Genomic DNA, 115343 nt, shown 5'->3' with positions numbered 1-115343 from the left:
CAAACAGAATACCGCAGAGCTATTCTTCAGGGTTCCTCTGTCATGACAGGAGCTTTTGGAAGATTGTTTTGCCAGTCTCAGATAGAATTGATAGAAACTAAAAATCAGCCTAGAAATAAGGCTTTTGAAAATAGAAACTGGGGCGATTTAGGATTTATCCATGTATGCTTTGATGTGAACGGAATGAGTGCAATCAAAGAGAACCTTGCAAAAGAAGGCATGGCTCTGACAGTCGACAGTGGCAATGAGTTTGACATGGGCAAAGCCGCTGGTAGATTCTCATACTTAGAAGATCCGGATGGCACATTGATTGAAATGGTAGAGACTTTCAAAGTTCCGATCATGGAGAAATTAGGCTGGTATTTGAACCTTGGCAAAAGGAAAAGCACTAAGAACCTACCAAACTTTGTGGTAAAGCTCCTTTCTCTCAATCGCGTAAAAGCATAATCTCAATTTAATTTCCAGAAATCAAGCGGGCTAGGTCAACCAAACGGTTGGCGTAGCCCGCTTCGTTATCATACCAGCCCACGACTTTGATCATATTTCCTTTAGCTGAGGTGAGCGCTGAATCGATGATGCAGGAATGTGAATTCCCTATGATATCAATAGATACGATAGGAGCGTCCTCAACTTCAAGAAATCCCTTCAAATAACCCTTACTCGCATCTCTGAATGCTGCGTTTATCTGATCTTCTGTGACATCTTGCTTCAGTTGCACGATCATATCAGTCAACGAACCATCAGGTACAGGAACTCTCATCGCAGACGCTTCTATTTTTCCTGCCAATTCTGGCAAAATCTCATCCAGAGCTTTTCCTGCATTTGTCGTGGTCGGAATAATGGAGTATGCAGCCGCTCTAGCTCTTCTCAGATCGCGATGAGGTGCATCATGAAGATTTTGATCGTTGGTATAAGAATGAACCGTAGATGCAAAGCCTTTGACCACTCCGAAATTATCATCCAGCACTTTCACCATTGGCGCCAGGCAGTTTGTGGTACATGAAGCATTGGAGACTATTTTTTCATCGCCATTGAGGATGGAATCATTTACTCCTAAAACCACCATCTTGATAGTCGGATCTAGGGATGGAGCAGAAATGATTACTTTTTTTGCTCCTGCGGTAAGATGTTTTTCTGCGCCACTCCGATTAGTGAATCTTCCAGTACATTCGATGACCAAGTCAATATCTAAATCTCCCCAAGGAAGTTTTTCAGGATCAGATTGTCCTAACAATTGAATTTCATGTCGATTTACTTTCAGAATTGAGTCTAAGAGCTCAATTTTACTATCAGATTTGCCATGAATGGAATCGTATTTCAGTAGATGAGCTAAAGAAACTGGATCAGCCAAATCATTAATAGCCACTAGAGTTAATCCTTTCTTTTCCAGAATAAGTTTTGCAGTATATCTGCCTATTCGGCCAAAGCCATTTATGGCTATTCTGATATTATTGGTTGGTTTCATTGGTAGTTTTCTAATTGGGAATCAAAAATAGGAAAATCAACCACAAACCTTCTGAAGAAAATTTTATTCCTTTGGACTCAGCTTTTTAGCTCAAATCAGAAGAAATGTTCGAAGCCAAATTGTTTTTAAAAACTTAACCCTCTATATTTGCACAACCATTCAGAAAAGCACGTTTTCTGTGGGTATTAATGGTCGGTTCGTCTAGGGGTTAGGACACGTCCCTTTCACGGATGAAACACGGGTTCGATTCCCGTACCGACTACATTGTCGCCTGAATTTCAGGAAGTTGTGAAAATTTTTATTAGTATGGTCGGTTCGTCTAGGGGTTAGGACACGTCCCTTTCACGGATGAAACACGGGTTCGATTCCCGTACCGACTACTAAGACGTTAAAGCTCAATTCCCGCTTTGTCTTAATATATTTTTGTTTTATGGTTGTTAGTGGTTAAAGTGAACAAAATCCCGATCCTTGGTCGGGATTTTTGTTTTACCCGCCTTTTTGATTAATGGCTCAGAAGCCATTTTTAATTTTGTTAATTTCAAGATTGGAATAATAAAATTAACCTATGCTTCAACCCAAAATTAAACGACACTACGCCAAAATCATTTTGGCTGCTGCAATCCCTCTTTTAATTTCTTGTAATAAGAGTGAGAAAATAGATCTCCGCGAACGAACTTTAACCAAGGAGGAAATTGCTCCCTTGGTAGAGGCAGCCGAAGGGGGAGTAAATCCAACTCTAATTCCTGGACTTAAACTTTCCTTATGGGCAGTTGACTCGTTGGTTTATGACCCGATTTCCATTCAGGTGACTGATGACGGAAGTCTTTATTACACGAGAACTAATCGCCAGAAAAACTCTGAATTTGATATTAGAGGCCACCAAGAATGGGAAATACCCTCTATCAGTTTGCAGACAATAGAAGAAAAAAGAGCTTTTCTTCAAAAGACGCTTTCTCCTGAAATGTCTGATAAAAACACCTGGCTTGCAGATGTGAACGGCGACGGATCACATGACTGGAGGGATATGACAGTGGAGAGAGAGGAAATTTATAGACTTGAAGATAGGGATGGAGATGGTCTTGCAGACTACTCACAGATGATGGTTCAGGATTTCAATGATGTGACTACGGATGTTGCTGGTGCTTTATTGAAACTGGGCGATAATTTATTTGTTGGTGTTGGGCCAGACGTTTGGAGACTATCTGATAAAAACGGTGATGGAATAATGGATGAGAAAGAGTCAATTTCTCATGGCTATGGTGTACATATCGGTTTTGGTGGGCATGGAATGTCTGGTCTTGAACTTGGCCCAGATGGCAGAATCTATTGGGGAATTGGAGATATAGGTTTTAATGGAGTTGGTCCGGATGGCACTGAGTGGAAATATCCAAATAGAGGCGTAGTAGCTCGTTCAAATCCTGATGGAAGTGATTTTGAGATCTTTGCGATGGGTGTAAGAAATACCCACGAGTTCACTTTTGACGCTTATAATAATCTGATTTCGGTTGATAATGATGGAGACCATGCAGGAGAAAGCGAGAGATTAGTGTATCTAGTTAACGGTTCTGATACTGGCTGGAGAACCAACTGGCAATTTGGTAAATACCGTGATCCAGATAACAATACCTATAAGGTATGGATGGACGAAAAATTATTTATTCCACGACATGAAGGTCAGGCTGCTTATATCACGCCACCTATTCAAAACTACATAAATGGTCCAACAGGGATGGTTTATAACCCTGGAACGGCTTTGGCAGAAAAGTGGAAAAACACCTTTTTCGTAGCTTCTTTTGTAGGTAACCAAACAAGATCAGGAATTCATGCCTTCAAGCTAGAACCAGACGGAGCATCTTTCAAGATGTCACAAACAGAGAATATCATGTCAGGTATTTTGGCAACAGGATTGGACTTTGGGCCTGATGGCTCGCTTTATTTTGCTGACTGGATAGAAGGTTGGAATACCAAAAATTACGGTAGAGTTTGGAAGATAGAGGATGAAGGTGGAGCTGACTGGGAAGCAAGAAAGATAACAGCTCAGGTGATGAAAACTGATTTCAAAACACTCACTGATGAGGCTCTCGGAGGCTATTTAGGTGACGAGGATATGCGGATCAGGAGAAAAGCGCAGTTCGAATTGGCGAAAAGGGGAGAAGATGGAGCAGAGGTTTTTCAGGCAGCTATTAGACAAAAAGCTAATCAATTCGCAAGAATTCATGCGATAGTCGGTATAAGCCAGTTGGCAAGAATGGAGAAAATGGATTATGCTGATGCATTAATTCCTCTGCTGAAAGACCAAGATTCTGAGATCAGAGCACAGGCTGCCAAGTGGCTTGGAGATATTAAATATGCAAAAGCTGGGTCTGCTTTGATGCCATTATTGACAGATAGCGAAATTAGAGTGAGATTCTTTGCTTCTGAAGCTTTGGGCAGAATCGCCTACGAGCCCTCCATTAATGGTTTGATTGGAGTATTAGAAGCTAACAATGACCAAGATGCATTCTTACGTCATGCAGCAAGTTTAGCTTTAGCACGAATAAACAAGAAAGAGCCAATTATTTCGCTGGCATCTCACCCTTCCAATGCAGTTCGTCTTGGAGCTGTGTTGGCACTGCGTAGAATGGCTGATCCGGGAATCACAGCTTTCCTGGCTGATAATGATGAATACATCGTGACGGAAGCAGCCAGAGCAATAAATGATGATTTCTCTATTGAAGGAGCATTGCCGGCTTTGGGTGATCTTCTGGTAACTACAAACTTCGAAAATGAGCCGTTGATCAGAAGAGCGATCAGTGCAAATCTTAGAGTGGGAACGCAGAAGTCATTGGACAATCTGAAAACTTACATTGCTAAGCCAGGAGTAAATTCCGTTTTGAAAGCAGAAGCAATTGCAACTTTAGGCACCTGGGCAAAGCCATCTGTGCTTGATCGTGTAGATGGAAGAAACCGGGGAGCAGTAGAAAGAGATCTTGCGCCTATTCAGGCATCTGTTGAATCTACATTGATAGGCGCGTTGAGCGATAAAAATGAAGCGATCAGAGAAGCAGGAGTAAAAGCAATCGGCAAATTGAAGATAGCTGATGCTGAATCTAAGCTTGTTGCTTTGTTGAGAAATGATAAATCTGAAAATGTACGTGTAGCTGCAATTTTGGCACTCTCCACTGCGAACCCTGGCTCTATTTCAGAACCTATAGAAATAGCGATGAAGGACAATTCCAGAGCAGTACGAGTAGTAGGCTTAGATCTGTTGACCAAAACTGATATTTCTCAAGATTTGATGGTGAGTCTGCTTCAGGATGTAATCCAAAACAGAACTACTGCAGAAAAACAAGCCGCCTTGTTAAATCTGGGCAATCTTGAAAATTCAGCTGAACTTCCTCTTTGGGATACACTTTTAGAAGATTTGTCAAAAAACAAATTGCCAAATGAAGTGATGATAGAATTGGAGGAAGCTATAGATGCTACGAAATCAGCTGAATTGAAAGCTAAATACGACAAGATTCAAGAGACACGAACAAATGGAGATTTAGTCGCACTTTATAGTGGCGCACTTGAAGGCGGAAGTGTAAGAGCTGGAAGGAATATTTTCTTCCAGAATCAAACTGCACAATGTATTCGTTGCCATGGGTATGATGATATGGGAGGTGTAGCTGGCCCTCACTTGAACGGCATTGCTAATAGAGTTACACAAACAGAGCTTCTTGAGGCATTGATCGACCCAAGTAAGCGATTGGCTCCCGGATATGGTTTTGTCCAACTGGAATTGAAAGACGGAACCTCTGTGAATGGCACATTGATGGAAGAAAAAGAAGATGGATTGGTAATAAAAGCAGGTGCTAAGCCAGATACTTTGATTATGAATAACAGTATTGCCGAGCGTAAAAATTCACCTTCCAGCATGCCAGATATGAAGGCACTGCTTACTAAAAGAGAAATTAGAGATTTGGTGACCTTCCTGAGTACTATGACCAAAGAATGGGAATGAGTAAACTGAATATTAGTTTAGTAAATATCGGGATCATCACATTTGTGGTGATCTTTTTTAATTTGATAGAGGTTGGAAAGTTAAAGCGGCATAACTCAGATATCCCTCAAAATGAGCTATTAGTTGAATTCTGTAGACACTGACATAGATGGATTTTTTCCGCTAACAGAAAATAATGTGACTAATGCTGGCATGGTACCTTAATGAAAATGTAGAATGCCGATAATCAAATCATATTGGTGTGCCTGACTCAAGGGGAGGCTGCCGCCGAAACAAGTGAAAGTAAAATAAGGAGGATGTTGCCAAAAGACTCGTTACCCTATGATCGAATTCCAGCAATTATTTATTCTGGAATTTTTGATAGGAAATACTTCTTCAAGGTAAAGCCAAAGAGCCATCCCGAAATATCAGGATGGCTCTTAGGGATTTAGGTTTACAATGATGGTTAATTCAAAAACTCGTCAAATGTCAAGCTGACAAAATACATGGTTCCGACAGTCGGGTTACCCCAAGCTTGAGTGTATCCTTTGCTGAATAGGTTAGATCCACCCACTTTCAAGATTGACTTGATGCTCTTTATTTTATAGCTCACCTGAGCGTCAAATGTGCCATAGGCAGGAATTGCAGACAATTGGCGGGTTGACACTGCTGGACTCACAAAAGAAGATTGCCAAACGAATTCCCCTTGCCACCTGTATGCTACTGCAAATCCAAGGTTGTCAATAATCTCTCTATTAGCGAAGTTCAATACATAACGATACTCAGGAGTATTAAAGCTAGGCTGGAAACCTGTCTCAGCTAACTCATCCAAGTTGGAGAGTGAATTAAAAGAAACATTACCTCCTAAAGTATATCCTTTAGGAAGTTGGTAATCCAGACTCGCTGCCCAGCCGTAAGATTTGATGATTTCCGTTCTGTTCACTGGCATTGAATAAATATTTCTCCCACCTGAGCCTACACCGATCAAGTTTAGGCCTGTAAGAGCATTTGGACCCTGAAGACCGGCGGCAGACGCATCCTGAACTAGCACCTGACTACCATTGAAATTTTCGAATCTGTTGAAATAAGCATACGCATCAACCAATAGTTTATTACCCCAAATTCCTTTGTAACCTACTTCAAAAGACTTAACTCTCTCTGGCTTAAATTCTTTGATTTCGTATGGTTGTAATTGATCAATATTAGCGCCTGCTGCATTCGCAGGAACTACTTGAGCTGCAATACCAGGAACTAAAGTAGGAACAAGCGCAGCAATTGCTGCAGGAGCGGCACTTGGAGGAATTATACCAGCTTGCACTTGCGCAGTAACGACCTGAGTGGCCTGTGTAATAGCCATTTGAGTGGCTTGCTGTATACTTTGCTGATAAACTGGCGAGCCTGGCTGTATGTCCGCTGTAACTGCTGCTCCAAAGCTACTTACATTAGCTAAAGTATAGCCAGGATTAGCATTCAAATTGTATCGGTCTGCAAGAAATGGCAAACCACCAATCAAACGAGCCTGAGGCGTGTTTAGATTTATATATTGATCTTGGTTAGTTGGAATACGGAAACCTGTCTGGTAAGAAGCTCTGAAATTGTGATTTCCCTGAGTGAATACTCCTGAAACTCTTGGAGACCATTGTCCTTCAAAGTTCTCGTTTTTATCATAACGTGCAGAAGCTGTTAACTTGAATTTATCATTTAACAACTTTTTCGAACCCTGAATATACCCACCGTATTCGTTAATATTGAATTCATCACCATTTTCATCCAGCGCGAAAAGTGTTGCATTTGAATTCAAGTCATATATTCTATAATTAGCTCCCACAATAAATTCAGCGAATTTGATTTGCTCAGCAAAATTATACGATCCTTCAAAGTGGTACAAATTTGTTTTATCCACAAATTGAGCACCTACACCATTTTGGTCACCTGGAATAGGTCTAGAGGTTACATCATTCAACGCGTTATTAAATTCTGAAGTGCCAGGTACAAATCTTCCCAAGTCTGCAACTCCTCTTGCAGCGATATGTGCGCCGCTAGGGTCTAAACCTCCTTGTAACGCCTGTGCGTAAGCTCCAACATATTGTGGAAACCACAGACTACTTGGTTTCCAAGCTTCATTGATTCCTTGAGCGGCAGTTCCAACTGCAAAAGCATCTCCAGATCGCTCTTGAGTGGTGTAAGCTCTTACATACCAATTGGAACCTCTTAGCTCAGCTTTGTATTGTCCCATCATAAAATCTTTCAAGGAATATCTATCTGCCCCAGTATAAACTGTCGTACCAAATCCAATATTTCCCTGCAAAATTGCTTCTATTCGATCATTGATCCTGTAGTGTAATGCTGCGTTGAATTTTAACGATTTAGTACCATAATCAGCCAAATCACGTTCCAGATAGCCAGTTCTGGAAACCGCAGTGCTTGGAATTAAAGGTAGAACTGCAGCCGGAAGTGCACCAGCTCTTATCATAGACTGCGCTACAGATATCATATTTACGTTAGTCTCGTCACCATAAATATTTACTCCATTGTAGGCTGGGTTATTTGATGTATTGCCAGATGCAATCGTTGAGCCATTCAAAAGTGATTGATCCCGGAAGTCATTTGCTTGCCAGTCATCAGCAGTGAGGTATTCAAAATTTACCTTGTAAGCAAACTTGTTGTTTATAGCTTTGGCATATCTAGCACTGAAGTTATAAAAACCAGTAGCCGCTTTTGATCTACCGCTTTCATCCATAATTCCTGTTTTAACACTGGCAGAAAGTCCTTGATAAAGAAAGGGGCTTTTTGAATTCATCAGCAATATTCCATTGATGGCATTTGGACCATACAGCGCTGAAGAAGCACCTGGAAGTAGTTCTACACTTTCTAGGTCTAGCTCTGAGATACCTACAATATTTCCTACTGAGAAATTCAATCCTGGAGCCTGATTATCCATACCATCTATTAGCTGAACAGTTCTTACGTTGCCGTTGGCGTTGAACCCACGTGTGTTAAAGGATTTGAATAGGAGTGACTGTGTACTCATTTCCACTCCCTTCATGTTGTTTATCGCATCGTAGAAACTTGCCTGCGGAGCATCTCTAATTGCGATGATGTCCATTTTCTCCACTGAAACAGGAGACTGAAGTACACTTTCTTCAACTCTTGAGGCAGAGACTACTACTTCTTGGCCAAGTATGGTGGATTCAGCCAATTGGATGTCAAGATTGCTTCGTCCACCGGTGATTTCTATTTCCTGTGATGTATATCCTATCATAGAAAATACCAAGATAAATGGAGGCTCTTGATTAACATTTAGTGAATAATTCCCAGAAAGATCAGAAATAGTTCCAATCACTTTTCCTTGCACCAAGATATTGACACCAACTAAGGTCTCCTTGGTATCTGAATCGGTCACTGTTCCAGAAATTGTAGTCTGGGCCAATACCTTGGCTGCTGTGAGGGAAACCAGGAGTGTAAGGAAAAACACTGATGCCCTGATTTTAAGTGTAAAATTGCTCATAGGCTATTTTATTAAGTATTTAGGTTTATTGAATTTCAAGTGAAAAATACGTTATGTAATTATGGAAAATTACCCTAAAAAAAGAATAATTGATGTTTTATGAATAAAATTTAATATCAAAGTTCAGCCTTGAATTATAGCATCATCTGGAAACTGAGGTATTCTATCCAAATTCTAAAAATATATGAGGACTTTATTGAGAATCCCGAACTCAGTGAACTGTTTTATTATCAATTCGAAAAACTAATTATTTTTGCGTCAGCGGGACTAAAAGCAAAAAAGCCCAACTTTTGCTGGGCTTTTCAGGATGTTTGGGACAATTTACTCTGTTTTATTTTCTTCATTTACATGTTTTACCAAGCGATCACAAAGCACTTTGATCTCCTCAGACATGTATTCGTCAGCCGTACTGTTTAGAATCGTCTGAGCCATTCCTCCGAGGATATCAATGTAAAAACGCTTCATTTCTACCACTGACATTTCTTCTGTCCACAGATCAATTCGAAGTGTACTATGATTCTGATTGTCCCAGACGTTTAGGCTGATACTTTTGGTGTCTTCCAAACCTTCACCTTCTTTGTCTGATGCATCCCACTTGATTGATTTTGGAAAGCCGTTTTCATCTAAATCGACTTGGAACTTGATCTCTGAGTTTTTCATGCGTTATAGTTTGATTCCTAAAGAATCATGTGTTGAATTTGCAAAATTAATCAGGTTAACTTCCTGAGTGCTGCCTGAGTTCATTTTTACCTATTTTATTCGAAAATCATTTCTGGAACTTCGCCTTCTACGATAAGTTTTCCAGCAGTTTTGTCTTTTATTTCTTCTACTGAAACACCTGGAGCTCTTTCGAGCAGCACAAAACCTCCTTTTGGAGAGATTTCAAGAACAGCAAGATCAGTTACTATTTTCTTCACACATCTGACTCCGGTGATTGGAAGGGAGCAATCGGGGAGAAGCTTGGATTCTCCTGACCGTGAACAATGCTGCATGGCCACAATTATATTGTCCGCAGAGGCAACCAGATCCATAGCTCCGCCCATTCCCTTGACCATTTTCCCTGGGATTTTCCAATTTGAGATATCGCCGTTTTCAGAAACTTCCATCGCTCCGAGAATAGTCAAATGTACATGACCACCACGAATCATCGCGAAGGATTCGGCGGAATTGAATAGAGCCGACCCTTTTGCCATAGTCACCGTTTGCTTTCCGGCATTGATAAGGTCTGGATCGATCTGATCTTCAGTAGGGAAGGGGCCAATTCCTAGTAATCCATTCTCAGATTGAAGCACAACTTCTAAGTCATCTGGAATGTAATTGGCGACTAGCGTGGGAATTCCGATCCCTAAATTTATGTATTGCCCATTCTTCACCTCTTTGGAGATTCGCTGAGCTATTTGATCTTTTGTAAGCATTTTGGGTTGTTTTTTGAGTTCAAAGAAAATTTGAGTTACAGAGTCTAGCTTGGCTAGATGCTATTTTGAGACTGTTCTCTGCTCAATTCTCTTCTCGTAATTTTCTCCTTGAAAAATACGCTGGACATAGATTCCCGGGGTATGAATTTGATTAGGATCGAGTTTTCCAGCTTCCACCAATTCTTCCACTTCAGCAATACAAATCTTACCAGCAGCAGCCATCATCGGATTGAAGTTTCTGGCAGTTCCCTTGAAAATTAAATTACCAGCTGTATCACCTTTCCACGCTTTGACAATGGAGAAATCAGCTTTCAACCAACTTTCCAGCAGATACATTTTACCATCAAATTCGCGGGATTCCTTTCCCTCAGCCACTTCTGTACCCACTCCGGCAGGAGTAAAGAATGCAGGGATTCCGGCTCCACCAGCTCGAACACGCTCAGCCAGTGTTCCTTGTGGGATCAAATCCACTTCAAGTTCTCCGCTGAGTAGTTGTCTTTCAAACTCTGCATTCTCACCCACATAGCTGGAAATCATCTTTTTCACCATTCGCTTTTTCAGCAAAAGGCCGATGCCGAAATCATCCACACCGGCATTGTTTGAGACGATAGTCAGACCAGAGATAGCTCTTTCTAAAAGAGCTGAAATGCAGTTTTCGGGAATGCCGGTCAAGCCAAATCCGCCCATCATCAGCATGCAATTGCTGGGAATATCGGCTACTGCTTCATGGGCATTTTTTACAGTTTTGTTGATCATATATTTTTGGGTTTATAGCAAGTTCTTAGCATTCTTCTGATCTAAAAATAGTTGTTCTTTCAAGGCTTCCAATCCATCAAATTTTTTCTCTTCACGAAGAAATGCTTTGATGTAAATAGTAATCTGTTTGTCGTACAAATCACCCTGAAAATCAAATAAGTTGGCTTCTACAGTTTTTTTAGTCCCATTGACGGTAGGTCTATTTCCAATATTCAACATGGCTTTGTACAGTGCTCCATTCACCAAAGCTTCTACTGCATAGACACCATCTTTAGGAATTAGTTTGTAATCATTGGGTATATGGATATTCGCGGTAGGGAAGCCGATAGATCTTCCGATTTGTTGTCCTTTGATCACCAAACCATTCAATTCATAAGGTCTGCCTAGGTAATTGATGGCGGTGGAAATATCGCTGGTTTCTAAGGCATGTCGGATTTTAGTGCTGGAAACTCCGATATCTTCCACATCCTGTCTCGATATTTCTTCCAAATCAAATCCATATTCCTCATGATGAGCTTGTAGGTATTCGAAACTTCCTTCTCGGTTTTTTCCAAAACGATGGTCGTAGCCTATGACAAGTTTTTTGGCTTGAATAGTACCCACCAAAACGGATTCGATAAATTCTTTGGAAGTAAGCTGGGAGAATTCCTTAGTGAAAGGAATAGTGATTAAATGATCAATTCCTGCCTCGCGCAGTAGCTTGGCTTTCTCCTCAAAAGTACTCAACAGCCTTAGGTTGTGCTCATCTGGATAGAGTACTAATCTAGGATGAGGCCAAAAAGTAATTAAAACAGTTTCTCCATTGATGGAGCGAGCGATTTCCCGGATACGATGAATGATTTTTTGATGTCCAAGATGCACCCCATCAAACGTCCCGCTCGTTACTACCGCGTTGGAAAGCTTGGGAAAATCACTAAGGCCTTCATAGATCTTCATTTGTTCTTGCTTTGATTTCTTCTACCAAAGGTAAAAGCTCATGTGCTTCTGAAAGTTTGAAATTACCAATTCTAGTTCTGCAAAGCGAACTCATGTAAGCTCCTACATTCAGTTTTTCACCCAAATCTCTGGCTAGACTTCTGATATAGGTTCCTTTGGAGCAAACAATTCTAAATTCTATTATGGGATTTTCAAATTTGGTGATTTCAAATTCACTTACCGTCACAGGGCGAGGATCCATTTTCACCACCTTGCCTTGTCTCGCAGACTCATATACTCGCTTTCCATCTACTTTGATGGCGGAGTGCATGGGTGGGATTTGCAAAATATCTCCTGTAAGCTCTGAGACTACTTTTTTTACTTGAGCTAAAGTAACATGCGAAGGATCTGCCACAGGGATAATAGGTTGTTCCAAATCAAAGGAATCTGTGGTCGCCCCGATCACGAAGGTACCTGTGTATTCCTTTTCTTGGCCCATGAATGAGTCAATTTGCTTGGTCATTTTCCCAGCGCAAACGATAAGAAGGCCGGTTGCCAAAGGATCAAGTGTACCAGCATGACCAACTTTCTTGATTCGAAGCGCATTTCGCACCTTTCTCACTACATCAAAAGATGTCCAATCGAGAGGTTTGTTGATTAGAAAAACTTCTCCGTAAGGCTCTTGCTGCATTGTTTTGGGGATAAAAAGGCTAGGACACTAATGTGAACTAGGTAGATGAAAGAATCAGGCGTTTGGTTCAGACTTGGCGAAAATCGCATAAAACTCAAATATAAAACCCGCTAAAGTCACGATAGGGCCTATAGTCAAACCTAAGATGCCATTGCCGTGCGGTTCACTGTCCAATCCTATAATGATAAACCCAAGGATGATCAGACCGATGCCGATAAACATCAGCTTGTAATTTTTCCGGGAAAAAGGGAAAGAAGATTTGCTCATTTTATTAATAGAGTTCGTCCAAAGACATATTTAAATACTTATTCACAGCTCGCAAGGTACTCAGGACGGAAAGAATACCGCCCACCGAAATCAAAATTCCGAAAAGTACGATCAATAATTGCTGATTTTGAAGCATCGCGAATCCGTCGATGGTTGCCTGGGTATATTTCACTAGGGCAAATAGAATCACAGAAGCGAATGCTCCTGCCAACATACCAAACAAAAATGCTCGGGATAGAAATGGCTTTCTGATAAATCCTCTGGTAGCTCCGACTAATTGCATAGAGCGAATTAGAAAACGCTGGGAGAATAGTGCCAATCGAATCGTATTATTGATCAACATGACCACAGTAATGATCAAAATCAGGATGAAACCTCCTAGTACTAAACTTACTTTTAGAAGGTTCTTGTTAATGGAATCCACCAAATCCGTCATGTAGGATACTTCAAATACGCCTGGAATAGCCTGAATTTCTTTTACGATTAACTCTAGTTGTTCTGAGGTTTGGAATTCTTCCGCAATTGATAACACAAAACTGTCTCTTAGTGGATTATCTTCCAGAAATTGGGTGAAGTCTTCCCCAGTGCTCTCGATAAATGTAGCCGCAGCTTCTTCGTCTGAGACAAATTTAAGATTCAGTGTATCACCTTTCTGAAGTATAAAAGATCGTGCAGCAAGATTGTCGTGTATAGCATCAAGATCTTTTTGCTCCATATTCTTTTCCAAAAATACCTGTACTTCGATATTCTCCCGGATCATGCTCGTCAGCGTTTTTGCCTGTATCAAGATCACTCCGAAAAGACCTACAATAAAAAGTGATAAAGTGGTACTGAAGAGAACACTTCCGAATTTGAAGTGCCCAAGTGTCTTTTTCTTTCGTGGATATTTGGCCATAGATTATGATTTCTGCTCAAAAGTAACCTTCCCCAAGGATATTGCCAATCTATTCCTGATAAAGGATTTCAATGACATTTTCTTCACTTGTTTTATCAATCTGCAAGATTTATTCTCTGCTTTCAAAATAGTAAACTAGTGAAGTGATTAACGTCCAGCGTATCAGCTAATTTTCCTTTTGAGAAAAAAAGGATATTATATGAAACGAAAATTCGATAAAGCAAATCCTCGGATCTAATCACAAGTTGGTATGATTATAGGCTCAAATTGGGTATATTAAAATGTAACCCTATCTTAAATTTTGCTAAACCAATTTTTCATGAAAACTTCTCAATTCGCTTTAATGAGCATATTTGTGCTGTTTGTTGGATTAGAATCTGCAGAAGCTCAGTCCAAGGCAAAGATTATAGGAGTGTGGTTCAATACTGATAAAACAGCCCAAATTGAGATCATGGAAAATGATGATCAGTTAATTGGTAAACTTATTTGGATTAAGCATGTGGATGGAGATACAGAGACTTTCACGGATGTGGTGAATTCTGATGCTAGTTTGAGAGATCGTCCGTTGATGGGTCTTACAATCTTGGAAGGCCTACAGTATAAAGATGGGATTTGGTCTGATGGTAAAATCTATGATCCTAAATCTGGTATAAGTTACAACTGTGAGTTGCAGCTCAAAAAGAAGGATATACTAGAGATCAAGGGATTTCTCGGAGAATCCTGGGTCAGCCGAACAGTAGAATGGAATAGAGTAAAAAAATAAGGCAAAGAGCTCTGCCTTATTTTTTTGGAATTAATTTTTTAACCACCGAGTCAATAGTAATTCGACAAGCTAACCAGCCTCCTGCCCTAAAGATTCTATTCTCCAAACATGAGCACAAACCAATTCAATCTACTCTAACTAGGTTTGATTAATCACTTTTGTTTTTGCTGTAAATAAAATGACTGGAGGATATAGGACAATTGCTCAAATTCAATCAGAAAAGCATCGTGGCCAGCTGTAGAACTGATTTCCTTATAGGTTCCTTTTTTCACATGTTGGCTTATAAATTGAGATTCCGCAGGAAGGAAAAGCAAATCAGAATCAACACCAATGGCCAATACATTTGCTTCAATTTTTTCTAAGGCTTCATCCAATCCACCCCGATTTCTTCCCAAATCATGCGAATCCATCGTTTTGCTCAGCGTCCAATAGGAGAGTGCGTTAAATCGCCTCGCAAGCTTTTGTCCCTGATATCTGAGATAAGATGCAGCGCGAAAATCATCCAGTTTATTTTCTGAATCCACTTGTTTTGTGGCCAAATCAAGCGGATGTCTATAAGTAAGCATGGCAATAGCTCGTGCAGTTTCCAGCCCTTTTTGCCCGGCTTTTTCATGACATTCACCCCAGGTGCAATCTGACTCTATCGCCATCCGCTGGGTTTCGTTGAAGCCGATCACCCACGGCCTTGTTTTGGCAGTGGCAGCCAGAATAATTGCATTCTTAAGCTTATTACCTAAGATATACGCCCATTCCAACCCAACTTGACCTCCCAGAGATCCACCGATAAGGCTGTGAATTGTTTCTATTTCCAAATGAATCCTCAAGCGTTCCAATCCGAGAGCGAGGTCACGCGTGGTCATCTGAGGGAAATCGTAATGGTATGGCTTATTGGTTTTAGGATTATTACTGAATGGCTGAGTAGAGCCATAGCATGATCCCAATAGATTTGCACAGATGATAAAATGATTTGATGGGTCAAAGAATTTATCTTCTCCTATCAAACCATTCCACCATTCCTGCGCATTTGAATCTCCTGTAAGCGCATGTATGACCCAGATCACATTTGACTTATCTGAATTGAGCTGACCATACGTGGTATAGCCAAGATCAAATTCTGGGAGAACTTCTCCTGATTCCAGAGGTAGCGGTAAACTAGAATGAAATATTTCCTGAGTCATGGTAATCGAAGCGTACTGACTTTTAAGATTCATTTGTTGAACTAGATTTTATCGAAAGCTTGTTGCAGATCCGCCTTAATATCCTCAATGTGTTCGATACCACATGAGATTCTCAATAGCGTAGGAGTGACTCCAGCGGCTTTTTGCTCCTCATCGGATAGTTGCTGATGAGTAGTCGCTGCTGGCTGGATAATCAGTGTTTTAGCATCACCTACATTGGCCAAGTGAGATATTAGCTCAAGGTTATTGATCAAGGCAGAAGCTTGCTCTTTGTCGCCTTTGAGCTCGAAACTCAATACGCCACCAAACCCATTTTTCAAGTATTTCTTCGCCAGATCATGGTATGCAGAGGACTCTAACCCAGGGTAATTCACTTTCTGCACTGAAGGATGCGCTTCCAGCCATTGTGCCAAAGCCAGGGTGTTTTCAACTGTTTTCTTTACTCGAAGAGAGAGCGTTTCTATTCCCTGAAGTAAAAGGAAAGAGTTGAACGGGCTGATGGCAGGGCCAAAGTCACGAAGACCTTCTACACGTGCACGAATTGCAAAAGCTATGTTAGGAAGCCCCAATGGATTATTTTCTCCAAAAACCTCCCAGAAATTCATCCCATGATATCCTTCAGAAGGCTCAGAGAATTGCTTGAATTTACCATTTCCCCAGTTGAAGTTACCTCCGTCCACAATAATACCTCCGATGGAAGTACCGTGTCCACCGATCCATTTGGTAGCAGATGAGGTGACAATATTAGCTCCATGAGCGATAGGCTGGCACAGATACCCACCAGCACCGAACGTGTTATCAACGATCAATGGAATGTCATGCTTTTTGGCTACAGCTGCGATCCCTTCGAAGTCAGGAATGTTGAATTCAGGGTTTCCAATCGTCTCTAGGTAAATTGCTTTTGTTTTCTCGTCAATTAACGCTTCAAAATCTGCAGAATCTTTTCCTTTAGCAAATCTTGCTTCGATCCCTAGCTTTTTAAATGAAACTTTAAATTGATTGAAAGTACCTCCATAGAGAAAAGGACTCGAAACGAAATTGTCCCCGGCTTCCATAATATTCGTGATAGCCAAGAATTGCGCTGCCTGACCTGAACTGGTAGCTACTGCCGCCACTCCACCTTCCAATGCAGCAAGTCTTTTCTCAAGGACATCCGTTGTCGGATTCATGATCCGAGTGTAGATATTGCCGAATTCCTTTAGGCCAAAAAGATTTGCACCATGCTCTGCGGAATTGAATACATAAGATGTTGTTTGATAGATAGGGACTGCACGTGAGTTTGTAGTTGGATCGGGCTCTTGGCCAGCATGAACTTGAAGTGTGTCGAAGTGAAGATTTTTTGACATGATTTTTTGGATTTATGGTTTGAAAAATGATAGACATTAAAAGCCTATCCCGAATTGTATTCGAGATAGGCAAAAGTGGAATCAACACGGAAACAAAGCATGTGGCTTTACCGAGAATAGCGTTGAAGAAGAAATGTTTGTAATGAATCCTGGGTGCATATACTTATGAACTTATAGTTCCAAATAAGAATATCTCATTTGGCAGGAATTGGCACCTTGGACTTTCCAGGTTGCCAGAGGGTCAAGGAGCCTGTCTCTCGCCTCTTCTATATAAATCCGAGCACTAAAAGTGAAAGGATGATGCAAATAAAGAAACCGCGAGTGAAAAATCAAAATGATTTTATGCTCGAGCTTCAAAAAACTATAATTACTTATTACTTATCCAATTGATCCGGATCGAATCTGAAAATAGGATTGATCTTTTCAAAATCAGGATCAATATTTACAAGTTCCTTAATCAAACCATCTTTTAAGCCATAAGCCCAACCATGGATTTTGGGTGCAGACCTATCTCTCCAAGCTTTCTGGATGATTGATGTTTTGATTAGATCTTGGCATTGCTCTATCACATTGAACTCTACCAGTGCATTTACTTTGTCATCATGGCTCTCAACGGCATCAATCTCTTTTTGGTAGATTTTATATACTTCTTTAATATTCAGAAGCCATTTGTTAATTAAGCCAAAGCTTTTATTTCCAATCGCAGCTTCTATACCACCGCAACCATAATGTCCACATACTATGATATGTTCTACCTTCAACACTGATACGGCATATTCTAAGACGCTTAGCATGTTGAGGTCAGTATGCACTACCATATTTGCTATGTTCCGATGCACAAATATTTCCCCTGGGTCAGTTCCTGTAATCTGATTTGCAGGAACTCTACTGTCTGAGCATCCGATCCAAAGAAACTTGGGACTCTGCTGTTGTGCTAATCTTTCAAAAAAGTGCGGATCGGACTCTTTTTGGTCAGTTGACCAAGCCTTGTTCTGTATTAATAGTTTTTCGTAGGGGCTCATATATTTTCGTGAATTTTATACTTAAATCCTTGAATCGTAATACTAATATTCCTGTCTGGGCAAGAAGCTATAAAGTCGTTTATGACTTCCCGAATGTCATGATCAATAAATTGTGCTTTTTGCGCATTGATGATCACTTTGCTATTGGAAGGAATCTTTTCTAAATTCTTCATCAAAAGTGCTTTGTTCAGGAAAGACACATCTTTTTGTAGTTGCAGAAGGTAATTTCCATTCAGTTCTGTCAAGGTTACTGAGCGAACGAAATTCGTTTTCACGACAAAGAATATCCCGAATACCATTCCAATACCTATCCCAACCAATAGATCTGTGAACAATATAGCAACTACCGTGACGATGAAAGGGATGAACTGATCCCAGCCATTTTTGTAAATACTCACAAAGATAGACGGCTTGGCTAACTTATAACCCACTATGAATAAAACTGCAGCTAAGCAGCTAAGTGGTATCAAATTCAGGATATTCGGAATAGTCAATACTAATATCATCAACAAAATTCCATGAAAAATTGCAGACATTTTTGTTTTTGCACCAGAAGCTACATTTGCCGAACTTCTTACAATTACAGCGGTTACAGGAAGACCACCAATTAATCCTGAAATCGAGTTACCAATCCCTTGTGCTACTAGTTCTTTACTGGGTGGTGTTATTCTTTTTTGAGGATCAAGTTTATCAGCTGCATCTATGCTTAGCAATGTTTCTAGACTACCAATAATCGCAATAGTGATTGCTACTATCCAGAAAGCACTTTCTCCGATCATAGAGAAATCTGGAAAAGTCAATAAATCACCTATTTGGCCCAAATCATCCAAGACTGGAATGCTCACTAAGTGATCACCAGTAAGCTGCCATCCAGGCTTCCATATTCCGTATAAGGAATTAATTGCTATACCAGATAGAACAGCCCATAAAGCTCCGGGAACGACTCCGAATATTTTATGATTTTGTATTTTTGGTTTCTCAAAAAGAATCAAAATTCCCATTGCAACTAGTACAATTGGAATTGCGCCTACACTTAGATATTTAAAAGCGTACCATATTTCAGAAAATGTATTGTGATCATCGGTCTGTAAAAATGCCTCATCACCCATCAAATCCACATCGTATCCCAATGCATGAGGAATTTGCTTAAGAATCAATATCAAACCGATTGCAGTAAGCATTCCTTTGATAACAGCGTGAGGGAAGTAATAGCCGATTATACCAGCTTTTGCAATACCCAACGCCAGCTGCATTAAGCCTGCGATCACCAGCGTAGCCAAGAAAAGAGGAAAAGTCCCCATGCTACTGATAGAATCAAGAACTATCACTGTCAGTCCGGCTGCAGGACCACTTACACTGACGTTTGATCCTGAAAATGCTCCTACAACTATTCCGCCAACAATTCCAGCTATAAGTCCTGACATTGGTGGGGCTCCACTAGCAATAGCAATACCCAAACAAAGAGGAAGGGCAACCAGAAAAACCACCAAACTGGCCTTTAAGTCATATTTTAAGTTATTTCCGAGAAGGGTATTCATTAGTTTGATTGCAAGTTACTTGATAAGATTGGTAGACTTTGTGGTCTAAATTAACTATTCAGTGAAGGTTGAAATTACTCATAAGAAAATTTAATTCTTATTTAAAAGCCTCAAAATGGTCTGATCGATGAACTCAAAATTAAAATTATGAACCGAATTTTTCATTTTTTCCTGGATCAAATCAAGGTTCAAATTTCCGATACTTCCTTCGTGTGTGTGATTAAGCTTACTTTGATCAGGACTGAATCGATCTGACTCTATATCCATCCCAACTTGTTTGTAAGCATCCCTAAAAGGAACTCCTTTCAGAACCAAGTCATTGACTACTTCCACAGAAAAAAGGTGCTTATAAAAAGGATCTGTCAGGATGTTTTCTTTGACTTTGATTGAGTTTAACATGAAGGTTGTCATACGAAGGCAGCTTTTCAGGGTTTCAATCCCTGGGAAAATTTCCTCTTTAAGTAACTGTAAATCCCGGTGATAACCTGTTGTAGTATTGGTCAATAGCAGCGCAACTGAATGGGGAATTGCTTGAATTTGATTGGTTTTGGCTCTGATTAGTTCAAAAACATCCGGATTCTTCTTATGTGGCATAATGCTACTTCCTGTAGTCAAATCATCTGGGAAACTGATAAATGCAAAATGCTGATTCATGAAAATACACACGTCCGAAGCTAACCTATTCAGCGTTCCTGCCATGCCAGCCATAGCAAATCCTAGCGTCCTTTCTGTTTTTCCACGGCTGTTTTGGGCATTGATCACATTGTGATGGAGGTCACCAAAACCAAGTAGCTCAGTAGTCATCGTACGGTTCAATGGAAAACTTGAACCATATCCCGCAGCAGAACCTAGCGGGTTTTTATTGGCCAGGTCATAGGCAGCTTTCAATAAACCTAGATCTTCTGACAGTCCTTCGGCAAAGGAGCTGAACCAAAGACCAAAAGAAGAAGGCATAGCCAGTTGAGTGTGAGTATAACCCGGCATCAGATCGTTTTTGTGCTTTTCTGAAAGCGTAATAAGCATTTCAAAAAGCTCAGTGGATTCTGCTACGATATCTTTGATAGCATTTCTATAGTAAAGCTTCAAATCCACCAGAACTTGATCATTCCGACTTCTGCCACTATGAAGCTTTTTGCCTACATCTCCGAATCGCTCGGTAAGTAAAAACTCCACTTGAGAATGCACATCTTCTACACCGGGAGCGATTGCAAACTCACCTTTTTCTATTTCTGAGTAAATATCTTTTAATCCACGCTGAAGAATTTCATTTTCTTCAGCACTCAGAAGACCAATAGTGGAAAGCATATGTGCATGAGCCATTGAGCCCATCACATCGTATGGAGCCAAAAGTATGTCATACTCAGGATCGCGACCAATGGTAAACGATTCTACTTCCTTTTTGCTTCCTGTTTCTTTTTGCCAAAGTTTCATTTCAAATTAGTTGTAGTTAGCATCTCAGCGTAGGTTTCAAGGATCTTGATATAGCCTTCTATCCCTTGCTGAATTTCGTTCAAGTAAATATATTCATCTGCAGAATGTGACCTTGCAGAGTCGCCTGGGCCTATTTTTACAGATGGGTAGGGGATCAGCGCCTGATCCGACAGGGTAGGACTTCCGTAGGTTTTGAGTCCAAGTTGCTCGCCGACTTTCAGAATCAAATGGCCTTCAGGCACATGGGATGATTGGAGTCTCATCGAACGTGGTGTCAGTTCAGCGTCCAGGGAGCTTTTCAATTCTTCCAATGCTTCTTCTAATGAATAGGCATCAGTAACTCTGACATCCAATACAAACTCACAAAGATCAGGGACTACATTGTGCTGCTGTCCTGAGTGGATTACGGTTGCAGATACTTTTGTTTTGCCCAGGAATTGAGATACTTTTTGGAACTCAAAATCTCTGATTTTCTGTAAATCATCCAAAGCAAGGTAAATAGAATTGATTCCTTCCTCTCTGGCAGCATGACCGGCTTTACCAATGACTTTGGCATTGATTACCATCAGACCTTTTTCCGCAATAGCCATATCCATCAAGGTGGGTTCGCCGACGATTGCCAGTTCGCAAGGAGGAAGTTGATCTATGACTGCAGCAATTCCATTCTTACCGGAAATCTCTTCTTCAGCTGAAGCGATCATGATCAAATTAAAGGGAAGCTCTTGGTCATAAAAATGTGCAAAAGCCGCCATCATACTCACCAATGGCCCTCCGGCATCATTGCTTCCGAGACCAAATAGCTTTCCATCCTCAATGATTGCTTGAAATGGATCTTTGGTATATCCATCATTTGGCTTTACCGTGTCGTGATGGGAATTCAGCCAGATGGTAGGCTTATTTTTGTCAAAAGGAGCTGCGAAAGCCCAAATGTTATTTCCCGATTTGTGGACTTCTATTTCCCTTGCAGTGAAAAATTCTTCTAAAACCTCAGCAGTAGAACTTTCTTCCCTGGAATAGGACGGAATTTCTATTAACTGAGTAAGAAGCTGAACACCATCATCATATAAACTCATTGTATTATTCAAATTTTTTATTTAGTAGAGGTCATAGCGACTTCTCTCGATGGTAGTTCCTGAGAGTTTACCCTTTGCTGCCAAATAAAGATTTTCCGCTTTTCCGATCCAGACGTGGTTTACGCCTTTTTCCAAAGCTTCGAAGGCATTATCCAATTTTGGGATCATGCCAGAATGAATGACATTTTCCCTACGAAGCTCCGCATATATATCTTCATTGATGAGAGGTATGATGGAGTTTTCATTTTTTTCATCAATCAAAACCCCACTCTTATTGAAGCAGAAATAAAGATTGACTTGATGTTCTTTGGCAAGGCTGGTGGCTAGGGCTGAGGCAATACTATCTGCATTTGTGTTTAATAGTTGACCTTTGGCATCGTGCGTGATTGCATTCACCACTGGAAGCAAATCACCTGAAAGTAAATGATCAATCAGCTTAGTATTAACTTCCTGTATATCACCGACAAATCCGTAATCTATTCCTTTAACCGGACGCTTGATAGAGCGGATAATATTTCCATCAGCACCACACATTCCTATCGCGTTGACTTTTAAAGCTTGGAGTTTGGCTACGATATTCTTATTGATCAAACCTGCGTAGACCATCGTTACCACGTCAAGTGTCTCTTGATCTGTAATTCTCCTTCCGTCCACCATTTCTGGCATTACTCCAAGAGATTCTCCAAATCGAGACGCCATGATACCGCCGCCATGAACAAGTATTTTATGTCCGGGGAATTTGGCAAAAAGGGATAAAAACTCATCTAATTTTTCAGGAAAATCGATGACATTGCCGCCGATTTTGATAATGCTGATTTTCATGTAATTATATTTTTGCGGTCACATGGCCTGTCCCGAACTTGATTAGGGAGAATCTCGCATGTTTGATAATCATTCCTATGTGTTACGTACTTCGTCGTGCTCGATTTCATAAATCAAGTTTACTTTTATAACTGTCCGAGCAGGTGACTAATGACTGCTTGAGTAGCGAAAATTCTATTTTTTGCTTGCGCATGGACTAACGAGCGCTTTCCGTCCAATACTTCGTCAGACAATTCTAAATTTCTACGCACAGGTAAGCAATGCATGACTTTCGCTTTTTGAGCATGCTCAAAATGGTTTTCCGTAAGCATCCATGAGGCATCAGTGGTAATTATCTTTCCATAATCATTGAAAGATGACCAGTTTTTAACGTACACAAAATCAGCGTCTTCCAGTGCTTTACTTTGATTATTTTCTATAGTTGCACCTTCGGTGAACGCTTCATCTAATTCATAGCCTTCAGGATGAGTGATAGTTAGATCATGATCCAAGCCGAGTGTCCATTCCGCAAAAGAATTAGCCACTGCATGTGGAATTGCCTTAATATGTGGACCCCAAGTCAAGACAATTTTTGGTTTCTTTTTTCCAGACCAGTTTTCACGGATGGTAATCTGATCTGCTAAACTTTGTAGGGGGTGACGAGTGGCTGATTCCAAACTTAAAACTGGAACTCCAGCGTATTTTATAAACTGAGATAAAACAAAGTCACTCGTGTCTTCCTCTTTATTTGTCAAAGAAGGAAATGCACGAATCGCAAGAATATCAAAATAAGAACCAAGAACTGCCGCGGCATCTTTGATGTGTTCCACTGTTCCTCGGTTCATGACTGCACCATCTTGCATTTCCAGTGCCCAGCCTTCCTTGTCCATATTCAGCACAATTGGCTCCATCCCTAAGTTCAACGCAGCTAGCTGAGTAGAAACCCTAGTCCTCAGTGACGGATTTAAGAAAATACAACCTATGCGCTTTCCAGCACCTTTTGCTTTGTCGAGAGCTGGATTTTCTTTGTAAATAAGCGCCTGTTCGATCAGTTCATTGCCTAAATCGAGGGATTCAAATTTTGTAAAGTGCTGAAGTGGCTGGATAATATTGGCCATTAGTTTAACTGAAATGGGATTGACTTAAGATTTCTTTTAATGCGGATATAAACGAATTTAATTGATTCCACTCGATATTTAAAGGTGGGAGGAGTCTTATCGTATTCTTTCCTGCTGCGCTTCCGGTGAACATGTGGTATTTTTCCACCAATTCTGAGCGCACAGGTCCTGCTTCCCGATCGAGATCAATACCAATCATCAAGCCTCTCCCTCTAATGGCAGTGATTCCTGACATTTGCTTTAATTCTTCCAGGATTTTATTGCCAAGTTTTGTGGCCTTGTCCATAAGTTTTTCTTTTTCAATAACTTCCACTACCGCCAAACCCGCTGCGCATGCGAGATGATTGCCTCCAAAAGTAGTTCCAAGCAATCCATATGTGGCTTTGAATTCAGGGGAAATCAAGATTCCACCAATTGGAAATCCGTTGCCCATGCCTTTTGCCATGCTGATAATATCAGGGGAAAGTCCTTCTGTATGCTGGTGAGCAAAGAATTTTCCAGTACGGCCAAAACCTGACTGAACTTCATCCAATATTAACTTTGCCCCATGTTTCTCGGCAAGGGATGCTAATCCCAGTAGAAATTCAGAACTCGGAACCTGAATTCCATTTACTCCCTGAATACCTTCGATGATGATTCCAGCGATTTCATTGGACTTTAAGGTTTCTTCTACGGTATTTAAATCCTCCCAAGGGAGAATGTGAAAATCCTCACGAGCATTACAAGGAGCGACGATTTTTGGGTTATCTGTCAAGGCTACTGCACCGGAAGTTCTCCCGTGAAAGCTACCTGAAAAAGCAATTAAACCAGATTTTCCAGTTGCAAAGGAAGCAAGCTTGATTGCATTTTCATTGGCTTCTGCACCCGAATTACAAAGGAAAAGCTCGTAGTCAGGATAGCCAGAAAGCTTACCCAGTTTTTCAGCATATTCTTTTTGAATGGGAATTTCAACTGAATTTGAGTAAAAAGCGATTTGATCCAACTGATTTTTTATCCGCTTTACGTAGTGCGGATGGGTGTGGCCAATGGAAATCACGGCGTGACCGCCATATAAATCTATATACTCTTTGCCCTGATCATCCCAAAGTTTAGCACCATCAGCCTTTGTGATGGTCACTGGGATCAGAGGATATACATCAAATAATTTCATATCGAATTACGAATGACGAAATACGATTTACGTGGTTATTCTGAACTTCGTAAATCAATTTCAAAGTGTTAAATATCGAATGATGAACGTCGAATATTTAATTTCGAAGTACCATCCAAATAATCTTGAATCTTGCATCTAAAGTCTAATATCTAATTAGAACCCTATACTTTTTAGATTCAAGCCCATCCTCTCTTCAAGTCCAAATGCCAAATTGTAATTCTGAACAGCCTGTCCGGAAGCTCCTTTCAGCAGGTTGTCAATAGCAGAATAAATCACCAATTGCCCGGCTTCTTTTTGCACATGAACGATGCACTTATTTGTATTTACCGCTTGTTTCATGTCAATATCTATATCGGAAACATGCGTAAAAGCAGCGTCTCTGTAGAATTCCTTGTAGGCGGCTATTGCTTCCTCTTCAGTTCCTTCGAAAGGAAAATAAGCCGTGATCCAGATTCCTCTAGGGAAGTTGCCACGGTAAGGGACAAATAGAATCTCAGAGGAAAAACTGGAATTCACTTGCTTAAAAGTCTGACTAATCTCCTTCAGATGTTGATGTGTAAATAGCTTATAAACAGACGTGTTGGAAGATCTATAGCTAAAGTGGGAAGTTTCCCCAAGTTTCTTTCCAGCCCCGGTACTTCCTGTGATACCAGAGATTTGGATCGTGTCTTTTACCCAGCTTTTTGCGATAGCTGGTAGCAATGCCAATTGAATACCTGTAGCAAAGCAACCTGGATTTGCGATCTTTTTTGCAGTCTTGATTTTCTCAGCATTCACCTCAGGAAGTCCGTAGGTAAAGCCATTGGATTCATCACGGAAGTCAGTGGACAAGTCAATAATAACTGTATCAGGAGAAAATACATTTTGCTCCAGAAAACCCTTTGTCTGACCGTGTGGTAAGCCCATGAAAACAGCATCTATTCCTTCTGTTTGCACTTGGTCTGTGAAAATCAAGTCACAGTCGCCAATCAAATCCGGATGGACTTCGCTTACTTTTTTGCCTTTCTGGCTATTGCTATGCACGTAGATTAGCTCGCAAGCAGGATGATGAACCAATAGTCGAAGTAATTCGCCTCCAGTATATCCCGCCGCGCCTATAATCGCTGTTTTGATTTTAGTCATCGCCAGAGTTTACCTTATGGAATATTGAAGTCTGATTACCCAAAATTCGGGTAAAACCTTTCACATCATCAGCTGTATAGCCTTTGTTCATTTCGCCATAGCTACCAAACTTGCTGGACATCAGATCATGTTCAGAAGTGATTCCTAATAAAGTGAATCGATATGGCTGAAGCAATACTCGTACATCACCAGTCACATAAGTTTGTGTGCTGGCCATGAATTCTTCCAAGTTTCTCATCACCGGATCCAAGTAATGGCCTTCGTGCAAGTGATTCCCGTAGAATTCCGCCAGTTGATTTTTCCAGAATAGCTGCCATTTAGTAAGTGTATGCTTTTCCAGCAGTTGATGACCTTTGATTATGATCAATGGTGCTGCAGCTTCAAATCCAACGCGACCTTTGATCCCAATAATCGTATCACCTACGTGAATATCACGACCGATGCCATATGGAGCGGCCATAGCCTGAAGCGCTTGGATAGCTTCCACTGAATCATCATATTTTTTTCCATCTACTCCTTTAAGTTCTCCTTGAACAAAAGAGAGTATAACCTCCAAAGGTTCGATCGCAGTAGCTTTTGTAGGCCAAGCGCTATCTGGAAGGTAATCTGAAGAAGTCAATGTCTCTTTTCCTCCTACTGAAGTTCCCCAGACACCTTTATTAATAGAATAAGCAGCTTTATCGAAGTTCATCGAAACGCCATGCTTTTTCAAATAATCTATTTCTTCGGCGCGACTCAGTTTTAGGTCACGGATAGGAGTGATGATTTCGATGTCTGGAACGATGGTCTGGAAAATCATATCAAAGCGTACCTGGTCATTTCCAGCACCGGTAGAACCGTGAGCAACTGCTTTTGCTCCAATTGACTTGGCATATTCAGCAAGAGATTTGGCCTGAAGAATACGCTCTGCAGACACAGAAAGGGGATAAGTCTGGTTTTTCAATACATTCCCAAAAACGAGATACTTGATCACCTCATTATAATAGGTATCCATCACATGAAGAATCTTAAAAGAAGCCACCCCTAAACCTTTTGCCCTTTCTTCCACGTCTGTCAATTCTTCCTCGGAAAATCCACCTGTGTTTACCAAAACTGCATGCACTTCATAACCAAGTTCTTTGGAAAGATGCAAGGCACAAAATGTGGTATCTAAGCCTCCACTGTAGGCTAAAACTATTTTTTTCATGTGTTCGTAATTTTCTTTCTATGGTCACATGGAATCTCGCAGGGTTGATAATCAACCTTCAGAGTGTCCGCTTGGACATGCTCGATTTCATGTGTTTATAATTTTCTTTCTATGGTCACATGGAATCTCGCAGGGTTGATAATCAACCTTCAGAGTGTCCGCTTGGACATGCTCGATTTCATGTGTTTATAATTTTCTTTCTATGGTCACATGGAATCTCGCAAAGTAAACAATCAACCCATGGTGAGTCGTTCTTCGTTATGCTCGATTTCATCGTAATAGGATTTTTGCTTCCATATAGGAAGAATTGATTTATAAAAAGATGCTTGAAATAGTGTCTTTAGACTTGTTCAATTTAAGCATCACGTATTTCTTTAATCTTACCCAGCGATCAAATAATTTGAGATCTTTTTTGAAATCATCGCGAAGCGCCAACTCTTGGGTATGATTTCTTTTGGAGTTAGGATCGTAAAGCATCGCTGTACAAAGACAGTTTTGCCTGTTTTTACTCATTAAGATCTCGTAATTGACACAGCTTTGGCAGCCTTTCCAGAACTCATTGTCATCGGTCAAATCGGAATAGGATACAGGGATATAACCTAATTCTGAGTTTATTTTCATTACTGCTGCACCCGTAGTCAATCCGAAAATAGTAGACTCAGGATATTTGAGACGGCTGAGTTTGAATACTTCATTCTTGATCTTGCGTGCAAGACCATATTTTCTGTATTCAGGGGAAACTATCAATCCAGAGTTTGCCACATATTTACCATGTCCCCAAGCCTCGATGTAGCAGAATCCTGCCCATTTTCCGTCTGAGGTCAATGCGATCACAGCCTTTCCTTCCTCCATTTTTATTTCCACGTAGGCTGGGCTACGCTTGGCGATACCTGTGCCACGAGCTTTGGCGGAATTTTCCATCTCATCAGTGATCTGAATTGAATATTCCTTGTGGGAAGCATTTGCTACAATAATCTGGAAAGAAATATTATCCATTAGGGATTGCATGTGTTAATTCCGATGGAATCGGAAGATTTGTAAATAAATCAAAGGGTAAAGTAGCGGGCACGTACTCCGCGTAGGAATACAACTATTCATCGAAGGGTTAAACCCTATAGAAAAATCTACACGTCCTTATACGAGTGAAAAAAGCAATAGCATCAGCTTTCACTTCTACAGAAGTAGCGCGAGTGTAAGTTGGCACTATGTGATTTACTTGTATCATGCTTGATAGGGAGGCAAAATTCATTCCTTAGAAAAGAAAATGCAAGAGTTTCGAGGAAAAATATGGGTGTTAGTCGAATTTTTATAGAAATCGAAAAAAGAGCTAGTCTATCTCGTTCTAATTGATCTTTACCGAATAATATTTTGTAAAAAATTATCTATATGATAATTGAATTGGGAAGAATGCACTCAGGCATTTCCTGACATTTCCTTTAAAGCCTGTACGAACTGATCCATTTCTGCCTCAGAAGTGTAAACATTTGGAGTAATGCGGCACCCATTCACGCCACCAGCACCATTGATGCCTACGGTGAAAATCTGATACTTTTCCATTAAAGTTTTTGCCATATCAGCAGGACTCATCGCATCCAAGCCTACATTGGCTATGGCGCATGAGCGATGAGGTTCTTTTGGAGTATTGACATTGATTCCCGGAAGCTCACGAACCTGATCAGACCAGTAACGCTGTATGTACCTCAATCGCTCATCTTTTCTTTGGCTTCCCATTTTATTGAGGAAGTTGATGGCATCTATCACTGACAAATCCGTGGAAACTGCATGTGTCCCGGTGTGATTTAGATTCAGAAGCGTTTTTTGATCAAGCTCATAAGGTGCCAAAAGTGGTCGGATTTGTTGACTTTTTCCTTTTTTCACATAAAGCATTCCGCAGCCAAGAGGCACACTCAGCCACTTGTGAAGGCTTGATCCATAATAATCACAATCCAAATCGGAAATATTAAAATCAAAATGACCTACAGCATGTGCCCCATCCAGCATGATTTCCACGCCATGACTATGTGCCATATCCGCTATTTTTCTCACAGGCAAGATGTGCCCGGTAATATTCACAATATGAGGTACCATCATTAGCTTGGTTTTTGGCGTAATTGCTTTCTCATAAACGGATACTATTTCGGCATCATTCTCCGGATGCATAGGGATATCTATTCTACGAACTTTGATCCCGAACCTTCTTTCTGCCAATTCAAACATATTCAAAAGGCTACCATAGTCTTGATTAGACACAATCGCCTCATCGCCATCTTTCCATGGATAGCCAGAGATGATCAAGTCTATCGATTCGGTAGTGTTTCGGGTAAGGATAACCTGTTCAGGAGAAGCCCCAATCAATTCAGCCAACATAGCAACGCTTTTGGCTTTGTTTTCCCATTGCACTGTGCGCATGTAATTTGATGCCTGATAATTGACTTCTCTCAGATGCTTGATATAGTTTTCAAGCGTTTCTTCTGGCAAAAAACAGTAATACCCATTTTCCAGATTGATGTAATCGGGTTTCAATTTGTAAGCCGCACGGATCTGGTCCCAGAAATCAACTGCTTCATAATCAATATCGGAAATGGACTTTATCTCGCTGGCTTTTGCTGAAAATAGAGAACTTGAACTAAAGCCCAAGAAGGCTAGGGATTTAAGGAATTTGCGCTTTTTCATTTTTATTAGGTTTTAGTTGGAGGGAGTGGTCAAAGTATGTAGCTGATGATCCAAACGAGCAAAAGCAAAATGGCTACCCATGTAATCCAAGGAGAGCGCTGAGGGAATTCGAATTTACATATTGGGCAAACTTTGGCTTTGGAATCTATTTCCATAGCACAGGAGGGGCATTCTTTTGTTTTCACGTTGGCTGAACTCTTTTTGCTGGATTTTTATTTTATGTGTTAATAATTTGAATTTTATTGGTCACATGGAATCTCGCATATCTGATACTAATCCATTTGATTGTCGTTTGCATTATACTCGATTTGATCATAAGTTACTTAAAGAATTTAGCTATGAAAATAGAAATATGGTCAGATATAGCATGTCCTTTCTGCTATATCGGAAAAAGAAAAATAGAAAAGGCGATTGCAAAATTTCCTCAAAAGGATAAAATAGAGATCGAGTGGAAGAGTTTTCTCCTCAATCCTGATCAGGTCACACAGCCGAATAAGAGTTCTCAAGAATACCTGGCTGAGGTAAAAGGCTGGAGTTTGGAACAAACCAAAGAGATCACTGCCAATGTAGCGAATATGGCTGCTCAGGAAGGGTTGGAATATCACTTGGATAAAACTGTGGTGGCAAATACCAAGAAAGCTCATCGGGTTTTGCATCTGGCAAAAACAGTAGGAAAAGGAGATGAAATGAAGGAAAGTTTGCTAAAGGCTTACTTCACAGATGCGCTCAATATTGATGATGATGCTGTTTTGCTAAGTTTGGGAAATGAAATAGGACTCTCCGAAACATCAATTCAGGAAGTTTTGAGCACCGATAAATTCGAAAATGAAGTAGATCAGGATATCTATGAATCAAGGACGATAGGAGTAAAGGGGGTTCCTTTCTTCGTCTTGGACAGAAAGTTTGGAATCTCTGGAGCTCAGCCTGATGAGGTTTTTGATCAGACGTTGGAAAAAGCCTGGAAGGAATTTGCAAAAGCTAATCCAAGCCTGGAAATAGCAGAAGGTGATGGAGAAGCTTGTGAAGTTGACGGGGAGAATTGCTAAAATTTACGTGGATAGCTTAACAAAAAACGGCGGTATTTCTACCGCCGTTTTTTGTTAAGCTTTGAAATTGTTTCACCAAACACCTCTGGTTTTCATTTGCAAAGTGTACACAGCATCCATAGCTGTGATAAACAATGTTTTTCTGTCCAGAGATCCAAACACAACGTTTGCTGTCCACTTGGCTGGAACTGGGATGTGAGCAATTTGCTCTCCTTTACGGTCAAACACTGCTACACCATCACCTGTGAGGTACAGATTTCCGCGGTCATCGATGGTCATTCCATCAGATCCCATTTCACAGAAAAGCGTCTTATTGATCAAATAGCCATCTTCTCGCATTTCATATTTATAGGTTTTCTTTGCGCCGATATCAGATACAAATAAGAACTTCCCGTCAGGAGTACCGACAATTCCGTTAGGCTGCACAAGGTCATCGGCAACAATAAACAGCTCTGTCTTGTCAGCTGATAAAAAGTAAACATTTTGGCCTTCTTGCTCAGATTCCTTCTGGCGATCCTCCCAATAAGGTCTAGGATAAAGTGGGTCAGTAAAATAAATTCCTCCTTTTGGGCGTATCCAAAGATCGTTTGGACCATTTAGTTTTTTGCCTTTAAAAGCAGTGATCCAAACATCGTGATTTCCATCTGTGTCAATAGCCCAAAGTTCGTTTTTATTATCAGCAGCAGCTATCAAAGTGCCATCCAGCATAAAATATAAACCGTTGGATCTTCCAGCATCTTCTTTGAAAACGCTTACTTCATTAGATAAAGCATTCCATTTATGGATACGATTATTTGGCTGATCAGTGAAGAATACATCTCCAAAGCGATTCACTGCCGGGCCTTCAGTAAACTCAAAGCCATCTTGCACTTTTACTAATTCAGCATTTTTAGCAACGATGCCTTTTTTGTCTTCTATTTCTTGAGAAAATGCCTGTGCTCCAATCAGAAGCGCGGCCATAAAAAGGGTTGATTTAACAGGGTTCATAGTTTATTGTTATTTTCTATTCATTGTGACCACTAGCACATTTAGATCTTCGCTATAGGCCATTCGGGTAATGTTTTCATGGGTGCTGGACTCGATCTCACCAAGTGATTTCCATTCCGGGCTATTGTATTTTCTGATAAAAATTTCATTTCCTGAAGCCATCAAAAGATGTCTTTTATCAAGCCAAATGAAATCTTGAGAGCCTAAAACTCCGGCAAAATATACTTCTCTATTTCCATTTTCTATATCATAACTCTTAATAATCCCGGCCTTGCCTTCTGAAGATTGCGAAAGGTAAGTGATTTCAGATGTCTTAGGTCGCTTCTTTATAGATCGATCAATAGCCGAATCAATCTCTATGAGATCATTTCTTCCCCTCGCATAAATCAATTTATTTGGCTCACCCAGAACAAACATCGCTGCTTTATTATCATACCAATCGTAATATCCCACAGGCTCTATGTCATCATAAAGCAATTCTGACGGTTCAAAACTAGTAGGGTAGAGCCATATCCGCTGCTTCTTATCTGCCTCCATCACTACTGCAGCGATGTACATGCCGCAATCGGTAATGCTGGGAGAAAACTCGCTGCGGTCAGAAGTCTTTGAGAGATTGGTGAATTTATCAGACTCAAAATTATAGACTATGATATCGTGATTGCCATTTTCATCCGCTGCAGAGAATACGAGTTGATATTCGTTGATAAAATTGGGTTGGTTATCATATTCTGGCCTGTCAGTTAGCGTATGGGCTGATTCAGTCATCAATTTCAAATTACCTCCTTTACCGTTGGTATTGATTACCCAGAGGTCAGATCCACCTTGGGCAAAAGCTGAAATGGAGCCAAACAGTAAAGAAATAAATGTGAAGCAAAAACTCTTTTTCATCTGATTATCAAAATTTTTCAACCAAAATACAAAATCAAGGTTAGAATGATGTGAGCAAATTAAAACTATACCAGAATATCGAATTTGATCGGTTACGACACATTCAAGATCCACTTGCAGATCAGTTGGTTAGCCAGTTGATAAAAAATCCCGAATTAATCACGCTAATAAATTCTTGGATTGAAATACCTGCCAAAATTGAAAATTCATTTCCTCAAGAGTTTCAGGATTATTTCAATTTCTACCTGACACAGAATGATATTCCTGGGGAGGTTTTGGTAAAAGGGCAAAAAATCTTTAATGAAAAGGGTGACCTCTACCTCGCCATGCTTGGATTTTATTCGCTTCCTTATGCGTATGCATTTGGAGATGGTGCAGAAGTGCTAGTTCGATCCAAGCGAATCCTTAGCGATATAGGTCGCAGATTAGGAGAAACGGGGAGTTTTATTTTGGATATTTTCGAACCGGGGGCATTTCTCACTAAAAACAAAGCCTTTCTCACTTGTGCAAAAGTTCGCTTGATTCATGGGTTCAGCCGCTATTTCATTTCTCACTATGCATCTGATTGGGATGATGATTATGGTAAACCCATCAATCAGGAAGATCTGATCGGAACCAATCTGTCTTTCAGTCTGATCGTAATTCGAGGATGGAAGAAAATGGGTTTTACAGTAAAATCAGCAGAAGTAGACCTGATAATGGGATACTGGAAATGGGTTGGGCGAATGATGGGAATTCAAGAACATTACTGGCCAGACAACGCCAAGGAGGCATTTCAGCTTGAAAAACTCATCCGAAAACGACATTTGAAATCCTCAGATGCAGGCCATCAATTGATCCAAGCCTTGATCAGCTATTACAAAACAACGATTCCAGATGCGTTAATTTCGTCTCAGGTGGAGCCAATCTTAAATTTCTTTCTTGGAAATGAAGCCTCAAAAGCTTTGAATATCCAATCTTCTAATCCTGTCAGTGGCGAACTGCTCGGGTTGGTATTCAAATTTTCTGGTTGGAAAACCTATGGATCCAATAAAGGATATTCCCAAATTGCCCGACAATTTGAATCCAATCAAAAAGCTCTCTATGGCGAAAGATTAGAAATCAAACTTCCTGAATTAAACCGTTCATAAACGAACACTTGAATGTTCGTTTGCATCCAGCTAATCTTCTTTCAACTGTCTAATTAGCCTAATTAGGGCGTTTTTACTGCATGGCACCTTTTTCGTACACAACAGAACATGAAGGTAATAACCCAATGGATATCTAACTTGCCGCTGGAGCTGATCTTTTGGATCGGAAGCTTGGTAGCAGTTGCTCTTTTGGATCCTCAGTCTGGAAGTCACTTAAGTCTCTGTCCACTGAGTCAACTGGGATTTGATTGGTGTCCGGGCTGTGGATTGGGTAGGTCTATGAGTCTCCTTGCAAGGGGGGAATTTCAAGCTTCCTGGGACATGCATCCGCTGGCTTTGCTGGCGTATGTGGTTATTATCTCTCGAATCTGGCAACTAATTAAAAACTTAAAAACTACACACAATTATGGCTAATGTATTAAGACATCTTCCTGAATTGGAAGGCATGGAACTGGGTTATATCCAGGGTTTGATGAAAAATATGGATGAGGATCAGGCATCTCTTTTCGCGCAGGTTTACCGTGCAAGGAGAAAGGACGCTCAGATGATTTTGATCTTGACCTTGCTTGGTTTCTTCGGCTTTGCAGGACTACATAGATTTATCCTCGGTCAAATAGGCTTGGGTATTCTATACATTTTGACTCTTGGTCTTTGCTTTATAGGTACCATTGTCGATTTGGTCAATTATAAAAGCCTAGCTTACGAATACAATATCAGAGTGGCGCATGAGACTATGAATATGCTGAATGCGAATTATCCTGGCGATGTGATGAACACAAAAATCTAATTATAAACTTAACTAGTGAAAGAGCCGGAGGAAACTTCGGCTTTTTTGGTTTCTTTTTCAACCACAAATGCCGCGAAGAAAGCGCAAAGGGCACAGGTAAAAAATATGATGAGCATGGTGTGCCTTGATGATTGCATTTTACCACTGATCGTTGATCATTGAGTTTTACAACTATTTGAGAGTTGAATTTTAAAATTGAACATTGAAGATTCTCCCACTATTCTATTTTCACCTCAGGTTCTTTCTGCAAATAGCCCAAGGACTGAAGGAAGTCATCAGATGCTTGAACTGTCTTTTTGTAATAGTCAAAATTCGTGTAATTGAAGAAGCCGTGGGGTTGGTCTTCGTAAAGCACCAAATCACATCTGCTTCCTACTTTTTCCATAACCATCTGATAATACTGGGCTGTCACCACGGGGACGAGATTGTCCTTTGTACCTAGCAAAAACAGGGTAGGAGGTGCTCCAGCTTCAATATTGTGCAAAGGTGAAAAGTCTTTATACTGATCTCCGATCCTTTCGAAACCATAACCGCCTGGCCCATTGTCTATAACTGGATTGAAAAGTATCAAGGCATTGGGCACAGGGCTGATATCCAGATCATCAGTACCTTCATTATATCCCTCTATTAAAGCCGTGGCAGCAGCCAAATGTGCCCCTGCTGAACCTCCAGATGCAATGATTTTATCAGGGTCTATATGCAATTCATCAGCATAAGCTCTTAGATATCTCACGGCAGACTTAGCATCTTTCAGAGACTCAAAAGGCGAGGTCTTATGTTCATTTCTGGTTCGATAATCAACCAAAAAGCAAACCATTCCTCTTTTGGCAAAGTAATCAGCCTGATGCTCGAATTGTGCTCTACTACCTGAAACCCATCCTCCGCCAAAAAAGAAAACCAATGCCGGGTATTCTTTTGAAGGGCTCATTTGCTCTGGGCACCGTACTTCTATAAAAAGCTGGGTGGTGTCCACCGTTTTGTAAAGAAGCAATTCTTGGGCAGAAGAAACAGTTCTCGAGAATAGGAGGAGGATAAAACAGATCGAAAAATGGGTGACAATTCTGCGCATAGATTATTGCGTTAAATGATGAATTCTAAGATAATACAAGAGCTCGGTTTATGGGAGTACTTCTTGTAAATGCAAACACATACTATTTTGTCAATCCTTTAAATTTCACTTTTGCGACATATCACGATAGCACTAATACACTCAACACTAAGTATTCACCTACTTGACTAGTGAGTTTTCTACACCCTTCAAAATTGAACATTGAGACTTACGTAATTTTGAAATTATAATACTGATCATGCCTTTGAAATTCGCGTTTAAAAAAATTTATCTCTTTACACAGCATTTCATACTGGGCTGATACTGGTCATGCCATTGGCATGAGGCAAACTATGATTATAGATCATTGAGTTTGAACATTGATAATTTATTTACTCCTTCCTTGTTAATTGAATTTGCTCATTGAGACTTGAATTTCTCAAGCTCACCAGTCTTCTTCCTCGTTTTTAATATCCAAACTTGAACTCTCTACATTCTCAAAAAAGGCTTCTCCCTCTTCTGAAAGCAACAAATGAATCCCATTCAATTTTTTATGAACTGCCTGAAGCGTTTCAAAATCAGGTTGCTGCACATGAAATGGGATCGAAAATAGATTCTCCTGCTTTTTGGAAAATGGTGGGGGAGTTTCACTGGCAAAAAAGTAGGGGAATAGGGTCATGGCGCAACTGATTCCCCAAGTGGTAATTGGATAATCAACTTCATATCGTTGCAGTCGCTCATTGATTTCCACGAAAAACTGCTCCGATTCTCCCAGTCTCAACCGTGAGCCAGCTCTGGATTTTCCTTTGGTCTTTAGGTATTTGATCTGACTTTTTCCCTGCTTTTGCCGCACCATATAAGCCCGGAAAACTTTATGGTCCAGCATTTCTCCATTGTGGAAATATCCTGTGACAGCGATTCCAGCCCGAATCATTACAAGGGCTAAATGGAAATCATCTTTGACAGAAAGCAACCCAGAATCATTTGGAGCCATATTCCAAGGAAGGGAAACTCTAGCAACCCAAGATTCAGCATCTGAGATTACCCACTGCTGCTTAGCCTTGTCGAAAACTCCTTCCAAACCTTTCTTTTGGCTGATGTCTAGTATCGACTGATACTTTGCAAGACTAATTAACTTTGGATTGCCAGAAATCATAGTGGGGGAGGCTTTTCAATTATATTTGCACAAATAAACCGAAAAATCATGGAGGAAGAAATCCAAGGCTTGATCAAGCGAATGTGTGATCCAAATGAAAAGGAAGCTTATTATTTTGCAGATAAACTGGGTAAAAGCCTGGATGTAAGTGGGAGAGATAAGGTGATCGAACTGGTGAAGGGTGATAACTGGGAAGCTGCCTACCTTGCTTGCAGAGCACTTTCGCGATCTTCCTTTAATGAGGAGTCTCTTGACGCGATTTTTGAAGCGATCAACGACAAGATGAATAGACCTCAGCAAGGTGCATTTGTGCAGATCCTGGAAGAGTTCGATCTGAGTCAGCGCTTTGTGGATATTTTTAGAGTCTTTCTTTTTGGCAATTTCAAAGCCCAAGCATTAGCCAAGATGTATCTGGATGAGGTGGAATTTGACATGACCCCACGTACACTCAGAAAAGCTGAAAAGCACTGGAATCATTACCTGCACAATCCGGAAGATGAGGGAAGTTTGCAACTGAAAAAACTGGAAGTAGAACCAATCCTAGAGGAGATCCGCGAATTATTATCTGAGGATTAACAACAATCGCCTGATTCTTGTATTTTTATTAATACAATAAAATGAAGATCATCATGCGAAAAATGGATGTTGTAGGGTTGCACTCGAAGTTTTTTAGAGAGCATGGATTTGTGTTAAATCATTCTCAAATGTCTTTTGAGAAGGTTTTTCCACACGGTAAGCAGGTGGTTTTCTTTCATTTAGTAGAGGGTCTAAAGAATAGTTCTTTACAATATAACTTGGGTATTCGGATCAATGCAGTGGAAGATTTAATCCACAAGTACCTTCCAACCTTCAGTAATTACGCTGACCAATCTATTACGCTAGCCCAAACTCCGGACAAATTGGGGAGTACTTACCCACAGAAGATCAAAGTTTTCGCAAACAATGAATTGCAAAAGGTGGTTAGTGAAGTTGAAGAATTCTTTTTACATACGGGTTTCAAATGGTTGGATGAGATGATTGATCCTGTTACCCTTGAGCAAGAATTTCTTCAGCGCAAAGAGAACCCTTTTGAAGATTTCAATCTGGAGGAATCTGCCTTCCGATCTACAGCACTTAGCAAGTTGTATAATCCAAAAGACTATCCTATACTTCGTCAGTCATTTTTAGAGAAAATTAATTCTCTTGAAATGACTCCATTTACCATTGCATCCTTCCTCCAATTCTTATTTCATTTAGATAAATGGAAGCTAGTAGCTACTTAAGATCGTCTTTTTACACCTCGAATGGCCTCCGCTGAGATAGGGTCTTCAGGCCATTCATGTTTGGGATAGCGTCTTTTCAGTTCTTTTTTCACTTCGAAATAACCGTTCTTCCAAAAGCTTTTCAGATCCTGCGTGAGTTGCACTGGTTTATAACCCGGAGAAAGCAGCTCAATCAGCACATTTACTTTTCCATTATTCACGCTCGGCGTTTCCAATAAGCCAAACAATTCCTGAAGTCTTACAGCAAGTAGCGGAATGTCTTCGGTTCTGTATTCTAATTTGATTTTACTTCCTGAAGGCACTTCTATCGTGGCTGGCGCAAGTCGCTCCAAATCCTTTTGAAGCCCAAAATCCAAATTGCTGAATAATATCTGAGCAAGATCTAGTTTTTTGAAATCCTCGTTTTTGCTGATGTTCTGTAAATAAGGCGCGATCCAAGTTTCTGGCTTTTCGCAAAGTGAAGCTACCGACCAAAAAGGCCAATTTTGATCTGGATACCAGTTTTTAAGATTTTGAACACGTAAAATCAACTGCTCCACTTCGGTATTAAAATTCAGCAAATACTCTCCTTCTTCACGGATAGCTTCCATAATAGCCTCTGTCACGTCTCCAGCTGCATATTTGGCCAGCGGCCTTGTTCCCAGGATAATCGATCCAATTCTAATTTCTGAATGGGCCTGAAGCCCACCTTTCTTTCTATCCCATTTCAATACTTCCTTAGTCTTTAGCATTGGTGCCAAATCCTTCGGATTGATAGGTGCAGCCATCCAGATTTTGCCCATTCCTTCCCGGGCATCTACGTGTGCCACGGCAAGCCAAGACTCATGTGCCAGATCATCCTTGTGTCCAATCTGGGCGATTTTACCATTGGCCAACTGGAACTGAGCATTGTTTCCCGGACGAGCCGCTGCGATGCGCTCTGGGTATGCGTAGGCGAGGAGCAGACCCGTTTGCCAGGGATCGACTGGCCCGTTTTCAGGTTGAATAGAAAACATACGCCGATATGAAGCAGCCATCTTTTCTATCTTTTTGATTCGTGCTATGCTCACATCGTGTTTTCTAAACCTGCGAAGTGCTTCAATTCTCAGATTCAAATCAACACCCGCATCAGGGCCAAGTGGATCTCGCTCATCCAAAATTGCAGCAATGTCTGTCGCCAAACCCAACTGATCGATCTCTTCCGCATTGATTAGCATGTGCGCGATCCGTGGATGCGTAGGGAGCTTATGAACTTCCCTGCCATGTGGAGTCAATTCTCCCTCTACGATAGCTTCTATGGATTCCAGCGTTTTCTCTGCCAAAGCCAGGGTGCCAGTCGGAGGCGGAGTAAGCCAAGTCATGGAACGTATCTCCTGCTTTCCCCAAGCTTTCATATCCAGCACCAACCCGGTAAGATCAGCCTCCATCAATTCAGGCGTTCGGTACTCATTCAACTGATTTTGAATGGATTTCGTCCAAAGTCTGTAGCTATGACCAGCGGTCAATCTACCAGCACGACCGCTTCTTTGATCTGCTGAATCCTTGCTGATTCTATGCAAAACCAATCGTGACAAACCGGATCTTGGATCAAATCTGGATGATTTGGCGAAGCCCGAATCAACCACTACCGTCACTCCCTCTATCGTCAGGGAAGTCTCTGCGATATCTGTGGAAAGCACAATCTTCCTTTTCCCGGAAGGATGAGGCATGATCGCTCTGTTCTGATCGCCTGGCGAAAGTTGACCATAAAGTGGTAGTACGAGATCATCCGGCAGCGCCTTTCTCAGGATCTCCTGCGCTTTTCGGATTTCTCCCTGACCCGGAAGGAAAACCAAGAAATCCCCTTCATGAACCTTGGTCAAGGGAATAATCTGCCGTGCGGCATCTTCACCAATCGAATACTGATCCACCTCATTCATGTAATTGACTTCCACAGGATACTGCCGCCCTTTGCTCTCGATCACGGCTGAGCCGAGCAATCCAGAAAGCACCTTCGCATCAATCGTCGCCGACATCAGCAAGATCCGCAGATCAGGTCTCAGGATTTGCTGCACCTCACGGCACAGTGCCAGGGCAACTTCAGAATGAAGATTTCGCTCGTGAAACTCATCGAAGATCACCAATCCAACATCTTCCAGCGCATTGTCTGAATGAAGCATGCGGGTCAAAATCCCCTCGGTGATTACCTCCAGTCTCGTATTGGCAGAGATAGCCGATTCGAAGCGAATCCTGTAGCCGATCAGATCACCCAACTTGGTGTCCGTCATGGCTGCCATTCGCTGAGCGATAGTCTTGGTAGCCAATCGTCGAGGCTCCAGCATAATGATCTTCTTGCCAGCCAGCCAAGGCACATCCAGCAACACAAGAGGAAGCAAGGTACTCTTTCCCGCACCCGGCGGCGCCTGGATAATCAAAGAATTCGCCTTGGAAAGCTGGGTTTTAACTTGAGGAATAATCTCCGCTACCGGGAGGTCAAAACTTTTGTAATCGAAATTTTGAAGCATGTGGGGCAAAAGTAGGCTTTCTCCTTCAGAAAGGGAATTGTGAGAAGTGGTAAGTCGTAAGTGGTAAAAGGTGAAAAGTAGGAGATGGTGAGTGAGTAGTAAGTCGTAAGTGGTAAAAGGTGAAAAGTAGGAGGTGGTAAGTGAATAGTAAGTGGTAAGTCGTGAGTGGTAAAAGGTGAAAAGTAGGAGTAGGAGGTGGTGAGTTAGTAGTAAGTCGTAAGTGGTAAAAGGTGAAAAGTAGGAGGTGGTAGGTGAATAGTAAGTGGTAAGTCGTGAGTGGTAAAAGGTGAAAAGTAGGAGGTGGTAAGTGAATAGTAAGTGGTAAGTCGTAAGTGGTAAAAGGTGAAGAGTAGGAGGTGGTGAGTGAATAGTAAGTGGTAAAAGGTGAAGAGTAGGAGGTGGTGAGTGAGTAGTAAGTCGTAAGTGGTAAAAGGTGAAATGTAGGAGGTGGTAGGTGAATAGTAAATGGTAAGTCGTGAGTGGTAAAAGGTGGAATAATGAGTTGGATATCCAGTCACCCCGTTAGCGTGAGTGTCGCACCCGTTAGCGCGCGCGTGTCGCGCGTGCTCTTCCGTTTAAAACTGTTCAATTAAGTGTGCCTGCTAATTTTACAAATAGGTGACAAAGGAACGAACACTTGAAGAATTATTTAGTGATCCTCAGCTTAGTGAGCGGCTTAAAGAGCGGCTTTATAGTAAAAAGTGATTGCTTGGAAAAGAGAGTCCATTTAGTGAGATTTTGCAGGGCATGGTAGATACTATGCTGGACGGTGAAATCGATAGTTTTTTGACAGAAGAGTGAGCAGCTGGTCTGTTAATAAGCGAAATGGAAAAACCGCTAGTGAGTTGGATATTTAGTCACTCCGTTAGCGCGGTTAGTCGGTTAGCGCGCGCGTGTCGCGCGTGTCGCGCGTGCTTCCGATTTACAAGAAACCCGTTAGCCCTGCGTAAGTGCTGCATCCGTTAGCGCGCGCGTGCTTCCCATTTAATACCTACAAGAAATCAATACCCAAAACTCACTTTCCCCCTGAATAATCATTTGCGCTACTAAACTTCCAAAAATGCGCTTCTAAGACCAATCCTGCCGCAACCGGATTCATATGGATATATTCAACTTTTTGCGAAATTAAACTAGGACTCCATAGTTCTATAGGATGATTCCCCGCCTGACAAAATTTACCTGTTTTCACATTACTTGCTTCCAAAGCCGCTTTTTCAAACATTAAATAAGCCAATCCTTTCTGCTTTCATGTGGATTTTGTTTTACAGCCAATTGAATTCTTTTTGAAGTAAACTCCTTAAACCTTCCTATAATTAATTCAGGTTTGTTTCCCTGAACTCTAATCACTATATGCAGATGGCTAGGCATAAGACACCATGCAAAAATCTCCATTCCTAGTTTCTTCCTGCAATAATCAAGACTTTCACTAATTATTTGAGAATATTTCTCCCTAGTGAAAATATCAATCCAGTTAATAGCCGTACAGGTGACAAAATATAGGCCTTCCGGGTTATGAAATTTGTATTTATGGCTCATAGGAAAAAATCAAAAAAGTATTTCGAATATAATTGAATTGGTGTGTATTAAATACTTCCACGTGCCACCTTTGTCACGCGCCACAGGCGCGCGCCAACCCCAACGTTTAAGGCTCACGGTCAACGCGCGCGTCATTACATGCTAGCGCGCGCCTGTGGCGCGTGATTAGCTAGCGCGCGCCTGTGGCGTGTGATTAAAACCTTTTAACAAATCTCTCTGTTAAATTTCAATATGTCTTCCAAGAAATTAAAGCTCCTACTGATTTTTGTATTTTTTTCGGGTCAGGCGATTTCCCAAAACTTCATCAAGAAATATATCAATGGGATCATTAACGACACCTCAGATATCAGCAAACCGCAATTTTTGATCTATCCCACCGTGGCATTTGCGCCTGAGACCAGCTGGGAAATAGGACTGTCATCTCTCTTGGTCTACTATGCCAAACGGGACACCACAAACCGACTCAGCGAAATCAGCGGCTTTACTTTTATCACCCTGCAAAACCAATATGGGCTTTGGTTTGATCATGCCATCTATTCTGACCGTGATAAGTGGTTTTCCCTTGGGCGGATCAGGCTACAAAGCTTCCCTTTGAAATACCATGGCATTGGGATTAATTCCCCTGAAGATAACCTGGCCCTGGTAGATGCCAATCAAATCATGATCAAAGAAAGGCTACTTCGTGAACTGCGCCCCAACTTATATTTCGGGGTCGAAGCAGATTTTCAGCGAATATCTCAAGTAGATTTCGTCCCATCTGAGGAAGCTCCGCCATTCACCATGCCCTTGGGCAGTGAAGGTTCTACCAATATTGGGTTGGGTGTTGGATTGGTCTATGACGACAGACACAATGTCCTGAATGTGAGGAATGGCCATTTTGCAGAATTGGCTTTCTTGAGATATTCTCCTGCCATCAGTTCTTTTGGCTTCAATGCGGTGATGATGGACACTCGGATTTTTAGACCTGTCGGTGAGCATGGCGTTTTGGCTTGGCAGGCCATTGGTCAGTTTTATTCGGGGGATGTTCCTTTCAACCAGCTGGCTTTGTTGGGTGGAGATAGCATGATGCGAGGATATTACCTTGGTCGGTTTAGGGACAAAAACCAGCTTGCCACCCAGGTAGAATTCAGAATGCTGCCGCTGCCCTTGGGATTTTCCAAAAGGATAGGTGCTGCGGCATTTGCGGGAACAGGAACCGTATTTCCCGACTTTTCTTTGGCATCCATCAATAAAATGGTCTGGTCAGCTGGAGCTGGATTACGCATTTTACTTTTTCCTAAAAAAGACATTTACACCCGAGTTGATGTCGCCTTTACCCAGGAAGGATCCGGATTTTACCTGTTTGTCGGCGAGGCATTTTAGAAAGCCAAGAAGAATTTGAACTTGGGAAAATGCCTCAAAGACATCAGGATTGGGGATAAGCCAAAACGATAGGAGGAAAAATTCAGAAAAGTTATTGGAAATTATAGAAGTGGGATTGAGGGAAGGGTTTTAGGAATAGAATAAGGAGGGAAGTCTTTTTGAAAAGGATAATTAGGATTACTCCACTTATTTGGGTTTATGGAGTGGGAAAGGAGGCGAGATTGCATGTCATTAGAACGCATGGTGAAAAATCAGCTCTCACTAATCATTCCTATGGTACGTGGATTAATCCTTATCGCTTTACAATTATAGATAAAGAGTAAAAACTTTGATATACCTCTTAGGGTATAAAGTTGAACCAAAAATCATTTTTATACCCTATATGATATAAAGATCATTAAATCAATATATTTACACCCGAAAAGGTATAGTATATGGATTTAGCCAAATTTGTCAAAGAGAGAAGAACCGCTGTGAAGTTAACGCAACCTGAATTTGCGCTCAAAGCAGGTGTAGGACTGCGATTTCTAAGAGATCTTGAACAGGGGAAAAAAACCTTGAGAATGGACAAAGTAAACCAAGTCCTTCAAATGTTTGGACATAAACTGGGCCCTATACCTGATACATCAGATGAGTAAACGAATAGCAAATGTGTTTATGCACGGTATCCTGGCTGGACAATACATCCAGGATGGTGAAGGGTATCATTATACCTACCTACAAGAATATCTTGACAGCAAGGAAGCTCAACCGATTAGTCTTACCCTTCCACTTCAAGTGGAATCTTTTGATTCGTTGACCATGCTGCCATTTTTCGATGGCCTGATTCCTGAAGGCTGGTTATTGGATATTGCTGTCAAAAACTGGAAGTTGGATTCCCGAGATAGAATGGTGCTTCTTTTACTTTGCTGTAAAGACACCATCGGAGCTGTGAGTATTGAACCCCTTAACGAGCCGGCCTGATGGAAAAAAGATGTTTGTATTGCTACCAATACTTGTCAGAAACCGAAACGGATTTTCACTCGCTGTGTAGTAAGAAAATTTTCAGTTTAGCTTATGCCCCGGAATTACCTTACAATGAAAGCGATCTTGAACCATTGGCCAAGTCCGCGATTGAAAACCAAACTGGCTTAACTGGGGTTCAGGCAAAGCTTTCCCTGCATATATCATCGAATCATGAGGGCCCAAAAAGATTTACCATTGTAGGCTTATGGGGTGGGTATATACTTAAGCCTGCTTCCTCATTTTACCCTCAAGCTCCCGAAGTGGAAGATCTCACCATGCACTTGGCTGAACTGGCTAAAATCAAAGTCGTGCCTCATTCACTCATCAGAATGAAGTCTGGAAATCTGGCATATATCACCAAGAGGATTGATCGAACAAAGAAAGGCAGAATTCACATGGAAGATATGTGCCAACTAACCCAAAGGCTCACAGAGAACAAATACAATGCATCGTATGAGCAGATAGCAAAAGCAATCAAACTGTACTCCAAGACTTCAGGGCTGGATCTGGTGAATTTCTATGAACAGGTTTTGTTTTGCTTCCTGACCGGTAACGCTGACATGCACCTAAAAAATTTCTCATTGATCTATAGTCCAGATTTAGGACCGGTACTTAGCCCGGCATATGATATGCTCAGCACTGTCCTAGTAAATCCTGACGACAACGAACATATGGCATTAACGCTTAATGGCAGGAAGAACCGAATCCGGAAAAGCGATTTTGTTGCCGCATTCAAAGTGGCGGGGATTGACGATAAACAGCAAGCGAATATTTTCAACAAAATGACCAAGGCTAAACCTGATTGGCTCAAAATGATTCAAATCAGTTTTTTAACGGAGGATTTCAAAGAAAAATATGAACAGGTGTTGGTTGATCGGTTTAGTTTATTTGAGTAGGTAAGGTCTAAAATGCTGGATTCAAGATTTTGAAGAATGTGAAAATTAGGATTACACTATTACACCGATATTGAAAATCATCATGCCAATTGAGTGCCTACATCAGCGAAAATAGATTGCGAAATAGCTGTAAATTTCAACCTAAGCGAATCATTGTGAAAACTGTAAATCTCCAACTATCTGATTTTGAATTCGACGAATTGGGACTGAACAAAAACACGCTGTTGTTTTCCGAACTGATTGAAATCATCGAAAGAAAAATAACGAAACGAACGCTGGAAAAAAGTATGCAACTGGCAGACAAATACGGCCTTTCCAAAATGACGATGGAACAAATTGATGACGAAATAAAAGCGCAAAGGAATGAAGAAAATAATTCTTAAATCATTCTAACTAGTCTAGGCATCAAAGCCAGTCCATTATTTTAAGTGCCTAACATTTTAACCCTTAACAGTCAACTTTCCTCACCCATGTATCTATTTTTTGACACCGAGACGACCGGACTGCCGAGGAACTAAAGCTCCGGTCTCGGATCTCAATAACTGGCCCAGGCTTATTCAGCTGGCATTTCTCTATTATGATGCGAGTGGTAATAAGGTAGCAGAGGGAGATTTCATCATCAAGCCTGATGGATTTACCATATCAAACGGAGCATCACGGATTCATGGCATCACGACCGAGAAGGCACTGCGAGATGGACAACCCATTAAAGGTGTTTTAGAAAATTTTCATGTACTTGTAGAAAAAGCCAAATTCCTTGTGGCGCATAATATGGCCTTTGACGAGATGATTATGGGTTCCGAACTCTTAAGAAATGGCATGCAAAACAGTATGTCGGACAAGGTCAGGATCTGTACTATGAAACAGACCACTGCTTTCTGTAGATTATCTGGAGAATACGGCTACAAGTGGCCAAAGCTCTCGGAGCTGCATTACAAACTATTCCGTACAGGTTTCGCAGACGCCCACAATGCCTTAGCAGACATCAGCATCACCGCCAAGTGCTTTTGGGAATTAAGGAGAATTGGTAGGATTTAAGAATTGCCGATGGTTAAGATATTGGGCATTTATATTTCGACAGTAATAGGGTTTTGCTGCCGAAATATAGTTTTGATAAGGCATTTGGCGACAATTGAAACTGTACGAAATATGAGTAAACCGTGGTTGGCCTAAGCTTTTTAATCAGCTGCGAAAGAATCAGAGCACAGGAGGATAAAGTAAAATGACTCGAGAATTTTGGAAACTAATACAAATCAAGAAGCTGCATCAGGTCTTGGGAAAAGCCGGACAGCGCAAATGAAAGAAATATAACGGTAGTAAAAAGCTTCTTAAAGATCAGGATTGAGGTTAAGATGAAAAGACAGGGGGAAAATTCAAAAAAGCAATTGAAATTTATAGGAATGGGGTTGGAAAAAGGAGTTTTAGGTATAGATTGGGGGGAGGGAAAATAAGGACTGGAAAAAGGAGTCCTAAAATTGCCCGATAGGGAAAGCGACACTTATTAGCTAATGCATTAGTCATAATTAGAAATAAAAAACAATGAACTTAGATCAAACATTAATTGAGGATATTGAAGACGAAGAAATTGACTATCGATATGAAATCACCAGCTATGGTGCTGATTATCCAGTTGATTCAATTGTTAAGAGAATAAATGAAGACATTATTTATGTTCCTCCATTTCAGAGAAAATTTGTTTGGAATCAAAATGCAGCCTCCAAATTCATCGAATCTTTAATTTTAGGACTGCCAGTGCCAGGAGTATTTTTATCAAAGGAAAAGGAAACAGGAAGAATGATAATTGTTGATGGTCAGCAAAGACTTGTTTCACTAAACAGTTTCTATAATGGAATTTTTAAAGGTAAGGAATTCATTTTAACAGGTTTAGGCTCTAACTTGAACGGAAGAACTTACAAAACTTTAGATACATCAGATAGGATAAGATTAGATGACTCCATAATTCATGCAACAATTATCAGACAAGATGAACCAGACGATGCTGAAAGTAGTGTTTATCTAATTTTCGAGAGACTTAATACTGGTGGGAATCCGTTAAGACCTCAAGAGATTAGAGCATGTATTTATTATGGTGAATTTAATGAGACCTTAAACCACATCGTACAAACCGAAAACTGGAGAACCGTATTTGGTAGAGAGAACGAAAGGTTGAAAGAACAAGAATTAATTTTAAGATTTTTCTCCTTGTATGTGTTCAAAGATTCATATACTAAACCTTTAAAAGGTTTCTTAAATAGATTCATGTCTCTAAATAGGAACCTTGATCTTGTTTCCAAAGCCGATTTAGAAGAAATATTTGCCAATACAATTCGTCCATTTGCAGTACTGTTAGGCAAAACAGCTTTTAGATTGGGAGGTCCTCTTAATGCTGCAGTTTTTGATTCATGTATGATTGGTTTGTCAGAAAGAATTAAATCATCTCAAATCGGCAATGAAGAATTCGTAGCAAAGTATAGAGTCTTGCTTGGTAATCCTGATTACATAGAAAACGTAAAAGGAGCAACTTCTGATGAAACACTTGTTAACAACAGAATTAGAATAGCAATCGAAACATTCGCAAAATAAGATTATGAGATTGAGAATAGATGCTGAAGAAAAAAAGTTGGATAATCTATTAGATCAGATAAGAAAAGTTGATAATGATGAATTACAAGCACATCTTTCCAAATATTTTTGTGTTAAAATTTCTGGATATCTCGAGAATGTACTTAAATCACTTGTGGAAGCATATTCAACAGGTACTTGTCCAAAACCAATTAAGACATATATAGATGGTAGCGTCAAAAGTATAACAAATCTTTCTGAAGATAAGCTATGTACATTCTTAAAAAAATTTGATCCTGATTGGGAATTAAGATTTTTGTCGACCATTTCCGAAAGGGAACTACAATCTCTAAACTCTATTATTTCAAATAGAAATAACATCTCTCATGGACAACAGGATAATATTAGTTACACTTACGTATCTCAATACTATTCGGACTTAAAAGGTGTTATTAAAGTTCTGAAAGATATAGTGAAAAAATAGAAGACTGACCTCAATACTACCATAACAAAATACCAATCCCCTACTATTTTTTGGGATTTATAATCCCATATTCTTATCGAATCAAGCGTTGAATATGAGTTAAGGCTCTGGTAATGCCTGTAGCCATCAGATACAACTACAGTTTGATACCTTCGTGATTCTTTAATCCCACCAAAGAAAAACCAATCTACCCCATTCCCTAATAAAACTCTTTTCGTTTACAGCTTTTCGGATATCTTTAGGTATCCTTGCAACCCACCCTTTTTTAAATGGCGCTATTTCAAAACTCAGTTCTTAAAAAATACCGGTCCACCCAAGATCAAAACAAAATCGAGACTGCTTTCGGCGACTTCTCTCGATATTTTGGAAATCCTGCGATTCGTGAGAATATCCGAAATTCCAAAGAAGAACAGTTTCAGGAAGGTTTTCTCAGAGAGCTATTTGTAAATATCCTAGGTTACACCATCAATCCAGATCCTGATTACAACCTGACCACTGAGCTTAAAAATATCAAGGATTCCAAAAAGACGGACGGCGCAATTCTGCTCCCTTCTCCTGAAGGAGAGGGGTCGGGGGTGAGGTCAGCCCTTGCCGTCATCGAGCTCAAAGGAACCGATACTAAAGACCTCGAAAAGATCCGAGATCAGGCCTTTAATTATAAAAATAACCAACCCGACTGTATCTATGTGATCACGAGTAACTTCGAAAAACTTCGATTCTATATCCACAATGCCGTAGATTATCAGGAGTTCAATCTTTTTCAACTCACGCGCCCTGAGTTTGAACTGCTTTGGCTGTTGCTCCAAAAGGATAATCTGCTTTCTGGGATTCCTGCCAAGATCAAAGAAGAATCACTCCAAGCCGAAGAGCAAGTCACCAAGCAACTTTACGCCGACTACTCGGCCTTCAAGCAGGAACTCTGGCAGGATATGGTGGCTCAGAATCCGGGAGAAAATGAGTTGATGCTATATAAAAAAAGTCAAAAGCTCCTCGACCGTTTTCTCTTTATCTTTTTTGCGGAGGACAAAGGCCTGCTTCCGCCCAATAGCATCAATGAGATTATCACCCAATGGGATAAACTGAATGAGCTCGACGAATACCGTCCGCTCTTTGATCGCTTCAAAAAATACTTCGGATATCTCAATGTGGGAAGAGTCCAACCTGGCAAACCTGAAATCCATGCCTACAACGGCGGACTCTTTGCGCCGGATACCTTGCTAGATACCGTAAAGATCTCGGATAATATCCTCAAAAAACACTGTCGTAAGCTCTCCGAATACGACTTCGACACCGAAGTCGATACAAATATTCTCGGGCACATCTTTGAGCATAGTCTCAATGATATCGAGAATGTCCGTGCTTCGCTGGAAGGTACACCAATAGACAAAAGCAAAACCAAGCGGAAGAAAGACGGGGTATTCTACACACCAAAATACATCACCAAGTACATCGTGGACAATACCCTCGGGCGATTGTGTGCCGAGAAGAAGATCGAACTCGGCATCGTGGACGAGGACTTTGCGGAGGGAAAGCGAGGAAGGCAAAAGAAAACCATCCAACAACTCAAGGGGAAACTCGATGCCTATCGGGCTTGGCTGCTGCAACTCACCATCTGCGACCCCGCTTGTGGTTCGGGAGCCTTTCTCAATCAAGTGCTGGAATACCTGATTGCCGAGCATCGCTACCTAGACGAACTCGAATCCCAACTTTTCGGTACACCGATGGTCCTGCCCAATGTGGAAAACCAAATCCTCGAAAACAATATTTTCGGAGTCGATATCAATGAGGAGTCAGTAGAAATCGCCCGACTCTCCTTATGGCTTCGCACAGCCAAGAAAGGCCGAAAACTCAGTAGCTTGAATTCCAATATCAAAGTAGGAAACAGTCTAATCGATGATCCTGCAGTAGCCGGAGACTTGGCTTTTAATTGGGAAAATGAATTTCCACAAGTCTTCGCCAAAGGTGGTTTTGACGTGGTGGTGGGTAATCCGCCTTATGTGCAATCGCATTCCCTTGATGAATCTTCAAAAAACTTTATCTACCAACATTATAAAACAGCTGAATATCAAATAAATACTTATGCGGTATTTATGGAACGGATTCTGGAAATAATGGATGAATCATCAGTTTATAGTGTAATTATTCCAAATTATTGGCTGTCTACGAAAAATGATTCAAAGTTACGATCCGAACTCTTTTTAGAAAATCACTGCATCGAACTGCTCAATGTGTTTAGCGTATTTGAAGATGCTACAGTGGATACTGTTATAGTAACTGGCAGGAAAACTAGTATTCCTATATTTCCTAAAGCAACAAAACTAGTTGCTGTTGATAAAAATTATAAATCCATACTAGAAAGGCTGACCGCTTTATCTGATAAGATTTGGGGCACGATTAAAAGTGAGACATTTAATTCAATTAATGATGATACTTTACTCTCCTTTGAAGATAAGTTAGAGATTAATGGTGATTTGAAAGTAAGCGATTTCGTAAGAGGATATCAGGGAATGAAACCATACGAAAAAGGAAAGGGGAACCCGCCTCAAACCAGAGAAATGATGAATGAGAAAATATATCATTCTGATAATAAATTAGATAATTCCTATTTACCACTTATAGGAGCGGGAAACGTACAGCGGTATTTCATCAGACCATATACAGAATATATAAAATACGGTGCTAATCTCGCTGCTCCGCGAAAAGCAGACATTTTCATACATAAAAGATTACTGGTAAATAGAATTTTATCAAAGGAAAGGATTGACATTTGTTTTATTGAAGAACCTATGGTCAACAATACAGACATATTTAATTTTTTGCCTTTAGCAGGGAAAGAGAAATATTTGAAACCAATTTTTGCAATCTTAGGAAGCTTGCTATGTTCTACTTACTTCAGAAAATCAAATGTGAATTTGAGTAGAGCAGCTTTCCCAAAACTGAATGTCAATAACCTAATGAGTTTTCCCATTCCAGAATTAGAAGAAGGCTTTGTATATAACTCAACTCAAAAGGTAGATATGTTATTAAAGGAAATTCAGGGTAATCAACTATTCGTATTGAATTTTATAGAACTCATTAAATCCAAATTCTCCATTGAAAAACCATCAACCAAGCTTCAAAACTGGCCGGGTTTAGATTTCAGAGGATTCTTTGGAGAATTAAAGAAAGCGAAGGTTCAGCTCAGTCTATCCGAAGAATCCGAATGGATGACCTACTTCAACGAACAAAAGCAAAAAGCCCTCGCCCTCCAATCCGAAATCAACCGCATCGACGCTGAGATTGATAAGTTGGTTTACGAGTTGTATGGATTGACAGAAGAGGAGATTAGGATAGTGGAAGGGGGAGAGGGATGAGTAATTCAATGATTACAATAATTTCAATTATAGTACCAATATTCTCACTAATTATAGGAGCTTATTACCAAAAACAGAGAGATAGGCTTTTATTAGAACAAGAAACTTTTTTTCAGAAAAAAAGAGATAACTATTTTAAAGTTATTGAACCTATCATATCAATGATTAGCAATTCAAAAAATTCACAAGAACAAGGAAAAGTCGTAAGTAAAATATTAAGCAATGAATATAGAAAAGAAGTATTGAGTCTGAGTCTATATGGCAATGATGAGGTTGTTAAAGCTTTTAATGATATGTTTCAGCTTATTTACGATAAAGAGAAATATAATGAAAACGTGTCCCTTTTAATACCCTTTTTAGGTAAGGTACTACTCGAGATGAGAAAGGAGTTAGGGAATAAAAATACAAAAATAGATGAGTTTCAGATCTTAGAATTTTTAATCAAAGATATTAAAGAAATGAAATCTGAAAACTTTCAAAAATACAAAGACATTAAAAGATATTTAAAATACAAAAAATGAAAATAATATATGAAATAGTAATTGTCTTGATTTGTACAATAGGATTCGCTACTCCTTTAATTATTTGGATTTCTAAATACCTAATATCTCATTTTTTTGCTAAAAAAGTTGAAAAGTATAAGAATGAGCTCTCATTCGAAAATATGCAATTTAAATCTAATATTGACAGATCGTTAATAGAATACCAACTTAAACTAAATAGTCTGACCGCCCAAAAATCAGAAATATTAAAAATTACCTATCAGAAATTAGTAATAGCAGATTTAGCTTTTTTTGAACTTATGAAACCAGTTAAGTTTAATCCTCCTACGCGAGAGGCTCAAATGGCTGACGTTTTAATTAAAGGAAACGATTTTATCCAATTCTATGATCAAAATGAAATATATTTCAGTGATGAAATTTGTATTTATTTAAATGAAATAAAGAGTATTTTTATTAAGGGGTATGGACTTCAAACAACAAAAGACATGCTTTCTGATGATAGAGAAACAAGGAATGAAATTGCAAAAGAATTAAACTTGTTCTACACTGAAAAAATTGAAGGGCGAATCTCAGAATTAAAAAAAGTTATTAAATCTGAGTTTAAAAAGGAATTGGGCAGCATTTAGTAGAATATCCCCACTAGGTGTGGTATGCCAGCTTAAGCGTAGTCCTTGCCTAAGCGTAGATTGCATCTACGCTTTACTATCTTCAGGAATTTATAATTTCCCGAAGGTAGTCGAACCCTTTTTTATTGCCATCTCTCCGTTTTGGCGAAGCATTCATTTCTAGATTGACATCGACTCGGCCAAAACCCGGAAACGTTATTACAATTTATAACCACAGGTTAAAAACCTGTGGCTACAAAAATTTCGCATCTACGATGCTATTGCGATAATTTGGCTCCCTTTAAGAGCCAGCTGTTCGAGATTTGTAATCTCGAACCTTGATCAAGGGATTTGTAATCCCAAAACAATCAACAATTAATAGTTTTGGCGAAACTTGCTTTTCTCGAAAGATCAAGTGCCAATAGGATCATCAAAGTTTTGCCAAACAAAATCACTAGACTAGCGTACCTGAAGTTAATTCTATTTAAATAGTCCATTTTATAGTTTTTTAGTGAATTGTAGTTAAATAAACCCATGTACAAAAACCCATGCGAAAAATCAGGATCGTAGTCTTAATTTTCATGATTTCTGGAAGCTTCACTGTGCAATCTCAAACAGTAGATAACGTGCCTTTATCGGAGATCAATGTCACCTATATTGAGTTTACTGAAATAGGTAAGGTATTTAGTCCCAAAGTCAGAATTCAAGTTGATTTTGGTCAGGATAGGTCAAGGGGCCGAATAAATGAATCTCAGATCACTGATTCAGATGGAAGGGTGATCGAGTTCAATTCGCTGGTCGATGCGCTTAATTTTTTCGATCAGTTGGGTTATGAGTTTTTAGAAGGTAACAGAAGTCATATTGAAAGGGTCAATATCGATCAGTACTTATTGAGAAAGAAGAAGACTCTGCTGGATTCAGCAAATATTCCAAGACAGAATTAGAAGTTAATCAAACGGACAATATTTGACTATAAATCAGGATTCTTGAGTAGCAGCAAAAATTAAAGGGGACCAAATGTTCCCCGCTAGGTGTAGAGTATTTGCCTAAGCGTAGCCTGCAACTACACTTTAATATTTTTAAGAATCTCCCCCAGCTTTAGAATGCTAGCCTAGTCGTAATCCGTACAGTCGTCGGATGCAAAACGCTTTAAAATCTTCTATAATCCCCGCCCGCCAGCTGTTCGAGTCCCGATATTTATCGCGGATGCAATCTCGAACCTTGATCTAGGGATTTGCAATCCTAATACAATCAACAATCAATCGTTTTGGCGAATCCTCCTTTTCCCGATTGCCCTCATTCCTGCCAAAACAAAAAAACCAATGCTCTTTCTTTTACCCGGGGTTGAAACCCCGGGCTACTAATCTAGCGTCCCTACAGGACGCCTAATTTCATGGCTTTAATCGTGGGTATTGGAAAATAGCTGTTTGGAGATTTGTATTCTCGAACCTTGATCTAGGGATTTGCAATCCCCGAAAAGGCGTAATCAATGACTAAGATTAATCCGTACAGCTTTGGATGTAACAAATCCTTGATTTCTTTCATTAAAAGTTCAACCCCTTCAGGGTTACCATTTCCCAGCATTGATCTCCAAACCCCCGGTTCCACCGAGGGCTAATCATGGTTTGACCACATCGTGGTCATTGGAATAAAAACATATCTGCCATGTTCAACTCGTTATAGTCCCCTTCTTATTTATGATCCTGAAATGCCTGTCCCGATTTATCGGGAGATCAAACTATGAATAACTTGTCCCGAATTATCGGGAGCCATGGGTGAAACCCGTGGTAAAACCAATGTGAATCACACCCAACGACCCTGAAGGGTGTCGAACAAATCGGGACCAAATCATCCATTTAAATTTCCCATGCTAGGTTTGGAATGACCCAGCTGTTCGAGTCCCGATATTTATCGCGGATGCAATCTCGAACCTTAATCCGGGGATTTGTAATCCTAACACGATCAACAATTAATCGTTTTGGCGAACCCTCAGCCTGAGCGAAATTTGGAACCTCGCTCGACAATCAGATAGAATTTGTAATTCAGTTCTGAGCCGATATTTTTCACCTCTGAGCCGATTTGTTTCGCCATTAAGCACGGACACAAAGTCGTGTTGTAGAATCCGAAGCGAGGGAATACCCGGATATTCATGACGCTGGAGGTAAATTTATTCATGGCTATCTCACCATCCATGTAAAAGCTGTCGTAAGCGTAAAATTTGTAGTTTAGTAACTCAATATGCCGGCAGAATTTCTGAAAAGGAATTAACAAAAAAAATTATAGGAGTAACTATGGAAGAGCTATCGATAGGTGATATCGCATTGATAATTATTAGCGGTTTGGGTGTTATTCATGGACTTCTTCTCGGTGTATTCCTTTTTTTTCATAAGAGAGGTAGTAGCCTTTCCAATCAGTTACTCGGTTTTCTTCTTTTCGTATTGTCTTTTAGAGTGGGCAAATCGGTCTTGCTAGAGTTTGCTCAAGATTTACATGTAAAGATCATTTTTATTGGTCTTGCCTCCATGTTGCTAATCGGCCCTTTGTTTTACCTATTTTCAAAATCACTGCTCTTGCGCTCTTTCTCGCTCCGGAATATTCATTTTCTGCATTTTCTCCCGGCCATTTTTGGAATATGTTTTGGTTTTTGGATCGAGGAAATTCACCTAAGGTCTTTTCCGCTCTGGGTTTTTGTCGTGGTGTATGCTTTTTACTACGGACATTATATAAGCTATATCGTCTTTAGCTATCGAGCGGCCGTCAAAGCGCCCGCGGTAAATTCAACTAATTATCAACTGCTTAGGCTAATCTTCTTCGGGCTATTGGCTATTTGGTTTGTCTATAGTTTAAATCTCTTTGATGAAGACATCCCATATATTATTGGCCCTATTCTTTATTCAATTGTGGCTTATTCGATCAGCTTTCTGGTGATCAAAAATCGCTTTATCGATAAAGTAGAATACGAAAAATATAAGTCCACACAAATTCCGGAGAATCTGGGCGAGCAAATCTATTTGAGAATTCAAAAATTGATGGTTGAAGAAAAGGGTTTCAAAAATCCCGATCTGACACTCAAATTTCTGGGCGAGCATTTCCACCAAAGCCCTCAGATCATTTCTATGGTAATCAACCGAAAGAGCGGTAAGAATTTCAATTCGTTTATCAATTACTATCGAATTGAAGAAAGTATAAAGCAATTGAGGGATTCAAAATTTGAGCATTATACCATATCGGCAATTGCAATGGAATCCGGATTCAATAGCCTCTCCAGTTTCAATACAGCCTTTAAAAAGCAAACCGGCTCAACTCCCCTTGCATTTCGCAACATGCGTTAAATGATCAGTTTCTCTTTCGAAATGATCATTTCGGGAGTTTCTAATCAGCAAGAGTATATTCTTTGTTGAAAAAATATACTTATGTCTAGAATTAAAAAGTTTGTAAAATGTTCACTGATGCTGGTGGCAGGATCTATTGTTTTATTGGCCGGTTTCGGGTGGTGGTTTATGAGTTTGCTTTCAACCCCAAACTCCTCTTCTGAAAATCTCAAAGATGTGTTTCCTTCCTCCCTGCCCTATTTGACAGACAATCCTGTACAAAACAGAGGGAAAATTTTAGCCGTGGTTACCAGCACCGCATCTTTTCCAACGACAGGTAAGAAAACAGGGTACGAACTTACCGAACTGGCTCAAGCCTACTATGTATTTGTTGCCAATGGATTTGAAGTAGACATAGCGAGTACACGGGGCGGTGAACCGCAGATGGTCCTCGATGATGAAGATATGACTGAGTATGATTACGCTTTTCTAAAAGATACCCTCGCTATGCGAAAAGCAAAAGGCACAATTGCCATGGAAAATGTACTTTTAGAAGAATATGAGGCAATCTATTTTGTAGGTGGAAAGGGTGCAATGTTTGATTTCCCAGATCATAAGTCCATTCAAAAAGCCGTAAAAATATACCATGAACAAGGGAAAATAATTGGTGCGGTTTGTCATGGGCCGGCAGCTTTGGTAAATGTGAAATTGACAGATGGCACTCCCTATTTGAAAGGCCGAAAGGTTTCTTCATTCACAAACCGCGAAGAACTTTTTCTGATCAAAGAGGCTCAGGTGATATTCCCTTTCATGTTGCAGGATAAACTGATAGAAAATGGGGCATTGTATTCTGAAGGCGCCATGTATCTTGAAAACGTCATTTCAGATGGAACCTTGGTCACGGGACAAAATCCTTGGTCAACTTGGGTTGTTGCAGAAACTATGGTCACTCGATTAGGCTACGAACTGAAAAAAAGAGAAAAAACAGCCGCCGAAAATGCAGTCCTGATTTTAAATGCCTATGAAAAAAGGGGGTACGGTAAAGCCAAACAAATGATCGAGGAATTAAGTAGTGGTGAAAAACAAGTAATCAGTAGAGATCTGATTGCAATGCACGCACTGGTAGCAGCGATGCAGTGGGAGATTTCAAAAGGGTTTGAGATTATCGGACTTTTAAGACATGTAAAGACTACTTCGAAAGAAAGGCCTACTGAGACTGTTCATTTAAGTGTGTCTGCTAATTTTACAAATAGATGACAAAGAAACGAACACTTGAAGAATTATTTAGTGATCCTCAGATGAATGAGCGATTAAAAGAGCGCCTTTACAGTAAAAAGGAATTGCTTGGCAAAGAGAGCCCATTTAGTGCGATTTTACAACAAATGGTCAATATGATGCTTGATGGGGAAATTGAGAGTTTTCTTACTCAAGAGCGAGCTTCGGATAGCTTAAATAAGCGAAATGGCAGGACTCCCAAACGAGTCCTAAGTAACGTTGGACATCTCGAGATTTCGACTCCACGTGATCGGAATGGGGATTTTGAACCAGAACTGATAGGGAAACGACAAAGGGATCTCACCAGTGGCTTGGATGATCAAATTTTGGCATTGTATGCCCCTGGTAGGTGTAGAGTGCTAGACTAAGCGTAATCCGTACAGTGGTCGGATGCAACTACGCTTTCATATTTTTAAGAATTTGTAATTCCCCCACTAGTTGCAGAATACTAGCCTAAGCGTAATCCGTACAGTGGTCGGATGCAACTACGCTTTAATACCTTATGGATTCCGTACAGTAGTCGGAAGTAATTCTGTTACCTGAAAGTTCGACAGCTTCGCCGTCTTGGGGTTCTCATCTTCATGATTAACCCCCGGTTTTACCGGGGGCTAATCATGGTTTGACCACTTCGTGGTCTGTGGATTAATAATATTTAGATGACTTTGCCTAGTAATTATTTAATAACCCCGAAGTGCCAGCCCGCTGTGGCGGAGTGCCGAACTGTAAGAGTAAGCATAAGGATTTTCTGAATTTTGCCAAACAAAATCACTAGACTAGCGTACCTGAAGTTAATTCTATTTAAATAGTCCATTTTATAGTTTTTTAGTGAATTGTAGTTAAATAAACCCGTGTACAAAAACCCATGCGAAAAATCAGGATCGTAGTCTTAATTTTCATGATTTCTGGAAGCTTCACTGTGCAATCTCAAACAGTAGATAACGTGCCTTTATCGGAGATCAATGTCACCTATATTGAGTTTACTAAAATAGGTAAGGTATTTAGTCCCAAAGTCAGAATTCAAGTTGATTTTGGTCAGGATAGGTCAAGGGGCAGAATAAATGAATCTCAGATCACTGATTCAGATGGAAGGGTGATCGAGTTTAATTCGCTGGTCGATGCGCTTAATTTTTTCGATCAGTTGGGTTATGAATTTTTAGAAGGTAACAGAAGTCATATTGAAAGGGTCAATATCGATCAGTACTTATTGAGAAAGAAGAAGACTCTGCTGGATTCGGCAAATATTCCAAGACAGAATTAGAAGTTAATCAAACGGACAATTTTTGACTATAAATCAGGATTCTTGAGTAGCAGCAAAAATTAAAGTGACCAAATGTTCCCCGCTAGGTGTAGAGTGTTTGCCTAAGCGTAGAAGAATTTATAATTCTATTGAATTCAATATTGTCCTTTCTAAGGACAGCTAAACCAATTGCTAAGGATACTGAGGAAAGCTAAAGATCTTCTAAACATTTAAAAGAAGCTATTCTGGAGTTGCAATGATGGTCATAATTCCATGAGACGATTTTTTCTCCTGCCAATTTTGTATCCTAAATCGCAGTATTCCAAGTATAAATCTTAAGAATTCGTCCTCCATATTTTTATCCCACTTGATTTCTTTTTTCTCCATATCGCTCATCCAATATAAAAAATAAGGATCCATCGTGCCGTACGTGAGTAGTTCGGAAACTTTCCAACCGCTTTTTTGAAGCAGTAGCGTGATGTTATCCGGCGAGAATAATGAAATATGGCGCGGTGCATGCCAACCTGCCCAATTTTCGCCATATTTTTTCCTACTCGCTGAATCGAAGTTGGGTATCTCAATGATAAGTGTCGTGGAAGGTTTCGAAATGGATTTTAAATATCTAAGGTTTTTAAGCGGGGAGTAATCATGCTCTAAATAGTGCCACATGGTAATTACATCAGGCTGCAAACTGCTTGGTAGATCTTGAATTTCTGCGACTTGTAAATCTAGCCCTTCAAATTGATCCGGTTCATTTTTCCATCCTTCATCACTGAAGTCAATGCCGATAGTTCGACAATTTAGGATTTGCTGACAGGCCTTTAAAAAACTTGGTCTGCCGCTGCCAATATCTAAAATCAAGGAGTCGGGTGAAAAATCATGAGCCTCTTTTGTTCGCTTCACGCGTCTTAGATCTAACTTTTGCTGGCTGTTCTCCACCAATTTTTCATACTTCCCCCACGCTTTTGCTCCTCTGTAGGGTAAATAATAAGAAGTATAGTAGTTTTTTAGCTGGTCTAATGGTACTCTGGGATTTAAGAACACCAGTTTACATTCCTCGCATTGGTCAAAATTGAACAACTCATTACTGGAATGCATTTGAGCACTGATTTTAATAAAAGAACCTATCGTGGTGGAGTTACAGGTAGGACAATTGGTAAGTTGCTGCATCGGTCTAAAATGGATATCGCTCTCTGAGTGTAGTTAAATCGATGTTTGGACTGGGTGGATTCCGATAGCAGTCGGAAGCAATTCCATACTCGTATCAATTCCAGTGTTGGATTGGTGTTGAAGCTAGTTGAAATCCGTATAGTTTCGAATGTATAACGCTTTAATATTTTGATGCAAGCGAGTTGATCCCGTAACGCATGTCGGTCGGTTCATGGTACAAGAAGTACCGGACTGAACTTGAAAGGGCCAGCATCAGCCCAACAACTCACGCACGGTGACCACATCCACAGCGCCAAACAGTTCCACACAGATCCCCGAGGGATAGCTGATCCTGGCTACCGGGCTTGCCGTGGTAGGATGCATCGGAATAATTGAAAACGGGGAGGGGAAAGCTGCAGGGATGGTATCGGTGTCAAACTTTCTGCACCAATAATAGAACGTTGCTTTGGGTATGCCTTCTGATGCAGCAAAGGCTGTCTTGGTCTTGCCGGATTACTGCCACTTACAGTTCAGGGAATAATATGCTTCATTGGTTGTCTTTTTCATCCTGCAACTTTAAGCATTCAGGAAACCGCTCGAAATATGGGGTTGGTCGGATGGATACAATCTTCTTGCGCTGCAAACAACCTGAAATAAAAATGCCCCGCAGCATCATCACGGGGCATTTATTCTAGTTATTTAATTGTCCGTCTTCTCTTTTCAAAACCAGTTCGTAAACACATGGAATTACGATCAAGTTAAGCAAAGTAGCTGTCAGCAAGCCCCCCAGAATTACCACGGCCATGGGGCTCTGGATTTCATTTCCAGGTTCTCCACTTTTCAAAGCCAATGGGATCAGGGCTAGACCAGTGGTCAAAGCTGTCATGAGAATAGGGTTTAATCTGTCCAAAGCACCTGTCTTTAGCAGTTCAATTCCTTTCATTCCTTCTTTTCTCAAGTCTTCATACCTGGAAACCAGTAATATTCCGTTTCGTGTGGCTATGCCGAACAAACTGATAAAGCCAATTGTAGCAGCAATGCTGATTATTCCTGAGGTAAAGTAGACGATCAAAATCCCACCAATCAGACCCAAAGGCAAATTAATCAGTACAATAAATGAAAGTCTGACATCTTGAAATTCATAGTACAGCAATAAGAAAATCACCAAAATTGCGAGCCCTGCCGTGATTAACAATAGGCTGGAAGCTTTGGCCTCACTTTCAAACTGACCGTCATATTCCACTCGGTAGCCTTCAGGGATCTGAATGTCATTCCCTATGATTTCCTGAATATCATTGACCACGCTTCGAAGATCTCTGCCTTGGACATTTGCCGCCACTACAATCTTTCGCTGGACATTTTCTCTGCTTATCGTATTGGGACTACTTACAGATCCAATAGTTGCCAGTTGATTTAGCGGAATTTGTGCCTTGTTTGGCAAACTTATTAAGGCAGTTTCTAACGCTTCTTTGCTGCTCCTTGACTCTGGCCTGTATCTAACCATCAGATCAAAGTATTTCTGACCTTCGTAAACTTCCCCTGCCTTTTCTCCGGCAAATGCCACGTCAATCTGCTCCATGAAATCACCTACAGTCATCCCGTGGGCTGCAAGGATCTGTCTATTTGGTGTGATACGGAGCTGAGGAACTTCCACTTGCTGATCCACAGCCACGTCTGCAATCCCTTCAATCGGTTTGATGCTGGTTTCGATGTTCTTGCCTATCTCATAGAGCTGCTGCAAATCAGCGCCAAATATCTTGATGGCAATATTGGCTCGTGTCCCCGAAAGCATGTGATCAATTCGGTGAGCAATCGGCTGACCAAGCGTGATATTTGCACCTGGAACGATACTCAATCTTGTTCTCACTTCTTCGAAAAACTCCTCCTTGGATTTGTCTGTGAGGATAAAAGGAACGTCTATCTCCGCGGCGTTTACCCCTTGTGCATGCTCGTCGAGCTCGGCTCTTCCTGTCCTTCTGGTGACTACTTCCACCTCAGGCATGTCCAATAGAATCTGCTCTACCAATTGACCCGTTTTATTGCTTTCTTCCAAAGACATTCCAGGTATTCCAACGACGCTTATTACTAAAGAACCTTCGTTGAATTCGGGAAGGAAACTTCTTCCGAGCTGCGTAAATACAAGTAAACTCAGTATAAATGCACCAATGGTAACACCCATAATTGTTTTGGGTATCTTCAAAGCCTTGACTAAGGACGCTGCATATTGTCGTTTCAACCATCGCTCTACTTTAGTCCCATTGGCCTGTTTGGCGAGAACTTCCTCGTTTTTGAGAAGATAGGAACACAACACAGGTGTGACGGTCACAGCCACTACCAAAGAAGTGAGGACTGAGGTAATGAAAGCAATTCCCAAAGGCTGCAATAATCTGCCTTCCATTCCGCTCAAAAAGAAAAGTGGGATAAAGGAAACGATAATGATTAGTGTGGCGATAATTATTGAGCTTCTGATTTCTATAGACGCCGATTTTACCACAGTGAGCAACGGTTCACGCTCATTTTTTGGTTTCAGGATATTTTCCCTCAGTCTTTTGAATACATTCTCAACATCAATAATCGCATCATCCACCAGCGCACCGATGGCAATAGCCATTCCTCCCAAACTCATTGTGTTGATGGTATAACCCAATAATTTCAGCACAATCACTGACACTAATAGGGAAATGGGAATGGCTACCAATGATATGACTGTTGTTCTCCAATTCATGAGAAAGATAAACAGTACGATCACCACAAAGAAGGCTCCTTCCAAGAGCGTTCGGTTGAGGTTGGCTATCGAAGACTCGATGAAGTTTGACTGTCGGAATATTTGACTTTTGATTTCCACGCCTGCAGGAAGAGATTGCTGTAAATCGGCAATTGCTTCATCAAGACTGGCTGTCAGCTCCAATGTGTTAACTTCTGGTTGCTTCGCTACAGTTAGAATTACGGCAGGAGAGGCGTTCAATGAACCGTCTCCAATCTTATCTGCTGCCCCAATCTGCACGGTTGCGACATCCTTGATCTTTATCGTCTGTCCATTTACCTGTTTAAGCACAGCTTCTTCCAGGTCTTCAAGCGAATAGATTCTTCCACTACCTTTGACGATATATTGGTTGCCATATTGATTGACAACTCCACCAGGGGCATTTACATTGGATTCTTGCACTTTCTCGAGCAGTTCGCCCAGACTTATCCCGTAGTACTTGAGTTTTTCAGGATTTGCCAAAACTTGGTATTGCTTATAGTCTCCACCGATGACGATTACATTGGCAACACCCCCAATTGATTTGATTCTAGGTCGGATAGTCCAGTCGGCGAGCGTACGCAATTCCATCGTGGAAAGGCTGTCTGAGGTTACGCCCAGAAGCATGATTTCTCCCATAATAGAGGAGATAGGAGCCATCGTGGGCATGCCCACACCATCAGGTAAATTCTCAATCACCATTGGGATGCGCTCATTTACAATCTGCCGTGCTCGGTAGATGTCAGTTCCCCACTCAAATTCTATCCATACAATGGATATTCCAGCGGCAGACGAGGAGCGGATTCTACGCACATTTGGCGAACCGTTCATGGCAGTTTCCAGCTGGTAAGTGACGAGTTTTTCCACTTCCTCAGATTCCATACCATGTGCCTCAGTCAAAATCGTAACCGTAGGTGCGGAGAGGTCTGGGAAGACGTCCACATTCATAGTGCGTGCTAAGTAGATTCCTGTTATACTTAGTAAAACAGCCCCCAATAGCACCATCAATCTATTTCGAAGAGAAAAAGATAATATTTTATTTAGCATAGCTTCAGCGCGTTAATGTTCATGCCCGTGAGCAGGAGCCTGTCCAGACATAGAAGCCATTTTCACTTGATAGGCGCCTGTGGATACCACCATTTCGCCTACTGCCAAACCACTTAAAATCTCTACTTCCAAACCATTTTTTCGTCCAATGGAAACCTGCCTTCTTTCAAAGCTTTCCCCAGACAACTCTACGATGACTGCGTAATTGCCGTAGTCCTCCAATAAGGCTGATTCAGGAATTACAACGGCTGAACGCGGTTTGCCTACAGCTAGCTTTACTTCTGTAAAGCTTCCTTCTGGCATTTCTACTACATCATTGATTTCCGCATAGATTGATAAGAGCGGTTTGTCACTTTCCACCTCTTTGCCGATTGAAAGGATAGATCCTCCTGTTCCTTTCAGGCTTGACCACTTGTCCGTACTCGGCCGATAATATAGATCCTGTAAATTCTGTAGCTCTCTAGCGTAAAGAGGACTTACTTGTACTTCTAACAAACTGGTCTGATGACTTGTGATCGTTACCAAACTCGCTCCCTGTTCTACAAAAGCGCCGTTGTTCACCGCAATTGCTTTCACATATCCGTCAAATGGTACCGAAACTTGTTTCCCACCAGTCGAATATCCTGAGTTGAGGGTTTCATAAGTTGATTTGGCTACCAGGTATTTTTGCTCAACCTGTTCCAGTTCTGCTTTGGGTACAATTTTGGATTCGAAAAGCTTTTGTTTTCGTTCAAATTCAGCAGTAGCTTGGTCCAATACAATCTTGGCATTTTGGATTTCGGCTCTCAAATTATTCGAAGTAAGTCCAGAGCTGCTGACAGCCATAAGTACTTGACCTTTCTTAACGCTGCTTCCTTCTGTCAGATTTTCACTTTTGAAGGTAACCCTGCCGCTTGTAGTCGCTATCAGTGTTTCATAATCTGAAGGGGAAACTTTCCATACACCCGAAGTGGGTATAGTTTCAAAGATCTCCTTTTGAATAGCAGGAGTGGTTTGAAAATCAATTTTCCATGCCTGTTCTTTTAAGAATGTGATAGACCCATCGTCGGCTTCCTCACCACCCAAAGCTGCAGTAGCATCGGCCAATGATGCAAACACGGTCACCTGATCAACCACAATTCTATCTTTAAGCGTCGGTGTATCAATCTCGAATACCAGTTGATACACGCCTGCTTCGGTCGGTACAAGGGAAGGCTTGAAGATGCCCGGTGAATCAGGTGCATCTACAGTATTGCGGATTCCTTTGTCACCTTTGATTAAACTAACGGTCATTTTTCCTTCCCGCACAGGTTGGTGTTCCTCTAAAATGGTAGCATGAGCTGCAAATCGACTTGATTTGCCTACCACCAGGGCAGGGAACTCTACAAATAGTTCTGTTTTTGCTGTCCATACAGTCTCGTCAACAGTTGGAATTTCTTCGTCTGCTGTGATGTGACTTCCAGATGCGTCATGGGCATGATCTTCTGCTTCCTGTCCTTTGCAGGAAGCTAGGATCAGCACAAGCAATACAATAAAATTTCTCATATGATCTATCTTATTGGATTAATGATCACTATGAGTATTCCCATCCTCATGGGTATGTACAGTTGAGTCACTTTCTATCTTGAACTCCTCTTGATGGTGGTCCATTGTAGACTCTTCGTCATGGGCATGACCGTGCTCTTCTTCAGATTCATGAGAATGACCATGCTCTTCATTGGCTTTTTTGTTTCCACAGGACACGGATATAAAGAGAATAATAGCGATTGCGAAGGTTGATAATTTCATAATTCAGTTTTTTAAGTTAAAGTTGATGTTTTAGTAAATCAGATTTTAATAGATGTAATTGGTTCTCCATTTCTAGTATTAAGTCCAGTGCTTTCTGGTAAAACTGTAGCTCTACGTAATATTCCATAAAGGAAAATTCGCCTAGCTCGTAAGCTTCTTTCAAAAGCGCATCACTCTCCAAACCACTCAATGTTTGACGATATTCAGTGTACTTAATGAGCAGTATTTGATATTGATTGTACTGTTTGGAAAATTCAGAAAATGCTAAATTCTGAGTGGCATTTGAATTGGAAACTTGGTATTGGTATTGCGCCTCAGCTGCTTTGACAGTATTTCTACCACTCCACAGCGGAATTGACACCCCTGCATAAACCCCGGAATAGTTAGATCCTGCTACGCCCTGATAATTATATCCAGCAGTTAAATTTGGAAGAATCTGGTTTTTGGAGAGCTTGATTTGCTGCTTGGCGACTTCTTCACGCTGATTTAGCAGGAGAAGCTCAGGATCAGTGTACTTTTTGTTTGCCCAAATGCTATCCTTTGGCGCAATTTTCAGATTTTCTACAAATACACTTGGATCGAATTGGATCTCTTTTCCTCCATTTAGACTTTGGAGCTGAAGCAGGATATTCTTTTTGTCAGCGTCCAACTGATCTATTTTGAATTGTTCCTGTACCCAGGCTATTTTGCCTTTGTTCACTTCAAGGATCCCGATCTGCTCCAGTTCGAAAAGCTTCTGCAATTGAGTGTAGACCGTTTTGGCTTGTAAGGTTCTCTCCACTACAACAATTCTTTTTTTATCAAGAAAAACTAGTTGATGGAGTAATTGAACAGCAGGAAGTAGAATCTCCTGACGCTTCAGCTTGTAGCGAAGCACATTCTGACTGACTTGTGTTTCAATCAAGTTGTTTCTCGCGCCATACACAGTCGGAAATTCAAAAGACTGTGTAATTTGAAATTCCGAATAATCCCCGGTCGAATGATCTCCGAAAGGAAGATAGAAAGCACCTGCCTGAGGATCGGGAAGATTATTTCCAGATTTCAGCAAAAACCGTTCACTCTCAAGGAGTGATGAAAATGCCTTTAACGACGCATTATTTTGTTCGATTTCCTGCAAAATGGGCATCAGTCCAATCGACTGAGCTGCAGCTTCGAATGAAAATACACATACGCATAAGGCGCATACAATATTTTTAAGCATGTAAAATGAGTTAGGATAAATAAAATTCAATGGACAGAAATCCATTTGACTTTGATGAGCAATTCATCAAGTATTTATTATCCTAAGGTAGGGGGGCCTCGTAAGGCTAAAGAAATAAAGTAGGTGTTCTTATCTGTCCCTAACAATTCGGGGACAGGTTTTTTCATTGTAGGACTTACTTCATCAATTGTCTTGCGAAAAAGTTCTGGGGTGGTTTTTTGAACTTTATTTTTCTCAACGCGAGTTTCAGAAGTCTGTACCTGAGAAGGGGAGTGATCAACTAGCTGTTGAGAATGGGCATGGTTTGCAAAAAGTAGGGAAAGAAAGTCTAATGGATTCTTCTCGTCGGAATGATGCTCATGCGAGGTTCCCTCATGGTCATCCGCATGGTAATCTGAGTGAACTTCTATTTCATGCTGGTGATGAGAATGGGGCGCCAATTGGTGCAACATGAACAAGCAGAACATGCTGAGTAGAAATCGAGCTATTATCTTGGAGAACGTACGCACCTCGTACAAAGGAATTTAAATTATCCTATAAATCAAATGTTGACTGAATAAAAAAGGTGGTTAAGCAGGAGAGAAGTAGTTATGGATGCTGAAAACATCAAGAGGTTTCTAAAATTTACTTTTTACTAGAATCCACCTCGAAATACAAATGATAATGATTGCTGCAACCCGGATTGAAAGCGGCAGTGCAATTAGGGCAGGTATTTCCACTTGCTTGGTATGCTGCGATTGTCAATTCCGAACCGCAGACTCCGCAAAGTATAGCTTTCGTATCAAACTCCTCCTTCGGCCAAACTTCTGGTTTGTGATCAGCTTCCTCTTCATGGCAGGAAAAGCATGGATAGTACTTTTCACAGCACTTGAACTTGATCGCAATGATATCCAAATCCGAATGCCAATGCTGACAGCGCGTCTGGTTATCAACCGTCTTACCATAGATATTGATTCCTTTGATTTCAGATCTTACAACTGGGAGGAGCGGAGCCTGCTGGGCTAGGACTTGGCATGAGAAAAGGATCAGAAAGGATAGGAGAAGGATTTTCATTGGGGATATCGGGTGCTGTGCTGTGATTTGGTTTGAATGTTGAAAGATATTCAATCGAATTTCAAATACGAGGATAGTAGCTCGGAATTACAAATTCTGAGTAGCAGATATTCATTCTAATTTCAAATTCCAAACAGCATGTTTCAAGATAACTGCCTAGTTTTTAGGCAAGGATTGTCGAAATGAACCAAGTTTGGAGATTTTTCATTTGAATAACTCAACTTCATTTGATGATAAGAAGTGGATATACTTGTAATATGTATTTACGCTTTTCTGCCAGTAAGCGAATTCTCTTTGGTCAATGGGTTGGAAGACCGATGACCGAAGACCGGAGTAAACCAGAAATTCGAGGTGTCTTTGGATTTTTGATCCTATAAATTTTCTACTGGCAAGATTCCGTATAATCACAACTTGTAATTAACTATTGAAAAAATAGCTATAAAGGTATTATAATAAGGGCTTAAATGCTTGAGATTGGCGTGGAACACCTGAATTTTGGATTCTAATTCAACTCCTTTTCGAATACAACCAATGGCAATAACTAACTTAAACAGATGGATAAAATAAGGCTTTGGCTGATTGCCAAGTATCAGACCTTCATTTCAAGTATTGCGTTTATACCGGGATTTATAGGCTTGGGATTTTTAGTTTTGGCAGCATTGATATTTTCTTTTGATTTATCGCAGGCCGGTCAGAATCTAAAAGCTGACATCCCTTGGCTGACAATCAAGGATCCTTCTACTGCTCGAGGCGTCTTAGGGGCTATAGTTGGTGGAATAATCTCGCTTACCGTTTTCAGTTTCTCGATGGTAATGATTGTCCTTAGTCAGGCAGCTTCTCAGATGAGCAATCGGGTCTTGGACAAACTCATCGGCAACAGGTTTCAGCAAATTGTGCTTGGGATCTACATCGGCACGATTATTTACACTTTTTTCATTTTCAGTACGATTAGAGAATATGGTGATTCATTTCAAATACCATCTCTAAGTATTTTTATACTGACTATAATTACCGTCTTTGATCTTTTCCTCTTCATTTATTTCCTTCATTATATCACCCAGTCAGTCAAATATGATGTCATTATAGAGCGAATCAAATCTTCCACATTTCATGCAATGAAGGATTTTTGTATTGAAAATGTAGAAATTAAGGAAGCAAATGAATTTGCAGCTCTGTCAGTGATCAGAGCATCACGATCCGGAATTTTTGAAGGTTTTGACTCCAAAGAAATGATGGATTTCTTATTGAAAAATAAGTGCAGTATGATCTCGATCTATCCCATGGGAACCTATATTCTCCGAGGCCATCCTATACTCAAATGTAGTCGAAACCTTGAAGAGACTCAAGTGGAAGACGCTTTACTGGGAATAATACTAAGTAATCACGAATCCGTCAGACGCAACTACGAATATGGATTCAGGCAGCTTACTGAGATCGCTCTCAAGGCCCTCAGTCCTGGAATAAATGATCCTGGAACGGCAATTATCAGCTTGAGAGCTTTGGTAGATTTGCTAGGGTTTAGAGCAATCAACTTCCCTCTTTCCACACTTTCAGTAGAGGAAGGGCCATTTAAAGTTTACCGCCAAGAATTAAGTTTTGATGAGCTATTTGAGCGTGTAATTTTCCCGATTTGGGATTATGGAAAAGAAGATCGAATGCTAAGCCAGGAATTTAAATTATTGTTGGGACAGCTTTCATTAGTTCTTGCATCTCCTCCGCTTTTTAAGCTTTTGGAGCAAGTGGAGAAGAAGGTAGCGGGTGAATGATCAGATTAATGGGCACTCAACATAATCTTATGGTTAATTTCTGAAATGACCAGGGTGTATTTTCATAAGACATCCAATTGCTACGGAATTAGAGGTAATCGTATAATCAATATGATTATACGGAATCGTGCCAGTAGCCATAGCCATATACTCTTTGCTTTAGAGGTTGGAAGACTGTTGACGCCTGCCTACCGGTAGGCAGGGGTGACCGAAGTGGCCTCAATCCTAGAGTGGGGCTAGTTTTTTGATGCTGTTATATCACTACTGGCAGAAAAGCGTATAACCATTTTTATTAATTCTGAGTAGCCGAAATCCCGAACAAAAGCTATTAATTTATAAATGCCTTAAGAAAGCTTCAGGATTATTCAGGAAGTTTTTAAGAATGGTGAAATGCTCGGTCTCCTCATAATTGACTTTTTGGATGCTATCACCAAACTGGAATATCGTCGCATTGGGAAGGGTCATCAAGATAGGGGAGTGAGTGGCGATGATAAACTGGCAACTGTGATTTTCTGCCAGATTTTTGATCAGGGAGAAAAGTGCCAATTGACGCTGTGGGGAAAGTGCTGCTTCAGGTTCGTCAATCAGATAAATGCCTTCTGCCTGCAATCTGCCTTCCAAAACTTTCAGAAATCCCTCTCCATGGGACACTTCCGTCAGGTTTCCATATTTACGAATTAGCGCATCTTTTTGGCCCTGTACTGCACCCACAGCCAATTTCAAACCTGAACCACTCAATCGCTTTTCGAAATCCACGATATCTCCTTTCAGTTCATCGTCCAGATTTCGTAGTCGCTTTACAAAGCCAAAGTAATCCTCAGCTCTAAAGAAAAAGCCGCGGTAAGCTTTATTCTTCCATTTGGTGATGATGCCTTCAGCGTAGGATTTTACTCCGTCAAGCGTATCGTCACTTTCTAAATCTATGCTGCCAATGGCCGGTAAATTCAACTTGATCGCCAGTGCTTTGAGCAGTGTTGATTTTCCCGAGCCATTTTCCCCAACAAAAACAGTCACCGGACTTTCGAAAGTCATCGTTTCCAATTCCGCCAAGGATTTGACAGAAAAAGGAAACTGAGAGCTTCGGCTTCTGGGAAGATGGATTTGTTGGAGAAAGTACATGGTTTGTGGGGACTCAAGAAGGGAGACGAGGAAATTGGAGACGGATGCCGGGTGTCCGATGTCCGATGTCCGTGTCACAGCAAAGAGATCGATGTGGCAAAATTAATTTTTCTTTAAATCAATTTATTGAGGCTTAGCCACAAATCCAGCTTTGATCACTGTTTTGAATACATCCTCAGCACTCATGTCTTCGGATTCTACAGTCAAGAGCCGATCATCACTTTTTAAATCCACTTCCCAAGAGTTGATTCTTGGTTCAGCATTGAGGATAGGAGTGACTTTTGCCAAGCAATTGCCACAGGCGATATTGGTTTTGAATTTTTGAGTTTTCATTTTATTTGGATTTTAAGATTACAAACTTGGTTAGGTATTAGGGTCATTCATTTTTATTTTTCTGGCTGAGCGAAGTCGAAGCCTTATCCACTTATCGTGTCCTCGACTTCGCTCGGACAGACAAAACTTCTCTAATTAAATGGAAAATGACATCGGACTTTGTACTATTGACTTTGGACAATTTCGAATGATGAATGATGAATTTCGAATTATGAAGTTTTGTGAATCCAGTGCTATATTTTTTTTCCTTTAAGACGCAGACTATTCAACACCACAGACACAGAACTAAATGCCATCGCAGCACCTGCAATCATAGGATCGAGAAGGAAACCGTTTAAGGGATAAAGTACGCCTGCAGCGATGGGAATCCCAATCAGATTGTAAATAAAAGCCCAAAAGAGGTTTTCTTTAATTCCCCGCACGGTTTGACCAGACAAATTTAGGGCTTTGGGAATGACTTCAAGATCGGAGGAAATGATGGTCATTTTCGCCACATCCATGGCAATATCCGAGCCGTGACCCATCGCGATGCTCACATCAGCTTGTGCCAAAGCTTCAGAATCATTGATGCCGTCACCGACCATTGCTACAATTTTGCCTTTGGCCTGAAGTTCTTTGACAAAGTCTGATTTATCTGATGGCATCACCTCTGCTTTGAAATCAGTCAAACCAACTTGTTTGGCAACAGCGGCGGCAGTTTGCCGATTGTCACCAGTTAGCATATATACTTCGATTCCTTTTTCTTTTAGCTTGTTAATGGCTGATTTAGAGTTTGGTTTGATTTCATCAGAAATCGCTAATACGGCCAGTACGGATTTTTCGTTAGCAAAGAATACTACTGTTTTGGCTTCATTGCTCCATGTTTCTGCCAAGTCTTTTTGCTCTGAATTCATAGAAATCCCATTAGACTCGATCAGCTGCGCATTTCCTACCAGGAGCTTTTGACCTGCCTGATTTTTGGCTTCTACTCCTTTTCCTGTCAAGCTTTGGAAACCGCTGATTGATCCAGCTTTGAAACCTTCTTCGCTTAGTTTTTTGTTTACCGCATCTGCCAGGGGATGTTCTGACTTAGATTCTATGGCAAGTAGGATAGGAGCAAACTGAATTTTTAACTTCTCACTTTCCCAGTTCATGTTCGAAACGGTTGGTTTTCCGGCGGTGATCGTACCAGTCTTATCCAGGATAATTGCATTGACTTTATGGGCTATTTCCAAGCTTTCTGCATCCTTGATCAGGATATTGTTTTCGGCACCTTTTCCTATTCCAACCATAATGGCAGTTGGTGTGGCCAAGCCAAGTGCACAAGGGCAGGCGATTACCAGCACGGCCACAGCGTTTAAAATTGCGTGGGATAGTGCATCTTCTCCGCCTATAATCATCCAAACAGCAAAGGTCAAGATCGAAATTCCAATCACGGTAGGAACAAAGATGGAGGCGATTTTATCTACCAATTTCTGTACTGGTGCCTTGCTTCCCTGAGCTTCCTGCACGCGTTTGATGATCTGTGAAAGAAGTGTTTCACTTCCTACTTTTTCAGCTGTGAAGTGAAAACTTCCTTTTTGGTTGATTGTACCTGCGAAAACCTCATCTTTTTCTGATTTCTCTACAGCAATAGGTTCTCCGCTGATCATGCTTTCATCCACAAAGGAATTTCCCGAAATCACTTTTCCATCGACAGGAATTTTCTCTCCCGGACGAACGATGATTTCATAGCCTTTTTGTACCTCAGAAATTGGGATTTCTTTCTCCGCTCCATCGATAAATGCTTTCAGGGTTTTTGGCTGAAGTCCCATTAAATTCTTGAGGGCTGTGGACGTTTTTGACTTCGCTTTTTCCTCAAGCATTTTTCCAAAAAGGATGAAAGTGATAATCACAGTTGCCGCTTCATAGTAAACATGAGGCTCAAAACCACGACTGATCCAGAACTCCGGGAAAAGTGTGTTGAAAAGACTGAAGATAAAAGCAATTGAAGTACTCAAAGCCACCAGCGTATCCATATTGACGCTTCTGTTTTTGGCTTGCTTCCAAGCACTGATAAAGAACCTTCTACCAAAAACTGCAAGTACTGGGATCGCCAAGGCTAGAGAAATCCAAGTTCCAGGATGCCAATGCATAAAAAACATCCCGATGATGAATATGGGAAGCGTCAGAATCGCGGCTCCTATGGTATCCTTTTTCAGCTCTTGGTAATGCTCTTTTTGGTTGTTGGAGACCTTTTCTTCAACATTCTCTGTCTCCGTGATCAGCCCGTAGCCAATTGCAGTAAGTGCTTCGTTTAGGCCTTCGGGGTTGATTTCATCCGAATATTCGACCAAAACGGTGCTGCTGGCAAAGTTCACCTGAGCGGATTTGACCCCATCAGTGTATTGGAGAATTGTTTCCACGCTGGATGCACATGCTGCGCAAGTCATACCAGTGACGGGGAAAGTTTCTTTATGTAGTATTTGGTTTGATTCTACCATGAGATTTTTAGTCTTGATTAGACTGTACAAACTTAGGAAGACTCTATGCGGGAAGTGTTATGGAATTATGGGTAAAAGTTATGAGATTTTGTGGTCTTAACCGCGGAAGCCACGGAGGCTAACGCAGAGATTACAGCTCATTTATCTAAAGTTGTCCTGCTTCTCCAGAAGCTGGATTTGCTCGTTATGTTCCTATGGAGCGATCAAATCTTTTTGGCATTAATGCGAAGAAGGATAACGAAGTCTTCAATCAGTACTTTGCGAATATAGCGCTCTTCGTGGCTATTTACTCTGAAAAGAAGATACGGATCATGCCGTTGGCATTCTCATTATGATTTAACGTTTCTTTTGCCCAGCATTTCATACAGGGCTGTTACAGGTCATGCCGTTGGCATGTGAAGCTAATTAGTACAAGATTTTCATATTCTTTTAGAAGTTTTTGTATCTCTTTTGCCTTGATGAAAAAGAAGAATAATAAGTATAATTCCAGTTGACAATATGGTAAACAATCCAGTTTCCAGAGAAGCAGGATAACTCTCCAAGACCTCTGCGAAAAACTCTGCGTTCGCTGCGGTCAAACCCAAAAAAAGGCTTAACGAACTGAATCGCTAAGCCTATTTCAAAATCTATGGTTCGAAAACCTTGTGCTATTCTTATCTCAATGAATTTATCCATTTGGCGATTTTCATCGCATCGTCTTTGGATACCTGTGCCATTGGAGGCATCGGAGTAGCATAATCAGGCCAGTTTTGAGGCTGTGGATTATAGATCAACTCCACGATTTTTTCATCTGAATATCTTCTTTTCGCTACATCTTCATATGCTGGACCGATTACCTTTTTATCTTTCATATGGCAAGCAGAACAGGTATTTTTAGCTAAAATAGACTTGATCTCTGCATCAGTAGGGATTGCTGAAGAAGCAGTAGCTGCTTTTGGTTGAGCTGGCTTTGCTATGGCAACTGCCTCTTTCGCCGGTTCTGGAGCCGGTGGAGTTTTGATCACCATTTTGCTACCAGAAGGAATATTATGCAACGTATAATATGCATCAGGATGAACTAATGAGAAGCTTCCATCCACAGCACGAACCCCGTTGAGGCTAAGCTTATGAACATAATCAGTCCTCAAACCTTCCACAGCTATTCTTGCTGACATGCCATCTGCTGCAACTTCCACACCTTGAACTTTCAAGGTTTTGTTGTCCACTGGTGGGCTACCGTAAACAGGGTAATACTTATAGGTAAAGCTTTCTACCGCGTAAGAAGTCAAATCTTCGGCAGAAGCTTTGTTAACAGGCTTGGTAAATTCAATTAAAAATCCATCAGGCTGAGCTTTTACAGTTTTCATTTCAAATGGAATGTTGTAATTCCAAACCAAGCGCTGCAAACCTTCATTTGCCTCACCTGCAGAACCCCAACCACGGTTGGTCTCACCGATAAATAAAGACTTATCTGGAGCCCAAGCCATTCTCAAGATTCCAGACTGAAAGCCGGATCTGAAATCGATGGAAGCACCTTGCATCACGCCATTCACTTCTTCAAGGATGACACGCATGATTTTACTTTGACCCTGATCACCTACCAAAACCTGACCTCCAAAAGGACCGAAATTTCCTTCAGGAATTACTATGGGCTCCGAGTTGGAGATACCCTGGATACCGTGTGGTAACCAAACTGCCGGTAATTTCAAATCAGGAAGTTTTTCTTTAGCCTGAGCCATAGTGATGTAGGGAGCATCCATTACGTTCTCTGGTTTGAGATAGCCACCAGTTCCGTTTGGCACTAGCTGAGGATCTACTACTTTGTTAAATTCCTCGGTAGTTAATTTCAAAGGGGAATCTGGAAGTCCAGTCCAAGCTAATCCTGCAGGATGGCCGGTGAAATCTCCTTTATCGATGAACCAAAGTCCACCAGAACCCATGTAATCACCTTGGTTTTCAGTATAGACCAACTTGTCGCCAAGCATACCCAAACCCGCTGGAGATCTCATTCCAGTGGCATAAGGCTCCATGCTTCCGTCACGGTTGATTTTCATGATCCAGCCTCTGTATGGCACTCGACTCTCACCTCTCCACCATTGCTGGTCGCCAAAAGCAACGTTTGCAGACACGAAGAAAGAACCATCAGGGCCGACTTTGGGACCAAAGCTATATTCGTGATAATGTGCGGATATCGGCCAAGCGTAAACTGTCTCGTACAAGTCAGCCGTGCCGTCTTGATCTGTATCAACCAACTTGGTGAGCTCGCCTCTTTGCGCCATGTAGAATGCTCCATCTTCGTAATGAAGTCCGAGAATCTCATGAAGTCCAGAAGCAAACTTTCTGAAGAAAGGCTTAGAACTGGTAGGGTTTTCTACGATAAACACGTCTCCTCTACGAGTACCTACACCCAGGTCACCATTTGGCAAAACGGTCAAGCCTCCAACTTCCAGAAGTGTTCCTTCCGGAGCGGTCACTCGCATGATTTTGAAGAAATCCTCTTCTTTCGGGGATTCCTGTGCATTTACTTGCCCAGGCATCAGCTGAATCACAGCTGCTAGTCCAAAGGCTATTTTTATGAATTTACTTTTTAATAATGTTTTCATCTTTGCGATATCCTAGGATTAAAAGAGAAGATTATAATCGATGTTTCCCTTTGCAGGCAAGAAAATACCGGCATTGCCATCTGTCGTGTGCGTCACCGGAGCTCCGTAAGTAGCCTCATCGTATTCTAGATATACACCAACTTCAGGCAATAAATAGTAGCCTTTGTTGATCTTTTGGATCTCAGTTCCTGCTGCTATTTTGTAAAAGCCATCGCTAATACCAGAAACGGATCTGTTGATTCCTTTTCCGGATTCCAACACTTTGATCTCATCCTTTACTGTTTTGCCAGAAAGTAGATAAGAGAAAACGATGTCTTCCGATCCATTCATTAACTGGTAGCCTTTGGTTCTGAATTCTTCTGAAGGGCTGTAATCACTGCCAACCGAGTTTACTGCAGGAGTACTCAAATTGATCACTGCACCTCGAGGGACAGATACCCCATTTCCACGGCTATTCCACATAGGTGTAGCATCCAAGAATTCACCTCTCCAAACTTGGATCAATGTGCCTGTTTCCATGTCATATGCGTAGTTTACCTGATCACTGCTGGCAACTGAAACTACATGACTTAATCTTTTATGATTAGGAATATCTCTGAAACTGCGCAAAACAGGAGTTGCATCAGCATCTACTAAAATCGGGTCGGTATCTTGGGAAGCACCAGCTTGGGAAACCAAAAGATCTGTGCCTCTAAGTCCAGCGCCAGATATAGCCAAGTTGAATCCATCTACAGACCAATTTCTGTTTTTGGAAGCAATGATCTGGATTGGGTTATCGCCAGCTTTTAATTGCTTTTTGACTCTTACGCCTTGCTCAGAAAGGTTGGAAATCGATTCGCTACCTAATGCGAAGCCAGCTAATCCGCCAGGAACCTGAAGTGAGATTTGGTATTCACCTGTTTCAGCTACATTTAAGTTTGCTGTGTATTTAGTCAAATTGACATCAGATACAGATGTAGGAACTTCTTTCAGGGAAGCAACACTTCCTTTAGCTACGGATGATTTGCCTTCTAGCTCTTCCAAGTTGTTGAATGAACCTTGAAAGGTTTCGTAAGTCACTTTCGAAACTGTAGGAGTTTTGGCATCGAATGGGGTGATTTCAATGTTTCTGAATGCAACAGCTCCATGATCTCCTTGAATTCTCAGCGGACCTTCGGCTACATCTTCTGCAGTCATGGAGCCTCGGGTAGGGCCGAAGACTTCCAGGTTTTCGTGTATAGTGACGCCGTTGAGTTTTACGGAAAGGAAACGTGCGTTTTCGGTTTTCTCGCCCGCAGCATTGAATTTTGGAGCTTGGAAAGACACGTCCAACTTTTGCCAAACACCAGGTGCTTTGCTTGCATTTTGCCGTGGAGCGTAACCTTCATATCCTTTTTGGCCATCTGGCTTGCTCTCGTCCCAGCGCTGATAGATTCCACCATTGTCACCAGGTTTGGTGTTGGTAGCAGTCCAGCTGTCCAGGATTTGCAGTTCATAATTTCCTTGAAGGTAAACTCCCGAATTAGACCCGGGAGCGACCAGGTATTCCAAGGAAAGATCTACATCTCCGAACTTTTGTGTAGAAATAATGTCTGCCCCAGTTTTTTTCTTAGTTGGAAGATTAGCCATAATGCCAGTGCCATCGGCAGATTGAAGGGCATTAGGAACCGCTGGGTCTGCCCAGACTTTTCCTACTTCTGTCCAGCTGCCTTTGTTTCCTTCGAAGGAACTTAGGTCGAGCTTAACAGGATTTTGCTGCGCTTGCACGAAACCCAGCTGGAGAGCTAAAGCGGCGGTGAGCAAGCCTACATGTTTGTTCAAAATCATGTGAATTTGAGGGTTTGATTGATAGAATGAGGTTTATTAGAAAAAATGCAGAATTTAAACGTTGAATACATCGCTTCCCAGTTTTGTAAATTATATGACTCAAAGTCATGAGAAAGATGTTATTAAGTCTGACTAGCGAATTTTCTTTCAGACTCAAAGATAAACGCTAGGATCCTTTCTGCAAGTAAATCTCCTTTGATAGAGCAGAAGCTTAAATAATTCTGATGCTTGCCAATGTTAACCTTGAAAAGCTCGTCAGAGATACCCACGCCCTAGCGCTTTCGCTTCTTCTGAAGTATCTAGCCATTAGTATCGGCCCACTGCGGGACATTGGACTTGTTTTTTGTGAAGGGATTTTCGGGCATACTTACTGTAAACCAGAATTCATTGTGTCTTTGGATTTTCGATCTTATAAATTTTATACTGGCAAGATTCCGAATAATCACATTATAAAATCAAACAGGCTACCAGAAGAATTCTGGCAGCCTGTGTTGAGAAGTCAATTTATACTAAGTTAGTTTCTGGATTTTTTTGTGCAAACTAACTATTGCTATTTATGCTTAATTTATGATTAGTTTTTTGGTTTGAACGTATTTGTTTTCCAGATTCAGTTTCACAATGTAAACCCCTTGACGAAGTGCATTGACATCCATCTCCACTGTTCCATCATTGGTGTTTGCCTCTGTGGTCATCATCTCAATTCCTCTCATGTCTACTATCGAGATCTTGGTCTCAAGATCTAAAGGATAGTCTTCGAAGAAAATACGTAGATGAGATGAGGTAGGATTTGGACCCATTTTTATTCCAAAAGTGGATTGAGTAATCTCTTCTTGTTTTTGCTGTAGTTCCTTGGAGATGGCCATTTTGGTAGAATCTGAACCAGAAAGTATCTGAGTGCCATAAACAATTTTGGTAGAATCTGATGCTGAAAGTAACTCATTTTGAGCACCAATTCTCGCTGCTGTATTTTTCACAGAAAAACTAATAGGCTCTGAAAGTATAACTTTGCCTTTGGAGTCTGTAATCTCTGCATACACCATGTAATTTCCTGCTTCTATCTTACTCCAGTTGAATTCCAAGTCCTTGTTGCTGACCGATACTAAAGGTAAGAACCAGTTGAAGAACCTAACATTGGACACGTCTCCATCTGTCGTCGCCTTCAATAAGACACCGTTATTACCCAATTGGAACACCTGATTATCATAAGGCTGCACCATTGCTACTGTGGTAGGTTCGGTAGATGATAGTACCACGTTGGAAGGAGAAGTAACTTTGAAATTGACTGTTTTAGAGGTGGTAGTATTTCCTTGAATGTCCGTAACTACTGCATAGACGCTATAGTCTCCCACTTCTATAGAATTCCATTTGAACTCATGAGGCAGAGCTGAAGTGGTGGTCAGTAGGTACCCCCAATTGTAATAGGCAATACTTTTTACTTTGGATGGGTCAGACACTTGTGCTTTGATATTTACTAGATCGATTCCTTGAACAAACACCTGGTTATTGGAAGGCTGTGCTATGGAGACACTGGTAGGAAGTAATGAGGCTGTTTGTTTTGCTACCGAGAACTGAATATTGTCTGTTGTATAGGTTTTACCATCGATATCTGTAATTATTGCAGATACTTTATAGGTTCCAGCTTCAATTTTTGTCCATGCAAAATCAAATGGGGCAGTGGTTACTTTCACTAGTGGATATCCCCAATTTAAATATTCAATTTGTTTGACTTTAATCCCGGCGTTTGATGCATTGGTATTCAATATGACAGTACTCTCACCCACGGTATAAGTTGAATTATTGGCAGGAGAAACCATTTCTCCAGTGAAATTAACATTAGCCAATTCTGGTGCATTTACGGTGAAGTTGATGGCTCCAGAAACCGCACTTAGGTCGCCGTTGTCTATTACTTTGGCATGCACCTTATGATTTCCAACTGCTACTTCGTTCCAAGTATAGGAATAAGGAGCATTAGTGAGCGTAGTCAGTAATTTGTCATTAGCGTAGAATTCCACTCGCTTGATTGCTCCTTCAGGATCTGTAGGATTGGCCACCAACTGAACAGGATTACTCCCTTGTATTAGAACTTGGTTTTCCGTTGGTTTGGTAAGGGATACAGCAGGAGCTTTATTAGTAACTGTAGGTGTTTCGGCTGAAATTTTTGCAAGCAAAACAGAGCTATAAGCTGGGATAGTAACTGAACCGGAAAAAGATTCGTTTTTGGCATTTTTATAGGTGCCATCTAGGGGTTTTTGAACCGATGAATTGGAATAGTTGTAGCCGAAATAGATTTGTTCTGACTTATCTATTGCATCTATTTCTACTTTCGATATTTTGATATTGTCCAAGTACACATTCTTCGCCGTATTAGGAATTCTAAAAACTAAGCTTTCGTTGGTTTTGGAAATAAGTGAACTTAACAGTACCTGATAAGTAGTTGCAGAAGTTTTTGTTGCAGCTATTTTATTTCCTTCTCCTTTATCGATGTTGTAGGTGCCTTCTAGAAACAATTCTATCGGCTTTTCAGCTAGTGAGCTTTTCATATCAAACTCCACCAAAATATGGTCTCCATTTTCAACAGCTCCCACATGAATATATACTGTAGCCTGATTCGAGTTATTTGGACTTACGAGGTATGAATTTCCGCTGATTCCATTAGCATCTATTCCTGTGGCGGCGTTGTACGCTCCAGCTATTATGGAGGCATTATTGAAATCACTACTTTTGATTAAAGTGGAAGATAGGATATCAAATCTTGATAGATTAAGCTCAGGTTTGGTAGAGTTGGTATCAAATCCGAAAGTAGAGCTCCAGTTCTGTAAGTTACGATTTACTCCCAAAACTCCGTCACCAGCAGTTTTGGTGTAAATAAAGAAGTCGTTATTATATGGATCCAAGAAGTAATTTGAATTGATAGTACCTACATATCCTACATCATCCAATTTGGAAGATATAGAATAGGCGTAGTCAGAATCTTCAATAGAGGAAAATTTATTATTTGATATTTTAATATTTCGGATTGGATCTCCCATATTATCATGTGCAAAATGGACCTGGCTTTTAGTCTTATAGAAAAGATTATTAATAATTTCAATATTGTTCGCGTTGTGCAAATACAATCCTTTTCCATTTACAAAAGCGATAGTGTTATCTGCTACTTTTATACCTGCACTATTATCATCTAGATAGATACCCTCGACCAATTCTACTCCTTCAATTGTTCCGAGTTTACTTCCTTTTCCATTTAAAATAATATTGCCAATGATTTCTCTTCCTACATTATTTCTATCTCTGAAGCCATCGGAATTAGTATAAATTCCGCCACCATCTTGCTTGTGAAAGCAGTACTCATTTATATAATTATTGAGAACTTTGGTGTAATTTCCTCCGAAATGAATGCCATTGAAACCTATTTTATCAAGAGTGTTTTTTTCAATGATGGAATTGTTACCATCACTGCCCAAAAAGATTCCTATTCCATTCATATCACTATTTTTGCCCATTCCCTGGAACTTCATAATATTGGTGAGTAGGTTATTTCTAATGATAGAATTAGGTGATCCATATGCTATATAAATACCATTGTTGAGGGAGTTATTGATCTCATTATTTTGAATAATAAGTCCTTTAATATCGGATGAATTTATAGCATTTTCGCCTGCATATTCAAAAAGACAGTTCTCTATTTTCACATTTTCACTTTTGGAAATATTGAATAGGTTGGCGTTTGATCCTTTCAAGTGCAGATTCGAAAAAGTCATATTCGTAGTGAACATCTGATTGGTGAAAAGATGATCTTTTGTAGCCACAGCAACCTTTGCAGTTGACAATGAATATCCTGTCAGGTTGACTGTCAATTTTTTGGAAGCTGGATCATAGGCCCATTCGCCAGCTTTATCTAATAGGGAACTATGATTTTGCAAGAAATAACCATAGCCAGCCTGCGCAGGGTATGTTGCTCCATTCAAATAACTAATATAGTTGCCACCGACAGAGCTTATTTGATGTCTGTCTATCACCCAGTTGTTTTTTCTTATGACTACTTCTCCCCCTGCTCCGCTATAGGGGTTGCTTCCTTGGGTAGAAATATAGTTGTTTCCACTTGCGGCAATCGTAAGGTAGCCTCCATTAGGTGCATCGGAATTGGGATATCTACCTATTTCTTGAATTTTGTCGTTCAATAAAACCACCTGAACCTTGGATAGATTGTAGGCACTTAGGTCGGCTTGGTACTTTCCATTGCCCACCGAAGTCCAATTATTGATAGTGACTAACGAAGTAATAATAGGTTTAGCACCAGATCCATAAGAGGTATATTGGATAGGAGCGCCTACTGCCCCAGATTTGATGATGTGGATAGTTCCGTAGAAGGTTTCTCCTGATTTGAACAATATTCTATCACTCCCATTTAGATTGGAAGCAAAGGCATTCAATTTGTCAATTGACTTCCATGGGGTCGATGGATTTTGAGCTTCCGTGGATGATCTGTTGTCATTGCCGGACTGGGATGAGAAATAGTAATCAGTAGCGAATGTCTGATTAATTGACCCAGCTAGAAATAAGAGTAGCACAAATATCCAAATACTGAATATTTTGGTCGAGGGAAATTTGGAGTGAAACATTTTTATTTTGCTAAAGTGGTGTGTAATATTTTCTGTTTATATATTATTAATTCACATCCTTTTGTCTCTTGTTTATCCTGTCTTTATTTATATAGATAAATTGATCTGTTATAAATTAGACAATACGATATCACCTCTATAGTTTATGAGTGTATAGAATATAGACTTAATTAAATAATTTCAATAATTTGAATTATAAACTATTGAGCTTATTTAAAATGTTTCCGTTTGTTGATTAGGATAATATTATAACTCTGTTTGAATAAGTTATCTGAGACATAGGGGTGAAATGATTATTCGTTTTCCAAATTGTTTAGATTTCATTTGAAAATTAATCTGCATGGTCCACAAGCTGTTAGATGATTATAGGGTGATTTTGAAAAGCTTATTTTTATGCAATCTTGCAAAGATATTACAAGATGAAAATCAAATGATTTAATTGTATTTTACTGACAATAATTTGATGTTGGTGATTACTTGTGTTAGCCCAATTTTTGTGGTTTTGATAATGTAGTTCGTAGGACATAATTCGTAAGATGTTTAATTTGTTTATTCGAATTGAGTGATTGTTTCTCAAGGTTATGAGTGAATGTATATTACATTGGATCAATCTGCAAGTATTGAAGTTGAAAAAAATAGGTAGAGCTAATTACAATAATTTGCTAAAAATTTCTTTACTCCAGAAATATAAATCTTGCTCTTATAAAAATGTTTCTTGTGACGGATTTGAGGCAAAATCAATTTCAAAAAAAATGTGAAATATTTTTTGATAAAATTAATATTTCTCGGATACAGCCCTGATTCTCATGCGAAAATGAAATGGGAAAGAGTTTTTGTGGCAAGAATTTCAAAGCTTAATTTTTAAGCATTTTCAAGACGTGTCAAAACCCGCTTTAGATGCAAAATGGGCAGGTTTTCTAAATTCAAAGAATAAAGGTCGCTTTCCATAAAAAATCCTCATTCGGAGGCTAAAAATTAGATCTGATCCAGACTTTTTCGAGCTGCTGGTGTTTGCTTTTTAAATGCACTGGGAGTCATTCCTGTTTCTCTTTTGAACTGGGAAGAAAGGTAGGCCACGCTGCTATAGCCGAGTATATCAGCTATTTCTGAGAGACTTCTTTCCTTATAAAAAATCAATTCCTTCACTCGTTCTATCTTTAGTCGGGTGATATACTTCTCAATAGTAATCCCTTCCACTTGAGAGAAAAGCTTACTCAGATAGGTGTACTCATGCCGAAGTTTTTCAGAAATAAAGCTCGAATAGTTTTCAGACATCGATTCATCTGAATGCTGAATCTGCTCGATCAAAATGCTTTTTATTTGGGAAATCAAAGTTGACTTTCCTTCCTCCAACAATTCAAATCCACGAGCTTGAAGTGATTCCGCCAGTTGATTTTTCTTCGAAAGACTAGGAGTAGAATCCATCGCAATTTTTCCCAATTCAATAGAGGAGTAGGAGAGTTGCATTTGATCCAAAACTTCCCTGACGGAAGTGATGCATCGTGGACAGACCATATTTTTGACGTATATCAGAGCCATGTTTCAGGGATCGTTTCTAGTAATACAAATGTATATCATCATTCAAAAGTTCTAAATAGGGTTGCTGAATGCTTATCGTCCATCTATCAAAAATGAGTAGCAATTTATAAAGCGAAAAATTTTGTGAAAATATATGGTTCTGTATTTGCAGAACTAACTGAACTTATATTACCTTTGTCCCGTTACCAGACCATAACCCAAATTATTTGAAGATGGTATTGACAGAAAGACATAAGGAACTGATAGAGCGAATTGGTGTATTCCATGAGCATAAGGGAATGCAACCCTTAGTAGGGAGGATTATCGGATTGCTTTTGGTTCATGAAGAAGGTGAAGTTTCTTTTGACGAAATCGTTGAAAATCTTAGTGTCAGTAAAAGTGCAGTAAGTAATGCACTTACATTCCTTCAAGCAAAAGGCAGATGTGTGTATTCTACTCGTCCTGGTGATAGAAAAAGGTACTTTGCGCTGAAGGTAAGCGACTGGAGAGAGGACTTTCAGCAGGAGCTGGAAAACATCGCTGAGATTCAAAAATTTATAGATGAAGTATTGGAAGTAAGAACAGAAAAGAACCCAGAATTTAATTGTAAAATGAAAGACTTCTCTGATTTCTTGGGCTTCTTTAAAAAGGAAATTCCATCCTTGTTTGAGCGATTTAAAAAACAACAGGTCTAAAAAAATTTGAGCATTTAGTTCATAAAAAACAGAACCAACTATATATTTTATAACAAACTATTATTCAACGACATGTTAAAGAAGTATTTAACGTACGCATTTTTCTTATTGGCTCCAGCAATGGCTATGGGGCAAGAAACTGTGCAGGAATTTAGCCTTCCTGATACCCTCACTTTGAAGGAGAGTATTCAAATAGGATTGGAGAACAACCGTACGCTGAAGAAAGCTATTCTGGATGAAGAAAAGGCAAAGTATCAGAGAAATGAGATCAGAGGTGCTGGTCTTCCTCAGTTTTCTGCTTACGGCCAATACAACAATTTCTTGGATGTATTTCCTCAGGCAGTTCCAGGCGGGATTTTTGGAGGCGATCCAAACGAGATTCAGGTGATTTCACTGGGGGTACCCCAATCACTGAAAGCTGGGTTTGAATTGAACCAGTTGATTTTCAGTAATTCCTATTTGATAGGGTTGAAAGCTGCTAAAACGGGTGAAGAGTTTTACCGAATTCTGGCTCAGCAATCTGAGGAAGACGTGATCCACGAGATCTCTATGAATTACTTAGGCGTGATTCAATTGGAACTTCAGAAGGAGAATTTGCGAGCAAATATCGATCAATTGGAAAGTCTGGAGAAAATCCTTCAGTCACAATATGACAATGATCTGGCTCGAAAAGTCGATTTGAATCGCGTGAAGGTAAACTTGACGACTATTAAATCTGAGCAAGAAAATCTTGACATCGTAATCTATCAGCGAGAAGGTTACTTAAAGCTCCTGATGGGAATTCCAGTGGCTACGGAGATCAATTTAGATCAGTCAGTAGCTGATATGGATCAGAAAGTGAAGAATTTCCAGGTTCAGGATTTCAATATTTTCGACAGAAAAGATATCCAGGTGTTGGGAGTGCAGGAGCAATTGTATGAATACGAATACAAAAACATCAAAGCTGCCAAACAACCTCAATTGGTTGGTTTTGCTGACTTCAACAAAAATGCTTTCTCTCAGGATTTTGATTTTCTAAACCAAAATAAAGTATGGTATCAGGGGTTCTTGATCGGGGTGAAACTGCAGATTCCGATTTTCGATGGGATGCAGACCAAATACAAAGCTGCCCAATCTAAAGTGAATGCACAGCAATTGAATCTTGATCGTCTTCAGGCTGAAGATGCTGCGGAATTGGAATACAAAAATGCAATTAACAAATACTACAATTCCTTGAGTACGCTAGAGTCTCTGGATAGTAATCTGGATCTCGCAGATGATGTGTTTAAAGAAACAACATTGCTTTATAAAGAAGGACTAAGCCCACTGACTGACTTGCTGGATGCAGAAACTACGCAGAGAGAAGCTCAGGCCAACTTCAATAATCAAATCATTCAGGTGAGAATAGCTCAATTGGAGATCCTGAACTCATCCGGAAAAATCACAAACCTTTTACTGTAATAGAAAACTCATACCAATGATGAAATCGAGCATGTCTCAGGCGACCCACACTGGAGTGCCCCGATGCATATCAGGGAGCCATGCGAGATTCCATGTGACCATAAAAATATATATAAACACATGAAAAAATTAATAATCATAGCACTTGTAGTTGTAAGTGTAGGAGCAGTGGCTTTCACGCTTTACAACAATAAGCAGGAAATGAACGAAGCTGCCACACTCGCCATGAAGTCCAGTGAATATATCTCTGTGACGGTGGAGAAAGTGGAGGAGAAGACTGTAAACAGGAATTTTGAAGCAAACGGAATATTTGAACCGTCTCAAGAATTGAAGCTGATGTCTGAGACTTCCGGTGCGGTCGTAAAGATCCAAAGACGAAAAGGAGACTATGTACGCAAAGGAGATTTGCTGGTACAGATCGATGACCGTTTGATCCGCTCAGAATACACTATCGCCAAGCTAACTAGAGATCAAGCTGAGAAGGATTTGAAGCGATTTGAAAATCTGGCAGCAACCGACGCGATCACAAAAAAGCAATTGGAAGAAAACGAAAATGGGTTCAAAATCGCTGATGCACAATTGGGAGCTTTGAAAAAGAGACTGGATGATACGAAGGTGACAGCTCCGATTGCAGGCTTTATTAATGAAGATTATTACGAATTGGGAACATTGGTGAGCCCGGGAATGCCGTTGGTAGACATCATCAATAAGAATCCTTTGAAATTAGCCGTAAATGTAACTGAAACTGAAATCTCCAAAGTGAAAAAGGATGATGAAATCGCAGTGAGAGTAAATGCAATGTCGAATCAAGATTTTATTGGGAAAGTACATTTCATTTCAGACAAAGCAGATGCTTCTTTCAAATACCAAGTGGAGCTGATCATGATCAGCAAAAATCAGGATGAGATCAAGCCAGGCATGTTCGGTACGGCTCAGTTCAAATTTTCTCAGGAAGAGAAAGTGTTGATGATTGACAGAAAATCAATCTCAGGAAGCTTGAAAGACCCAGGTGTTTACCTGATTAAAAACGGTGTAGCAGTTTACCAAACAGTGAAAATTCATCCTTTGGATGATGGATCTGTGGAGATTCTGGACGGCTTGAAAGCTGGCGACGAAGTGATCGCTTCTGGTCTGATCAATGTGAAAGAAGGTACCAAAGTCAAAGTTCAGTAAACTATGCGAATCACTAAAATATCGATACAACGGTCGACCATGGTGGTCGTACTGTTTACCGTACTGACATTACTGGGGATTTTTTCTTACACACAGATGTCATACGAACTTTTGCCAAAAATGGAAACCAATGTGGTAACCATTTCTACGATCTATCCTGGCGCAGCGCCATCAGAGGTGGAAACTTCCGTGACTAAGAAGATCGAGGATGCGGTAGCTTCTTTAGAAGGTATCAAGTCCATGAACTCGATTTCGCAGGAGAGCGTCTCGATCATCACGATCGAGCTGGAAGCTGGAGCAGATGTGGATTATTCTATGCAGGATGCGCAGCGCAAAATCAATGCGATCCTAGGTGATCTTCCGGAAGATGCTGACCCTCCGAGTCTGGGCAAGTTTGATTTGGATGATTTACCGATTATGCAGTTGGCAGTTTATTCCAGTTTGAATCCATCCGAATTTTATGATTTGATCAAAAATAAAATTCAGCCATCTATGGCTCAGATAAAAGGTGTGGCTCAGGTGAATATGCTGGGTGGTACCGAACGTGAAATCAAAGTAAACTTGGACAGAAATAAGCTGGATGGTTACGGGATTTCACCGATTTCAGTAGCGCAGACTATCAATGCCAGTAATCTTGATTTCCCTACTGGGCGATTGAAAGATAATGAAGGACAGGTTTTAATCCGTCTTGCGGGTAAATTCCAAACCATTCAGGATATAGAAAATCTGGTGATTGCCTACCGTGAGGATGAATCTCCGATCCAACTGAAGGAAGTAGCTGAGGTAGCCGATTCTTACAAAGACGAGGCTATCCTTACCAGACTAAATGGTAAATCAGCTATTGGTCTGACGGTTCAAAAGCAATCTGATGCCAATGCTGTGGAGGTTTCTGAGATTTTAGTAAATGAGCTTCACACACTGGAGCAGACCTATACTAAGGAGGGCGTTTCTTTCCAGATTTCTCAAAATACATCTGAGTTTACCCTGGAAGCTGCCAATGATGTAATCAAAGATTTGATAATTGCGATTGTGTTGGTGGCCTTGATTATGCTGTTGTTTCTGCACAGCATTCGAAATGCGATCATCGTAATGGTAGCTGTGCCGGCTTCTATTGTTGCGACATTTACCGTTATGTTCTTGGCGGGTTTTACGCTGAACTTGATGTCCTTGCTAGCGCTCTCTCTAGTTGTAGGTATTCTTGTGGATGATGCTATTGTGGTAATTGAGAATATCTATCGTCACTTGGAAATGGGCAAAACCATTGCTCAGGCATCTTATGATGGTATTCGGGAAATCGGTTCTACGGTAGTTTCTATCACTTTGGTGATTGTAGTGGTATTCGTACCGCTTGCGATGACTGGAGGTTTGATAGGAGGTATTTTAGCTCAGTTCAGTATTACTGTGGCTACTGCTACTATTATAAGTTTACTGGTTGCTTTTACGCTAATTCCGCTGCTCACGTCGAGATTCTCGAAGCTGGAGCATTTGAATAAAGATTCATTCTTTGGTAAAATCGTCTATGGTTTTGAAGCTGGCTTGGATGCTTTTGTGGATTGGTTGATTGGAATTTTAAGATGGGGATTCGCACATAAGCTTGCTTTATTGGGATTCACATTCGTACTCTTTATCTCTTCTTTCTTTCTAGTGATCAAAGGTTTTATTGGTTCTGAATTCGTTTCCGAAGGTGATAGAGGTGAATTCTTGCTCAGACTGGAGCTTCCAAAAGATGCAACCCTAGAGCAGACCAACTTTAAGACACGTGAGGTGGAAGATTATCTGAGAACATTGCCAGAAGTCACAGAGGTATTTACCACGGTGGGTGTGGCGAGTGGACAGTTTACTGGTTCACAGTCTTCTCCATTTACTTCGGAGATATTGGTGAAATTGGTAGGTCCTGAGTTTAGATCTATGTCTGGACCGGATTACGCTAGAAATCTCGAAAACTACCTGGAGGAGAATATAACTGGCGCTGAATATACCGGTGTTCCGATTTCCATCATGGGTACTGCGAATGATGCACCAATTCAGGTGATTATTTCTGGCCCGGATAAGGATTCTATACGCGTGGTTTCAGAGAAAATTGAAACAATTCTAGCAGGCTTGACGGGTACTCGTAAGGTCGAAAGTTCTTTGGAAGATGGTAACCCAGAGATTCGGGTAGAAGTGGATCGCTACAAAATGAATGAGCTTGGTCTTTCCATGGACATGGTCGGTGGAGCACTTCAAGTAGCCTTCAACGGTAACGATGATTCCAAATTCACGGATGGTGACTACGAGTATGACATCTTAGTAAAGCTTAATGAGTTCGATAGAAGGTCGATCTCTGATGTTCAGAACCTTACTTTCCTCAATAGAAGTGGGAAGCTGGTAAAGCTAGAGCAGTTTGCGACAGTGAATCAGTCAGAAGGCCCTACTAAATTGGAGAGAAGAGACCGAGTCTCTTCTGTGAAAATCACTTCACAGGTTGCCGGTGTTCCTTCAGGTACAGTCGGTGCAGAATTGACTGCAGCGATTGATCAGATGGATCTTCCGCAGCAAGTTCAGATCAACTATGATGGTGACATGAAAAACCAAAGTGAAGGTTTCGGATCTCTTGGGCTTGCGCTTTTGGCATCCATTATCTTGATCTACTTGATCATGGTGGCCTTGTATGATTCTTATATCTACCCACTGGTTGTGATGTTTTCACTTCCGATGGCATTGATCGGATCCTTACTTGCTTTGGCACTGACCAAAGGAACGCTGAGTATCTTCTCTATCATGGGTCTGATTATGCTTATGGGACTGGTAGCTAAAAATGCGATCTTATTGGTCGATTTCACCAATCAGCTGAAAGCGGAAGGAGTAGCCGTGAAAGAAGCTTTAGAAAAGGCCGTGAAGATTCGATTCCGACCAATCTTGATGACTACGATTGCGATGGTAATTGGTATGATGCCAATTGCTTTGGCGACTGGCGCTGGTGCAGAATGGAAAAACAGTTTGGCATGGGTAATTATCGGTGGCTTGCTTTCTTCCATGTTTCTGACCTTGGTCGTGGTTCCGGTGATCTATTATCTCTTTGACCGCTTTATGGTAAAAATCGGTAAAGCTGAGAAGAAGCATATTGAACTCGAAGACACGAATGTGGAAGAGTTTGAATCCGAAGCAGCTGCTTACGTCTAGATAAAAATAATTATGATTATTCGGAATCTTGCCAGTAGAAAATTATAGGATCGAAAATCCAAATACACATTGAATTCTGGTTTACTCCGGTCTCCGGTCATCGGACTTCCAACCCATTGACCAAAGAGAATTCTCGTACTGGCAGAATTGCGTACATACAGAATAATTAATTACCAATCCGTTGCTAGTCAGCAAGATTAGCAACGGATTTTAACTATATAAATAATGAAAAACTATACTGATCTACGCAAAATCTCAAAGGTCTTCCAACAATATGGAATTGAACTGACAGGCAAAAGAAAATACGCGTCTTTCGAGAGAGACTTAAGAATGGATAGAGTATTTGTCTCTGGTTTGATATTCGAACTAGAATATGAATTAAGAAAACAGATAGCTGACGATAAAGTTGAAGGTGTACACGCACCTGCCCAAATTATAGAATTGTTGATGAGTTAATTTTAGAAGGGGCGAAAAATCTTTCGCCCTTATATTCAAAAAAGAGTCCCACATGTGCGGGACTCTTTTTTTATGGATTTTTGAAATTATATTTTAAATATGCCGTGTAAAAAGTGTTTTTTAGAACGACTCACTCCAAGCTACTTATTGATATTCTCTACTACTTTGACTCTTAATGAATTCATCTTCTAGCCATTCCTTTTAGGTGAATTTACCTTTGCTAACTTTTATCAGATACATCTTTCTTTCTAGGTGTTCAATTGATTTTTACTTCAAGCTGATTGTCTTGTCTTCAACATCTTTTACCAGTCTAAATCCGACATTGGAAGTACCACTATCGAATGCCTGACCCTGGCGGGCAGATGGTCGGTAGTTCACACAGTAATTATCTGCACATAGATAAGATCCGCCTTTAATCACTCGCTCCATAGCATAGGGATTGTCAGGGTTGTAGCATTGATTCATGTCTGCATCTAGTTTTGGGGCTTGTCCAGCTATTCTTGCGTATTTCAGCGCGTCGTACCAGTCGCCTGTCAATTCCCAGACGTTTCCGATCATATCATAAAGTCCAAAAGTATTGGGAGCAAAAGATTTGACAGGTGATGTACCTGCGAATCCGTCTAGATTTTGATTATCGTTAGGGAAATTTCCTTGAAATGTATTCGCTAAGTATTGTCCGTTGGGAGTCAATTCATCACCCCAAGCAAAACGTTTGCCTTCAACGCCACCACGGGCAGCAAACTCCCACTCATTCTCTGTAGGAAGTCTTTTTCCAGACCAATCTGCATAAGCTTTGGCGTCTTCATAAGCGATGTGGACTACTGGGTAATTTTCTCTGCCTTTTAAATCCGATTCTGGACCTTCAGGGTTTTTCCAGCTAGCACCTTTCACCCAAACCCACCAAAGTGAAATATCCTGTGTAGGAACAGCGTAGGCTGGTGGACTAAAAACCATGGATCCGGCAACTAAAAGTGCTTCATCTGGCTTTGGGGTGCCTGGAGGCAGCTGCTGCTTCAGGTCTTCCCATTCTGGCTTTTTCTCTGCAACTGTTACGTATCCGGTTTCATCTACAAACTTCATGAACTGCGCATTGGTGACTTCATGCGTGTCCATCCAAAATCCGGTCACTTTGAGATCTACAGCTGGTTTTTCGGCATCGTAAGCATCCGCTTCATTGGTTCCCATGACAAATTCTCCGCCGGGAATCCAAGCCATGCCTTCTACTTTATCCGTCGGTTCCGGCATACTGGCTATAATCATTTTATCTTCATCGATCACCTTGTCTGACGTTTTCTCCTGACAGGAGAAAAATGATAATCCAGCAATGGTTACCGTAACGAGGCCGTATTGAATATTACTTTTCATGACTGTCTTACTTAAGCTTTGAAAGTAGTAGATTCTTTCCTTTTTGTAAAAGGAAATAGGGTAAATGATCTATTTACTCTTCTTTCTCTTTGGTTGCATTCAATTGTTCCACTACTTTTTTGCGCAACTTGTTAAAGAACTGCTTGCGCTCTTTTTCGCCCACCAGACTTATTTGAGTAGATTTCTTGATTAGATTTTCCAGATTTCGGAACATGGCATCATTGAATGAAGGATCCGAAGTGCCATGGAAATAAATTACGCTGTGATTTAAATAGGTGACTTTTCTTTCATCCATTGTGGCAAAAAAAGTGTTATCGCCGATGATGAATTCATTCACGAAAAAGTTATAATCAGCTCCCTCAATCTCAGGATGGGCTGGGAGTATTTTTTTGCCCTTTTCGGCCATTTTCTCCAAGTTATCTATCACTTCCAGCATACAGTTGTAGAGAAAAATGGTGTCTTCGAACGAAGTCATTATGCCCATTTCATGGTACAACTCGATTTGCCTTAGGGTGATATTAATGCCTTCAATATTCCATATTTCGGTAGTTGGGATCTTATGGTATGCTTTGAGGATTTTCTCTGTTATTTCTGCAAATTGATCATAAGAATCATCCCTGATAGAAAACTTGGTGTCTTTTAGGCTATCAGTGAATAGAATGGATTTCCTCCAGAAAAAGAACTTGAATGCTGCCAGTTCCTTGTGATAGTAATGATGGAAAGGAGGCATGTCTTTTACCAGCCAATAGATATGTTTTTTAGAAAAACTGTTGACCAGATTTAGCTGGGCATACACATCTTCCATCCATTTCATGAAGCTATTTTCCTGATAATCATTTTGATTTCCCTGAAAGAGAATGCTGTTCGAGTGAAGATTAAAAAACTTGTCAACTGATGTATTGAATCGGCTACAAAGAATTTCCAACTCGGCGAAGTCTAGTAGTTTTTCCCCACGAATTCTTCTGTAGGCGCTATCTATGCTGATACCTAGAATTTCCGCGATTTCGTCAACCAATGAAGTATAGCTGGGCAATGATAACTTGAGCGCCTGGAAAAATGCCGCTTGGCTCTTATTGAAACTCATAGCAACTAGTTTTTTTTAGATGATTGAAGAAAATAAATCTTATTAAGATATAGGAAAGATGAGTAAGAAAAAATGAATCCAATAATAAAAATCCCTTTCCAAAGGCTTAAAAATCACCTATCTATTTAACTGAAGATTATGCGATCAGACTTCTCATTTATAAAAGGATAAAAAAAAAGCGGCTGAGAAGCCGCTTTAGATTTATGCCTGTGGATGAGCAGCCGCATGTAGCTTCCCAAGTTCCTGATCGATTGTCCAAAGACCTACTCCTTCTTCTCCGATAATATCGAAAAGCTCAAGAGCTCTTCTGGACATGGTTTCTTCTTCTCTCTGCTCAGTGACATACCATTGCATGAAACTGAACGTGGCAAAGTCCTTCTTCGTGAACGCATGGTCCACGATATTATTGATGGATTTGGTCACGTTGATTTCATGCTCTAGAATCAATTCAAAGATTTCTCTCAACGAATTGAAGTTATGTCTTATTCCGGTAATTTCTGGCTGAAATGCATGACCGCCCGCTTCGTTGATATATTGGAATATCTTCATCATATGCATTCTTTCTTCGTCTGCATGTGTGTAGAGGTACTTGGCAGCATTTTCATAGCCCATCATATGGCACCAAGATGCCATAGACAAATAGTAAGCGGAAGAAGTACCTTCCATTTCTACCTGCTTGTTTAGTAATTTCTCTGTATCTACAAGTAAGGAACGCTGTAGCGTTACGATTTCTTTAGCTTTCATAGTTTTAGTGTTTCCATTAGTTAACTGAATATAATCATTGAGGTTCCATCATACACTGCTTTTTGGAGAATTTGGAATAGATATAGTTAAGGACTGCGTTTATCTGGAAAGAGGAGTAGGGAATACAGGGAGGCTTTCGGCTCCTGATTCTGAGACAGCCTGCACTGCAAAGAAGTAGTTGTCTTTGGAATAAGGTAAGGTTAACGTAGTCTCAGTTGTCCAAAACTTACGCTCCCACATAGCAGAAGATGTCTCTCTCATCAGCACGTAATAGCCTTTTACTTTTCCGACGGCTGGTGCATTCCATAGCAAAGTAGATTTATTGCTTAATGCACGTACGTCAATTTTAACTTCCTGTGGTTGATCTGGAGAATTAGCCAAAGAAGCTAGAGAAGCCAGATTCACGGCAGATACTTTTCTCAAATATTCAAAGTCCATGAATTCGGGCAGGTCGCCATATTGAATGCCATCTTCCACTCTTACATTTTCGTGCTGATGGAGGAAGTTTTCATTCATTTCAGACATTCTTACCGCAGTGAAGGCATTTCTGGCAAATGAAGTTTGGTCTCCACCTCTCAAAAATCTATCTGCTCTGTAAATCAATTTCACCACAAATTGATCTACGTAGCGCTCTCCAACTTCCTTAATGTATCGTGCCAACTGTCTGGATTTACTGTCATTGTCAGCATTGGTGTAGCGGCGAATATTTCCTTCCTGCTCTGTTTCTGCAGTTGGGATGGTCTCTGAAAACACGCGCATTTTCAGGTTGTCTTTGATCAGCGTCTCTGATGAGCTGCTATTTCCTACGATGTCGTTATTCAGTACCGCTGCGATATTCCAATCTTCAGATTTTGCCTTATCCGCCATATAGGTAGCACCTTTCAATCCCTGCTCTTCCCCTGTAAATGCTACAAATAAGATGGTCGCCGAGAACTCATGAGAGGCCATTATCCTAGCCAATTCAATGACTGCAGCAGTTCCGCTACCGTCATCATTTGCGCCAGGTGCGCTACCCTCCGCATCCATTACATCTTTATTTCGTGAATCCATGTGAGCCGAAATGATGAAAATGCGATCATCTGATGGATCAGTTCCTTTGAGCGTTGCGATGACATTCGCCCCTGGAGAATCTTCCAAAATTCTTCTTTTGTCACTTGGAATAGTAAATTTCTCGATTTCCGCTGTCATTCTTCCATTAGATTGCTTCGCAAAATGGCTGAACTTGGAAAGGACGTACTGCTGGGCAGCCGGCATACCATTTTCTTCGTCGGTGCTTAAGGTATGGCGGGAATTGAATGACGCTAGAGTTCGGACATGATGCTCAAGAGAATCTGAAGAAATCTCAGAAACCATCTGAGCTATTTCTGGATTTCGAATCACTGTTGTTTGAGAAATGGCCATTTGGCTACAAAGCGCCAGAAAGAGAATAAGTAAATTTTTACGCATGATATAAGGGTGGTTTATACTTAAGGCTTAAATTTATCTTATTAATTTTCTAGCCAAAGTATTTTTACATGAAAACACTAAGCCAACCTAAAAAAGGCGATTATTCGGCCTTTTTCTCTACCTATCTCAAGCTAGTTTCAGGAAATGACTATGAAGAGCAGATTCTAAAACAAGTTGATTTATTAGTAACCTTATTTCATGAAAAAGGATCAGAATGGGCTGAAAAAGCTTATGAAGAAGGAAAATGGACTCCAAAAGAGGTGCTTGGCCACGTCACTGATACTGAGAGAATAATGACATTCAGGGCTCTTTGTTTTGCCAGAGGGGATAAGTCTTCTTTGCCAAGTTTTGAGCAGGATCCTTATGTGTTGAATGCTAGATTTGGACAGGTTCCCATTCATTTATTACTTGATGATTTTGTAGCTCAGCGTTTTTCTTTACTCTCAATGACACGAATACTACCCGCTGATTCCTTCGATTTTGTTGGGCAGGCAGATGGTAATCCAATTACTCCAAGAGCGTTGTTTTGGATTATCCCAGGGCATTTTACCCATCATTTGAATATCCTAAAAGAGCGCTATACGACATGAAATTAGCTATATCCACTGTAGATGCTTTTACTACTAAAGCATTTTCTGGCAACCCTGCTGCCATTTGTTTACTGGATCAGGAACTATCCACCTATCAGATGCAAGCCATTGCTATGGAAATGAATCTGAGCGAAACGGCCTTTGTAAAGCGAACTTCAGAGCCGGATTCATTCAGCTTGCGCTGGTTTACGCCTATCGTTGAAATTGATCTTTGCGGGCATGCTACGCTTGCCTCAGCTTTTTGGATGGTAAAGTCAGGTTGGGCAAAGCCAGGTGAAACCATTCGATTCCAGACGCTAAGCGGTGAGCTTCGGGTGAAAAGTGATGGGGAATGGATCGAAATGGATTTTCCTATTATTCCCACTACAGCAGAGAAGCATCCATTCTTTGTAAATGATTTTTTCGGAGCAAAAATTACTCAGGCTGCGAAATTGAAGAAGAATTGGATTTTTGAGTTGGAAGATGCCCGTGCAATAGAGTCAAGTGAACCTGATTTTTCTGTTGTGAAAAAGCATAGTGAAGAAGGAATTATTATCACTGCCCCAGGAAAAGGATCAGTTGATATTTATAGTCGTTTCTTTGGGCCGAATGTTGGGATTGACGAAGATCCCGTAACTGGATTCGCGCATTGCGCCTTGATGGATTATTGGTTTCAAAGATCTGGTAAAAATAAGATTAAAGCCTATCAGGCAAGTCGGCGAGGAGGCGAGCTTCATTTGGAGAAAAGAGAAAATCGCGTGATCATCCGAGGTCAGGCGGTCAACGTGTTTTCTGGAGAAATCGAATTTTAGATGAATCATTTTGTACATAAAAGAGGTAGGCAGGTAAAGTACGCATTCAAATCTTTCAAAGATTATTGGTTGACAGATGCGAGTTTTGCTGTGTTGCTATTGATATTACTATTCACAGTTTTTGTGCTGCCTATTCTGATAGAGTATGGGCATGTTCATGCACTATTTGTGAACACAGTTTTTCTGTTCTTATTTTTTACGGGAATTTGGTCATCGAGGAATAGATTTTTGGTGGTGTTGACTACGGTACTTTTTGTTACTCAATTGGGCCTTAGAATCCTCCGTTTTTCCAATTACGATTTTGAATTTTATCTGGCAGAGCGGATTGTCGGAATCTTGAATATGATGGTGTTTATCTATTTAAATATCAGGCTGTTATTCAGAAATTATGAAGTGAATATTTATAGAGTAATTGGAGCTGTTAATGTGTATTTGCTAGTGGCGATTTTGGGGGCATTTGTTTTTGAAATAATCTATCTGACCACTGGATCAGGAATAGGTGGAGATGTGGTGTTGGAAGGAATTGATAAGGATTTTGCACTGTATATCTATTTTAGCCTGGTATCTCTCACTACAGTTGGTTTTGGAGATTTGTATCCCATTCAGGTGATGTCAAAGATGCTATCCGTTTTTCTTTCCACGATCGGAATCCTATATCCAGCAGTCGTGATAGCTCGACTAGTTTCTGCTGGCAAAAACTAAATAATTACCTCCATCTGTGTAATTTCTCATAGGATTCTAATTACAATTGGTAGTTTCAAAATCGAATAATTATACCCCATACTTTATGAGAAAAAAATTAAACTTAACATTATTCTTTGCGCTTTGTCTTTCGGCTGTACTAGCGCAAACTGAAAGACAAATCGAAGTAGAATCTGCAGTGGTGACCACGCACGAAACTACCATCAAAGGAAAAAAAGTCCCTTACAAAGCTACCGCTGGAACCCAGCCAGTTTGGAACGAAAAAGGCAAGCCAATCGCTTCCCTGTTCTACACCTACTATGAGCGAACTGACATCTCTGATAAGACTACCCGTCCGCTTGTGATTTCCTTCAATGGCGGCCCTGGCTCAGCTTCTATCTGGATGCACATAGCCTACACCGGGCCCGTGGTGTTGAATATTGACGATGAAGGTTACCCTCTTCAGCCATACGGCACCAAATCAAATCCATATTCTATTCTAGATGTTGCCGATATCGTTTATATAGACCCTGTAAACACTGGATTTTCAAGAATTGTAGATGAAGAAGTGGATCGTTCTACTTTCTTTGGAATCAACTCTGATATCAAGTATCTGGCTGATTGGGTCAATACATTTGTGACTCGTCAGAATCGCTGGGCTTCGCCAAAGTATTTGATAGGTGAAAGCTATGGAACGACCCGTGTCGCAGGTCTTGTGGCACAGCTCCAAAATGCACACTGGATGTATTTCAACGGAGTTATCATGGTTTCCCCAACTGAGTTGGGAATTGAGCGGGGTGCACCTATTCATACTTCTAATTATCTGCCGTACTATGCAGCTACTGCTTGGTATCACAAAGCCTTGGACGCGTCTTTGCAAAACAAGGATTTGAATGATATTTTGCCGGAAGTGGAAGCTTTCACTATTAATGAGCTTATTCCAGCAGTAGTCAAAGGCGGAATGTTGACAAATGCAGAGCGTGATGCTATTGCTACAAAATATGCGCTGTATTCAGGTCTTAGCAAAGAGGTGGTGCTGGAGCATAATCTGCTGATTCCTACCAATTTCTTCTGGAAGGAATTGCTTAGAGATGAAGGTATGACTATCGGAAGGCTGGATAGTAGATACAAAGGATTTGATAATGCAGGTACAGGTTCTAGACCTGATTTTGATCCAGCATTATCTTCTTGGAATCATGCTTTTGCTCCTTCATTTCAGGTTTATGTGAGAGAAAATCTCAATTACAAGACGGACTTGACCTATAATCTTTTTGGGCCAGTTCATCCGTGGGATCGCTCTAATGAGAGTACTGGTGATGATTTGGGTGATGCCATGCGTCAAAACCCTTATCTGCATTTGATGACACAGTCTGGATATTTCGACGGAGGTACAGATTATTTCAATGCAAAGTATAATCTATGGCAAATCGATGCGGCTGGAAGAATGGCGGATAGAATCTCATGGAAAGGCTACAGAAGCGGTCACATGATGTATTTGAGAGCTGAGGATTTGGAGACTTCCAATGAAGATATTAGAGAGTTTATCAAGAAATCCATGGTAGCCCCTGATATGCCGGCAAAGTATAATTAAGTAGCAAGTAAAAAGTATCAAGAGAAAAAAGTTGAGAACATGAAGGTTTCAAATTCGGATGATACCTCATTCAACTAGAAAGAAAGCCGGAGATAATTCTTCGGCTTTTTTAATAGTCATTTGGGGCGAGCATGTCTGTTTCAAGCAGATCTCAACAATGTCAGGCTGAGCGTAGTCGAAGTCTCTGACTAATGTTATTAATACATTTCTCTAAAAGATCAGCTGCTCCTTGAAGCTTTCAAAATCCAGGATTGGTTCTTTTACACAAAGCATTTCTCCCAAAATCTGATAAACATCTGCCGGTTTCTTTCCTTCTTTTCTGATGAATTGAATGGAATTTGCTCCTTCAGATTTGGATAGTTTTTTGTTTTTCGGGTCTTTCAAAAGTGGATGGTGGTGGAATGTGGCTTCTTGCCAAGATTTGAGCTCAAGTCCATTTGCTACGATTTGCTGATCCAAAGTCGATCCCAGCAAGTCATTTCCTCTCACTACCAGATCTACTCCGTAGTGTACATCGTCTATTACCGAGGTCAGTTGGTAGGCAGGAAGCTTATCTTTCTTCCTGACAATGAAAAAAGCCGAGTCTTCAGGAAGAGTGTAGGCTTTTTCGCCTTCTGAATAGGTTTTGATTCGGATGAAATCCGTGTCGAAAGTATCCATGCGCCAGCAAGTTTCATTTCTTTCCAGTGGGATATTTCTGACTTGACAATGGCCTAAATAATATCCGGATGAGTCTAGCTGCTGGATTTTCTTGCGTGTGCAGTCGCAGGCAAAGACTAATTTTCTTTCGCGGATTTGCTCTAATGCTTCCAAATAATTGTTCATTCTGTGAATCTGAGACCATTCTTGCTCAAATTCCTGAACTGTTTTTGGACCTTGATCATAGCCGATCTCCATGTAGTCCAGCGTATCAAAAATATCCTGTACATATTCGGTTTTATAGCGATCACGATCTAAGTCATCAATTCTTAATAGAATCTTTGCTCCGGTTTTTTCTGCTAATGCTTTTGTAACTAAAAATGAGTAGAGATTTCCCAAGTGTAAAAAACCACTGGGAGTAGGGGCAAATCGTGTAAGCTTGAAATCCATTAGTCAAAATTAGTCAGTTTAAAGTAACTTTTGGAGATGAAATACACTGTCCTATTTACTATTGCTATTTTATTGATTAGTTCTTGTGCATCTGACAAATTTTCGATGCAGCTAACTGGACAAGAAATGATCGAAAAATCAATTGCTTTTCATGATCCAAAAGGTAGTTGGAAAGATCTCAAAGCGACTTTTATTTTAGAGGACAGTTTGCCGGCTCCAAGATCTTCGAGAAGCTACAGCTTTACCTTGGATAACTCCCAATCGATCATGTCATATAGTATAGATGGAATAAGCTATATCGTTCATCATGATTCCCTGCAAGTGGAAATGGGAGAAATCACGTTGGATAGGGCACTTCGCAGTAGAAATTATTACACCTTTCTTTGGGGGCTTCCTATGAAATTGCAAGATCCCGGGACGAAGATTGAATCAATGGTAACCATGGAAGAGTTGAATGGAAGTGAATATCATGTGGTACGCGTTCCTTATGAGAAAGACATTTGGTATTTCTATTTGGAACCTGAAACATATAGGATGGCGGCCTACAAGTTCTATCAAGATGAGCCAAATCAAACCGGTGAAATGATCTATCTCGAAGGGATTGCCGAATTTGAGGGAATGAAAATCCCCGCAAATCGAAGTTGGTACAGAACTGAAAAATCTGAGTTTTTGGGAACCGACAAACTTATTAGGATTCAGCCTCTGAGTAATTAGTTATTCTGTATATACGCTATTCTGCCATTAAGGGAATTCTCTTTGGTCAATAGGTTGGAAGACCGCAGACCGGAGACCGGAGTAAACCTGAATTCAATGTGTCTTTGGATTTTCGATCCTATAAATTTTATACTGGCACGATTCCGTATAATCACATTAATTATTTTTTATATCAGCTTTTCTGCCTGTAAAAGACAAAATCAACAGAGAATTTTGTGACCCCGATAGCCATCGGGACTAGCGAAGACGCCCCATCGGTCACCCGCCATACATCTTCAATCCTGTAAAGCAAATAAAATGAGGCTATTGGCATCATTACGGATAATCATATCAATTACTTTTCAGCCAAGCTTAAGTTTCTTTAACTCCTTAAATTTCAATACCTGCGAAAAGCCTTCTTATTTTTGGACTTTATGAAATTCAGGATCCTGGTCTTTGTATATTTTGCTTTTCTCCCAGCTGTATTGGCTCAAAGATCCTATTCAGGAAATGTGCTGGATGCCAATGACAAGAAATATCTCGAAGGAGTATCAGTGGAGGTGATAGGCACTGACCAATTGCAAACGACCAATGCAAGAGGGTACTTTTCTGTGCAGGGGGAAAGTGGAGATACATTGCGCTTGTCTTTTCCAGGGTTTCTAGAGCAAAAAATAGTGTTGGCAGAAGAAACCTTTCTAATGGTACAGATTCAAGATAGGGCTAGGTTACTTCCTACTTTTGAAGTGAAATCAGAGCCTTATGCTTTCCGGTTCAAAGACGGTAAATTAACGCTGATAGATCCTGACGAGGAGAAAGACCGATCGACCAAAGGAGGAATTAGCGCAGGCTACCTGAATTCACCGAGTGGGGGTATTGCAATCGCCGGTGTATTATCTTCTCTGACCAAAAGAGCCAAACAAGAACGTGAATATCAGAAAAAACAAGAATGGATGAGAAGGAGAGCTGGTTATTACGCCGTGATTGAATCGGATTCAGTTCGACAGAATTTGATAGTAAAGTACCAGCTGGAGCGCTCAGATTGGGATAGGATCATCATTCGATTCAATGAAGGAAATTCCTATCACGAGTTTTTGGATTGGAGCGAAGAGCGTGTTTATACTACGCTGAGCGAATTTATAAACCGAGAAAGCAACTGGATCAATTAGGCTTTCCTCTTGAATGACCAAGTCACATAAAATCGCGCTACTTCCTCGCCTTGCAGATTTTTTCCACTAGAGATCATCGTCAACTTGCCAGTTTCATTTGGCTGTAAAGACTCAATTAGACTAGATAATTCTTGTCCCTGTTCACAGGTGAATGTGATCTTTTGATTGGCTTTTTTGAAAAATTCCGCTCTGAAATCAACTACTAACATGGAGTATTTCCCCTGACCGCTTATCGCTAATTGGCATAATGCTCCGGTGCTCAATTCTCCTGCTCCTGCCATTGCCGCAAAATAAATTGAATTAAAAGGATTCTGAGTTCTCCAGCTGTAGGGGATAGTCACCACGCATTTATCAGCATCGAGCTCTTTGATCCGAAATTTCCAAAAAACTGCAGAAGGAAGCTTGATCAACATGCCAAACCAAAAATAGAGTGGATTGCTCATTTTTTTTTGATAGGCTAAAGCTGCTGGTTTTAAAGCAATTTGAGTTTCTTTGACGTCCATATTTTCAGTGATTGAAATCTTAAATTAGCGAAAAATGCTTTCTGGTATTCAATTTGGGAATGAAGGAGAAAAAACCACCATGAAAAAAATAGCAATTTTGTTTTGCGCTGGATTGATAATGTATTCTTGTGCGACAGTACCACTCACAGGGAGAAGTCAACTTGCTCTTGTCTCTAGCGAAGAGATTCAGCCCTTGGTTGATGAGCAGTATGACGAAGTTCTCAAAAAGGATAAAGTAGTGACTAATACTGCTGATGGGCAAAAGGTTCTCAAAGTGGGCAAGCGCATGGCTGAGGCTGTGGAGAGTTACCTGGTTACACAAGGATATAAGGAGCTTGCTGATTCTTTCGACTGGGAGTTTAATCTGCTTCAAAGTGAACAAGTGAATGCTTGGTGTATGCCGGGTGGTAAAGTAGCTTTCTATACGGGTATCATGCCGCTCACTCAGACTGAAACTGGTATTGCCGTTGTCATGGGTCATGAAATTGCCCACGCAGTGGCTTCTCACTCTGCTGAGCGTATGTCTAATGGAATGCTAACAAATCTAGGCGTAAGTGTACTTTCATCTGCAGTGGGTCAGAATCCAAGTATGACACAGGCGATATTCCTTCAATCTGTAGGTATAGGAAGTGAGTTGGGAATGCTAAGTTTTTCAAGAAAACATGAGCTGGAAGCTGATGAGTTGGGATTGACTTTCATGGCGATTGCAGGATACGATCCGCGCGAAGCGCCTAACTTCTGGCAGAGAATGCTTGAAAAAGAAAATGGAGCTGCGCCACCAGAGTTTCTTTCTACTCACCCCGCTTCACAAAGTAGAATAGACAAATTGAATAAGCATATGCCTAAGGCATTGACTTATTATAAGGGGAAATAATCAATCTGAGTTTCCGCAATGAAGCTTTGCTTTAAAAGGTTGGAAGACCGAAGACGTCCAGATCGCTATCGGGAGTAGCGGCTCAATTCAAGAGTGGAGCTGAATCTATAAAGAGTTTATATCGTTACTGGTAAAAAAACGGGGTACTCATACTAATTAATAAAAGCGGATTAAATGTCCGTTTTTTTTTGTAGTTTTTAAGTTCTGAAATTCTTAAGGATTTATTTAAAATGACTTAGAGATGAAAAGATTAGTAATTTTTGCCAGTGTGATTGTTTTTGGGTTAGCTGGATGCGAGGAAGAAGAACCAGGAATTGATTACTCGTTGGATCAGATTCTTTTTGCTTGTGACAATTCTGATCGAGCAGATTTTTTATGGTTAGATCAATTTGTTGCTAACTCGGAAAGCCAACCTGGAAGATATTATGGAATACAATTAATGAAGTACAATTCATCCGTATATATAATGTTAGAAGATGGATTGAGTGCTAGTCCGCCGAGGATAAATAATTGTTCCGGGGATCTTGCTTTGGCAGATTTGGGCTTGACCTACAATGAGTTCATAGATCAATCTACTAAACTGAAAACCATCTATTCAAAATACTAACAAAAAACCCGGAGTCGACTCCGGGTTTTTTGATTTATATTATTTTTTGATAAGAAGAGTTAAAAGTGTCTTAGAATCAGCACCACTCTCCGATGTATTTCGGTCTTCGGTCTCACGTCTTCCCGCCCAAAAAGCAAAGAGAATAAGGCTACTTATATCAATGACATTAAGCTCTATAATTTACATATTAAATCCTCTCAGTTTGATCTGAGTAAGTTTCCGTTTAGTATCCAGCGGAAAATCACCACGCATCATCCAGTCGTAATAGCCTGGCTCTTCTTTGAGAACTTGAGTGACAGGAGTTCCTTTTTGCTTTCCGAAGTTAAATACCTCTACACCTTCATTATTAAAGACAAATCTTCCGGCTAGATCCACCATTTTTTCATTGAGCAGATCGTGAAGTTTTTTCATGTCATTTTCGAAGACTCCCACCTTATTTCCCTGCAAATCTTCCATTTCCTCACCCAAATACCGCTCTACCTGTGATTTGAATACGTCTAGCGTAGCTAAAGTGTCAGCTTCAGCACTGTGTGCATTTTCCAGATTTTGGCCGCAGTAGAATTTGTAAGCTGCCGTCAGGTTGCGCTTTTCCATCATGAAAAAGATCTTCTGTGAATCCAGTAAGTTTCGCTTATCCACATCGAACTCGATTCCAGCTCTGAGAAATTCTTCCACTAATAAAGGGATGTCATATTTCAGGATATTAAATCCTGCCAGATCCGACTGTCCGATAAACTGGAATATCTCTTTAGCCAGATCCTTAAAAGTATTCTCTTCCTTCACATCTTTATCATAGATGCCATGGATCAGCGAAGACTCCAAAGGAATGGGAATAGTAGGATTGATTTTTTTGGTATAGATTTCCTGTGCTCCATCTGGCCTCACCTTTACTATGGAAATCTCCACGATTCGGTCGGTGGAAATATTAACTCCGGTAGCTTCGAGGTCAAAAAATGCGATTGAATTCCTTAAGTTTAATTGCATGGTTATTTGAATTTAGCTTTAATCGGCTCCAGATCCATTTTGTCGTAGGATCCCGAACTCATTAAAAGAAGGTTTGAATTGGTGTAGTCTTGAGCCAAAAGATATTCCTTCAGGCTTTTGCTATCTGTAAATAATTTTAAATCAGGTCTTTGGAAGCCAGCTCTCAACGTCTCTTCATCCATTAACTCTAGCTTTTTTAGGGCCACAGCATGAGGATCAAGATATAGAATTGCTACGTCTGCGGCTTCCATTGACTTGGCATAATTAGGTAAAAACTCCTTATTAAGTGAAGAATAGGTATGAAGTTCCTGCACAGCTACAAGCTTTCTGTTTGGAAATTGAGTTTTCACAGCAGAAACTGTTGCTTTCAATTTGGAAGGAGCGTGGGCAAAGTCACGGAAAAGGCTAGAATTATCAGTTTGCACCAAAAGCTCCTGACGTTTTGCAGCGCCTTTGAAAGTCTGTATACTTTTGTAAAACTGTTCTTTTGTCAAACCCAGCGCTAAGCAAATATCCATAGCACCTTGGAGATTTTGCAGGTTATGTTCGCCGAAAATGTAAATCGGAACTAATCCATCCTCAGTTTCCAAAAAGGTTTTTCCATCCAAAATGAGTGCTGGATGAGCTTTATAAGCAGTTTTCTTTGCAGCAATATCGCTTTTGTCCACAGCTTCTTTTACCAGAGGATCAGCTTCGCAATAGATCAGCTCACCAGAGTCTGGCGTCAAATCCATCAATTTGCTAAACTGCTCTTTGTATACCTCAAAGTCCGGGAATACATTGTAATGATCCCAGGCGATTCCACTTACTAAGGCAATGTCATGTTTGTAGTGAAAGAATTTCGGTGTTCTATCCAGTGGAGAAGTGAGATATTCGTCACCTTCGATGATGATCACCGGCGCATCGGATAGCTTCACCATCAGGTTGAAGCCTTCGATCTGAGCACCGACTAGATAATCAAAATCTACATTTTGATCTTTCAGCACATGGAGAATCACAGATGTGATAGAGGTCTTGCCATGCGAGCCAGCCACGATCACTCGCTTTTTATTCTGACTTTGATTGAAGATAAATTCTGGGAAAGAGTAAACAGGAATCCCCAATTCCTGTGCTTTCTCAAGCTCAGGATTATCGATTCGAGCGTGCATTCCTAGGATTATACCATCTAGATCGGAGGTGATTTTTTCAGGATACCAACCATAGTCGGCGGGCAAAATTCCAGCTTTTTCTAATCTAGTACGGGAGGGCTCGTAGATTTCATCGTCGGAACCAGTGACCTGATAGCCTTTTTCTACCAGGGCTAAGGCTAGATTGTGCATCACAGCTCCACCGACAGCTATAAAGTGATATTTATTCATTGGGAAAAATAATAGGTTGGAAATCTACACCAAACTTAAAAATAATTATTGGCTGCTCAGGAGACTGGCAATTCTAATTCAAAACATTTTCTCTGAGTGGTACAATTTACATTTTCTTGCAAAAGCTAATTTACGTTTCAAAATCCTTAATATCTAACTTTCTGAGCTAATGAGGTATTTTGACTGGCCACGTTTTGCTGCGTGTTTTAAGGATAAAGAAATGCCATTTTTTATAAATAATTTCCCTTTTAGGGCTTGATTATTGAGACCTCGCACTGTTGATAACTCTGGCAGAAGTTGTTTAAAACTCTTGCCTTTTTCCCAATACATTTGTTCTATGAACGAGAAAAGTAGCAATCCACGTATCACCCGCAATAAACCCATTCAGCAAAATACCAACATGCTTGGTAAAGTTCCGCCTCAAGCCATTGAGCTTGAGGAAGCTGTCCTTGGTGCCTTGATGCTGGAGAAGGATGCACTTACTAACGTGATTGATATTCTGAAAGTGGAGAGTTTTTACAAGGATTCACATCAGGTGATTTTTCAGGCTATTCTTGATCTTTTTACAGAAAGTCAGCCAATTGACTTGCTTACGGTAACTTCTCAATTGCGCAAAAACGGTGCGTTGGAAATTGCGGGAGGAGCTTTCTACGTGACCGAACTTACTTCCAAAGTCGCTTCTGCGGCTAATATTGAATACCACGCCAGGATCATCACAGAGCAATCCATTAAGCGTGAGATGATCAGAATCGCTTCGGACATACAGCGTGATGCGTACGAGGAGACCACTGATGTGTTTGAGTTGCTGGATAAGATGGAGCAGAATCTTTTTGAGATATCTGAAAAGAATATCCGTAAGAATTACTCCGATATGAAGTCCATCATGCGTGAGGCTATTATAGAATTGGAGGCTAGAAAAGGTCAAAAAGATGGTCTTACTGGTGTTCCTTCTGGCTTGACCGCGTTGGATCGTGTGACAGCTGGTTGGCAAAAGTCAGATTTGGTAATTATTGCAGCACGTCCCGCGATGGGGAAAACAGCCTTCGTTCTTTCGGTATTGAGAAATGCTGCCGTAGATCACAATCGCCCAGTAGCCATTTTCTCTTTGGAGATGTCCTCCATTCAGTTGGTAAATCGTTTGATTTCGTCGGAAGCTGAGCTTGATTCTGAGAAAATCAAAAAAGGCACTTTAGCAGAGCACGAATGGGCTCAGTTGGTTCATAAGACTGCCAAACTTTCTAAAGCACCGCTTTTCGTAGATGATACGCCAGCACTTTCTATTCTGGAGCTTCGGGCAAAATGCAGAAAACTGAAGGCTCAGCACGATATTCAGATGATCGTAATTGATTACTTGCAGTTGATGTCTGGTGACACCAAAGGTGGATTTGGAGGAAACCGTGAACAGGAAATTGCGAGTATTTCCAGGGCATTGAAAAAAATCGCCAAGGAACTTGAAGTACCCGTGATTGCGCTTTCTCAGCTTTCCAGAGCGGTGGAGACTAGAGGAGGAGATAAGCGACCACAACTTTCGGATTTGAGGGAATCTGGAGCCATCGAGCAGGATGCCGATATGGTCATGTTCCTTTATCGTCCGGAATATTATGGAATCACTGAAGATGAGGATGGCAATTCTACTCAAGGCGTGGGAGAAGTGATCATTGCGAAGCACAGAAATGGATCTTTGGATAGTGTGAAGCTTCGCTTTATCGGTAGATATACCAAGTTTCAGGATTTGGATGGTTTTGGAAATATGCAGGATCCTCAAGGTGGAAATGCGGTTTACAGACCGACATTCGCAGCTCAGTCGAGCGGAGTTTCTGAGTTTGATTCTGGTAACACTATCAAACTTCAAAGCAAAGCCAACAGCGATGATGGAGACGATTTATTAAATAGAAATAATTCAGAAGACGCATTTTAATTTTTTGACATGAAAGCAATTACACTAGATAGCAAGCAGGAATCCAAACTACTTCTAACCGATATTCAGACAAGAAATTTGCTACCGGGAGAAGTACGGGTATTGATAAAGGCAGCTGCATTGAATCATCGTGACGAATGGTGCAGAAAAGGTTTGTATCCCAACATTAAGGATGGAGTCGTTCTTGGATCTGATGGAGCTGGGATTGTCACAGAAATAGGAGAGGGTGTGGATTATGACTGGTTGCAAAAGGAAGTGATCATCAATCCTGCGCTTAACTGGGGAGAAAACCAGAAAGTGCAAAGTTCTTCTTTTGAGATTCTCGGAATGCCCAGAAATGGTACACTCGCTGAGTCAGTGATAGTTCCTGTGGATCGTCTGTATGAAAAACCTTCGCATTTGACTTGGGAAGAAGCAGGAGCACTGCCACTTGCTGGATTGACGGCTTTTCGAGCAGTCACTTATCAGGGAAATATCCAGCCAGGAGACAGCCTGTTAGTCACAGGGTTTGGTGGAGGCGTAGCTCAATTTGCAGTGCAATTTGGAATTGCGCTTGGTGCCAAAGTGTCCACAAGTAGCAGCAGCCCGGAGAAATTGGCAAGAGCAAAAGCACTTGGAGTTGATTTTACTTTTAATTACATGGATCACAATTGGATATCAAAAGCGCTGGCAGATACAGATGGCTTTGATGTGATTATTGATGGTGTGGTTGGTGACACCCTGAATCACTTAATTCAAGTAACAAAACCTGGAGGGAAAATTGTTTTCTACGGAGCGACTCTGGGAAATCCCGGTAAAATAGAAGCAAGGAAAATTTTTTGGAATCAGTTGAAAATCATGGGAACAACTATGGGCTCTGATCTGGACTTCAAGAATATGATTTCCTTGGTCTGCGAAAAGAAAATCCATCCGATTATAGATCAGGTTTTCAAATTTGATGAGGCTGAAAAAGCCTTTGACAGAATGCGAGATGGGAAGCAGACAGGTAAGATTGTGTTGGTTCCTTAAACCCACATTACGGATTAAATTTCCTCATAAGTTTCGCCAAACTCTTTTTTAGCTATTCTGTAGATCTCATCTTTTTCTGGAGGCACAACGAGCATATCTCCAGGCTTGGCAATCATGCTGTCCTTCCAAGGTGCCTGGAAATTTAGAACTTTTGAAGCACCCAAATCTTCAAAATGGTTCTCAGTTACCATGATTCCTAATATTTCACCTTTTGGCTGATAGGATCCCCAGCCTTTTTCCAATGCTTGAACCAGCGTGTATTTTTTAGAGAAAGTCTCTGCTTTCACCAAATACAATTCATTGGTACTCGTTTGATTTTCAACCAACCAATCTCCTGATTCAGCGGTGTTTTTTGTCTCATCCCCATCAGACGTCTTAGTCACCACCAATTGTCCCGGCTGAGCTTTTTTGGCACGAACCATACTTTTCTTTTTGTATCGCTTGCCGCTTTTTTCCAAAAGAGGAAGAAAATGAGCCAGCATTTCTTTTTGGGTGATCATCGGATTGAGGAATTAAATATTTTGATATAGATCATATAAAATTAAGAATAACATCAAGGAATAAGTATGCTTTAGATGATTTTAGTTCTCTATTTACCAATAGTCACGCTGTTCAATTCAAATCATTCTCAAAGAGAAAATTCTGGTAGGCATTCTGAAGTTCTTGCAGAGCTTTCACATTCTTTTGTTCAAGCGCCAGAGCGATGCCATTTTCAAAAATCACTTTGGATTGGTCTATTTCCCCCATTTCTGCATAAAGGTGGGCAGCAGGAAAGTATGTTGCAAGGTAAGTTGGATGATCAGTAAGCAACTTAGCAAAGAGGGTATATGCCTCTTCTTGATCCGTTTCTCGGAATTCAATCGCGAGGGCATACCAGTTGAAGGGATTATCGGGTTCTTCTTCGGTAAATTGTCTGAGTAGTTGTATCCTGTCCAGATTGGTCATCAATAGTTTTTTTAATTAAGTGCTTACTGTTAATTTCACGAGAAATAAATCTAAACTAATCTAATTCTAAACCAATGAAGATTCTTGTTTGTATCACCCACGTACCCGATACTACCTCCAAGATTCAGTTTACAGCCGACAATACCAAGTTCGATTCTACAGGAGTTCAATACATTATTGGCCCTTACGATGATTATGCCTTGGCCCGTGCTGTTGAACTTAGAGATGAGGCGAGTGGAAAGTTAACTGTTTTGAATGTAGGAGAGGCGGATTCCGACCCAACTTTGAGAAAAGCCCTTGCAATAGGCGCTGATGACGCTATTCGAGTGAATTCAGCTCCAAAGGACTCTTATTTCGTAGCGCAGCAAATTGCACATTATGCAAAAGAAGGTGAATATGATTTGATTTTGATGGGTAGAGAATCCATTGATTTCAATGGAGGAATGGTTCACGGTATGGTTGGAGAATTGCTCGGCATGCCTTCATTTTCTCCAGTGATGAAATTGGATGTAGACGGATCTACTGTGAAAATGGCAAGAGAAATCGAAGGTGGTAAAGAAATGCTGGAAGCGAGTCTTCCGCTGATTGCTGGGTGCCAGGAACCGATTGCAGAATGGAAAATCCCGAATATGCGCGGAATCATGTCTGCGAGAACTAAGCCACTCAATGTAGTTGAGCCTATTTCTCAGGAAACTCAAGCTGAAGCAAGCAAATATGAACTTCCTCCGGCTAAAGGTGCAGTGAAACTGGTAGATAAGGATAATGTAGCTGAGCTGGTAAAGCTTTTGAAAAATGAAGCAAAAGTACTTTAATCATAAACCCATAACTTATTATAAATTAAGACATCATGTCAATATTAGTATATATAGAACAAGCCGAGGGTAAGGTAAAAAAGACCAGTCTTGAGGCGGTTACCTTTGCAAATGCATTAGCCGAACAAACTGGTGAAGGAGATATAGTAGCAGTAGCTCTTGGCACCATCGGTAACGAGGAATTGGCTGCAATCGGAAAAGCAGGAGCGGCGAAAGTACTTCATGGCGCCGACAGTAAGTTGGATTCAGGAGTGATACAAGCACATGCTTCGGCAGTTGCTCAAGCTTTTAATTTCATAGGAGCTAAGACATTGGTATTGGCGAAATCATCTTTAGGAGATGCGGTGGCCGCGAGACTAGCGATCAAACTGAATGCTGGGTTGGTTTCCAACGTGGTAGAATTGCCGAAAACTGATTCAGGATACATTGTAAAGAGAAGTATTTATACTGGAAAAGCTTTTGCGGAAACGACAGTAACGACTGAGAATAAAATCCTTGCAATCAAGAAAAACGCAATTGATTTAAAGCAGGAAGGAGCTGATGCACAGGTAGAAAGTTTCGATGTTGCTCTTGATGATGCAGATTTTGCCTCAAAAATCACATCTACTGAGCGTGCGACTGGAGATGTCTTACTTCCAGAAGCCGATATTGTGGTATCAGGCGGAAGAGGCTTGAAAGGCCCGGAAAACTGGGGTATGGTAGAGGAAATGGCTAAAATTCTCGGTGCTGCTACTGCATGCTCTAAACCGGTTTCTGATCTTGGATGGAGAGGACATCATGAGCATGTAGGTCAAACAGGTATAAAAGTCGCGCCTACTTTATATATAGCGATAGGAATTTCAGGAGCTATTCAACATCTTGCAGGGGTCAACTCTTCAAAGTGTATCGTAGTGATCAATAAAGATCCAGATGCGCCTTTTTTCAAAGCCGCGGATTACGGAATTGTGGGCGATGCTTTTGAGGTTGTACCAAAACTAAACGAAGCATTAAAAGCTGAATTATAAATTTTTGTGGAAAAACTCATAGAACTTGAGATTTTGGGACTTTCGTCTAATCACTCCCAGTCAGGGTCATTTACCTTGGTCTTGGGAGAGGTGGGTGGAGCTAGACGTTTGCCGATAGTGATCGGTATGTTTGAAGCTCAGGCGATAGCTTTAGAAATCGAAAAAATTGTTCCTAATCGTCCCATGACGCATGATTTGTTTAAGTCATTTGCCTCTGGGTTCAATTTTGATATCGAAAGAATCGTAATTACAGATATGAAGGAAGGAGTCTATTATGCTAAAATTCAATGTAAAAGCTCTCAAAAAGAATCTGATGTGGATGCACGACCTTCAGATGCCATAGCGATTGCGATACGATTTGGAAGTCCTGTATTTTGTACTGAAAAAGCGATGTCCGAAGGGGCAGTAGAGCATTATGAAGTAGAAAAGAAGGATGATCAGAAGGAGCCTAAATCTTCCACTCAAAAGTTTACAACCCAAAAGGAGCCTTCTTTGAAGGATTTTAGCTTGGACAAGCTTAACCAGATGCTTGATAAAGCGATTAATAATGAGGATTATGAGCGAGCGGCTCGGATTCGAGATGAAATCAACAAAAGAAACTGATACAATATAAAGCCCGATCTGACTCGGGCTTTTTTTATGTTTTTTTTTACCGCGGAGGGCATAATTGCATATTTTTAATATTTTAGTCAAAAGTTTACCTATCTGGAACTGCTATCCCCAGCTGGGCTAACTATGGATAGCCTTAATTTTGAGATGTTTCATATGCTGTACAGCGCTATATAAAATTTGGAATCCATCAAACGTACCTAAAGGCACGGCTGGCTTATAATTGTCAATTATTCTACCCATAGCAAGTCCCTAAAGGGACAACCGCGACTGCGACTGAACTCTGATGATTGATCACTTTCTACTTTTCACATCAAATCGACAGTCACCTATTACCTTTAACTTTCATCAGGCTTAATTCATACTTGTTTTATGAGATGCGTTCCTTATTTTTAGGTTTTATTCGCACTAATTATTGAATGGATTATTTAAGAGGAGTCTTTGGTCTAGCCGTCATCGTTTTGGTGGCTTTTGTCTTTTCAAGCAACAAGAAGAGAATTGACTGGAGATTAGTTGGAATTGGAATTTTGTTACAGCTCGTGTTCGGGTTTTTAATCACACAAGTTCCTATTGTAGAAAGTGGCTTTGCGATGGTCAGTCGAGGCTTTGTGAAGTTCCTTAGCTTCAGTCGCGATGGAGCAGCGTTTATTTTTGGAGATTTGGCGGGAGATAGTTTTGGTTTCATATTCGCTTTCCAAGTGCTTCCCACTATTATCTTTTTTTCCACGGTTTCCGCTGGATTATACTACTTAGGAGTTCTTCAGAAGGTTGTATTCGGAATAGCTTGGGTAATGGCGAGAACCATGCGTCTTTCAGGACCAGAGAGTTTGTCCGCTGCAGGAAATATATTTTTAGGACAGACAGAAGCTCCTTTGCTTGTTCGCCCTTTTATTCCACAGATGAGTAAGTCGGAGCTGATGTGTTTGATGACTGGTGGAATGGCTACAATTGCCGGTGGAGTTTTGGCTGGATATGTGGCGTTTTTGGGTGGAGACAGTTTGGAGGAGCAAAGTAAATTTGCTGCCTATTTACTTGGAGCTAGCATCATGAATGCACCTGCAGCTATTGTGATGTCCAAGATGTTTATCCCTGAAGTGGAAAAAGAGCGACTGAAGGAGAAGCTCGAAGTGAACGAAGAAGCGATGGGAGTCAACCTGATCGACGCAATGTCAATAGGTGCTTCCGAAGGATTGAAATTGGCGCTTAACGTAGGAGCTATGCTTTTGGCATTTATAGCGGTGATAGCAGCTCTCAATTACCTTTTGATGGGAATCTTAGGTGATTTAACCGGACTTAATGAATTTGTGGTGAACAGTACTGGAGGGCAGTTTCAGGGCTTTTCATTGGAATATCTTTTTGGACAGGTCTTCCGGGTATTTGCCTGGGTGATCGGAGTTGATTGGGTGGATACGCTTCAAGTTGGTAGTTTACTAGGACAGAAGACGGTAATCAATGAGTTTGTGGCTTATTTGAGCCTTTCTGAGATGAAGGAAATGGGCACACTAAGTCCCAAATCAATTGTGATTGCTACGTATGCGCTTTGCGGATTTTCCAATTTTAGTTCGATAGCGATTCAGTTAGGGGGAATCAGTATTATCGCTCCAAATCAACAGGGTAACTTAAGTAGGCTAGGATTGAAGTCATTACTAGCAGCTTCGTTGGCTTGCCTGATGACTGCTACGATAGCAGGGATGCTGTTTGGGTAATTTTGAGTAGCAAGTATTTAGATGTTAGTATCAAGTATTTAGATTTTAGAATCAAGAATCAGGAGCCAAGAAATAATCGGACAAAGTGAAGTTTAAAGAGAATTGATTTTGAGTTCTGTGCAACACAGACCAATAGAAAATAGTTAGTTTTGACACTTTTTGTAATACAGATCGTGCCTTTGGCACTCTTTATCATAGACCTGTCTGACAAAACCCCGAATTTCGCTTCGCTGTATTCGGGGCTTTTATGGGAATTGCCTTTGGCAATATTGCAGAATCCGATTGTTGTGAGATTGCTGGAATCGTAATTGGGATACGGATTTCGTTGTGTGAAACAGCCCATAATTGATAAATTATTCCTTGATTTGTCCTTTACTTCTGATCGTGCCTTAGGCACCCCTAATCTTATATCTATCTAACCCTGAATTTCGCTTCGCTGTATTCGGGGCTTTTATGGGAATTGCCTTTGGCAATATTGCAGAATCCGA

The 115343-nt window shown here is 40.6% G+C and carries 97 protein-coding genes, 2 tRNA genes, 3 pseudogenes and 1 riboswitch (1 of these 103 running past the window's edge); of the genes and pseudogenes, 48 read left to right on the top strand and 54 right to left on the bottom strand.

Annotated elements, in window-relative coordinates:
* Positions 1-447, top strand: the end of a protein-coding gene (locus BVH04_RS11450; protein WP_086541604.1) for a VOC family protein. Its footprint begins 615 nt before the window's first position; only the last 447 of its 1062 coding nucleotides appear in the window; the start codon falls outside the window, past its left edge; it ends in the stop codon at positions 445-447.
* Positions 448-454: 7 nt separating this feature from the next.
* On the opposite strand, the gene gap is transcribed toward BVH04_RS11450, so the two are convergent.
* Entirely contained in the window at positions 455-1465 is a 1011-nt protein-coding gene (gene gap / locus BVH04_RS11445) for a type I glyceraldehyde-3-phosphate dehydrogenase (RefSeq protein ID WP_086541603.1), read from the bottom strand.
* A gap of 190 nt (positions 1466-1655) precedes the next feature.
* On the opposite strand from gap, the gene BVH04_RS11440 reads away from it, so the two are divergent.
* From BVH04_RS11440 to BVH04_RS11430, 3 genes are all read left to right on the top strand, one after another.
* Positions 1656-1727 (top strand) — tRNA-Glu (locus BVH04_RS11440).
* A 46-nt stretch (positions 1728-1773) separates the two neighbouring features.
* A tRNA-Glu gene (locus BVH04_RS11435) sits at positions 1774-1845 on the top strand.
* Positions 1846-2030: 185 nt separating this feature from the next.
* Positions 2031-5450 (top strand): HEAT repeat domain-containing protein, encoded by a 3420-nt coding sequence (locus BVH04_RS11430; protein WP_169714412.1) that lies wholly within the window; start codon positions 2031-2033, stop codon positions 5448-5450.
* 445 nt (positions 5451-5895) lie between these two features.
* On the opposite strand, the gene BVH04_RS11425 is transcribed toward BVH04_RS11430, so the two are convergent.
* From BVH04_RS11425 to BVH04_RS11390, 8 genes are all read right to left on the bottom strand, one after another.
* Positions 5896-8937 carry a TonB-dependent receptor gene (locus BVH04_RS11425; protein WP_086541602.1) on the bottom strand — a complete coding sequence of 1014 codons (3042 nt, stop codon included), beginning with the start codon at positions 8935-8937 and terminating at the stop codon, positions 5896-5898.
* Between the two features lie 321 nt (positions 8938-9258).
* Positions 9259-9597: a gliding motility protein GldC gene (gene gldC / locus BVH04_RS11420; RefSeq protein ID WP_086541601.1), complete on the bottom strand. Its 339-nt coding sequence runs from the start codon at positions 9595-9597 to the stop codon at positions 9259-9261.
* A gap of 95 nt (positions 9598-9692) precedes the next feature.
* Positions 9693-10352 carry a 3-oxoacid CoA-transferase subunit B gene (locus tag BVH04_RS11415; RefSeq protein WP_086541600.1) on the bottom strand — a complete coding sequence of 220 codons (660 nt, stop codon included), beginning with the start codon at positions 10350-10352 and terminating at the stop codon, positions 9693-9695.
* Positions 10353-10412: 60 nt separating this feature from the next.
* A complete protein-coding gene (locus tag BVH04_RS11410) occupies positions 10413-11108 on the bottom strand; it encodes a CoA transferase subunit A (RefSeq protein WP_086541599.1) in 696 nt (231 codons plus the stop codon).
* Between the two features lie 12 nt (positions 11109-11120).
* Positions 11121-12044: a bifunctional riboflavin kinase/FAD synthetase gene (locus BVH04_RS11405; protein ID WP_086541598.1), complete on the bottom strand. Its 924-nt coding sequence runs from the start codon at positions 12042-12044 to the stop codon at positions 11121-11123.
* Complete coding sequence (gene truB, locus BVH04_RS11400; protein ID WP_086541597.1) at positions 12031-12714, bottom strand: tRNA pseudouridine(55) synthase TruB; 684 nt, start codon at positions 12712-12714, stop codon at positions 12031-12033. The genes BVH04_RS11405 and truB overlap by 14 nt, the downstream gene beginning before the upstream one ends.
* Positions 12715-12768: 54 nt before the next feature.
* Positions 12769-12981: a DUF3098 domain-containing protein gene (locus tag BVH04_RS11395; RefSeq protein ID WP_086541596.1), complete on the bottom strand. Its 213-nt coding sequence runs from the start codon at positions 12979-12981 to the stop codon at positions 12769-12771.
* A 4-nt stretch (positions 12982-12985) separates the two neighbouring features.
* Entirely contained in the window at positions 12986-13876 is an 891-nt protein-coding gene (locus BVH04_RS11390; protein WP_086541595.1) for a cell division protein FtsX, read from the bottom strand.
* Between the two features lie 319 nt (positions 13877-14195).
* Between BVH04_RS11390 and BVH04_RS11385 the strand changes: the two genes are divergently transcribed.
* On the top strand, positions 14196-14639 hold the full coding sequence (locus BVH04_RS11385; RefSeq protein ID WP_086541594.1) for a DUF2147 domain-containing protein: 444 nt from the start codon (positions 14196-14198) through the stop codon (positions 14637-14639).
* Positions 14640-14791: 152 nt separating this feature from the next.
* Here BVH04_RS11385 and BVH04_RS11380 read toward each other — a convergent pair whose 3' ends face one another.
* The 13 genes from BVH04_RS11380 to BVH04_RS11320 form a co-directional block, all read right to left on the bottom strand.
* Positions 14792-15850, bottom strand: a complete 1059-nt coding sequence (locus BVH04_RS11380) for a homoserine O-acetyltransferase family protein (protein ID WP_086541593.1) — start codon at positions 15848-15850, stop codon at positions 14792-14794.
* 8 nt (positions 15851-15858) lie between these two features.
* A complete protein-coding gene (locus BVH04_RS11375; protein ID WP_086541592.1) occupies positions 15859-17163 on the bottom strand; it encodes an O-acetylhomoserine aminocarboxypropyltransferase/cysteine synthase family protein in 1305 nt (434 codons plus the stop codon).
* 168 nt (positions 17164-17331) lie between these two features.
* A riboswitch (SAM riboswitch) is annotated at positions 17332-17440 on the bottom strand.
* A 97-nt stretch (positions 17441-17537) separates the two neighbouring features.
* Entirely contained in the window at positions 17538-18185 is a 648-nt protein-coding gene (gene can, locus BVH04_RS11370) for a carbonate dehydratase (RefSeq protein WP_086541591.1), read from the bottom strand.
* Complete coding sequence (locus BVH04_RS11365; protein WP_086541590.1) at positions 18182-19723, bottom strand: SulP family inorganic anion transporter; 1542 nt, start codon at positions 19721-19723, stop codon at positions 18182-18184. The genes can and BVH04_RS11365 overlap by 4 nt, the downstream gene beginning before the upstream one ends.
* 90 nt (positions 19724-19813) lie before the next feature.
* Entirely contained in the window at positions 19814-21154 is a 1341-nt protein-coding gene (argH, locus tag BVH04_RS11360) for an argininosuccinate lyase (protein WP_086541589.1), read from the bottom strand.
* Entirely contained in the window at positions 21151-22227 is a 1077-nt protein-coding gene (locus tag BVH04_RS11355; protein ID WP_086541588.1) for a M20 family metallo-hydrolase, read from the bottom strand. The genes argH and BVH04_RS11355 overlap by 4 nt, the downstream gene beginning before the upstream one ends.
* Before the next feature lie 21 nt (positions 22228-22248).
* A complete protein-coding gene (gene argB / locus BVH04_RS11350; RefSeq protein WP_086541587.1) occupies positions 22249-23049 on the bottom strand; it encodes an acetylglutamate kinase in 801 nt (266 codons plus the stop codon).
* Between the two features lie 125 nt (positions 23050-23174).
* Entirely contained in the window at positions 23175-24146 is a 972-nt protein-coding gene (locus tag BVH04_RS11345; protein ID WP_086541586.1) for a Rossmann-fold NAD(P)-binding domain-containing protein, read from the bottom strand.
* Between the two features lie 4 nt (positions 24147-24150).
* Complete coding sequence (locus BVH04_RS11340) at positions 24151-25296, bottom strand: aspartate aminotransferase family protein (RefSeq protein WP_086541585.1); 1146 nt, start codon at positions 25294-25296, stop codon at positions 24151-24153.
* A 156-nt stretch (positions 25297-25452) separates the two neighbouring features.
* On the bottom strand, positions 25453-26421 hold the full coding sequence (gene argC / locus BVH04_RS11335; protein WP_086541584.1) for an N-acetyl-gamma-glutamyl-phosphate reductase: 969 nt from the start codon (positions 26419-26421) through the stop codon (positions 25453-25455).
* Positions 26414-27607, bottom strand: coding sequence for an argininosuccinate synthase (locus BVH04_RS11330; protein WP_086541583.1), 1194 nt, complete (start codon positions 27605-27607; stop codon positions 26414-26416). Before BVH04_RS11330 ends, argC begins: the two co-directional genes overlap by 8 nt.
* Positions 27608-27919: 312 nt before the next feature.
* Positions 27920-28603: a GNAT family N-acetyltransferase gene (locus BVH04_RS11325; protein WP_086541633.1), complete on the bottom strand. Its 684-nt coding sequence runs from the start codon at positions 28601-28603 to the stop codon at positions 27920-27922.
* Positions 28604-29020: 417 nt separating this feature from the next.
* Complete coding sequence (locus tag BVH04_RS11320) at positions 29021-30280, bottom strand: aminotransferase class V-fold PLP-dependent enzyme (RefSeq protein ID WP_086541582.1); 1260 nt, start codon at positions 30278-30280, stop codon at positions 29021-29023.
* Positions 30281-30618: 338 nt separating this feature from the next.
* Between BVH04_RS11320 and BVH04_RS11315 the strand changes: the two genes are divergently transcribed.
* Positions 30619-31326: a DsbA family oxidoreductase gene (locus tag BVH04_RS11315; protein WP_086541581.1), complete on the top strand. Its 708-nt coding sequence runs from the start codon at positions 30619-30621 to the stop codon at positions 31324-31326.
* A gap of 72 nt (positions 31327-31398) precedes the next feature.
* Here BVH04_RS11315 and BVH04_RS11310 read toward each other — a convergent pair whose 3' ends face one another.
* Positions 31399-32313, bottom strand: coding sequence for an SMP-30/gluconolactonase/LRE family protein (locus BVH04_RS11310; RefSeq protein ID WP_086541580.1), 915 nt, complete (start codon positions 32311-32313; stop codon positions 31399-31401).
* Between the two features lie 9 nt (positions 32314-32322).
* The gene (locus BVH04_RS11305) at positions 32323-33201 is read right to left on the bottom strand and encodes a TolB-like translocation protein (protein WP_086541632.1); all 879 of its coding nucleotides are present in this window, start codon (positions 33199-33201) and stop codon (positions 32323-32325) included.
* Positions 33202-33251: 50 nt separating this feature from the next.
* On the opposite strand from BVH04_RS11305, the gene BVH04_RS11300 reads away from it, so the two are divergent.
* The 3 genes from BVH04_RS11300 (at position 33252) to BVH04_RS11290 (ending at position 35118) form a co-directional block, all read left to right on the top strand.
* Positions 33252-34331: an oxygenase MpaB family protein gene (locus BVH04_RS11300; protein WP_086541579.1), complete on the top strand. Its 1080-nt coding sequence runs from the start codon at positions 33252-33254 to the stop codon at positions 34329-34331.
* A gap of 108 nt (positions 34332-34439) precedes the next feature.
* Positions 34440-34745 (top strand): DUF2752 domain-containing protein, encoded by a 306-nt coding sequence (locus BVH04_RS11295; protein WP_086541578.1) that lies wholly within the window; start codon positions 34440-34442, stop codon positions 34743-34745.
* Complete coding sequence (locus tag BVH04_RS11290; protein ID WP_086541577.1) at positions 34738-35118, top strand: TM2 domain-containing protein; 381 nt, start codon at positions 34738-34740, stop codon at positions 35116-35118. The genes BVH04_RS11295 and BVH04_RS11290 overlap by 8 nt, the downstream gene beginning before the upstream one ends.
* Positions 35119-35335: 217 nt before the next feature.
* Here the strand turns inward: BVH04_RS11290 and BVH04_RS11285 are convergent, their stop codons facing one another.
* Both BVH04_RS11285 and BVH04_RS11280 read right to left on the bottom strand, forming a co-directional pair.
* Complete coding sequence (locus BVH04_RS11285; RefSeq protein WP_086541576.1) at positions 35336-36187, bottom strand: alpha/beta hydrolase; 852 nt, start codon at positions 36185-36187, stop codon at positions 35336-35338.
* 424 nt (positions 36188-36611) lie between these two features.
* Complete coding sequence (locus BVH04_RS11280; RefSeq protein ID WP_086541575.1) at positions 36612-37322, bottom strand: hypothetical protein; 711 nt, start codon at positions 37320-37322, stop codon at positions 36612-36614.
* A gap of 48 nt (positions 37323-37370) precedes the next feature.
* On the opposite strand from BVH04_RS11280, the gene BVH04_RS11275 reads away from it, so the two are divergent.
* The gene (locus BVH04_RS11275) at positions 37371-37898 is read left to right on the top strand and encodes a hypothetical protein (protein ID WP_086541574.1); all 528 of its coding nucleotides are present in this window, start codon (positions 37371-37373) and stop codon (positions 37896-37898) included.
* A 128-nt stretch (positions 37899-38026) separates the two neighbouring features.
* Complete coding sequence (locus tag BVH04_RS11270; RefSeq protein ID WP_147303432.1) at positions 38027-38584, top strand: hypothetical protein; 558 nt, start codon at positions 38027-38029, stop codon at positions 38582-38584.
* Here the strand turns inward: BVH04_RS11270 and hrpB are convergent.
* On the bottom strand, positions 38581-41067 hold the full coding sequence (hrpB, locus tag BVH04_RS11265) for an ATP-dependent helicase HrpB (RefSeq protein ID WP_086541572.1): 2487 nt from the start codon (positions 41065-41067) through the stop codon (positions 38581-38583). The two genes, BVH04_RS11270 and hrpB, sit on opposite strands and share 4 nt — an antisense overlap.
* A gap of 618 nt (positions 41068-41685) precedes the next feature.
* Between hrpB and BVH04_RS26785 the strand changes: the two are divergent.
* Positions 41686-41903, top strand: a pseudogene (locus tag BVH04_RS26785) (IS256 family transposase); the annotation flags it as partial.
* 179 nt (positions 41904-42082) lie between these two features.
* Here the strand turns inward: BVH04_RS26785 and BVH04_RS26110 are convergent.
* On the bottom strand, positions 42083-42301 hold the full coding sequence (locus tag BVH04_RS26110) for a hypothetical protein (protein ID WP_240510906.1): 219 nt from the start codon (positions 42299-42301) through the stop codon (positions 42083-42085).
* On the bottom strand, positions 42289-42603 hold the full coding sequence (locus BVH04_RS26105; RefSeq protein WP_240510905.1) for a transposase: 315 nt from the start codon (positions 42601-42603) through the stop codon (positions 42289-42291). The genes BVH04_RS26110 and BVH04_RS26105 overlap by 13 nt, the downstream gene beginning before the upstream one ends.
* 231 nt (positions 42604-42834) lie before the next feature.
* Between BVH04_RS26105 and BVH04_RS11250 the strand changes: the two genes are divergently transcribed.
* The 16 genes and pseudogenes from BVH04_RS11250 to BVH04_RS11170 all read left to right on the top strand — a co-directional run bounded on the left by BVH04_RS11250 (position 42835) and on the right by BVH04_RS11170 (position 59217).
* The gene (locus BVH04_RS11250) at positions 42835-43965 is read left to right on the top strand and encodes a BamA/TamA family outer membrane protein (protein ID WP_086541571.1); all 1131 of its coding nucleotides are present in this window, start codon (positions 42835-42837) and stop codon (positions 43963-43965) included.
* Positions 43966-44399: 434 nt separating this feature from the next.
* A complete protein-coding gene (locus tag BVH04_RS11245; protein WP_086541570.1) occupies positions 44400-44603 on the top strand; it encodes a helix-turn-helix transcriptional regulator in 204 nt (67 codons plus the stop codon).
* On the top strand, positions 44596-44928 hold the full coding sequence (locus BVH04_RS11240; RefSeq protein WP_086541569.1) for a HipA N-terminal domain-containing protein: 333 nt from the start codon (positions 44596-44598) through the stop codon (positions 44926-44928). Before BVH04_RS11245 ends, BVH04_RS11240 begins: the two co-directional genes overlap by 8 nt.
* Positions 44928-45866, top strand: a complete 939-nt coding sequence (locus BVH04_RS11235) for a HipA domain-containing protein (RefSeq protein ID WP_086541568.1) — start codon at positions 44928-44930, stop codon at positions 45864-45866. Before BVH04_RS11240 ends, BVH04_RS11235 begins: the two co-directional genes overlap by 1 nt.
* 155 nt (positions 45867-46021) lie before the next feature.
* Positions 46022-46249 (top strand): hypothetical protein, encoded by a 228-nt coding sequence (locus tag BVH04_RS11230; protein WP_140160574.1) that lies wholly within the window; start codon positions 46022-46024, stop codon positions 46247-46249.
* Between the two features lie 100 nt (positions 46250-46349).
* Positions 46350-46904, top strand: coding sequence for a 3'-5' exonuclease (locus tag BVH04_RS11225; protein ID WP_205635840.1), 555 nt, complete (start codon positions 46350-46352; stop codon positions 46902-46904).
* Between the two features lie 501 nt (positions 46905-47405).
* Positions 47406-48449, top strand: a complete 1044-nt coding sequence (locus BVH04_RS11220; protein ID WP_086541566.1) for a DUF262 domain-containing protein — start codon at positions 47406-47408, stop codon at positions 48447-48449.
* Between the two features lie 4 nt (positions 48450-48453).
* Positions 48454-48912, top strand: coding sequence for a HEPN domain-containing protein (locus tag BVH04_RS11215; protein ID WP_086541565.1), 459 nt, complete (start codon positions 48454-48456; stop codon positions 48910-48912).
* 269 nt (positions 48913-49181) lie between these two features.
* Complete coding sequence (locus BVH04_RS11210) at positions 49182-52265, top strand: Eco57I restriction-modification methylase domain-containing protein (protein ID WP_086541564.1); 3084 nt, start codon at positions 49182-49184, stop codon at positions 52263-52265.
* 8 nt (positions 52266-52273) lie between these two features.
* Positions 52274-52786 (top strand): hypothetical protein, encoded by a 513-nt coding sequence (locus BVH04_RS11205; protein WP_140160573.1) that lies wholly within the window; start codon positions 52274-52276, stop codon positions 52784-52786.
* Complete coding sequence (locus BVH04_RS11200; protein WP_086541562.1) at positions 52783-53394, top strand: hypothetical protein; 612 nt, start codon at positions 52783-52785, stop codon at positions 53392-53394. Before BVH04_RS11205 ends, BVH04_RS11200 begins: the two co-directional genes overlap by 4 nt.
* A gap of 527 nt (positions 53395-53921) precedes the next feature.
* The gene (locus BVH04_RS11195; RefSeq protein WP_116116410.1) at positions 53922-54317 is read left to right on the top strand and encodes a hypothetical protein; all 396 of its coding nucleotides are present in this window, start codon (positions 53922-53924) and stop codon (positions 54315-54317) included.
* A gap of 1347 nt (positions 54318-55664) precedes the next feature.
* Positions 55665-56705, top strand: coding sequence for a helix-turn-helix domain-containing protein (locus BVH04_RS11185; protein ID WP_086541559.1), 1041 nt, complete (start codon positions 55665-55667; stop codon positions 56703-56705).
* Positions 56706-56786: 81 nt separating this feature from the next.
* Positions 56787-57941, top strand: coding sequence for a type 1 glutamine amidotransferase domain-containing protein (locus BVH04_RS11180; RefSeq protein ID WP_086541558.1), 1155 nt, complete (start codon positions 56787-56789; stop codon positions 57939-57941).
* Positions 57938-58306: pseudogene (locus BVH04_RS11175) on the top strand (transposase); the annotation flags it as partial. The gene BVH04_RS11180 and the pseudogene BVH04_RS11175, both read left to right, overlap by 4 nt.
* 515 nt (positions 58307-58821) lie before the next feature.
* Entirely contained in the window at positions 58822-59217 is a 396-nt protein-coding gene (locus BVH04_RS11170; RefSeq protein WP_140160571.1) for a hypothetical protein, read from the top strand.
* A gap of 219 nt (positions 59218-59436) precedes the next feature.
* Here BVH04_RS11170 and BVH04_RS11165 read toward each other — a convergent pair whose 3' ends face one another.
* The 8 genes and pseudogenes from BVH04_RS11165 to BVH04_RS11135 all read right to left on the bottom strand — a co-directional run bounded on the left by BVH04_RS11165 (position 59437) and on the right by BVH04_RS11135 (position 68156).
* The gene (locus BVH04_RS11165; protein ID WP_205635839.1) at positions 59437-60240 is read right to left on the bottom strand and encodes a class I SAM-dependent methyltransferase; all 804 of its coding nucleotides are present in this window, start codon (positions 60238-60240) and stop codon (positions 59437-59439) included.
* A 378-nt stretch (positions 60241-60618) separates the two neighbouring features.
* A pseudogene (gene tnpA / locus BVH04_RS26635) lies at positions 60619-60846 on the bottom strand (IS66 family insertion sequence element accessory protein TnpA); the annotation flags it as partial.
* A gap of 190 nt (positions 60847-61036) precedes the next feature.
* On the bottom strand, positions 61037-64135 hold the full coding sequence (locus BVH04_RS11160) for an efflux RND transporter permease subunit (RefSeq protein ID WP_086541555.1): 3099 nt from the start codon (positions 64133-64135) through the stop codon (positions 61037-61039).
* A 12-nt stretch (positions 64136-64147) separates the two neighbouring features.
* Positions 64148-65659: an efflux RND transporter periplasmic adaptor subunit gene (locus tag BVH04_RS11155; RefSeq protein WP_086541554.1), complete on the bottom strand. Its 1512-nt coding sequence runs from the start codon at positions 65657-65659 to the stop codon at positions 64148-64150.
* Between the two features lie 18 nt (positions 65660-65677).
* Positions 65678-65902, bottom strand: coding sequence for a hypothetical protein (locus tag BVH04_RS11150; protein ID WP_086541553.1), 225 nt, complete (start codon positions 65900-65902; stop codon positions 65678-65680).
* Between the two features lie 16 nt (positions 65903-65918).
* On the bottom strand, positions 65919-67103 hold the full coding sequence (locus BVH04_RS11145) for a TolC family protein (protein WP_086541552.1): 1185 nt from the start codon (positions 67101-67103) through the stop codon (positions 65919-65921).
* 77 nt (positions 67104-67180) lie between these two features.
* Positions 67181-67555 (bottom strand): hypothetical protein, encoded by a 375-nt coding sequence (locus tag BVH04_RS25140; protein ID WP_140160570.1) that lies wholly within the window; start codon positions 67553-67555, stop codon positions 67181-67183.
* 172 nt (positions 67556-67727) lie between these two features.
* The gene (locus tag BVH04_RS11135; protein WP_086541550.1) at positions 67728-68156 is read right to left on the bottom strand and encodes a CHY zinc finger protein; all 429 of its coding nucleotides are present in this window, start codon (positions 68154-68156) and stop codon (positions 67728-67730) included.
* Between the two features lie 554 nt (positions 68157-68710).
* On the opposite strand from BVH04_RS11135, the gene BVH04_RS11130 reads away from it, so the two are divergent.
* Positions 68711-69922 (top strand): DUF2254 domain-containing protein, encoded by a 1212-nt coding sequence (locus BVH04_RS11130; RefSeq protein ID WP_086541549.1) that lies wholly within the window; start codon positions 68711-68713, stop codon positions 69920-69922.
* 333 nt (positions 69923-70255) lie between these two features.
* On the opposite strand, the gene BVH04_RS11125 is transcribed toward BVH04_RS11130, so the two are convergent.
* From BVH04_RS11125 to BVH04_RS11090, 7 genes are all read right to left on the bottom strand, one after another.
* A complete protein-coding gene (locus BVH04_RS11125; RefSeq protein ID WP_086541548.1) occupies positions 70256-71041 on the bottom strand; it encodes an AAA family ATPase in 786 nt (261 codons plus the stop codon).
* A 123-nt stretch (positions 71042-71164) separates the two neighbouring features.
* Positions 71165-71374, bottom strand: coding sequence for a heavy-metal-associated domain-containing protein (locus BVH04_RS11120; RefSeq protein WP_086541547.1), 210 nt, complete (start codon positions 71372-71374; stop codon positions 71165-71167).
* Between the two features lie 233 nt (positions 71375-71607).
* Positions 71608-73836, bottom strand: a complete 2229-nt coding sequence (locus BVH04_RS11115) for a heavy metal translocating P-type ATPase (RefSeq protein WP_086541546.1) — start codon at positions 73834-73836, stop codon at positions 71608-71610.
* Positions 73837-74489: 653 nt separating this feature from the next.
* A complete protein-coding gene (locus BVH04_RS11110) occupies positions 74490-76418 on the bottom strand; it encodes a c-type cytochrome (RefSeq protein ID WP_086541545.1) in 1929 nt (642 codons plus the stop codon).
* An 18-nt stretch (positions 76419-76436) separates the two neighbouring features.
* On the bottom strand, positions 76437-78224 hold the full coding sequence (locus BVH04_RS11105; protein ID WP_086541544.1) for a 3-keto-disaccharide hydrolase: 1788 nt from the start codon (positions 78222-78224) through the stop codon (positions 76437-76439).
* A gap of 560 nt (positions 78225-78784) precedes the next feature.
* Positions 78785-82843, bottom strand: a complete 4059-nt coding sequence (locus BVH04_RS11095) for an Ig-like domain-containing protein (RefSeq protein ID WP_086541542.1) — start codon at positions 82841-82843, stop codon at positions 78785-78787.
* 975 nt (positions 82844-83818) lie between these two features.
* Entirely contained in the window at positions 83819-84382 is a 564-nt protein-coding gene (locus BVH04_RS11090; protein ID WP_086541541.1) for an AraC family transcriptional regulator, read from the bottom strand.
* A 212-nt stretch (positions 84383-84594) separates the two neighbouring features.
* Here BVH04_RS11090 and BVH04_RS11085 point away from each other — a divergent pair, with 212 nt between their 5' ends.
* The 5 genes from BVH04_RS11085 (at position 84595) to BVH04_RS11065 (ending at position 91287) form a co-directional block, all read left to right on the top strand.
* The gene (locus tag BVH04_RS11085) at positions 84595-85056 is read left to right on the top strand and encodes a GbsR/MarR family transcriptional regulator (RefSeq protein WP_086541540.1); all 462 of its coding nucleotides are present in this window, start codon (positions 84595-84597) and stop codon (positions 85054-85056) included.
* 72 nt (positions 85057-85128) lie between these two features.
* Complete coding sequence (locus BVH04_RS11080) at positions 85129-86496, top strand: TolC family protein (protein ID WP_240510903.1); 1368 nt, start codon at positions 85129-85131, stop codon at positions 86494-86496.
* A gap of 120 nt (positions 86497-86616) precedes the next feature.
* The gene (locus BVH04_RS11075) at positions 86617-87669 is read left to right on the top strand and encodes an efflux RND transporter periplasmic adaptor subunit (RefSeq protein ID WP_086541539.1); all 1053 of its coding nucleotides are present in this window, start codon (positions 86617-86619) and stop codon (positions 87667-87669) included.
* A 3-nt stretch (positions 87670-87672) separates the two neighbouring features.
* Positions 87673-90831, top strand: coding sequence for an efflux RND transporter permease subunit (locus tag BVH04_RS11070; RefSeq protein ID WP_086541538.1), 3159 nt, complete (start codon positions 87673-87675; stop codon positions 90829-90831).
* Positions 90832-91056: 225 nt separating this feature from the next.
* Positions 91057-91287, top strand: coding sequence for an acyl carrier protein (locus BVH04_RS11065; protein ID WP_086541537.1), 231 nt, complete (start codon positions 91057-91059; stop codon positions 91285-91287).
* 267 nt (positions 91288-91554) lie between these two features.
* Here the strand turns inward: BVH04_RS11065 and BVH04_RS11060 are convergent, their stop codons facing one another.
* From BVH04_RS11060 to BVH04_RS11045, 4 genes are all read right to left on the bottom strand, one after another.
* Positions 91555-92652 carry a formylglycine-generating enzyme family protein gene (locus tag BVH04_RS11060; RefSeq protein WP_086541536.1) on the bottom strand — a complete coding sequence of 366 codons (1098 nt, stop codon included), beginning with the start codon at positions 92650-92652 and terminating at the stop codon, positions 91555-91557.
* Between the two features lie 73 nt (positions 92653-92725).
* Positions 92726-93736: a helix-turn-helix domain-containing protein gene (locus BVH04_RS11055; protein ID WP_086541535.1), complete on the bottom strand. Its 1011-nt coding sequence runs from the start codon at positions 93734-93736 to the stop codon at positions 92726-92728.
* A gap of 201 nt (positions 93737-93937) precedes the next feature.
* Positions 93938-94480 carry a ferritin gene (locus tag BVH04_RS11050; RefSeq protein ID WP_086541534.1) on the bottom strand — a complete coding sequence of 181 codons (543 nt, stop codon included), beginning with the start codon at positions 94478-94480 and terminating at the stop codon, positions 93938-93940.
* A 99-nt stretch (positions 94481-94579) separates the two neighbouring features.
* Positions 94580-95926 (bottom strand): M28 family metallopeptidase, encoded by a 1347-nt coding sequence (locus BVH04_RS11045; RefSeq protein ID WP_086541533.1) that lies wholly within the window; start codon positions 95924-95926, stop codon positions 94580-94582.
* A gap of 68 nt (positions 95927-95994) precedes the next feature.
* Here BVH04_RS11045 and BVH04_RS11040 point away from each other — a divergent pair, with 68 nt between their 5' ends.
* From BVH04_RS11040 to BVH04_RS11025, 4 genes are all read left to right on the top strand, one after another.
* Positions 95995-96516 (top strand): DinB family protein, encoded by a 522-nt coding sequence (locus tag BVH04_RS11040; RefSeq protein ID WP_086541532.1) that lies wholly within the window; start codon positions 95995-95997, stop codon positions 96514-96516.
* The gene (locus BVH04_RS11035; protein WP_086541531.1) at positions 96513-97307 is read left to right on the top strand and encodes a PhzF family phenazine biosynthesis protein; all 795 of its coding nucleotides are present in this window, start codon (positions 96513-96515) and stop codon (positions 97305-97307) included. The genes BVH04_RS11040 and BVH04_RS11035 overlap by 4 nt, the downstream gene beginning before the upstream one ends.
* On the top strand, positions 97308-98009 hold the full coding sequence (locus BVH04_RS11030; protein ID WP_086541530.1) for a potassium channel family protein: 702 nt from the start codon (positions 97308-97310) through the stop codon (positions 98007-98009).
* 85 nt (positions 98010-98094) lie between these two features.
* Positions 98095-99579, top strand: coding sequence for a S10 family peptidase (locus BVH04_RS11025; protein WP_086541529.1), 1485 nt, complete (start codon positions 98095-98097; stop codon positions 99577-99579).
* Positions 99580-99789: 210 nt separating this feature from the next.
* On the opposite strand, the gene BVH04_RS11020 is transcribed toward BVH04_RS11025, so the two are convergent.
* Positions 99790-100668 carry a glutamate--tRNA ligase family protein gene (locus BVH04_RS11020; protein ID WP_086541528.1) on the bottom strand — a complete coding sequence of 293 codons (879 nt, stop codon included), beginning with the start codon at positions 100666-100668 and terminating at the stop codon, positions 99790-99792.
* A 36-nt stretch (positions 100669-100704) separates the two neighbouring features.
* Between BVH04_RS11020 and BVH04_RS11015 the strand changes: the two genes are divergently transcribed.
* Both BVH04_RS11015 and BVH04_RS11010 read left to right on the top strand, forming a co-directional pair.
* Positions 100705-101382 (top strand): DUF6503 family protein, encoded by a 678-nt coding sequence (locus BVH04_RS11015; protein WP_086541527.1) that lies wholly within the window; start codon positions 100705-100707, stop codon positions 101380-101382.
* 413 nt (positions 101383-101795) lie between these two features.
* Entirely contained in the window at positions 101796-102527 is a 732-nt protein-coding gene (locus BVH04_RS11010; protein WP_086541526.1) for a carboxypeptidase-like regulatory domain-containing protein, read from the top strand.
* On the opposite strand, the gene BVH04_RS11005 is transcribed toward BVH04_RS11010, so the two are convergent.
* On the bottom strand, positions 102524-103030 hold the full coding sequence (locus BVH04_RS11005) for a DUF4442 domain-containing protein (protein ID WP_086541525.1): 507 nt from the start codon (positions 103028-103030) through the stop codon (positions 102524-102526). The two genes, BVH04_RS11010 and BVH04_RS11005, sit on opposite strands and share 4 nt — an antisense overlap.
* Positions 103031-103109: 79 nt before the next feature.
* On the opposite strand from BVH04_RS11005, the gene BVH04_RS11000 reads away from it, so the two are divergent.
* Both BVH04_RS11000 and BVH04_RS10995 read left to right on the top strand, forming a co-directional pair.
* Positions 103110-103904: a M48 family metallopeptidase gene (locus tag BVH04_RS11000; RefSeq protein ID WP_086541630.1), complete on the top strand. Its 795-nt coding sequence runs from the start codon at positions 103110-103112 to the stop codon at positions 103902-103904.
* A 241-nt stretch (positions 103905-104145) separates the two neighbouring features.
* On the top strand, positions 104146-104511 hold the full coding sequence (locus BVH04_RS10995) for a hypothetical protein (RefSeq protein WP_086541524.1): 366 nt from the start codon (positions 104146-104148) through the stop codon (positions 104509-104511).
* Positions 104512-104691: 180 nt separating this feature from the next.
* Here the strand turns inward: BVH04_RS10995 and BVH04_RS10990 are convergent, their stop codons facing one another.
* Both BVH04_RS10990 and BVH04_RS10985 read right to left on the bottom strand, forming a co-directional pair.
* Complete coding sequence (locus tag BVH04_RS10990) at positions 104692-105495, bottom strand: 3'-5' exonuclease (protein WP_086541523.1); 804 nt, start codon at positions 105493-105495, stop codon at positions 104692-104694.
* Positions 105496-105497: 2 nt separating this feature from the next.
* Positions 105498-106853, bottom strand: a complete 1356-nt coding sequence (locus BVH04_RS10985; protein ID WP_086541522.1) for a UDP-N-acetylmuramate--L-alanine ligase — start codon at positions 106851-106853, stop codon at positions 105498-105500.
* A 337-nt stretch (positions 106854-107190) separates the two neighbouring features.
* Here BVH04_RS10985 and dnaB point away from each other — a divergent pair, with 337 nt between their 5' ends.
* Both dnaB and BVH04_RS10975 read left to right on the top strand, forming a co-directional pair.
* On the top strand, positions 107191-108771 hold the full coding sequence (gene dnaB / locus BVH04_RS10980; RefSeq protein WP_086541521.1) for a replicative DNA helicase: 1581 nt from the start codon (positions 107191-107193) through the stop codon (positions 108769-108771).
* A gap of 9 nt (positions 108772-108780) precedes the next feature.
* Positions 108781-109779: a quinone oxidoreductase family protein gene (locus BVH04_RS10975; protein WP_086541520.1), complete on the top strand. Its 999-nt coding sequence runs from the start codon at positions 108781-108783 to the stop codon at positions 109777-109779.
* A gap of 14 nt (positions 109780-109793) precedes the next feature.
* Here the strand turns inward: BVH04_RS10975 and BVH04_RS10970 are convergent, their stop codons facing one another.
* Both BVH04_RS10970 and BVH04_RS10965 read right to left on the bottom strand, forming a co-directional pair.
* Positions 109794-110279, bottom strand: a complete 486-nt coding sequence (locus BVH04_RS10970) for a hypothetical protein (protein ID WP_086541519.1) — start codon at positions 110277-110279, stop codon at positions 109794-109796.
* A 112-nt stretch (positions 110280-110391) separates the two neighbouring features.
* On the bottom strand, positions 110392-110724 hold the full coding sequence (locus BVH04_RS10965; protein ID WP_086541518.1) for a tetratricopeptide repeat protein: 333 nt from the start codon (positions 110722-110724) through the stop codon (positions 110392-110394).
* Positions 110725-110798: 74 nt separating this feature from the next.
* Between BVH04_RS10965 and BVH04_RS10960 the strand changes: the two genes are divergently transcribed.
* The 4 genes from BVH04_RS10960 (at position 110799) to BVH04_RS10945 (ending at position 114855) form a co-directional block, all read left to right on the top strand.
* On the top strand, positions 110799-111536 hold the full coding sequence (locus tag BVH04_RS10960) for an electron transfer flavoprotein subunit beta/FixA family protein (RefSeq protein WP_086541517.1): 738 nt from the start codon (positions 110799-110801) through the stop codon (positions 111534-111536).
* 35 nt (positions 111537-111571) lie between these two features.
* Positions 111572-112540, top strand: a complete 969-nt coding sequence (locus BVH04_RS10955) for an electron transfer flavoprotein subunit alpha/FixB family protein (protein WP_086541516.1) — start codon at positions 111572-111574, stop codon at positions 112538-112540.
* A 6-nt stretch (positions 112541-112546) separates the two neighbouring features.
* Entirely contained in the window at positions 112547-113143 is a 597-nt protein-coding gene (locus BVH04_RS10950) for a bifunctional nuclease family protein (protein ID WP_086541515.1), read from the top strand.
* Between the two features lie 425 nt (positions 113144-113568).
* Complete coding sequence (locus BVH04_RS10945; RefSeq protein ID WP_086541514.1) at positions 113569-114855, top strand: NupC/NupG family nucleoside CNT transporter; 1287 nt, start codon at positions 113569-113571, stop codon at positions 114853-114855.
* The last annotated feature ends 488 nt before the right edge of the window (positions 114856-115343 follow it).

It is taken from the genome of Algoriphagus antarcticus (genome assembly GCF_002150685.1).
Classification (GTDB): Bacteria; Bacteroidota; Bacteroidia; order Cytophagales; family Cyclobacteriaceae; genus Algoriphagus; species Algoriphagus antarcticus.
The sequence above is the reverse complement of the archived record's forward strand: the minus strand, read 5'-3'. Positions and strand labels throughout refer to the sequence as shown.

Coding starts and splice junctions, on each gene's coding strand:
- BVH04_RS11310 (WP_086541580.1), bottom strand. CDS start 32,313: ATGAACCCTGTTAAATCAACCCTTTTTATGGCCGCGCTTCTGATTGGA.
- BVH04_RS11340 (WP_086541585.1), bottom strand. CDS start 25,296: ATGAAATTATTTGATGTATATCCTCTGATCCCAGTGACCATCACAAAG.
- BVH04_RS25140 (WP_140160570.1), bottom strand. CDS start 67,555: ATGTTGCACCAATTGGCGCCCCATTCTCATCACCAGCATGAAATAGAA.
- argC (WP_086541584.1), bottom strand. CDS start 26,421: ATGACTAAAATCAAAACAGCGATTATAGGCGCGGCGGGATATACTGGA.
- BVH04_RS10990 (WP_086541523.1), bottom strand. CDS start 105,495: ATGCAATTAAACTTAAGGAATTCAATCGCATTTTTTGACCTCGAAGCT.
- BVH04_RS11055 (WP_086541535.1), bottom strand. CDS start 93,736: ATGAGTTTCAATAAGAGCCAAGCGGCATTTTTCCAGGCGCTCAAGTTA.
- BVH04_RS11195 (WP_116116410.1), top strand. CDS start 53,922: ATGCGAAAAATCAGGATCGTAGTCTTAATTTTCATGATTTCTGGAAGC.
- BVH04_RS11180 (WP_086541558.1), top strand. CDS start 56,787: ATGTCTAGAATTAAAAAGTTTGTAAAATGTTCACTGATGCTGGTGGCA.
- can (WP_086541591.1), bottom strand. CDS start 18,185: ATGAGCCCCTACGAAAAACTATTAATACAGAACAAGGCTTGGTCAACT.
- BVH04_RS11185 (WP_086541559.1), top strand. CDS start 55,665: ATGGAAGAGCTATCGATAGGTGATATCGCATTGATAATTATTAGCGGT.
- BVH04_RS11115 (WP_086541546.1), bottom strand. CDS start 73,836: ATGGTAGAATCAAACCAAATACTACATAAAGAAACTTTCCCCGTCACT.
- BVH04_RS11065 (WP_086541537.1), top strand. CDS start 91,057: ATGAAAAACTATACTGATCTACGCAAAATCTCAAAGGTCTTCCAACAA.
- BVH04_RS11270 (WP_147303432.1), top strand. CDS start 38,027: ATGTCTTTTGAGAAGGTTTTTCCACACGGTAAGCAGGTGGTTTTCTTT.
- BVH04_RS10955 (WP_086541516.1), top strand. CDS start 111,572: ATGTCAATATTAGTATATATAGAACAAGCCGAGGGTAAGGTAAAAAAG.
- BVH04_RS11200 (WP_086541562.1), top strand. CDS start 52,783: ATGAAAATAATATATGAAATAGTAATTGTCTTGATTTGTACAATAGGA.
- BVH04_RS11160 (WP_086541555.1), bottom strand. CDS start 64,135: ATGCTAAATAAAATATTATCTTTTTCTCTTCGAAATAGATTGATGGTG.
- BVH04_RS11110 (WP_086541545.1), bottom strand. CDS start 76,418: ATGAAAACATTATTAAAAAGTAAATTCATAAAAATAGCCTTTGGACTA.
- BVH04_RS11075 (WP_086541539.1), top strand. CDS start 86,617: ATGAAAAAATTAATAATCATAGCACTTGTAGTTGTAAGTGTAGGAGCA.
- BVH04_RS10960 (WP_086541517.1), top strand. CDS start 110,799: ATGAAGATTCTTGTTTGTATCACCCACGTACCCGATACTACCTCCAAG.
- BVH04_RS11245 (WP_086541570.1), top strand. CDS start 44,400: ATGGATTTAGCCAAATTTGTCAAAGAGAGAAGAACCGCTGTGAAGTTA.
- BVH04_RS10945 (WP_086541514.1), top strand. CDS start 113,569: ATGGATTATTTAAGAGGAGTCTTTGGTCTAGCCGTCATCGTTTTGGTG.
- BVH04_RS11070 (WP_086541538.1), top strand. CDS start 87,673: ATGCGAATCACTAAAATATCGATACAACGGTCGACCATGGTGGTCGTA.
- BVH04_RS11385 (WP_086541594.1), top strand. CDS start 14,196: ATGAAAACTTCTCAATTCGCTTTAATGAGCATATTTGTGCTGTTTGTT.
- BVH04_RS11295 (WP_086541578.1), top strand. CDS start 34,440: ATGAAGGTAATAACCCAATGGATATCTAACTTGCCGCTGGAGCTGATC.
- argH (WP_086541589.1), bottom strand. CDS start 21,154: ATGAAACTTTGGCAAAAAGAAACAGGAAGCAAAAAGGAAGTAGAATCG.
- BVH04_RS11085 (WP_086541540.1), top strand. CDS start 84,595: ATGGTATTGACAGAAAGACATAAGGAACTGATAGAGCGAATTGGTGTA.
- BVH04_RS11315 (WP_086541581.1), top strand. CDS start 30,619: ATGAAAATAGAAATATGGTCAGATATAGCATGTCCTTTCTGCTATATC.
- BVH04_RS11005 (WP_086541525.1), bottom strand. CDS start 103,030: ATGGACGTCAAAGAAACTCAAATTGCTTTAAAACCAGCAGCTTTAGCC.
- BVH04_RS10995 (WP_086541524.1), top strand. CDS start 104,146: ATGAAAAGATTAGTAATTTTTGCCAGTGTGATTGTTTTTGGGTTAGCT.
- BVH04_RS11250 (WP_086541571.1), top strand. CDS start 42,835: ATGTCTTCCAAGAAATTAAAGCTCCTACTGATTTTTGTATTTTTTTCG.
- BVH04_RS11010 (WP_086541526.1), top strand. CDS start 101,796: ATGAAATTCAGGATCCTGGTCTTTGTATATTTTGCTTTTCTCCCAGCT.
- BVH04_RS11015 (WP_086541527.1), top strand. CDS start 100,705: ATGAAATACACTGTCCTATTTACTATTGCTATTTTATTGATTAGTTCT.
- BVH04_RS11095 (WP_086541542.1), bottom strand. CDS start 82,843: ATGTTTCACTCCAAATTTCCCTCGACCAAAATATTCAGTATTTGGATA.
- BVH04_RS11045 (WP_086541533.1), bottom strand. CDS start 95,926: ATGCGTAAAAATTTACTTATTCTCTTTCTGGCGCTTTGTAGCCAAATG.
- BVH04_RS11345 (WP_086541586.1), bottom strand. CDS start 24,146: ATGGCCAATATTATCCAGCCACTTCAGCACTTTACAAAATTTGAATCC.
- BVH04_RS11415 (WP_086541600.1), bottom strand. CDS start 10,352: ATGCTTACAAAAGATCAAATAGCTCAGCGAATCTCCAAAGAGGTGAAG.
- BVH04_RS11025 (WP_086541529.1), top strand. CDS start 98,095: ATGAGAAAAAAATTAAACTTAACATTATTCTTTGCGCTTTGTCTTTCG.
- BVH04_RS11215 (WP_086541565.1), top strand. CDS start 48,454: ATGAGATTGAGAATAGATGCTGAAGAAAAAAAGTTGGATAATCTATTA.
- BVH04_RS11150 (WP_086541553.1), bottom strand. CDS start 65,902: ATGAAATTATCAACCTTCGCAATCGCTATTATTCTCTTTATATCCGTG.
- BVH04_RS11090 (WP_086541541.1), bottom strand. CDS start 84,382: ATGGCTCTGATATACGTCAAAAATATGGTCTGTCCACGATGCATCACT.
- BVH04_RS11305 (WP_086541632.1), bottom strand. CDS start 33,201: ATGAAAAAGAGTTTTTGCTTCACATTTATTTCTTTACTGTTTGGCTCC.
- BVH04_RS10985 (WP_086541522.1), bottom strand. CDS start 106,853: ATGAATAAATATCACTTTATAGCTGTCGGTGGAGCTGTGATGCACAAT.
- BVH04_RS11430 (WP_169714412.1), top strand. CDS start 2,031: ATGCTTCAACCCAAAATTAAACGACACTACGCCAAAATCATTTTGGCT.
- hrpB (WP_086541572.1), bottom strand. CDS start 41,067: ATGCTTCAAAATTTCGATTACAAAAGTTTTGACCTCCCGGTAGCGGAG.
- argB (WP_086541587.1), bottom strand. CDS start 23,049: ATGAAAATCAGCATTATCAAAATCGGCGGCAATGTCATCGATTTTCCT.
- BVH04_RS11155 (WP_086541554.1), bottom strand. CDS start 65,659: ATGAGAAATTTTATTGTATTGCTTGTGCTGATCCTAGCTTCCTGCAAA.
- BVH04_RS11035 (WP_086541531.1), top strand. CDS start 96,513: ATGAAATTAGCTATATCCACTGTAGATGCTTTTACTACTAAAGCATTT.
- BVH04_RS11130 (WP_086541549.1), top strand. CDS start 68,711: ATGGATAAAATAAGGCTTTGGCTGATTGCCAAGTATCAGACCTTCATT.
- BVH04_RS11205 (WP_140160573.1), top strand. CDS start 52,274: ATGATTACAATAATTTCAATTATAGTACCAATATTCTCACTAATTATA.
- BVH04_RS11285 (WP_086541576.1), bottom strand. CDS start 36,187: ATGCGCAGAATTGTCACCCATTTTTCGATCTGTTTTATCCTCCTCCTA.
- BVH04_RS11210 (WP_086541564.1), top strand. CDS start 49,182: ATGGCGCTATTTCAAAACTCAGTTCTTAAAAAATACCGGTCCACCCAA.
- BVH04_RS11135 (WP_086541550.1), bottom strand. CDS start 68,156: ATGAAAATCCTTCTCCTATCCTTTCTGATCCTTTTCTCATGCCAAGTC.
- BVH04_RS26105 (WP_240510905.1), bottom strand. CDS start 42,603: ATGAGCCATAAATACAAATTTCATAACCCGGAAGGCCTATATTTTGTC.
- BVH04_RS11105 (WP_086541544.1), bottom strand. CDS start 78,224: ATGATTTTGAACAAACATGTAGGCTTGCTCACCGCCGCTTTAGCTCTC.
- BVH04_RS11235 (WP_086541568.1), top strand. CDS start 44,928: ATGGAAAAAAGATGTTTGTATTGCTACCAATACTTGTCAGAAACCGAA.
- BVH04_RS11395 (WP_086541596.1), bottom strand. CDS start 12,981: ATGAGCAAATCTTCTTTCCCTTTTTCCCGGAAAAATTACAAGCTGATG.
- BVH04_RS11405 (WP_086541598.1), bottom strand. CDS start 12,044: ATGAAGATCTATGAAGGCCTTAGTGATTTTCCCAAGCTTTCCAACGCG.
- truB (WP_086541597.1), bottom strand. CDS start 12,714: ATGCAGCAAGAGCCTTACGGAGAAGTTTTTCTAATCAACAAACCTCTC.
- BVH04_RS11375 (WP_086541592.1), bottom strand. CDS start 17,163: ATGTCAAAAAATCTTCACTTCGACACACTTCAAGTTCATGCTGGCCAA.
- gldC (WP_086541601.1), bottom strand. CDS start 9,597: ATGAAAAACTCAGAGATCAAGTTCCAAGTCGATTTAGATGAAAACGGC.
- BVH04_RS11240 (WP_086541569.1), top strand. CDS start 44,596: ATGAGTAAACGAATAGCAAATGTGTTTATGCACGGTATCCTGGCTGGA.
- BVH04_RS10975 (WP_086541520.1), top strand. CDS start 108,781: ATGAAAGCAATTACACTAGATAGCAAGCAGGAATCCAAACTACTTCTA.
- BVH04_RS11060 (WP_086541536.1), bottom strand. CDS start 92,652: ATGAAAAGTAATATTCAATACGGCCTCGTTACGGTAACCATTGCTGGA.
- BVH04_RS11030 (WP_086541530.1), top strand. CDS start 97,308: ATGAATCATTTTGTACATAAAAGAGGTAGGCAGGTAAAGTACGCATTC.
- BVH04_RS11355 (WP_086541588.1), bottom strand. CDS start 22,227: ATGAGTTTATATGATGATGGTGTTCAGCTTCTTACTCAGTTAATAGAA.
- BVH04_RS11125 (WP_086541548.1), bottom strand. CDS start 71,041: ATGTACTTTCTCCAACAAATCCATCTTCCCAGAAGCCGAAGCTCTCAG.
- BVH04_RS11275 (WP_086541574.1), top strand. CDS start 37,371: ATGGAGGAAGAAATCCAAGGCTTGATCAAGCGAATGTGTGATCCAAAT.
- BVH04_RS11380 (WP_086541593.1), bottom strand. CDS start 15,850: ATGAATCTTAAAAGTCAGTACGCTTCGATTACCATGACTCAGGAAATA.
- BVH04_RS11325 (WP_086541633.1), bottom strand. CDS start 28,603: ATGGATAATATTTCTTTCCAGATTATTGTAGCAAATGCTTCCCACAAG.
- BVH04_RS11425 (WP_086541602.1), bottom strand. CDS start 8,937: ATGAGCAATTTTACACTTAAAATCAGGGCATCAGTGTTTTTCCTTACA.
- BVH04_RS11080 (WP_240510903.1), top strand. CDS start 85,129: ATGTTAAAGAAGTATTTAACGTACGCATTTTTCTTATTGGCTCCAGCA.
- BVH04_RS11320 (WP_086541582.1), bottom strand. CDS start 30,280: ATGAAAAAGCGCAAATTCCTTAAATCCCTAGCCTTCTTGGGCTTTAGT.
- BVH04_RS11120 (WP_086541547.1), bottom strand. CDS start 71,374: ATGAAAACTCAAAAATTCAAAACCAATATCGCCTGTGGCAATTGCTTG.
- BVH04_RS11330 (WP_086541583.1), bottom strand. CDS start 27,607: ATGAAAAAAATAGTTTTAGCCTACAGTGGAGGCTTAGATACCACATTT.
- gap (WP_086541603.1), bottom strand. CDS start 1,465: ATGAAACCAACCAATAATATCAGAATAGCCATAAATGGCTTTGGCCGA.
- BVH04_RS10970 (WP_086541519.1), bottom strand. CDS start 110,279: ATGATCACCCAAAAAGAAATGCTGGCTCATTTTCTTCCTCTTTTGGAA.
- BVH04_RS11170 (WP_140160571.1), top strand. CDS start 58,822: ATGCGAAAAATCAGGATCGTAGTCTTAATTTTCATGATTTCTGGAAGC.
- dnaB (WP_086541521.1), top strand. CDS start 107,191: ATGAACGAGAAAAGTAGCAATCCACGTATCACCCGCAATAAACCCATT.
- BVH04_RS11040 (WP_086541532.1), top strand. CDS start 95,995: ATGAAAACACTAAGCCAACCTAAAAAAGGCGATTATTCGGCCTTTTTC.
- BVH04_RS11365 (WP_086541590.1), bottom strand. CDS start 19,723: ATGAATACCCTTCTCGGAAATAACTTAAAATATGACTTAAAGGCCAGT.
- BVH04_RS11050 (WP_086541534.1), bottom strand. CDS start 94,480: ATGAAAGCTAAAGAAATCGTAACGCTACAGCGTTCCTTACTTGTAGAT.
- BVH04_RS11000 (WP_086541630.1), top strand. CDS start 103,110: ATGAAAAAAATAGCAATTTTGTTTTGCGCTGGATTGATAATGTATTCT.
- BVH04_RS11290 (WP_086541577.1), top strand. CDS start 34,738: ATGGCTAATGTATTAAGACATCTTCCTGAATTGGAAGGCATGGAACTG.
- BVH04_RS11145 (WP_086541552.1), bottom strand. CDS start 67,103: ATGCTTAAAAATATTGTATGCGCCTTATGCGTATGTGTATTTTCATTC.
- BVH04_RS10965 (WP_086541518.1), bottom strand. CDS start 110,724: ATGACCAATCTGGACAGGATACAACTACTCAGACAATTTACCGAAGAA.
- BVH04_RS11280 (WP_086541575.1), bottom strand. CDS start 37,322: ATGATTTCTGGCAATCCAAAGTTAATTAGTCTTGCAAAGTATCAGTCG.
- BVH04_RS11020 (WP_086541528.1), bottom strand. CDS start 100,668: ATGGATTTCAAGCTTACACGATTTGCCCCTACTCCCAGTGGTTTTTTA.
- BVH04_RS11410 (WP_086541599.1), bottom strand. CDS start 11,108: ATGATCAACAAAACTGTAAAAAATGCCCATGAAGCAGTAGCCGATATT.
- BVH04_RS11390 (WP_086541595.1), bottom strand. CDS start 13,876: ATGGCCAAATATCCACGAAAGAAAAAGACACTTGGGCACTTCAAATTC.
- BVH04_RS11220 (WP_086541566.1), top strand. CDS start 47,406: ATGAACTTAGATCAAACATTAATTGAGGATATTGAAGACGAAGAAATT.